95 protein-coding genes, 2 tRNA genes and 1 pseudogene are annotated in these 93,591 nt (G+C 59.8%); 48 read left to right on the forward strand and 50 right to left on the reverse strand.

Translation table 11 applies throughout. From position 1 onward, the window contains the following. Window positions 1-57 precede the first annotated feature (57 nt). Entirely contained in the window at window positions 58-1,989 is a 1,932-nt protein-coding gene (locus BN1800_RS19495) for a M23 family metallopeptidase (protein ID WP_087000305.1), read from the forward strand. Window positions 1,990-2,044: 55 nt separating this feature from the next. Here BN1800_RS19495 and clpB read toward each other — a convergent pair whose 3' ends face one another. Further along, the gene (gene clpB, locus BN1800_RS19500) at window positions 2,045-4,648 is read right to left on the reverse strand and encodes an ATP-dependent chaperone ClpB (protein WP_087000307.1); all 2,604 of its coding nucleotides are present in this window, start codon (window positions 4,646-4,648) and stop codon (window positions 2,045-2,047) included. A 285-nt stretch (window positions 4,649-4,933) separates the two neighbouring features. Between clpB and BN1800_RS19505 the strand changes: the two genes are divergently transcribed. Next, window positions 4,934-5,530, forward strand: coding sequence for a LysE family translocator (locus tag BN1800_RS19505; RefSeq protein WP_027512290.1), 597 nt, complete (start codon window positions 4,934-4,936; stop codon window positions 5,528-5,530). Between the two features lie 16 nt (window positions 5,531-5,546). Here the strand turns inward: BN1800_RS19505 and BN1800_RS19510 are convergent, their stop codons facing one another. The 5 genes from BN1800_RS19510 to BN1800_RS19530 all read right to left on the reverse strand — a co-directional run bounded on the left by BN1800_RS19510 (window position 5,547) and on the right by BN1800_RS19530 (window position 12,190). Continuing rightward, window positions 5,547-6,242 (reverse strand): DUF4167 domain-containing protein, encoded by a 696-nt coding sequence (locus BN1800_RS19510; protein WP_087000309.1) that lies wholly within the window; start codon window positions 6,240-6,242, stop codon window positions 5,547-5,549. A gap of 340 nt (window positions 6,243-6,582) precedes the next feature. Then, the gene (gene prmC, locus BN1800_RS19515; protein WP_087000311.1) at window positions 6,583-7,455 is read right to left on the reverse strand and encodes a peptide chain release factor N(5)-glutamine methyltransferase; all 873 of its coding nucleotides are present in this window, start codon (window positions 7,453-7,455) and stop codon (window positions 6,583-6,585) included. Then, the gene (gene prfA / locus BN1800_RS19520; RefSeq protein ID WP_027512293.1) at window positions 7,452-8,531 is read right to left on the reverse strand and encodes a peptide chain release factor 1; all 1,080 of its coding nucleotides are present in this window, start codon (window positions 8,529-8,531) and stop codon (window positions 7,452-7,454) included. Before prfA ends, prmC begins: the two co-directional genes overlap by 4 nt. Window positions 8,532-8,559: 28 nt before the next feature. Beyond that, window positions 8,560-10,827, reverse strand: a complete 2,268-nt coding sequence (gene ptsP, locus BN1800_RS19525) for a phosphoenolpyruvate--protein phosphotransferase (protein ID WP_087000313.1) — start codon at window positions 10,825-10,827, stop codon at window positions 8,560-8,562. 88 nt (window positions 10,828-10,915) lie between these two features. Further along, window positions 10,916-12,190 carry an aspartate kinase gene (locus tag BN1800_RS19530; RefSeq protein WP_087000315.1) on the reverse strand — a complete coding sequence of 425 codons (1,275 nt, stop codon included), beginning with the start codon at window positions 12,188-12,190 and terminating at the stop codon, window positions 10,916-10,918. 272 nt (window positions 12,191-12,462) lie between these two features. Between BN1800_RS19530 and BN1800_RS19535 the strand changes: the two genes are divergently transcribed. After that, window positions 12,463-13,872 carry an adenylate/guanylate cyclase domain-containing protein gene (locus BN1800_RS19535; protein WP_087000406.1) on the forward strand — a complete coding sequence of 470 codons (1,410 nt, stop codon included), beginning with the start codon at window positions 12,463-12,465 and terminating at the stop codon, window positions 13,870-13,872. A gap of 26 nt (window positions 13,873-13,898) precedes the next feature. On the opposite strand, the gene BN1800_RS19540 is transcribed toward BN1800_RS19535, so the two are convergent. Further along, the gene (locus BN1800_RS19540) at window positions 13,899-14,342 is read right to left on the reverse strand and encodes a DUF421 domain-containing protein (protein ID WP_027512297.1); all 444 of its coding nucleotides are present in this window, start codon (window positions 14,340-14,342) and stop codon (window positions 13,899-13,901) included. Window positions 14,343-14,354: 12 nt separating this feature from the next. Continuing rightward, entirely contained in the window at window positions 14,355-14,858 is a 504-nt protein-coding gene (locus BN1800_RS19545; RefSeq protein ID WP_051336736.1) for a hypothetical protein, read from the reverse strand. Window positions 14,859-15,073: 215 nt separating this feature from the next. On the opposite strand from BN1800_RS19545, the gene BN1800_RS19550 reads away from it, so the two are divergent. Together BN1800_RS19550 and ubiG are read left to right on the forward strand one after the other, a co-directional pair. Further along, window positions 15,074-16,501 (forward strand): amidase, encoded by a 1,428-nt coding sequence (locus tag BN1800_RS19550; RefSeq protein ID WP_087000317.1) that lies wholly within the window; start codon window positions 15,074-15,076, stop codon window positions 16,499-16,501. A 53-nt stretch (window positions 16,502-16,554) separates the two neighbouring features. After that, complete coding sequence (gene ubiG / locus BN1800_RS19555) at window positions 16,555-17,301, forward strand: bifunctional 2-polyprenyl-6-hydroxyphenol methylase/3-demethylubiquinol 3-O-methyltransferase UbiG (RefSeq protein WP_087000319.1); 747 nt, start codon at window positions 16,555-16,557, stop codon at window positions 17,299-17,301. A gap of 3 nt (window positions 17,302-17,304) precedes the next feature. Here the strand turns inward: ubiG and BN1800_RS19560 are convergent, their stop codons facing one another. The 4 genes and pseudogenes from BN1800_RS19560 to BN1800_RS42530 all read right to left on the reverse strand — a co-directional run. Continuing rightward, window positions 17,305-17,733 carry a DUF1178 family protein gene (locus BN1800_RS19560; protein ID WP_027512300.1) on the reverse strand — a complete coding sequence of 143 codons (429 nt, stop codon included), beginning with the start codon at window positions 17,731-17,733 and terminating at the stop codon, window positions 17,305-17,307. Then, window positions 17,730-18,587 carry a carbon-nitrogen hydrolase family protein gene (locus BN1800_RS19565; protein WP_087000321.1) on the reverse strand — a complete coding sequence of 286 codons (858 nt, stop codon included), beginning with the start codon at window positions 18,585-18,587 and terminating at the stop codon, window positions 17,730-17,732. The genes BN1800_RS19560 and BN1800_RS19565 overlap by 4 nt, the downstream gene beginning before the upstream one ends. Further along, on the reverse strand, window positions 18,584-18,856 hold the full coding sequence (gene grxC / locus BN1800_RS19570; RefSeq protein WP_087000323.1) for a glutaredoxin 3: 273 nt from the start codon (window positions 18,854-18,856) through the stop codon (window positions 18,584-18,586). Before grxC ends, BN1800_RS19565 begins: the two co-directional genes overlap by 4 nt. A 34-nt stretch (window positions 18,857-18,890) precedes the next feature. Beyond that, window positions 18,891-19,115 (reverse strand): annotated as a pseudogene (locus BN1800_RS42530) (ComF family protein); the annotation flags it as partial. 134 nt (window positions 19,116-19,249) lie between these two features. On the opposite strand from BN1800_RS42530, the gene BN1800_RS19580 reads away from it, so the two are divergent. Continuing rightward, window positions 19,250-20,134, forward strand: coding sequence for a methyltransferase domain-containing protein (locus BN1800_RS19580; protein ID WP_087000408.1), 885 nt, complete (start codon window positions 19,250-19,252; stop codon window positions 20,132-20,134). A gap of 27 nt (window positions 20,135-20,161) precedes the next feature. Here BN1800_RS19580 and BN1800_RS19585 read toward each other — a convergent pair whose 3' ends face one another. The 6 genes from BN1800_RS19585 to BN1800_RS19610 all read right to left on the reverse strand — a co-directional run bounded on the left by BN1800_RS19585 (window position 20,162) and on the right by BN1800_RS19610 (window position 24,241). Next, window positions 20,162-20,329 carry a Flp family type IVb pilin gene (locus tag BN1800_RS19585; RefSeq protein WP_084606586.1) on the reverse strand — a complete coding sequence of 56 codons (168 nt, stop codon included), beginning with the start codon at window positions 20,327-20,329 and terminating at the stop codon, window positions 20,162-20,164. Between the two features lie 37 nt (window positions 20,330-20,366). Next, window positions 20,367-20,684: a hypothetical protein gene (locus BN1800_RS19590; protein WP_087000325.1), complete on the reverse strand. Its 318-nt coding sequence runs from the start codon at window positions 20,682-20,684 to the stop codon at window positions 20,367-20,369. Window positions 20,685-20,808: 124 nt separating this feature from the next. After that, on the reverse strand, window positions 20,809-21,222 hold the full coding sequence (gene mutT, locus BN1800_RS19595) for an 8-oxo-dGTP diphosphatase MutT (protein ID WP_027512306.1): 414 nt from the start codon (window positions 21,220-21,222) through the stop codon (window positions 20,809-20,811). Then, the gene (locus BN1800_RS19600; protein ID WP_087000327.1) at window positions 21,219-22,040 is read right to left on the reverse strand and encodes a GNAT family N-acetyltransferase; all 822 of its coding nucleotides are present in this window, start codon (window positions 22,038-22,040) and stop codon (window positions 21,219-21,221) included. Before BN1800_RS19600 ends, mutT begins: the two co-directional genes overlap by 4 nt. Then, window positions 22,009-23,250 carry a bifunctional glutamate N-acetyltransferase/amino-acid acetyltransferase ArgJ gene (gene argJ, locus BN1800_RS19605; protein WP_027512308.1) on the reverse strand — a complete coding sequence of 414 codons (1,242 nt, stop codon included), beginning with the start codon at window positions 23,248-23,250 and terminating at the stop codon, window positions 22,009-22,011. Before argJ ends, BN1800_RS19600 begins: the two co-directional genes overlap by 32 nt. A gap of 115 nt (window positions 23,251-23,365) precedes the next feature. Next, window positions 23,366-24,241, reverse strand: coding sequence for a peptidylprolyl isomerase (locus tag BN1800_RS19610; protein WP_087000329.1), 876 nt, complete (start codon window positions 24,239-24,241; stop codon window positions 23,366-23,368). 248 nt (window positions 24,242-24,489) lie between these two features. On the opposite strand from BN1800_RS19610, the gene secA reads away from it, so the two are divergent. The 3 genes from secA to BN1800_RS19625 all read left to right on the forward strand — a co-directional run bounded on the left by secA (window position 24,490) and on the right by BN1800_RS19625 (window position 30,057). Further along, window positions 24,490-27,204 carry a preprotein translocase subunit SecA gene (gene secA / locus BN1800_RS19615; protein ID WP_087000331.1) on the forward strand — a complete coding sequence of 905 codons (2,715 nt, stop codon included), beginning with the start codon at window positions 24,490-24,492 and terminating at the stop codon, window positions 27,202-27,204. Window positions 27,205-27,367: 163 nt separating this feature from the next. Next, complete coding sequence (locus BN1800_RS19620) at window positions 27,368-28,780, forward strand: lipopolysaccharide biosynthesis protein (RefSeq protein WP_087000333.1); 1,413 nt, start codon at window positions 27,368-27,370, stop codon at window positions 28,778-28,780. Further along, complete coding sequence (locus tag BN1800_RS19625) at window positions 28,780-30,057, forward strand: GNAT family N-acetyltransferase (protein ID WP_087000336.1); 1,278 nt, start codon at window positions 28,780-28,782, stop codon at window positions 30,055-30,057. Before BN1800_RS19620 ends, BN1800_RS19625 begins: the two co-directional genes overlap by 1 nt. Here the strand turns inward: BN1800_RS19625 and BN1800_RS19630 are convergent. Continuing rightward, window positions 30,041-31,681 carry an AMP-binding protein gene (locus BN1800_RS19630; protein WP_087000338.1) on the reverse strand — a complete coding sequence of 547 codons (1,641 nt, stop codon included), beginning with the start codon at window positions 31,679-31,681 and terminating at the stop codon, window positions 30,041-30,043. The genes BN1800_RS19625 and BN1800_RS19630 overlap by 17 nt on opposite strands. 207 nt (window positions 31,682-31,888) lie before the next feature. On the opposite strand from BN1800_RS19630, the gene BN1800_RS19635 reads away from it, so the two are divergent. Next, window positions 31,889-32,869 carry an aldo/keto reductase gene (locus BN1800_RS19635; protein ID WP_087000340.1) on the forward strand — a complete coding sequence of 327 codons (981 nt, stop codon included), beginning with the start codon at window positions 31,889-31,891 and terminating at the stop codon, window positions 32,867-32,869. Between the two features lie 24 nt (window positions 32,870-32,893). On the opposite strand, the gene BN1800_RS19640 is transcribed toward BN1800_RS19635, so the two are convergent. Further along, entirely contained in the window at window positions 32,894-33,478 is a 585-nt protein-coding gene (locus tag BN1800_RS19640; protein ID WP_027512315.1) for a TetR/AcrR family transcriptional regulator, read from the reverse strand. Window positions 33,479-33,593: 115 nt separating this feature from the next. Here BN1800_RS19640 and BN1800_RS19645 point away from each other — a divergent pair, with 115 nt between their 5' ends. Together BN1800_RS19645 and BN1800_RS19650 are read left to right on the forward strand one after the other, a co-directional pair. Continuing rightward, window positions 33,594-34,889, forward strand: coding sequence for an MFS transporter (locus tag BN1800_RS19645; RefSeq protein WP_027512316.1), 1,296 nt, complete (start codon window positions 33,594-33,596; stop codon window positions 34,887-34,889). 117 nt (window positions 34,890-35,006) lie between these two features. Further along, window positions 35,007-35,091: transfer RNA gene (locus BN1800_RS19650), tRNA-Leu, on the forward strand. Between the two features lie 204 nt (window positions 35,092-35,295). Here BN1800_RS19650 and BN1800_RS19655 read toward each other — a convergent pair. Beyond that, window positions 35,296-35,502, reverse strand: coding sequence for a hypothetical protein (locus BN1800_RS19655; protein ID WP_027512317.1), 207 nt, complete (start codon window positions 35,500-35,502; stop codon window positions 35,296-35,298). Window positions 35,503-35,709: 207 nt separating this feature from the next. Here BN1800_RS19655 and BN1800_RS19660 point away from each other — a divergent pair, with 207 nt between their 5' ends. The 3 genes from BN1800_RS19660 (at window position 35,710) to BN1800_RS19670 (ending at window position 38,869) form a co-directional block, all read left to right on the forward strand. Then, a complete protein-coding gene (locus tag BN1800_RS19660; RefSeq protein WP_087000410.1) occupies window positions 35,710-37,476 on the forward strand; it encodes a cation:proton antiporter domain-containing protein in 1,767 nt (588 codons plus the stop codon). A gap of 264 nt (window positions 37,477-37,740) precedes the next feature. Further along, window positions 37,741-38,331, forward strand: a complete 591-nt coding sequence (locus BN1800_RS19665; RefSeq protein ID WP_027512319.1) for a YqaA family protein — start codon at window positions 37,741-37,743, stop codon at window positions 38,329-38,331. Between the two features lie 22 nt (window positions 38,332-38,353). Continuing rightward, window positions 38,354-38,869, forward strand: coding sequence for a disulfide bond formation protein B (locus BN1800_RS19670; protein WP_027512320.1), 516 nt, complete (start codon window positions 38,354-38,356; stop codon window positions 38,867-38,869). Between the two features lie 18 nt (window positions 38,870-38,887). On the opposite strand, the gene BN1800_RS19675 is transcribed toward BN1800_RS19670, so the two are convergent. Then, window positions 38,888-39,445 (reverse strand): HNH endonuclease, encoded by a 558-nt coding sequence (locus BN1800_RS19675; protein ID WP_027512321.1) that lies wholly within the window; start codon window positions 39,443-39,445, stop codon window positions 38,888-38,890. 111 nt (window positions 39,446-39,556) lie between these two features. Then, on the reverse strand, window positions 39,557-40,243 hold the full coding sequence (locus BN1800_RS19680; RefSeq protein ID WP_087000342.1) for a DNA-3-methyladenine glycosylase family protein: 687 nt from the start codon (window positions 40,241-40,243) through the stop codon (window positions 39,557-39,559). On the opposite strand from BN1800_RS19680, the gene gluQRS reads away from it, so the two are divergent. Beyond that, entirely contained in the window at window positions 40,242-41,123 is an 882-nt protein-coding gene (gluQRS, locus tag BN1800_RS19685) for a tRNA glutamyl-Q(34) synthetase GluQRS (RefSeq protein WP_087000344.1), read from the forward strand. The two genes, BN1800_RS19680 and gluQRS, sit on opposite strands and share 2 nt — an antisense overlap. Here the strand turns inward: gluQRS and BN1800_RS19690 are convergent. Further along, window positions 41,085-42,002, reverse strand: a complete 918-nt coding sequence (locus BN1800_RS19690; protein WP_087000346.1) for a YihY/virulence factor BrkB family protein — start codon at window positions 42,000-42,002, stop codon at window positions 41,085-41,087. The two genes, gluQRS and BN1800_RS19690, sit on opposite strands and share 39 nt — an antisense overlap. Window positions 42,003-42,079: 77 nt before the next feature. Here BN1800_RS19690 and BN1800_RS19695 point away from each other — a divergent pair, with 77 nt between their 5' ends. The 7 genes from BN1800_RS19695 (at window position 42,080) to BN1800_RS19725 (ending at window position 47,456) form a co-directional block, all read left to right on the forward strand. Next, complete coding sequence (locus tag BN1800_RS19695) at window positions 42,080-42,913, forward strand: SDR family oxidoreductase (RefSeq protein WP_087000348.1); 834 nt, start codon at window positions 42,080-42,082, stop codon at window positions 42,911-42,913. Window positions 42,914-42,931: 18 nt separating this feature from the next. Beyond that, window positions 42,932-43,135 (forward strand): twin transmembrane helix small protein, encoded by a 204-nt coding sequence (locus tag BN1800_RS19700; protein WP_027512325.1) that lies wholly within the window; start codon window positions 42,932-42,934, stop codon window positions 43,133-43,135. Between the two features lie 22 nt (window positions 43,136-43,157). Beyond that, entirely contained in the window at window positions 43,158-43,736 is a 579-nt protein-coding gene (locus tag BN1800_RS19705) for a cob(I)yrinic acid a,c-diamide adenosyltransferase (protein WP_027512326.1), read from the forward strand. Between the two features lie 33 nt (window positions 43,737-43,769). After that, a complete protein-coding gene (locus BN1800_RS19710) occupies window positions 43,770-44,537 on the forward strand; it encodes a rhomboid family intramembrane serine protease (protein ID WP_087000350.1) in 768 nt (255 codons plus the stop codon). A gap of 188 nt (window positions 44,538-44,725) precedes the next feature. Then, window positions 44,726-45,475 carry an electron transfer flavoprotein subunit beta/FixA family protein gene (locus BN1800_RS19715; protein ID WP_027512328.1) on the forward strand — a complete coding sequence of 250 codons (750 nt, stop codon included), beginning with the start codon at window positions 44,726-44,728 and terminating at the stop codon, window positions 45,473-45,475. Between the two features lie 23 nt (window positions 45,476-45,498). Beyond that, window positions 45,499-46,428, forward strand: a complete 930-nt coding sequence (locus BN1800_RS19720) for an electron transfer flavoprotein subunit alpha/FixB family protein (RefSeq protein WP_087000352.1) — start codon at window positions 45,499-45,501, stop codon at window positions 46,426-46,428. A gap of 146 nt (window positions 46,429-46,574) precedes the next feature. Then, window positions 46,575-47,456, forward strand: coding sequence for a 3-hydroxybutyryl-CoA dehydrogenase (locus tag BN1800_RS19725; RefSeq protein ID WP_087000354.1), 882 nt, complete (start codon window positions 46,575-46,577; stop codon window positions 47,454-47,456). Window positions 47,457-47,458: 2 nt separating this feature from the next. Here BN1800_RS19725 and tlpA read toward each other — a convergent pair whose 3' ends face one another. Continuing rightward, the gene (gene tlpA, locus BN1800_RS19730) at window positions 47,459-48,121 is read right to left on the reverse strand and encodes a thiol:disulfide interchange protein TlpA (protein ID WP_087000356.1); all 663 of its coding nucleotides are present in this window, start codon (window positions 48,119-48,121) and stop codon (window positions 47,459-47,461) included. Between the two features lie 41 nt (window positions 48,122-48,162). On the opposite strand from tlpA, the gene argH reads away from it, so the two are divergent. The 4 genes from argH to BN1800_RS19750 all read left to right on the forward strand — a co-directional run bounded on the left by argH (window position 48,163) and on the right by BN1800_RS19750 (window position 53,926). Next, entirely contained in the window at window positions 48,163-49,566 is a 1,404-nt protein-coding gene (gene argH / locus BN1800_RS19735; protein ID WP_027512332.1) for an argininosuccinate lyase, read from the forward strand. Between the two features lie 77 nt (window positions 49,567-49,643). After that, window positions 49,644-49,838 (forward strand): LPS translocon maturation chaperone LptM, encoded by a 195-nt coding sequence (gene lptM, locus BN1800_RS19740; RefSeq protein ID WP_027512333.1) that lies wholly within the window; start codon window positions 49,644-49,646, stop codon window positions 49,836-49,838. Between the two features lie 12 nt (window positions 49,839-49,850). After that, a complete protein-coding gene (gene lysA, locus BN1800_RS19745) occupies window positions 49,851-51,119 on the forward strand; it encodes a diaminopimelate decarboxylase (protein WP_087000358.1) in 1,269 nt (422 codons plus the stop codon). A 149-nt stretch (window positions 51,120-51,268) separates the two neighbouring features. Further along, complete coding sequence (locus tag BN1800_RS19750) at window positions 51,269-53,926, forward strand: TIGR02302 family protein (RefSeq protein ID WP_087000359.1); 2,658 nt, start codon at window positions 51,269-51,271, stop codon at window positions 53,924-53,926. A 141-nt stretch (window positions 53,927-54,067) separates the two neighbouring features. Here the strand turns inward: BN1800_RS19750 and BN1800_RS19755 are convergent, their stop codons facing one another. The 3 genes from BN1800_RS19755 to BN1800_RS19765 form a co-directional block, all read right to left on the reverse strand. Beyond that, entirely contained in the window at window positions 54,068-54,427 is a 360-nt protein-coding gene (locus tag BN1800_RS19755; RefSeq protein WP_027512336.1) for a response regulator, read from the reverse strand. Window positions 54,428-54,547: 120 nt separating this feature from the next. Further along, on the reverse strand, window positions 54,548-55,090 hold the full coding sequence (gene hpt / locus BN1800_RS19760; protein ID WP_087000361.1) for a hypoxanthine phosphoribosyltransferase: 543 nt from the start codon (window positions 55,088-55,090) through the stop codon (window positions 54,548-54,550). Between the two features lie 60 nt (window positions 55,091-55,150). After that, the gene (locus BN1800_RS19765) at window positions 55,151-55,810 is read right to left on the reverse strand and encodes a hypothetical protein (RefSeq protein WP_087000363.1); all 660 of its coding nucleotides are present in this window, start codon (window positions 55,808-55,810) and stop codon (window positions 55,151-55,153) included. 206 nt (window positions 55,811-56,016) lie between these two features. Here BN1800_RS19765 and ftsE point away from each other — a divergent pair, with 206 nt between their 5' ends. The 4 genes from ftsE to BN1800_RS19785 all read left to right on the forward strand — a co-directional run bounded on the left by ftsE (window position 56,017) and on the right by BN1800_RS19785 (window position 59,348). Further along, window positions 56,017-56,676 carry a cell division ATP-binding protein FtsE gene (ftsE, locus tag BN1800_RS19770; protein WP_022718083.1) on the forward strand — a complete coding sequence of 220 codons (660 nt, stop codon included), beginning with the start codon at window positions 56,017-56,019 and terminating at the stop codon, window positions 56,674-56,676. Between the two features lie 58 nt (window positions 56,677-56,734). Then, window positions 56,735-57,682 (forward strand): cell division protein FtsX, encoded by a 948-nt coding sequence (locus BN1800_RS19775; protein WP_244564565.1) that lies wholly within the window; start codon window positions 56,735-56,737, stop codon window positions 57,680-57,682. Window positions 57,683-57,748: 66 nt separating this feature from the next. Continuing rightward, the gene (locus BN1800_RS19780; protein WP_027512340.1) at window positions 57,749-58,465 is read left to right on the forward strand and encodes a YdcF family protein; all 717 of its coding nucleotides are present in this window, start codon (window positions 57,749-57,751) and stop codon (window positions 58,463-58,465) included. 85 nt (window positions 58,466-58,550) lie between these two features. Next, window positions 58,551-59,348, forward strand: coding sequence for a lysophospholipid acyltransferase family protein (locus tag BN1800_RS19785; RefSeq protein WP_087000367.1), 798 nt, complete (start codon window positions 58,551-58,553; stop codon window positions 59,346-59,348). Here BN1800_RS19785 and BN1800_RS19790 read toward each other — a convergent pair. Continuing rightward, window positions 59,345-59,875: a gamma-glutamylcyclotransferase gene (locus BN1800_RS19790; protein ID WP_027512342.1), complete on the reverse strand. Its 531-nt coding sequence runs from the start codon at window positions 59,873-59,875 to the stop codon at window positions 59,345-59,347. The genes BN1800_RS19785 and BN1800_RS19790 overlap by 4 nt on opposite strands. A gap of 52 nt (window positions 59,876-59,927) precedes the next feature. On the opposite strand from BN1800_RS19790, the gene BN1800_RS19795 reads away from it, so the two are divergent. Next, window positions 59,928-60,929, forward strand: coding sequence for a DUF2125 domain-containing protein (locus BN1800_RS19795; protein ID WP_087000369.1), 1,002 nt, complete (start codon window positions 59,928-59,930; stop codon window positions 60,927-60,929). Between the two features lie 3 nt (window positions 60,930-60,932). Here BN1800_RS19795 and BN1800_RS19800 read toward each other — a convergent pair whose 3' ends face one another. The 3 genes from BN1800_RS19800 to BN1800_RS19810 all read right to left on the reverse strand — a co-directional run bounded on the left by BN1800_RS19800 (window position 60,933) and on the right by BN1800_RS19810 (window position 63,835). Next, window positions 60,933-61,865: a prephenate/arogenate dehydrogenase family protein gene (locus BN1800_RS19800; protein WP_027512344.1), complete on the reverse strand. Its 933-nt coding sequence runs from the start codon at window positions 61,863-61,865 to the stop codon at window positions 60,933-60,935. Then, window positions 61,862-62,971, reverse strand: coding sequence for a histidinol-phosphate transaminase (hisC, locus tag BN1800_RS19805; RefSeq protein WP_087000371.1), 1,110 nt, complete (start codon window positions 62,969-62,971; stop codon window positions 61,862-61,864). Before hisC ends, BN1800_RS19800 begins: the two co-directional genes overlap by 4 nt. A gap of 87 nt (window positions 62,972-63,058) precedes the next feature. After that, the gene (locus BN1800_RS19810) at window positions 63,059-63,835 is read right to left on the reverse strand and encodes a class I SAM-dependent methyltransferase (RefSeq protein ID WP_027512346.1); all 777 of its coding nucleotides are present in this window, start codon (window positions 63,833-63,835) and stop codon (window positions 63,059-63,061) included. Between the two features lie 53 nt (window positions 63,836-63,888). On the opposite strand from BN1800_RS19810, the gene gloB reads away from it, so the two are divergent. Together gloB and BN1800_RS19820 are read left to right on the forward strand one after the other, a co-directional pair. Further along, a complete protein-coding gene (gene gloB, locus BN1800_RS19815) occupies window positions 63,889-64,659 on the forward strand; it encodes a hydroxyacylglutathione hydrolase (RefSeq protein WP_027512347.1) in 771 nt (256 codons plus the stop codon). After that, window positions 64,659-65,081 carry a cupin domain-containing protein gene (locus BN1800_RS19820; protein WP_087000373.1) on the forward strand — a complete coding sequence of 141 codons (423 nt, stop codon included), beginning with the start codon at window positions 64,659-64,661 and terminating at the stop codon, window positions 65,079-65,081. Before gloB ends, BN1800_RS19820 begins: the two co-directional genes overlap by 1 nt. A gap of 3 nt (window positions 65,082-65,084) precedes the next feature. On the opposite strand, the gene yddG is transcribed toward BN1800_RS19820, so the two are convergent. Together yddG and BN1800_RS19830 are read right to left on the reverse strand one after the other, a co-directional pair. After that, window positions 65,085-65,978, reverse strand: a complete 894-nt coding sequence (gene yddG / locus BN1800_RS19825) for an aromatic amino acid exporter YddG (protein ID WP_027512349.1) — start codon at window positions 65,976-65,978, stop codon at window positions 65,085-65,087. A gap of 28 nt (window positions 65,979-66,006) precedes the next feature. Beyond that, on the reverse strand, window positions 66,007-66,783 hold the full coding sequence (locus BN1800_RS19830; RefSeq protein WP_027512350.1) for a DUF3108 domain-containing protein: 777 nt from the start codon (window positions 66,781-66,783) through the stop codon (window positions 66,007-66,009). A gap of 239 nt (window positions 66,784-67,022) precedes the next feature. Between BN1800_RS19830 and rpmB the strand changes: the two genes are divergently transcribed. Both rpmB and BN1800_RS19840 read left to right on the forward strand, forming a co-directional pair. Beyond that, window positions 67,023-67,313, forward strand: a complete 291-nt coding sequence (gene rpmB, locus BN1800_RS19835) for a 50S ribosomal protein L28 (protein ID WP_027512351.1) — start codon at window positions 67,023-67,025, stop codon at window positions 67,311-67,313. 112 nt (window positions 67,314-67,425) lie between these two features. Then, window positions 67,426-68,061, forward strand: a complete 636-nt coding sequence (locus BN1800_RS19840; protein ID WP_027512352.1) for a queuosine precursor transporter — start codon at window positions 67,426-67,428, stop codon at window positions 68,059-68,061. Between the two features lie 31 nt (window positions 68,062-68,092). On the opposite strand, the gene BN1800_RS19845 is transcribed toward BN1800_RS19840, so the two are convergent. From BN1800_RS19845 to BN1800_RS19860, 4 genes are all read right to left on the reverse strand, one after another. Next, window positions 68,093-69,085 (reverse strand): esterase-like activity of phytase family protein, encoded by a 993-nt coding sequence (locus BN1800_RS19845; protein WP_087000375.1) that lies wholly within the window; start codon window positions 69,083-69,085, stop codon window positions 68,093-68,095. Between the two features lie 22 nt (window positions 69,086-69,107). Continuing rightward, on the reverse strand, window positions 69,108-71,009 hold the full coding sequence (cobT, locus tag BN1800_RS19850) for a cobaltochelatase subunit CobT (protein WP_087000377.1): 1,902 nt from the start codon (window positions 71,007-71,009) through the stop codon (window positions 69,108-69,110). Window positions 71,010-71,021: 12 nt separating this feature from the next. Continuing rightward, window positions 71,022-72,014 (reverse strand): cobaltochelatase subunit CobS, encoded by a 993-nt coding sequence (gene cobS / locus BN1800_RS19855; RefSeq protein ID WP_027512355.1) that lies wholly within the window; start codon window positions 72,012-72,014, stop codon window positions 71,022-71,024. 311 nt (window positions 72,015-72,325) lie between these two features. Next, window positions 72,326-72,940: a J domain-containing protein gene (locus BN1800_RS19860; protein WP_087000379.1), complete on the reverse strand. Its 615-nt coding sequence runs from the start codon at window positions 72,938-72,940 to the stop codon at window positions 72,326-72,328. 104 nt (window positions 72,941-73,044) lie between these two features. On the opposite strand from BN1800_RS19860, the gene BN1800_RS19865 reads away from it, so the two are divergent. Both BN1800_RS19865 and BN1800_RS19870 read left to right on the forward strand, forming a co-directional pair. Then, the gene (locus tag BN1800_RS19865; RefSeq protein ID WP_027512357.1) at window positions 73,045-73,329 is read left to right on the forward strand and encodes a BolA family protein; all 285 of its coding nucleotides are present in this window, start codon (window positions 73,045-73,047) and stop codon (window positions 73,327-73,329) included. A gap of 56 nt (window positions 73,330-73,385) precedes the next feature. Beyond that, complete coding sequence (locus BN1800_RS19870) at window positions 73,386-73,709, forward strand: hypothetical protein (RefSeq protein ID WP_087000381.1); 324 nt, start codon at window positions 73,386-73,388, stop codon at window positions 73,707-73,709. 3 nt (window positions 73,710-73,712) lie between these two features. On the opposite strand, the gene BN1800_RS19875 is transcribed toward BN1800_RS19870, so the two are convergent. From BN1800_RS19875 to BN1800_RS19885, 3 genes are read right to left on the reverse strand one after another with little or no spacing between them, the layout of a single operon-like run. Then, a complete protein-coding gene (locus BN1800_RS19875; protein ID WP_087000383.1) occupies window positions 73,713-75,023 on the reverse strand; it encodes an HlyC/CorC family transporter in 1,311 nt (436 codons plus the stop codon). Continuing rightward, window positions 75,020-76,150 carry a 3-dehydroquinate synthase gene (aroB, locus tag BN1800_RS19880; RefSeq protein ID WP_087000385.1) on the reverse strand — a complete coding sequence of 377 codons (1,131 nt, stop codon included), beginning with the start codon at window positions 76,148-76,150 and terminating at the stop codon, window positions 75,020-75,022. The genes BN1800_RS19875 and aroB overlap by 4 nt, the downstream gene beginning before the upstream one ends. After that, window positions 76,147-76,737, reverse strand: a complete 591-nt coding sequence (locus tag BN1800_RS19885) for a shikimate kinase (RefSeq protein WP_027512361.1) — start codon at window positions 76,735-76,737, stop codon at window positions 76,147-76,149. Before BN1800_RS19885 ends, aroB begins: the two co-directional genes overlap by 4 nt. Before the next feature lie 146 nt (window positions 76,738-76,883). Here BN1800_RS19885 and BN1800_RS41455 point away from each other — a divergent pair, with 146 nt between their 5' ends. The 5 genes from BN1800_RS41455 to BN1800_RS19910 all read left to right on the forward strand — a co-directional run bounded on the left by BN1800_RS41455 (window position 76,884) and on the right by BN1800_RS19910 (window position 80,706). Further along, a complete protein-coding gene (locus tag BN1800_RS41455) occupies window positions 76,884-77,060 on the forward strand; it encodes a hypothetical protein (RefSeq protein ID WP_027512362.1) in 177 nt (58 codons plus the stop codon). A 4-nt stretch (window positions 77,061-77,064) separates the two neighbouring features. Next, window positions 77,065-78,018 (forward strand): site-specific tyrosine recombinase XerD, encoded by a 954-nt coding sequence (gene xerD / locus BN1800_RS19895; RefSeq protein ID WP_027512363.1) that lies wholly within the window; start codon window positions 77,065-77,067, stop codon window positions 78,016-78,018. 63 nt (window positions 78,019-78,081) lie between these two features. Next, on the forward strand, window positions 78,082-79,038 hold the full coding sequence (locus BN1800_RS19900; protein WP_087000387.1) for an acetyl-CoA carboxylase carboxyltransferase subunit alpha: 957 nt from the start codon (window positions 78,082-78,084) through the stop codon (window positions 79,036-79,038). A 199-nt stretch (window positions 79,039-79,237) separates the two neighbouring features. After that, window positions 79,238-80,476: a L,D-transpeptidase family protein gene (locus BN1800_RS19905; RefSeq protein WP_087000389.1), complete on the forward strand. Its 1,239-nt coding sequence runs from the start codon at window positions 79,238-79,240 to the stop codon at window positions 80,474-80,476. Window positions 80,477-80,481: 5 nt separating this feature from the next. Continuing rightward, window positions 80,482-80,706: a sulfurtransferase TusA family protein gene (locus BN1800_RS19910; protein ID WP_087000391.1), complete on the forward strand. Its 225-nt coding sequence runs from the start codon at window positions 80,482-80,484 to the stop codon at window positions 80,704-80,706. 2 nt (window positions 80,707-80,708) lie between these two features. Here the strand turns inward: BN1800_RS19910 and BN1800_RS19915 are convergent, their stop codons facing one another. Together BN1800_RS19915 and BN1800_RS19920 are read right to left on the reverse strand one after the other, a co-directional pair. Continuing rightward, window positions 80,709-81,845 (reverse strand): CobW family GTP-binding protein, encoded by a 1,137-nt coding sequence (locus BN1800_RS19915; protein WP_087000393.1) that lies wholly within the window; start codon window positions 81,843-81,845, stop codon window positions 80,709-80,711. A gap of 11 nt (window positions 81,846-81,856) precedes the next feature. Further along, the gene (locus BN1800_RS19920) at window positions 81,857-82,963 is read right to left on the reverse strand and encodes a D-alanyl-D-alanine carboxypeptidase family protein (protein ID WP_087000395.1); all 1,107 of its coding nucleotides are present in this window, start codon (window positions 82,961-82,963) and stop codon (window positions 81,857-81,859) included. On the opposite strand from BN1800_RS19920, the gene BN1800_RS41460 reads away from it, so the two are divergent. From BN1800_RS41460 to BN1800_RS19930, 3 genes are all read left to right on the forward strand, one after another. After that, window positions 82,933-83,139 (forward strand): hypothetical protein, encoded by a 207-nt coding sequence (locus BN1800_RS41460; RefSeq protein WP_167333929.1) that lies wholly within the window; start codon window positions 82,933-82,935, stop codon window positions 83,137-83,139. The two genes, BN1800_RS19920 and BN1800_RS41460, sit on opposite strands and share 31 nt — an antisense overlap. Then, the gene (locus BN1800_RS19925) at window positions 83,114-84,277 is read left to right on the forward strand and encodes a M20 aminoacylase family protein (protein ID WP_087000397.1); all 1,164 of its coding nucleotides are present in this window, start codon (window positions 83,114-83,116) and stop codon (window positions 84,275-84,277) included. The genes BN1800_RS41460 and BN1800_RS19925 overlap by 26 nt, the downstream gene beginning before the upstream one ends. A 71-nt stretch (window positions 84,278-84,348) precedes the next feature. After that, window positions 84,349-84,425, forward strand: a tRNA-Arg gene (locus BN1800_RS19930). 42 nt (window positions 84,426-84,467) lie between these two features. On the opposite strand, the gene BN1800_RS19935 is transcribed toward BN1800_RS19930, so the two are convergent. The 4 genes from BN1800_RS19935 to BN1800_RS19950 all read right to left on the reverse strand — a co-directional run bounded on the left by BN1800_RS19935 (window position 84,468) and on the right by BN1800_RS19950 (window position 90,248). Continuing rightward, window positions 84,468-86,018: a SpoVR family protein gene (locus BN1800_RS19935; RefSeq protein WP_087000400.1), complete on the reverse strand. Its 1,551-nt coding sequence runs from the start codon at window positions 86,016-86,018 to the stop codon at window positions 84,468-84,470. Then, a complete protein-coding gene (locus BN1800_RS19940; protein WP_027512371.1) occupies window positions 86,015-87,292 on the reverse strand; it encodes a YeaH/YhbH family protein in 1,278 nt (425 codons plus the stop codon). Before BN1800_RS19940 ends, BN1800_RS19935 begins: the two co-directional genes overlap by 4 nt. Before the next feature lie 19 nt (window positions 87,293-87,311). Then, window positions 87,312-89,255, reverse strand: a complete 1,944-nt coding sequence (locus BN1800_RS19945) for a PrkA family serine protein kinase (RefSeq protein ID WP_087000402.1) — start codon at window positions 89,253-89,255, stop codon at window positions 87,312-87,314. Window positions 89,256-89,732: 477 nt separating this feature from the next. Further along, window positions 89,733-90,248 (reverse strand): DUF992 domain-containing protein, encoded by a 516-nt coding sequence (locus BN1800_RS19950; protein ID WP_027512373.1) that lies wholly within the window; start codon window positions 90,246-90,248, stop codon window positions 89,733-89,735. 332 nt (window positions 90,249-90,580) lie between these two features. Here BN1800_RS19950 and BN1800_RS41465 point away from each other — a divergent pair, with 332 nt between their 5' ends. Then, on the forward strand, window positions 90,581-90,745 hold the full coding sequence (locus tag BN1800_RS41465) for a hypothetical protein (RefSeq protein WP_167333930.1): 165 nt from the start codon (window positions 90,581-90,583) through the stop codon (window positions 90,743-90,745). A gap of 83 nt (window positions 90,746-90,828) precedes the next feature. Here the strand turns inward: BN1800_RS41465 and BN1800_RS19955 are convergent, their stop codons facing one another. Together BN1800_RS19955 and BN1800_RS19960 are read right to left on the reverse strand one after the other, a co-directional pair. Then, window positions 90,829-91,095, reverse strand: coding sequence for a BON domain-containing protein (locus BN1800_RS19955; RefSeq protein WP_027512374.1), 267 nt, complete (start codon window positions 91,093-91,095; stop codon window positions 90,829-90,831). A gap of 70 nt (window positions 91,096-91,165) precedes the next feature. After that, window positions 91,166-91,816: a hypothetical protein gene (locus BN1800_RS19960; protein WP_425299048.1), complete on the reverse strand. Its 651-nt coding sequence runs from the start codon at window positions 91,814-91,816 to the stop codon at window positions 91,166-91,168. A gap of 322 nt (window positions 91,817-92,138) precedes the next feature. On the opposite strand from BN1800_RS19960, the gene dxr reads away from it, so the two are divergent. Continuing rightward, a complete protein-coding gene (dxr, locus tag BN1800_RS19965; RefSeq protein WP_087000404.1) occupies window positions 92,139-93,332 on the forward strand; it encodes a 1-deoxy-D-xylulose-5-phosphate reductoisomerase in 1,194 nt (397 codons plus the stop codon). A 35-nt stretch (window positions 93,333-93,367) separates the two neighbouring features. On the opposite strand, the gene BN1800_RS19970 is transcribed toward dxr, so the two are convergent. Further along, window positions 93,368-93,591, reverse strand: a 224-nt coding sequence (locus BN1800_RS19970; RefSeq protein ID WP_143534022.1) for an aminotransferase class I/II-fold pyridoxal phosphate-dependent enzyme, incomplete at its 5' end; no start/stop codon positions are given.

Here is a 93,591-nt window from a genome sequence, read left to right on the forward strand (position 1 = left end):
TTTCGGCCCAGCCGACCGGCGCCGAAGTAGCCATGAAAGGACGCGGATACCACTGCCATGATGACGGAGAAGATGATGATCCGCTCGTTGGGCAACGAGCCTCCGCTTCTCGCCGATGGCAGGCGCGCACCCGACAAGCGTGAGGTTTCTCTACGCTGGCTTTCGGGCACGTTCCTCACCGGCATCACATCAAGCGTCCTGATGGGTGTCGCGCTCTTTGCCGCCCTTGATGGCCGGCAGCAGTTGGCAATTCCCGCCGAAGCCTTTGCCAGCGTCAATACCCATGAAGATACGGCCGTTACCCGTGGCGGACGGCTGATCGCTCCCGCGATCGCGGCCAAGCCTTCGGACCGGGCAATCATGGAAGTTTCGACTGTCGTTCATGACGGCGACAAGGAAGTCGTCCGCCGCCAGCCCTTCTCGCACGTGAAGATGCGGCTCGCCGCCAATCACGTGGCGACCGAGGATTATCCGGATTTCGACGCTCTCGCGATCTTTGCAGCCGACGAAGTGCAGCCCGCGCCAGCGGCGCGCACCGGCGCGATCTACGGCTCGGATGTTGAATCCGAGGTCAGCCTCAAGACGATTCCCTTCCCGACCGGAAAGAGCGATTTTCAGGCAGCACCTGGCATGACTCTGGATGAAGTCGAGGAGAATGTCCGCTCGAACGGTTCGGCGCTGACCGACGGGGCCACTCAAGTCGCGGCGCTCTATTATGTCGATCCGCAGCGCTTTTCGAACGAAGACAACGACGTCGATCTGACATCGGGCCTCTCGGCGCGCGTTCTCGAGCAGAACATGACCGTGTCCGCGCTGGAATCGATCACACCGCAGACCGAGGAATTTGCCGACGACATTGTGCCGGCCCGCCAGGACATCACCATCGTCAAGGCGCTGATGGATTCCGGCTATCCCGAGCCGCAGGCGAAGATGCTCTCCACCAATCTCGCGCCGCCGCTCGGCAGCGACGAGCTTGCCAAGGGCGACGTCCTGCGCGTCGGCATCATCCAGAAGGGTGAACAGGCCAAGCTCATCCGCGCCAGCGTCTATCGCGGAACGCGTCATCTCGTCACGATCGCTCTCGATGATGAGAGCCGCTTCGTTGAGGCAAGCGAGCCGCCCATGCTTGACGCGATCACGACTGCCTTCGACGACAATTCGCTGTCGGTTCCCGCCGGCCAGAACCTGCCGCGCATCTATGATGGCATCTATCGCGCCGCTCTTTCCTACGGCATGACTACGGATATGACGGCGCTAATCATCAAGCTGCTTGCGGCGAATGTTGACTTCCAGGCGCAATTGAGGCCGACCGATTTCCTCGAGGCCTTTTTCTCAGTCGCCGATTCGAGCGGCCGCGCGACGCCGGATTCCGAACTGCTTTACGTGAATGCCCGTTTTGGCGATACGGTGACACGCTTCTACCGCTTCCAGGATGCAGACGGAAACGTCGACTACTTCGATCAGGATGGCAAGAGCATCCGCCAGTTCCTGCTGCGCAACCCAGTGCCGAACGGCATCTTCAAGTCCGGTTTCGGCATGCGCCGCCACCCGATCCTTGGCTTTGCCCGTATGCATACCGGTGTGGATTGGGCTGCCCCCCGGGGCACACCGATCATCGCGACCGGCAACGGCACGGTGGAAAAGGCGGGGTGGGATTCCGGCGGCTACGGCAATCAGACGATCGTCCGCCACGCCAACGGATACGAGTCCTCTTACAACCACCAGAGCGCCATTGCCAAAGGCATTGTGCCCGGAGCCAAGGTTCGTCAGGGCCAGGTGATCGGCTGGGTCGGCACCACCGGCGAATCCACCGGACCGCATCTGCACTACGAGATGATCGTCAACGGCACCAAAGTCGATCCGCTCCGCATCCGCCTGCCGGGCGGCAAGTCGCTCAACGGCGAAGCACTGGCGAAATTCCAGGACGAGCGCAAGCGCATCGATACACTTCTGAACAACCAGCCGGTCGACCAAGTCGCCAGCAAGTAGGCCAGACAAAAATGGCGGCCGGAGCCGCCATTCCCCTTCTTCCGGGTGCCGGGCTTTACGCTGCTTCGCTAACGGCGGAACTACGCAGGCGGAACAGCAAGCGGTCGGAACCGCTGGTGACCTTCACAGTCGATCCGTCTGGCACCTGGCCGGAGAGAATCTGCTCTGCGAGCGGATCCTGGACATATTTCTGGATCACCCGCTTCAACGGCCGCGCGCCATAGGCCGGATCGTAACCTTTGTTGGCAAGCCAATTACGGGCATCGTCGTCGAGCTTGATCGCGATCTTGCGCTCGGCCAGCAGTGCCACAAGCCGTTTCAGCTGGATATCGACGATTGCGCCCATCTCATCGCGCTTCAGGCGATGGAAGAGGATGATTTCATCGATGCGGTTCAGGAATTCCGGCCTGAAATTGACGCGCACGACGTCCATCACCTGTTCGCGAACCGTGTGGCTGTCCTGGTCCTCGCCCAGTTGGGTGAGGTACTCGGCACCGAGGTTCGAGGTCATGATGATCATCGTATTACGGAAGTCGACCGTGCGGCCCTGGCCGTCCGTCAGACGTCCGTCATCCAGCACCTGCAGCAGGATGTTGAAGACGTCGTGATGCGCCTTCTCGATCTCGTCGAAGAGCACCACCTGATAGGGCCGGCGGCGGACAGCTTCCGTCAATGCGCCGCCTTCCTCGTAGCCGACATAGCCGGGAGGGGCGCCGATCAGCCGGGCCACGGAGTGCTTTTCCATGTATTCCGACATGTCCATGCGCACCATCGCCGTCTCGTCATCGAAGAGGAAGCGGGCGAGCGCCTTGGTAAGCTCCGTCTTGCCGACGCCGGTGGGACCCAAGAAGATGAACGAGCCGATCGGCCGGCTCGGGTCCTGGAGCCCGGCGCGCGCGCGGCGAACGGCACGCGACACGGCTTGCACCGCATCGCCCTGGCCTATGACTGAAGTCGCCAGTTCGTCTTCCATCCTGAGCAGCTTCTCGCGTTCACCTTCCAGCATCTTGTCGACCGGAATGCCGGTCCAGCGGGAAACGACCTGGGCGATATTGTCCGCGGTCACGACCTCCTGCACCATCGCGCTGCGGTCGCCATCCTGGCTTTCCGCATCGGCCAGTTGCTTCTCAAGCTCCGGAATAACGCCATAGGTCAATTCGCCGGCGCGCTGGAATTCACCCTTGCGCTGGGCGATTGCCAGTTCGTTGCGGGCGTCGTCGAGCTTCTTCTTGAGATCGGCGGCAAGGCCGAGCTTCTGCTTTTCAGATTGCCAGCGGGCCGTCAGCGCGTTGGCTTTCTCCTCTAGGTCCGTCAGTTCGGCATCGAGCCGCGTCAGACGGTCGGCGGAAGCCGCATCCGTTTCCTTCTTCAGCGCCTCACGCTCGATTTTCAGCTGCATGATGCGGCGGTCGAACTCGTCGAGCTCTTCGGGCTTCGAATCCACCTGCATGCGCAACCGCGCGGCCGCCTCGTCCATCAGGTCGATCGCCTTGTCGGGCAGGAACCGGTCGGTGATGTAGCGGTTCGACAGCGTCGCCGCCGCCACCAGCGACGAGTCCGAAATGCGAACCTTGTGGTGCTGCTCGTATTTTTCCTTGAGGCCGCGCAGGATCGAAATCGTGTCCTCGACCGTCGGCTCCTCGACCATGACGGGCTGGAAGCGTCGAGCAAGCGCCGCGTCCTTCTCGACGTGTTTGCGATATTCGTCGAGCGTGGTTGCGCCGACGCAATGCAGCTCGCCGCGGGCAAGCGCAGGTTTCAGCAGGTTGGAGGCATCCATCGCCCCGTCCGCCTTGCCGGCACCGACCAGGGTGTGCATTTCGTCGATGAAGAGAATGATCTCGCCGTTCTCCGATTGCACCTCGTTGAGCACGGCTTTCAGCCGCTCTTCGAATTCGCCGCGATACTTTGCACCCGCAATCAGCGCGCCCATGTCGAGCGCCATCAGCTTCTTGTCCTTGAGCGACTCCGGCACGTCGCCGTTGACGATACGCAGCGCCAGGCCCTCAACGATTGCCGTCTTGCCGACACCGGGCTCACCGATGAGCACCGGGTTGTTCTTGGTGCGGCGGGAGAGGACCTGGATGGCGCGCCGGATCTCGTCGTCGCGGCCGATCACCGGATCGAGCTTCCCCTCGCGGGCCTCGCCAGTCAGATCGCGGGCGTATTTCTTCAGGGAATCGAAGCCTTGTTCCGCATTGGCGGAGTCCGCCGTGCGCCCTTTTCGAATGTCGTTGATCACCTGATTGAGGCTCTGCGCCGTCACGCCAGCGTTCTTCAGCGTCGCTGAGGTTGAAGCGGAAGTCTCGATCGCCAAGGCCTGCAGCAACCGCTCGACGGTGACAAAGCTGTCGCCGGCTTTCTTGGCGGCCTCTTCAGCCGTAGAAAAAACTCTGGCGAGCGGCTGGGCGAGATAGATGTTGCCGTTGCCGCCGGAAATCCTCGGCAGCTTTGCAAGCGCTGCATCGTTTGCAAGCCGCGCGGCCTTGGCATCGCCGCCGGCGTGTTCGATCAGCGAAGCGGCCATACCTTGATCGTCGTCAAGCAGGACCTTGAGCACATGTTCCGGCGTGAATTGCTGATGACCCTGTGCCAAGGCATAGGTCTGGGCGGACTGAACAAAACCCCGTACCCGCTCGGAATACTTTTCGATATTCATATTCTACCTCCATGGATCGCCCTGCCCGTATAAGGCACAGACCGATGATTGAGATTGAGCTCCCTCAAAAGGCGAGCCGTCGCTTCATCCTTTTTGGAAAATGAACGAAGCATTCGAGGAAGAATATGGGATGGATTTTCGCGACTTTAAAGAGCCTGGAACCATGAAACCCGCGCCGAAGAATTCTCTGCGAACGCGCGGCGCGGCCTGACGGCACAAACGTTCAAGACCCGATTGTGGTGCTGCTGGTATGCCTATAGCAGCTTCCAAAACAGCGGGCCTGCGATGACCGCCGAGCAAATTATTGCATTTCTGACCTTCTCGATTGTTGGCGCCATCACACCCGGCCCCAGCAACGTCATGATCATGGCCACCGGCTCGCTCGTGGGTTTGACACGCGGCCTGCCCTGCGTGCTCGGCGCTACCTTGGGAATGTCGTCGCTATTCTTCTGTGCAGGCCTCGGCCTTGCGCAACTGTTTCTGCTTTATCCACTTACGCTGACGATCATGAATCTGATCGGCGCTGCCTTTTTGTTTTGGCTAGCCTGGAAGATCGCGATGGCGGACGTGGCGCAGGTGAAAGGTGACGCGAAAGCCGTGGGGTTTCTGCAAGCTGCGGCCTTTCAATGGATGAATCCGAAGGGCTGGCTGATCGCCGTCAGTGGGGTTGCCGCCTACTCCAGCGCATCTCCAGGGAGCGCTTTCGGCTTGGCCGCAACCTTCGCAGTTCTATTTTTTGTAGCAGCCTTCCCGAGTGGTCTCGCCTGGTTGATGGCGGGCGCATTGCTGCAGAAACTGCTTCAAGACGCGCGCATTGCGCGCGCCTTGAATATTGTGATGGCAATCGTGCTCGCCGGCTCTGTCGTAACAATTTTCGTGTGAGCTGGAGACGGCGGCCTTATTCGGTAGCCGCTTCGGCCAAAGCCGGTGTTTCGGCGGAAGCTTCGCCCTCGCCTTCAGCGCGGCGGGGGCGGCGCGGACGGTTGCTGGCGTTGCGGCGGCGCGGTTGACGCTCCTGCTGCTGGCCGCCTTCTTCCTCCATGGAGACTTCGGCGGGAATGCCTTCGATGTCCGGCTGGGGGCCGGTTCCGTCGTTGGTTTCCTGAGCCGGGGCCGGTAGGGAAGTCGGAGCTTCTGCGCGGTGTTCGCGACGATCTCCTGCACGCTGTTCGCGACGATCTTGCTCGCGCGGCGGCTGAACGACGACGGCATCATCACTGTCTGCAGAATCCAGTTCATCGCCATCGCGCTCGCCACCTTCGCGGTCGGTATATTCGTTCCGATCGTCGCGCTGGAAACGTTCCTGCATCTGCGTCTGGGCAGCCGCAATGATGCGGTAATAGTGCTCTGCGTGCTGTAGGTAGTTCTCGGCTATGACGCGGTCACCGGAGCTCTGGGCATCGCGGGCAAGCTGCGAGTACTTTTCCGCAATATGCTGGGCCGTACCGCGGATCTTCACGTCTGGGCCGGAGCTGTCGTAGGTCCGCGTCAGCGGATTGCCACCCTTGCGGTTGAAATTGTTGTTGTTATTTCCGCCGCTGTTATTGTTACTGCCACGCCCTCGACCGCGCTTGTTCTGCTGTCCTGGCCTCATAGATCGTTCACCTGAATTCTGTGTTTGTGTGGAGTGATGGCACCAACCACCGTGGCCGGTAAACCGGCTCAGGGCCTTCGTGCCGCAAGCATAATGCGCCTTCGCGCCGACCTGCCGCTTGTTCTCAAGTCATATTGACTGATTCACGCATTGGGTCGTGTTCAACCTTTGAAACTCTCGTTTAAAAGAATGGACCCCCGAGGCCGACCAAGTACCGAACGAATCGACGTTCCTTCCTGACTGCCCAACGCGTGAGGGCAACCTATATCGCTTCCCCGGGAAATCCAAGCCTTTTCTTCGCAATCGCAGTAATGTCCTGTTCAATGCTTCAATTTGTCGCTCAGGCGCTGAGTGCGAACACCAGCACCCGGTCGTTCTGGCCATAATCCTTTACGGATTCGACACATCTGAAGCCCGCCGCCTCGAAGACCGCCGTCACATCATTCCGCTGGTCGTAGCCGATTTCCAGTCCTATGACGCCGTTTGGCTGCACGAACCTCGCAGCATCCTTGGCTATTGCTTTGTATGCGTCAAGCCCATCCGGGCCACCATCCAGAGCTGCCGCCGGATCAAATTTCGTCACTTCAGGAGCGAGATCGTCAATGACATTGGAAGCAATATAGGGCGGATTTGAGACGATTGCGTGAAACGTGCCGTGAATGTTCTGAAACCAGCTGGATTGCACAGTCTCAAACCGTTCTTTCAATCCGTTTCTTGCAGCGTTCGATTCAGCCGTCCTAAGGGCATCTACCGATACGTCGCTTCCGATACCCGACGCTTCCGGACATTCGCGCAACAGCGCAAGGCATATCGCCCCGGTTCCGGTTCCTAGGTCAAGGATATGGAGATGCGCCTCAGTCTTTGCAAGGGTTCTTAAATAAGGAAGTACCGCATCGACGAGAATTTCCGTGTCCGGCCGCGGCTCCAGCGTCTCGGCGGAAAGCGAAAGCGGCAAACCGTAAAATTCCCGTTCGCCAAGAATGCGGTGGACCGGCTCATGCGCTAGCCGCCGTTCCACAGCCGCCTGTATCAGCGCCTCCTTCTCCGCAGCAAGAGGCTCATTACTACGTGATAGCATTTCGGTCGGTGAGAGCTTCAGCAATCCGGCAACGAGCAATCTTGCATCTGTTGCGGCATCGGCGATACCGGCTTCCGTGAAGCGGCGGCGGACTTCCGCGAGAACTTTGGAAACCGTCGGCCGCGCTCCGGTCATTGCTGCTCGCCAAGTTGCGCCAGTTGGCTTGCCTGATAATCGGAAAGCAGGGCATTCACCACTTCATCGATCTCGCCTTCCATCATCCGGTCCAGCTTGTAGAGCGTCAGGTTGATTCGATGATCGGTAATGCGTCCCTGCGGAAAATTGTAGGTTCGTATCCGCTCCGAGCGATCGCCGGATCCGACCTGGCTCCTGCGATCGGCAGAACGTTCACTATCGGCCCTTTGCCGTTCGGCATCATAGAGCCGAGAACGCAGGACCTGCATTGCCTTGGCCCGGTTCTGGTGCTGCGATTTTTCCGAACTGGTGACGACGATGCCCGTCGGCAGATGCGTGATACGCACCGCCGAATCCGTGGTGTTGACGTGCTGGCCGCCCGCGCCGGATGATCGCATCGTATCGATACGGATGTCCTCCGGCCGGATTTCGATGTCGATTTCTTCGGCCTCCGGCAGCACGGCAACCGTTGCTGCCGACGTATGGATGCGGCCGCCCGCTTCCGTTTCCGGCACGCGCTGCACGCGATGCACGCCGGACTCGAACTTCAGCTTGGCGAAGACACCCTTGCCCGTGATCGTGGCGATGATTTCCTTGTAACCGCCGGCTTCGCCCTCGCTTGCGGAAAGCATCTCGACCTTCCAGCCGTTCGCCGCAGCGAAACGTTCATACATGCGGAAAAGGTCGCCTGCAAACAGTGCGGCTTCCGAGCCTCCCGTACCTGCGCGGATTTCAAGGATCGCGCTCTTTTCGTCTGCGGCATCCTTCGGTAGCAGCAGGATTTGGATTTCCTGCTCCAGCGCCTCGATGCGCTCCTTCACCTCCGGCAATTCCTGCTCCGCGAGATCGCGCATCTCGCGGTCGACGGACTTATCCTCGAGCAACGCTTCGAGATCGGAACGTTCGGCTTCAGCCTTTTCATAGGCGCGGATCTTCGTGACGACAGGCTGAAGCTCGGAGTATTCGGAGGCAAGCTTCACGTAGACGTCTGCCGATGGACCAGCCGACATGCGCGCTTCGATTTCGCCGAAGCGGCGTTCCAGCTCGCGCATCTTTTCAACGGGAAGCTTTGCCACCCTTGACTCCGATTCTTCTTATAGTTCGCTAAAGGGGAATATTGTGGCTCTCGGCGAAGTGGGCAAGCACCTCGCGTATCGGGGTCGTCGCGTGGATATCGTCCAGCGCGTCGTTCATGACCTTTGCCAGAGCCGCTGCGTCGAGGCCGAGGAGCATAGCCTTCACAGGCCCGATCGAGGCCGGAGACATCGATACAGAGCGGAATCCGATGCCGATCAGCGCCATCGCCGAGATCGACTTTCCGGCAAGCTCACCGCACAATGTCACCGGCGTGTTGTTGCGCTCGCCGGCTCGCACGATGTCGCGCAAGAGCCTGAGAAACGGCTTGCCCAGTGTATCGAAACGGTCGGAAACGCGCGCATTGCCGCGATCGACCGCCATAGCAAACTGGAAGAGATCGTTTGAACCGACCGAGACGAAATCGACCGCCGCCATCAGTTCGTCGAGTTGCCAGAGAAGCGCCGGCACCTCCAGCATCGCACCGAACTGCAGCTTGCGCGGCAGGCCGTGGCCGAAGCGGGAAAGGTGCTGCACTTCCTTCTGAAGGAGTTCGCGAACGGCGGCGATCTCGGAAACCTCGGTCACCATGGGCACCATGAGCTTCAGCTCGGCACCAGCCGCCGCCTTCAGCATGGCGCGAAGCTGCGTGCGCAAGAGCCCCGGCCGGTCGAGCGACAGGCGAATGGCGCGCCAACCGAGCGCCGGATTCTCCTCCTCGTGGCCGCGGAAATAGGGCACAACCTTGTCGCCGCCGATATCGAGCGTGCGGAAGGTAACGACGCGGCCGGCCGCCTGCTTCAGCACATTGCGATAGAAGGTTTCTTGCTCGTCGGCCTTCGGCATCGTGGAAGCGATCATGAACTGCAACTCGGTGCGGAAAAGGCCAATGCCTTCGGCACCCGATTCCGCAAGCTGCGGCAGATCGACCAGAAGCCCGGCATTCATCAGCAGCGAAATCCGCTGCCCGTCCTTCGTCAGCGGCTCGACGGAGCGCAGCGCCCGGAACTGCTCCTGTCGGCGCGCGCGGAACCTGACTTTTTCCTCGTAAGACCTCTGATGCTCCGGCATTGGCCTCAGATGCACATGGCCGCCGTCGCCATCGATGATCACGGCATCGCCGTTTTCGGCAAGCGCCACAACGCCCGCCGCCTGGCCGATCACCGGAATGCCCATGGCACGGGCGACGATGACGACGTGGCTGGTGACGGCACCTTCCTCGAGCACCAAGCCGCGCACATTTGCGCGCGGGTAGTCGAGCAGTTCGGCAGCGCCCATGGCGCGCGCGAGGATGATCGCATCGTTTGGGAAACCATCACCCGATGTGTGGCCGCTATAGCCGGTCAGTTGCCGCAAAAGGCGGTTCGCTAAGTCTTCGAAGTCATGCATGCGCTCGCGGAGATAAGGATCCGTCAGGCGTATCATGCGCGCCTTGGTGTCGCTCTGGACTTTTTCGACCGCAGCTTCCGCCGTCAGGCCGTTGCGGATCGCCTCTTCGAGTTTGCGTACCCAGCCCTGGTCATGCGCGAACATGCGGTAGGTTTCCAGAACCTCACGATGTTCGCCCTCCATCGACACGTCGCGGCTCGACAGCAAGTCGTCGATCGAAATCCGAAGCGACCCCATTGCCTCCGCCAGCCTGCGGATTTCCTTCTCCGAATCTTCATTGAGAAGATTGGTGACGACGATGCGCGGCTCGTGCAGCACGACGTAGCCGAGCCCGATGCCTTCGTTATAGGTATCGCCATTGATCGTGACCGAACGCGTCAGGTCGAGTTCGAGGCCAGGCTTGGTGATCTGCTTAAGCTCGCCGGTGGCGATCATCTCGGCGAGCACCATCGCCGTCGTTTCCAGCGCTTCCAGCTCTTCCTCGCGGTAGGTGCGACTCGCCTTGTTCTGCACGACGAGAACGCCGAGCGAACGGCCGGTGCGAAGGATCGGCACACCGAGGAAGGAATGGTAGATTTCTTCGCCAGTTTCCGGAAGATAACGGAAAGCAGGGTGAGACTGTGCGTCGGAAAGGTTGAGCGGCTGCGCCGAAGCAGCGATCGTACCAACGAGACCTTGCCCCATCTTCAGCTGCGAGAGGTGGACAGCCTCTTTCTTCAGACCTTCGGTCGCATAGAGCTCGAGAACGCCATCCGAGCGCAGCACGTAGACGGAGCAGACCTCCGCCACCATGTTGCTGGCGATCTGCCGAACGATCCTGTCGAGACGCTCCTGCGGCTCCAGCGGCTCCGCCATCAATTCGCGCAGCCGCTTGAGCAGTACGCGCGGACCGCCGGATAGGTCTCTCATGGCGTCTCAAGCTCCAATAACAAAAGTACAGTAACCCGGCAGGCGCCGCGTGACTTCTCAACTTACACGCGCGGCAGGCTGCTGGGAATCAGTTCTTATCCAGACCGTAGCAGGAATGCAAAGTCCTGACAGCGAGTTCCGCATAAGGGCCGTCGATCAGGATGGAAATCTTGATTTCCGACGTCGTGATCGCCTTGATGTTGATCCCCTTGTCGGCAAGAGCCTTGAATGCGGTGGCCGCAACGCCGGCATGCGAACGCATGCCGATGCCGATGACCGACACTTTCACGAGACCCGATTCGTTCTGCACGACATCGTAGCCGATCTTTTCCTTGTTCTCGCCGAGCACCTTGATCGCCTTCTCGACGTCGCCCGAAGGCACGGTGAAGGTCATGTCGGTCTTCGAGCCGTCCTCAGAGATGTTCTGAACGATCATGTCGACGTTGATATGGCTCTCGGCCAGCGGCCCGAAGATCGCGGCGGAAACGCCCGGCCGGTCGGCTAGACGGCGAAGCGATATCTGAGCTTCATCCTTGGCATAGGCGATGCCGGTGACTACTTCCTGTTCCACGATTTCATCCTCGTCACAAATCAGCGTTCCGGGCGGATTCAACAGATCACCCATGCCCGGAGCATCGGGATCTTCGAAAGAGGAGCGCACAAAGGTACGGACCTTGTGTACCATGGCAAGCTCGACCGAGCGGACCTGCAGCACCTTGGCGCCGAGCGAGGCCATTTCGAGCATTTCCTCGAAGGCGATCTTCTTCAAGCGGCGCGCCTGCGGCACGATGCGCGGATCGGTCGTATAGACGCCGTCGACATCGGTATAAATATCGCAGCGATCGGCTTTGACAGCAGCCGCGATCGCCACCGCCGAAGTATCTGAGCCGCCGCGGCCAAGCGTCGCGATCCGGTTGTCCGGCCCAAGACCCTGGAAACCGGCGATGACGGCGACCTGGCCCTCGCCCATGCGCTTGATGATGTCGGCGCCGTCGATTTCGAGGATGCGGGCAGCGCCATGCGCATTGTCCGTGCGGATCGGGATCTGCCAGCCCTGCCAGGAGCGCGCATTGATGTCCATGGCCTGCAGAGCGATCGAGAGCAGCCCGGAGGTCACCTGTTCGCCGGAGGCGACGACCGCGTCATACTCGCGCGCATCGTAGAAAGGCGAGTTGGCACCGACCACTTTCGGCGCCCCCTGCACCCAGCCGACTAGTTCGTTGGTCTTGCCGGACATCGCCGATACGACCACAGCCACTTCGTGGCCGGCATCGACTTCACGTTTCACATGGCGGGCAACGTTCTTGATGCGGTCCAGATCAGCGACGGATGTCCCGCCGAATTTCATTACGATGCGTGCCATAAGCCTCTACCACAGCAAACGCCGGGAGAGACGAAAGCCAGACCCGGCATGACGAAGCCCTGAAAACAGCATGGCCGAAGGGCCCGGATCGGGAGTCTCTGGAACCCTTCTAAAGCCTTGCACCCAAGGGCCCAAGTTGCGGCGTCTCTTAGCGAGTTTGAAGGTGGGTGACAAGGTGGCCTTCAATTGAAACGGAAAGACCCGCGGGACAATCTCAGCCACTTCGAGAAAATCCGCTGATCGCGCATCGGATTCGGTGTAAGGTGTTTGTCATGGGTGAAGCTCAGTCTTTATTCGCACAGTTGCGCCAGTCTGCGCAGCCCGAAATCGTCGACGCTATCGAGCGGCTCGTCCGTGACGCCCCCGACCGCAAGCTTTGCCGTGTCAATGCGCTTGCTTTCGCAGCCAGCGAAACCCTCGGCGAGGAGCAGGTGGTCAACGCCTTCCTGCACGCCTCCCGCCTCGGCATATTCGACCTATCATGGAACGTGCTGTGTCCCGGCTGTGGCGGGGTGCTCGACGCCAATACCTCGCTGAGGACCGTCCAGAGCGACGAATACAGCTGTGCACTCTGTGCGGCGGGCTACGAGCCGACACTGGACGAGATGGTCGAAGTCACCTTCACCGTCAGCCCGCGCGTGCGCCGCATTGCCGCCCACAATCCGCACGAACTGCCGCCATTGGAATATTTCCGTCAGATATACTGGAGTTCAGGGGTCGACCTGCCGGAAGAGGATTTTGGGGCAGAGGTCGATGAATTCATCCTTGAGTGCCTTGAGCTGCCGCCCGGCGAGAAAGCCGTCATTTCCCTGCAGCTCCCCGCGGATTTCGTCATCGTCTTCGAACCGGTCACCCACGCGGCGCAGTTCCTGGATATCAAAGGCGAACCAACCAAAGAGCGGCAGAGTCTCTCGCTGGTGTTCGATCGCGCGCACCGGCATAGCGAGCCCCTCGAGCTGAGGCCCGGTCCGGTGCGTATTTCGGTGGAGAACCATACCGAGGTTCGCACCTTGCCGTCTGTTTGCATAGCGAACGAGGCCCTGCATGGTTTGCTCGGCCGCCGCCGCCCGTTCCTGACTGCCAAGCGCCTGCTCTCCAACCAGACCTTCCGCGACATCTATCGCACCGACACGATAGAAGTGGATCAGCGGTTGAAGATCACCAGCCTGACGTTCCTCTTCACCGATCTGCGGGGCTCGACCGAACTTTACGAAAGGGTAGGCGACCTAGCAGCATTCGACCTCGTGAAAACGCATTTCAGCATTCTCAACGACATCGTCGGCGCGGAAGCGGGCGCTGTTGTGAAAACGATTGGCGACGCGGTGATGGCCACCTTCCCGACCCCCGACCGCGCCGTCGTCGCAGCCATGCGGATGCGCGAGGCGATGCGCAAGCTCAACCAGGAACGCGGCAGTGACGATCTGCTTCTGAAGATCGGCATCCACGAAGGACCATGCATCGCCGTGAGTCTGAACGAACGGCAGGATTACTTCGGGCAGACGGTGAACATCGCCTCGCGCGTCCAGCATCTGGCCACATCGCGCGAAATCTTCGCAACCGGCTCGGTGCTTGGCGACCCGCGCGCCTTCAGCCTTCTGACGGATCGCGGCCTCAATCCGATGTCGCAAAAAGTCACGCTTCGCGGCATCGCCCACGAAATCAGCATCTTTGCGATTCCGTAAGCTGGCCTTCGAACGCGGCTCGGCACTCATTGATTTTTGATGATGCTGATGGCGCCGCTCACCTCGAGGATAGCGAAGCGGATGTCCTTGACGCTTTCGACACCCTGTTGATTACGCGCGGCCTCGAGCACATCTTCGATCTGCAGCCTGCAGCCGCGCAAGGCCTCCTGGTCTGCAACCCCATTCGTAATCAGAATGGTCGGAACGCCGTCGATGACCTTACCCGCAAGCGGCGACCAGCTCTTGAGGTAGGAGAGCAGGATATCCGCGAGAAACAGGGTCAGGATCAGCACTATCGCATTGGTTATCGAAAAATCGTCGCCGAGCATCGCCTGCTGTGTCGTCTCGGAGATCACCAACAGAATCACGAGATCGAACGGTGTCATCTGCGCGAGCGTCCGACGGCCCGAGAGGCGTATGATGACAAGGAGGACAAAATAGATGGCGAGGCCACGAATAACGCTTTCCATATCGAGTTCTCCTCACGGAAGGATCAAGACAAGCAGTGCCGAAACGTGATCGCCGATACCGAGATGAATGCGATGAAAGCCCGGCGACTGGGTGTGGAGGCGGAACCTGACATCGACTGGTAGGCCCGGGTTCCCGGGAAACTGATAATGGATCAAGCCGGCTTTTGGCGTCACCGCCTTTGGAGGCGGATCGATGCCCTCGACGAAGAAGCCCTTCAGGAACGCCGCATCGGCTATGAAGACGCGATCAGCATCGCCGGGTCCGAACCGAATATGAATCTCGTCCGGCGCATTCCATCGCGAAATGGCTGGGTAGTCGACTGTTCCTTGTGGCGTCTCCATCAGGGCGCGGGAAAGATATCCGCCCTTTCCCAGAGCGCCGAAGAGGCAGCTTATGAGAACGATGCCGAAGACAAACCAGGCGGCGCGCTGAACAATCCAGACACGCCGCTGAAAGGCCCGATGGTCCCTGATGCCGTCGGGCAAATGATCGCTGCCAGTCCCTTTGTTCGTCATCGGCGCAGCCTCATCCACAGGGACACCGCCCGTCCCAGCGAGATAACGTCACTCGACGCAGCGAGTTTCCGAAATTCAAGAATCCAATACGCAATGCCGAATTAAAGGACCGAGAACGGCAATCCGGGCATCTCGAAACGGAATTCATTAGTAGTCCTGGTGATCGAAAAGCCGCATAAGACAGCAAGCACTCCTTCACGCTGGCAGAAGACACGATGAGCAAGCCACTGGAAACCGACATGCCGCACCCGTTGGACCTTCCCGCGGCCGCGATCGCAACCGGCATCCGCCAGGGCCGGTTCACCTCCGAAAGCGTCGTGGCGGAATCGATCCGCCGCGCCAAGGCGGTGTGCGAGACGCTGAACCCATTCACCATTATCCGCGAGGAGCAGGCGCTCGAAACGGCCCGAGAGGCGGATCGCTCGATCGTCGGCGGCGAAGCGACCGGCCCGCTGCACGGTGTACCGTTTGCAGCCAAAGATCTAACGCCGACGGTAGGCGATCTGACAACGTTGGGCTCCTGGACAAAGGGCGATTGGGTGCCCGCCGAAACAGCACTCTGCATCCGCCGCTTGCAAGCCGCAGGTGCCATTCTGATGGGAAAGACGACGACGCCGGAGTTTGCCTTTGCGAGCTTCACCGCGAGCCCGCGTTGGGGTGTGACCCGCAACCCATGGAATCCGGAGCATACCTCCGGTGGCTCCTCTGGCGGCTCAGCCGTGGCGGTCGCGACCGGCGTCGTGCCCTTCGCAGAAGGTACGGACATGGGCGGCTCCGTACGCATTCCATCCGCGTTCTGCGGCACGGTCGGTCTCAAGCCAAGCCTCGGACGAATTCCGATGACGATCCTGCCAAGCGTCTTCGACAATATCTCGCATTTCGGGCCGCTGGCCCGCACGGTGGACGATGCCATCGCCTTCATGGAAGCCGCCTGCGGTCCGAGCGATGAGGACATCACCTCGCTGCCGATCGGTTTCGTGTCACATGCGGCACGAGACGGCCGGTTGGAAGACAAGCGTTTCGCACTCTCAATGGACCTCGGTTATTACCGCATCCAACCCGAAGTCGAACAGGCGATACGGGCCGCGGTCGAAGAACTGCGCCGAGCCGGCGCCATCGTCGATGAAGTCCCGATGCATTGGACGCGCGCGGTCAACGACGAATGGTTCGATCTCTGGTGCGTTTTCATGTCTGGCTTCTTCGGCGAGACGATCGCCGAATACCGGGAGAAAATGGACCCCGCCGTTGTAGCGATGATCGAGCGCGGCTTGTCGATGAATGCCACCGCCTACAAGCGCGTCGAACTGCTACGCACAGCAATGTGGCGCGATATGGCAAAGCTGTTCGAGAGCTACGACGCGCTGCTCTGCCCCACCTGCGCGATCACCGCGCCGCTCGCCAGCGAATGCGACGATGACTATGTCGGCACCGGCGCAGACGGCCGTTTCGCCGGGCTCGACATGACCTGCCCTTTCAACATGTTGCCGCAACTGCCCGCGCTTTCACTGCCGGTCGGTCCCGCTGCAAATGGCATGCCGGTCGGGCTGCAGATCGTCGGACGTCGCTTTGCCGATGAGCATGTGTTGGCGATAGGCGCTGCACTCGAAGCGCGTCTTGCCGTTCCACGTTTGCCGGCCTCTTGACTTATGCTGCCGATCGTCCGACTTCACTCACGACGAACGCAAGGAGCAGGGTCATGAGCGACGCGGCAAAAAGCACGATCGACCAGAGCGAGGTAGACCGCTTTTCCGCGATGGCGGCGGAGTGGTGGAGCCCAACCGGCAAGTTCAGGCCGCTGCACAAGTTCAACCCGGTGCGGCTCACTTATATCCGCGACAAGGCTGCCGAAAACTTCAGCCGCGACACGAAACGCCCGCGGCCGCTGGAGGGCCTGCGCGTGCTCGACATCGGCTGCGGCGGCGGCCTGCTCTCGGAACCCGTCGCCCGCATGGGCGCAACGGTTGTCGGTGCCGATCCCTCGGAGAAGAACATCGGCATTGCCTCGACACACGCGCAAGCGTCTGGCGTCACAGTCGATTACCGCGCGGTCACCGCCGAACAGCTTGCGGAAGCAGGAGAGACCTTCGATATCGTCCTGAATATGGAAGTCGTCGAACATGTCGCCAACGTCGATTTCTTCATGACGACCTGCGCGAGGATGGTGCGGCCCGGCGGGCTGATGTTCGTCGCCACCATCAACCGCACGATGAAGGCCGCCGCACTCGCGATCTTCGCCGCCGAGAACATCCTGCGCTGGCTGCCGCGCGGCACGCATCAGTATGAAAAGCTGGTCCGCCCTGACGAGCTGGAAAAGCCGCTCACCGCCAATGGCATGACGATCATCGATCGCACCGGCGTCTTCTTCAATCCGCTGGCGAACCAGTGGAGCCTATCCAAGGATATGGACGTGAACTACATGCTGCTGGCGAAGCGGCCCGAATAGCGATCAGTTCACATCTTCCGGCAGGACCGGAAGCGCGGCAATTTCGATGCCTTCCTCAAGCAGTGCCTGGGCCTCGTCGATCGTGGCTTGTCCCATGATGCCGCGAGCATCCGCCTCGCCGTAGTGAATCTTGCGGGCTTCTTCGGGAAACTGCGCGCCGACATCTTCGGCGTTCGCCTTGATGTGAGCGACGGCCGCCTTCAGCTTTTCGAAGGCCTCGCGCCGCGCCGTATCCATAGCCAGCGTCTTCATCTCGTCCTTCTTGCGGGCGGTCGAGACGGACGGCGCCATCAGTGTTTTCGAGATGGACGTGGAATTGCAGACCGGACAAGTGAGGTAACCGGACGCAACCTGCCGGTCGAAATCGGCACTTCCGGAAAACCAGGCTTCGAATTCGTGGGCATTCTCGCAACTGAGGGAATAACGGATCAAGCGGCGACGCCTCCTGCGACAGCCCCCGAGATTTTTTCGATCGAGAATTCGCGCCCGTTTTTCAGATTCGGAATCTTGTCATGCGCGGCCTTGACCGCCGTTCGATCGATATCCGCCACAATCACCACCTCGCCCGTACCGCCGGCCGACGCCAGCACCTTACCCCAGGGATCGATGATCATCGAATGGCCGTATGTCTCGCGGCCGTCCTCATGGACTCCAGCCTGGGCCGCGGCAATGACGAAGACCCCGTTTTCGATGGCGCGGGCGCGAAGCAGGATTTCCCAATGCGCCTCACCCGTCTGCCTCGTGAACGCGGCAGGCACAGTCATGACTTCCGCCCCTGCAATCGCCTGGGCGCGGAAAAGCGCAGGAAACCGGACATCGTAGCATATCGTAAAGCCCATTTCCGCGAAGGGCAGCGACAGGACGCGCGCCTCCGAACCCGGACGATAGGCAGCACTTTCCCGCCAGCTTTCACCGTGATCGAGATCGACATCGAACATGTGGATCTTGTCGTAGCGATTCAGAATTTTGCCATCTGGGCCGAAGAGAAAGCCGCGATTGGCGATCTTGCCGTCATCGAGGGCGATCGCCGTCGAGCCGACATGCAAGTAGATGCCAAGTTCAGCAGCAAGCGCGGATGCCGTCCTGACGATAATATCGTCGGTCTCGTCGCGCAGCACCGCTTTCGCGGCAATCTTGTCGCGCTGCAGCATGCCGGTCATTTCCGGCGTCTGCACATAGATCGCGCCTTGGGCTGCTGCTTCACGCACCAAGTGCATCATAGAGGCGGCATTCCTTGCCGGATCGACACCGGAACACATCTGAACGGCAGCGGCCTTGAACGTCATCGGTCCCCCCTTTGGGCTACCAGCATGGGATCGAGCCTGCCGGCCCCTTCCAGTGCATAAAGATCATCGCATCCGCCGACATGCTGCGCGCCAACGAAGATCTGCGGGAAGGTCGTCCTGCCGTTTGACTTGCCAACCATCTCTTGGCGGAGGTCTGGCGAAAAGGTCGCGTCGTGTTCGACATAATCGATCCCCTTCTCTTCGAGGAGGGACTTGGCGCGGGTGCAATAGCCGCAGAACTGCCGCGTATAGATGGTGACGGGTGCCATATATGGTCTCCAAATGGATGCCAGTTTTCCTTTGTCATATAGGTTCTGCGAAAGCGCTTGCAAAGGTTAAAACCGTGATGCCCACGGCGCCCGCCCGCCCGCCGAAGCGTGCGGGTTGCCGCACGGAGGTTAGCACCGCTCGTATCGACGTCGTCTATAAGACGATGCCCTTGCCGAAAACACCGTTTTTCCGGCCCTTGGCGATCGCGAACGCACCGCGCACATTGTCCTCGCACGCCTTTGCGCCGAGCCCAACCTGTGCGTGGGGCGATTGACCCCAGCAGGCCCCCGGCCGCTTGAAATTGATGAGCCCCATTGGCGAAGACTAGCGCTTTCCGCAAGAAAGGAAAATCCGCCTTGCCGCCCTTCGCTCGCAGGATTATGGACATCCGTATGGATATAATCTTCGACCGGACCGCGATCGCCGCAAACCGCCGTCGCGCGCTGAAAAACGCGGATCCGAAAGCTGCCTTCCTTCTGGATATTGCTGCCGCGGAACTTGCCGACCGGCTGGCCGTCGTCGAACGCCATTTCGACACCGCCGTGGAGCTGCATGGGATGACAGGAGCAGCGGCGCGGGCAGCAATTGCAACGGGTAAGATCGGTGCGATGACCCGGGTCGAGGCAGAGCAGGTATTTGCCGCGCCTAACGACGTGCTGGTCACGGCGCCGCTTGAGGAAGTGCCGATCGAACCGCAATCAGCCAATCTCATTCTTGCGCCGCTCTGTTTGCATCTCACCAACGACACGCCCGGCGTCTTCATCCAGATACGCCGCGCCCTCAGGCCCGACGGCCTGTTTCTTGCGGCAATCCCAGGAGCCGGTACTCTTCAGGAGCTTCGGGACGTTCTGCTTGCAACGGAAGCGGAGATGACCGGCGGCGCCAGCCCACGCGTGATCCCGTTCGCCGACGTCCGCGACGTCGGCGGCCTCCTCCAGCGCGCCGGCTTCGCGCTGCCGGTAATCGACGCCGAGGTCTATACGGTCCGCTACGACTCCATCTTCCCGTTGATGAAAGACCTGCGCGCTATGGGCATGGCCAATCCCCTCGCGGCCCGCAGCCGCAAGCCGCCCACCCGCGCATTCTTCCTCCGCGCGGCGGAAATCTATGCCGAGCGCTATTCCGATCCAGACGGGCGTATCAGAGCGATGTTCTCGATCATTTATGTTTCAGGATGGGCGCCGCATGAAAGCCAGCAGAAGCCGTTGCAGCCAGGCTCGGCGAAAGCGCGGCTTGCCGATGCTTTGCGCGTGGAAGAGCACAAGCTGAAACAGTGAATGGAAGTAGAGCTTCCAGTTCGGCGCTTAGTCACTATCGAGATTGTTGCTCACGGTATTGAAAGTGTCTTGCAGGCTGTTGCCGAAGGTCGTCAGCCCACCGATAAGGGCCACTGAAATCAGGGCGGCCAGGAGACCGTATTCGACGGCGGTCGCGCCACGGGCATCTGCAAGGAAAGCTTTCAGAATGCGCATGACAAACCTTTCGCGATGCGGCGGAGACCTAATTTCTTCAGCAACCGGCTCCTGAACCGTACCCTTGCACGACGCAAACCGAGCCGGGCGTCTCCTGCAGGACGCTACGTCGGATCGTGTAGCGCTTGCCGTTTTCCGTGCCCGGGATCGATCCGGTCGTGATCGTATCGAACTCAGCCGGAACACTGGCGAAAACGCTCGACTTGGACTTGTCGGCGAGCATCGGCGTGAGGATGAGCGTCAGGGCAACGACGGCAGTGCCGAAAAGCAAAGCGAGATTGAGCGCGCCCGTCCTGCGCGAAGCATTCGAGCTCTGTTCTTTCTCCCGGACAGCTTTCCAGAAATCGTCGTCCATGCGTCAAGCCTTTTACAAATACGCCAGTTGCTTGATTGAGGCCGATCTTAGGCAGAAGGTGATAAACGATCGATTAATAACCCTGGCCGAAAACGGCACTTTGCCGCAAGAAAGCGATAATTCGCTAAAGCAGATCCTGAAGCATCGGGATCAGCGGCTCGTCGGCGGGCGGCATCGGGTAATCCCTGAGAGCCATAGGTTTTACCCATTTCAAAGCCTGGCCTTCCTTGCCATGCGGAATACCCTCATAGCGGCGGCAGACATAAAGTGGCATCAGGAGGTGAAATGTGTCGTAGCTGTGGCTGGCAAATGTCAATGGTGCGAGACAAGCGATCTTGGTCCGGATATCGAGTTCTTCCTCAAGTTCGCGCACCAGAGTTTCCTCCGGCGTTTCCCCCAGTTCGACCTTGCCGCCAGGAAATTCCCACAGGCCGGCAAGCGACTTTCCCTCCGGACGCTGTGCCAGAAGAATACGGCCGTCGGAATCGATCAGCGCGCATGCGGCAACCAACAGAATCTTCTTGCCGGTTTCGTTCATTGCGCCTGTTCCTGGCGCCAGTAGCAATAGCGATAAGCTTCACGGAAACCGAGACGATCATAGAGCGCCAGAGCCGGTTCGTTCGCGGCCTTGACCTGCAACCAGGCCGAGCGGGCGCTGCGCATGCGCGCCCAGCGAAGGGCAGACGTCAGAATTTCAAGGCCGAGACCCTCGCGCCGCCGCTCCTTAGCCACTGAGAGCGACATAATGCCGGCAAGATCGTTGTCTTGAACGCAAAGCACACTTGCAAGCGGACCGGTTTCCGGATCCTCGATCATGAAGAGACCGCACGGCGGTCCTATCGCGTTGATGATTTCCGCAAGCGCGGGCTTCAGCTTCGGGGAGACCTGATCCGTCGAGAGATTGGCATCGACGAAGCGACCGATGTCATGTGTCGGCAGGTGATCGAGTGTGTCCGGTAGTTCGGCATGCGTCAGGTCGCAGGTCATGACGATTGTCTCATCGAAATGCGTCCACTGCCGCTCCTTGACGAGATCGATCAGAACCGGCGACGCAAGCGGCGTTTGGCGAAGAACGGCCGGACGGCCGTAAGCCTCGAACCTGCGGCTCGCCTTCTCCAGCCGGACTTCGACGTCGCGATGGTCGGAAGGGTCGAGCGGCACGATGGAATTCAACCGGTTCGACGGATGGCCGGCCGTCAGCCTCACCTGCCAGCTGCCGTCATATTGCACGGAGGAAGCCGGCCACGCCCGGAAGCCGACGGCTTCGAGCCTTCGTACCAGTGGCAGATTTGCCTTTTGGGACAACGTTTCTGTCAATGAACGATCAGCTCCGGTAGTCGCCGTTGATCGCCACATACTCCTTTGTGAGGTCGCAGGTCCAGACCGTAGCGGTACCCGCGCCGAGCCCGATATCGACTTTGACAGGAATATCCTGCTTCTTCATCACATTCGAGGCGGCTTCCTCCGAGTAATCGGGGTCGCGCTCACCGTTAACGGCAACACGGACATCGCCGAACCAGATGGCAAGCCGATCGCGATCGGCCATCTCGCCGGCCTTGCCGACGGCCATGACGATACGGCCCCAATTGGCGTCTTCGCCGGCGGCAGCCGTCTTCACCAGGGGCGAATTGGCGATCGAAAGGGCAATGCGCTTGGCCGCCGCGTCGCTCTCGGCACCGGTCACAGTGATTTCCAGCATCTTGGTGGCGCCTTCGCCATCGCGGCAGACTTGCAGCGACAAATCCTTCAGCACTTCATTGAGCGCTGCGCGGAAGGCGGCAAGGCGCGGATCGTCGGCACGCTCGATGCGGACCTGGCCGTCCTCGGCCGCGGCAGCCGTCGCAAACAGCATCAGCGTATCGGAAGTGGACGTATCACTATCCACCGTCATCGAATTGAAGGTCGGGCCGACGCCATTCGAAAGCAGGGACTGCAAAGCGGCAGGCGCGATGTCGGCATCGGTAACGACGAAAGAAAGCATGGTCGCCATGTCGGGTGCGATCATCCCGGCGCCCTTGGCAATGCCGTTAATCGTCACCTTTACACCGGCGATTTCGGCACTGCGGGTCGAAACCTTCGGATAGGTGTCCGTGGTCATGATCGCTTTGGCGGCTTCGAACCAGATATCGCTGGCCGCCTCCGCATGCATTCGATCGAGAACGCCTGCGAATTTCGTTGCATCCAGTGGCTCCCCGATCACGCCGGTCGAGGCCAGATAGACTTCGTTCTCGGCGCAGCCGACGGCTGTGGCAGCCGACTTCGCCGTCAATGCGGTTGCCTGGCGTCCCTTCAGACCGGTGAAGGCATTGGCGTTGCCGGAATTGACAACGACGGCTCGCGCCACGCCATGCGGCAGATTGGCACGGCAGAAATCGACCGGCGCCGACGGGCACTTCGATCGCGTGAAGACCCCGGCAACGGCCGCCGGCTTGTCGAAGACCATCATCAGCACGTCCGTCCGGTTCTTATACTTGATGCCTGCAGAAGCGGTCGCCATGCGCAAACCGCGCAGCGCGGGCATCGTGGCAAAGGTTTTCGGAGCGAGCGGAGAAACAGAACCGGACATAATGATCGACCTGGCTTTGGGCATTTCCAGGCGAAGTGGAAACCGGTTCGCCGTCCGGAAATGCAAAAACAGAGGATAGTGAAGGGCCCCGGCAGAACCGGGCCCTTGATGGAATTTACTGCTGCGGCTGCGTTGTTGGCGCCTGCTGCTTGTTCGCGTCGTCGTAGCCCTTGCGGAGCGTTTCGTCCATGATATCGACCTTGGACGTTTCCTTCGCTTTGGCGAGGAGCGCAAGATACTTGTCACGCATGACGAGCTGACGAACCTGGTCCTTGACCTGATCGAACGGCGGCGGCGGAGCGTCGCGCTTGTCTTCAACCTTGATGACGTGGAAGCCGAAATCGGTCTTCACCGGCGTCTTGGAATAGGTGCCCTTTTCGAGAGAGAAGGCTGCATCCTCGAATTCCTTGACCATGCGGCCCTTGGTAAAATAGCCGAGATCGCCGCCGTCAGCCTTATTCGGGTCGGTGGACTTTTCCTTCGCAAGGCTTGCGAAGTCCTTGCCGCCATCGAGCTGCTTGATGACGTCCTTGGCCTCGTCCTCCGTCTTCACGAGGATGTGGCGGGCGTGAACTTCTTCCTGCTTCGGAAGGGCTGCGACTTCCTTGTCATAGCGCGCCTTCACTTCATCGTCGGTAACGGTATCGACGACATGTTTCTTGAAATAGGCATTATGCAGTTCCCGATCCGAGAGATACTGTACGCGCTTCTTGAATTCGCTGGTCTGATCGAGCTTCTCGGCGGAGGCATCGGCGGCGAGCAGCTTGACGTCAATCGCAGCCGAAAGCGCAGCAACCTTCTTCTGATCGTCCGGAAGCTGTGCGAGCTGGGGATCGAGGTTGGCGACGGCTAGATCGAGTTCCGACTGATGGATCTCAAGATCGCCGACCTTAGCAACGACGGCATCCGGCTTGTCTTCCGCATAGACCGGCGCCTGGAGCGCAACAAAAGTTGCAAGCGCCATCACGGCGAGTTTGTTGTAGCTCAACATCAAATAACCTTTCAGAGTTACACCACCGGCTTCAGCATTCGTGAATCCAGCCCAAAACAGCCATCAACACTGGAATGTGGCCTTTCTATATCAGCCAAATCCGTTGACATCATTCGACCCCCCTCTTATCTGTCACGCAACCTCGCGTCCAGAAAAGTTTCCTGGCGTTTTCGACACGTGTGCCTGATTTTCGGCTGGGTGTGCGTGTAAGAAAAGCCAGAGATGAATATTGAGAAAGGACCAGTCATATGGTCAGCTTCGGCGGTCTCGCCCGCAAAATATTTGGCTCTGCCAACGACCGCCGCGTGCGGTCGTTCCAGCCGAACGTCGCCGCCATCAACTCGATTGAAGAGAAGACGAAGGCCTTGAGCGACGAGCAGCTCGCCGCCCAGACGGTCGAGTTCCGCAAGATGCTGGCGGACGGCAAGACGCTTGACGACATCCTCGTTCCGGCATTCGCCGTCGTGCGCGAAGCTTCGCGCCGCGTCCTCGGCCTGCGGCCTTTTGACGTGCAGCTTGTCGGCGGCATGATCCTGCATTCCAACGCCATCGCCGAAATGAAGACCGGCGAAGGTAAGACGCTGGTTGCGACGCTGCCGGTTTACCTGAATGCGCTTTCCGGCAAGGGTGTCCACGTCGTCACCGTCAACGACTACCTCGCGCGCCGCGACGCGGCCAACATGGGTCGCATCTATAACTTCCTCGGGCTTACCACGGGCGTCATCGTTCATGGTCTGTCGGACGAGGAGCGCGCTGCCGCCTACAAATGCGACATCACCTACGCGACCAACAACGAACTCGGCTTCGATTATCTTCGCGACAACATGAAGTACGAGAAGGGCCAGATGGTTCAGCGCGGCCATAACTTCGCCATCGTCGACGAAGTGGACTCGATCCTGGTCGACGAAGCGCGCACGCCGCTTATCATCTCCGGTCCGCTCGACGACCGCTCCGATCTCTACAATACGATCGACGCCTTTATTCCGCTCTTGTCGGAAGAAGATTACGAAATCGACGAGAAGCAACGTTCGGCGAACTTTTCCGAAGTTGGTACTGAAAAGCTCGAAGGTCTGCTGAAGGCGGCGGACCTCCTGAAAGGCAGCGCGCTCTACGACATAGAAAACGTTGCGATCGTTCACCACGTCAACAATGCGCTGAAGGCTCACAAGCTCTTCCAGCGTGACAAGGACTACATCGTCCGCAACGATGAAATCGTCATCATCGACGAATTCACCGGCCGCATGATGCCGGGCCGCCGCTATTCGGAAGGGCAGCATCAGGCGCTGGAAGCCAAGGAAAAGGTACAGATCCAGCCGGAAAACCAAACGCTGGCGCAGATCACCTTCCAGAACTATTTCCGCATGTACGACAAGCTCGCCGGCATGACTGGTACGGCGCAGACGGAAGCGGAAGAATTCGCCAACATCTACGGCCTCGACGTCGTCGAAGTGCCGACGAACCTGCCGATCCAGCGTCTCGACGAAGACGACGAGGTCTACCGGACCTTTGAGGAAAAATACAAAGCGATCATCGCCGAGATAGCGGACGCCCAGAAGCGCGGCCAGCCGGTGCTTGTCGGCACAACCTCCATCGAAAAATCCGAACTTCTGGCTGAACTGATGCGCAAGCAGGGTTTCAAGGACTTCCAGGTCCTGAACGCCCGCTATCACGAGCAGGAAGCCTATATCGTTGCGCAGGCCGGCGTACCGGGCGCGGTCACGATCGCAACCAACATGGCGGGCCGCGGCACCGACATCCAGCTCGGCGGCAACCTCGACATGCGCATCGAGCGCGAGCTTGGCGAAGTCGAGCCCGGTCCGGAGCGCGACGCCAAGATTTCGGCGATCACCGCGGAGATCCAGAAGCTCAAGGAGCAGGCGATCACTGCCGGCGGTCTCTACGTCATCGCGACGGAGCGCCATGAAAGCCGCCGCATCGACAATCAGCTCCGTGGCCGTTCCGGCCGTCAGGGTGACCCGGGCCGCTCCAAGTTCTACCTGTCGCTTCAGGACGACCTGATGCGCATCTTCGGCTCCGACCGCATGGACGGCATGCTGCAGAAGCTCGGTCTCAAGGAAGGCGAGGCAATCGTTCATCCGTGGATCAACAAGGCTCTGGAGCGCGCCCAGAAGAAGGTCGAGGCCCGCAACTTCGATATCCGCAAGAACCTGCTGAAGTATGACGACGTTCTGAACGATCAGCGCAAGGTGATCTTCGAGCAGCGCCTTGAACTGATGGAGGCTTCGAACATCTCCGAGACCGTTTCCGACATGCGCCGCGAGGTCATCGAAGACCTCGTTGAGAAGCACATTCCCGAGCGTGCCTATGCCGAGCAGTGGGATGCTGCCGGACTGAGGGAGCAGGTCGCCGCGCTTCTCAACCTCGATCTGCCAATCGAGGATTGGGTGAAGGAAGAAGGCATTGCCGAGGACGACATTCGCGAGCGCCTGACCGAAGCTGCCAACGCCGCCTTCACCGAAAAGGCAGAGCGCTTCGGCCCGGATATCATGCATTATGTCGAGCGTTCGATCGTGATGCAGACGCTGGACCATCTCTGGCGCGAGCATATCGTCAACCTTGATCACCTGCGTTCCGTCATCGGCTTCCGCGGCTATGCCCAGCGCGATCCGCTGCAGGAATACAAGTCCGAAGCCTTCGAGCTCTTCCAGACGCTGCTGAACAGCCTGCGCCAGGCAGTGACCGCGCAGATGATGCGCGTCGAACTGGTCCAGCAGGCGCCCGCCGAGCCGGAACTGCCGGTCATGCACGCCCAGCACCTGGACCCCGACACGGGCGAGAACGATTTCGGGCCGGTCTATCAGGCATCCGAAGTGACCGTCTCTCCGGAAAATCGGGATCCGAACAACCCCTCCACCTGGGGCAAGGTCGGCCGCAACGAGTCCTGCCCCTGCGGTTCGGGCAAGAAATTCAAGCATTGCCACGGTGCATTTGCCGAAGCCTGAGCAACAGCAGGAAGCTCAAGAAATGCCGCCTTCGGGCGGCATTTCTTTTGTGTGAATTGCGCTGGCGGTTAAGGATAATGTGCTCGCCACAACCGTTTCTTAACCCTGATCTGGCAAGACTTCCGATACGAATTGCCTGAGTTCAGAGTGTTGCGTGTTCGTAATGGCGGTCATTGAAACAGCGGAAAGACTGCTGCCTGCGGGCCTGCGTCCGGCGGGGGGCCGACTGCTTCGCATGCTTGCCGCAGTTCTGACCGGACACGGCGACAAGGCAACCGCACAGCGCATGGCGCTCACCGCCTTTTCGATTCGCATCCTGAGCGCCGCCCTCGCCTTCATTTCCCAGATCATTCTCGCGCGCCTCATGGGCGAATATGAATACGGGATCTTCGTGTTTGTCTGGGTTCTGATCGTCCTGTTCGGCGATCTCTCGTGTCTCGGCTTTCACACGGCGATCGTTCGTTTCCTGCCGCAATACAAGGCTGTGGGTGCCTTTGAGGAAATTCGTGGCCTGACGGGAACGGCCCGCGTCTTCGCCATGCTTTCCGGAACGCTGGTGATGGCTGCCGGTATGGCAGGACTGCATTTCCTGGGTGATAGGATCGAGCCCTACTATCTCGTTCCCGTCTTCCTCGGCCTTCTCGCCATGCCGATGATCGCGCTCGGCGACATTCTGGAAGGCACCTCGCGCGCCAATCACTGGCCCGTCATGGCGCTAAGCCCGGTCTACATCATCCGGCCTGTGCTCATCATTCTCTTCATGCTGATGGCGATTGGCGCCGGTGCGGAGCATTCCGCCGTCACCGCCATGAAGGCCGCGCTGGCCGCAGCCTATGTCACCACCCTCGGCCAATATATCGCGACTCTTTTCCGCCTGCGCCGCCACTATAGCGAAGGACCGCGCAAGGTCGATTTCCTCAATTGGCTGAACATCGCCTTCCCGATTTTCCTGGTCGAAGGCGTGAGCTTCCTCTTGACCAACTCGGACGTCCTTGTCGTCGGCATCTTCCTCGAGCCGCACGACGTGGCGATCTATTTTGCCGCGGCAAAAACGATAGCGCTGGTGCATTTCATCATGTTCTCGGTAAAGGCTGCCTCCGGTCCGCGCTTTTCCAGCATTATCGCAGCCGGCACCCGCGAGCAGCTTGCCGCAGCGGCGATAGACGCTGCGCGGTGGACCTTCTGGCCGGCACTCGCCATCGGGCTTGCAGTCGTGGCATTCGGCCACCTTCTGCTGTCGCTTTTCGGCGGCGCCTTTACCGCAGGTTATGTCCTGATGGCGATCCTGCTTGCGGGCATCCTGGCCAAAGCCCTCGTCGGCCCGGCCGAAACGCTGCTGATGATGGCCGGAAAGCAAAACCTCTGTGTTGCCCTCTATGTCGCCGCGCTCACGGCAAACGTCTCCTTGAACATCGCCCTGATCCCGCACCTTGGCACCATCGGCACCGCTATTGCGACGGCATCGGCAATGGGTGTGGAAGCGATCCTGCTGCACATCGCCGTGCGCCGGGCGCTCGGCATTGTCCTTTTTGCGTTCAGCCACCCGCCGGCAACAATAGAAACGAGAGTCCGATAATGGTGCGTGTCCCCCCCGTCACCGAAAGCACAGATACCAATGCCAACCGCATGGTTCACGAGCTTGCCTCGATACGCTTCGACCTGCCGCAGGCCGAAGCGCGCATTGAGATCGGGCGCCCGGGCCGCGAGCTCTGCCTCTATCCCGGCAAACTCGGCTATGAATTGCAGGACGAATTGGATTTCCTTTCGAACCGCGCGATGGAGCCGAATGTTTTCTTCACCGGCCGCTTCCTCGCGCCCGCCATGCCGCGGCTTGAAGACCGGCAGGTGAATTTCGCGCTGATCCGCGACGAGAACGGCCAACGCAGCCGCTTGCGCTTCCTGATGCCGTTCTCCGTCGAAAGACCCGGCTTTGCCGTCGGCCCCTCGATCATCCGCGCATGGTCGAACAGCTTCGCACCGCTCGGCACTCCCCTGGTCGACGCAGAAGATGCAGCCGAGACGCTGGACAACCTTTTTGAGGGCTTGACGGCGCACGATCTGAACCTTCCTGCAACGCTGGTGCTGCCGGATATTCGCCTGAACGGCATCTTTGCCCGCGTGGCAAAGGCCGTCGCGCTGAGCCGCAACCTGCCGGTCACGGTCACCAATCCGTTCCAGCGGCCGATGCTGAAAAGCGAGGAAGACGCCATGGGCTATCTTGGTCATACCATCTCTTCCTCGCATATGAGAGAAATGCGCCGTCAGTGGCGGCAGCTGGAAGAGCTAGGCACTGCCGTTTATGTCGTTGCGCGGCAGCCCCGCGATGTTCATGCGCGGTTCGAGGAATTCCTGACAATGGAAGCCGGCGGCTGGAAAGGCAAGAAGCGTAGTGCGCTGGCGACCGACCGCTACCACACTGCCTTCGCCCGAGAAGCCGTCTCGAACCTCGCGGCGATCGACGCTGTGCGTATTCACACAATCGACCTGAACGGCAAGGCAATCGCGGCAACAGTCGTGCTGATGATGGGCGGCGAGGCCTACACCTGGAAGACAGCCTACGACGAGGCCTATGCCCGCTATTCACCGGGCAAGCTGCTGATGGCCGAACTGACGGAATGGCATCTCGACGATGCGAATATCGTGCGTTCCGATTCCTGCGCGGTGCCGGATCATCCGATCATGAGCCGTTTCTGGCAGGAGCGCGAGGAAATGGGAACGCTGGTGATCGGCCTGACGCAGAACGGCGACCGCGATGTCCGGCAGGCTGCCGCTCAGTTGCACATGTATCGCAGCACCCGCAATATGGCAAAGATGCTGCGCGAGAAGATCATATCGCTCACACGGCGCGGTTAGGCCCCTCGCCGGCCGCCTTTTCGCGCAGAAGTCTGCGGATGACCTTGCCTGTCGTCGTCAGCGGAAGTGCATCCACGAATTCCACCTCTCGCGGATATTCATGCATCGAAAGCCGCATCTTCACCCAGTCGCGGATTTCAGCGCCAAGCGCATCGCTGGGCGTGTGGTCAGGCGAAAGCACGATATAAGCTTTGACGATCTCAGTACGCACCGGGTCCGGCTTGCCAACGACGGCGGCAAGCTGCACGGCCGGGTGGCCGGATAGACAGTCCTCGATTTCTGCGGGACCGATGCGATAGCCTGACGAGGTGATGACGTCATCGTCCCGGCCCTCGAATGTGACGTAACCCTCTTCATTCTGGTGAGCGAGATCCCCGGTCAGCATCCAGCCTTTGATGAACTTCTTCCTGGTTGCCTCCTCGTCGTTCCAATAACCGAGGAACATCACCGGATCGGGCGCCTTGATAGCAATCTGGCCTGACTCGCCGGCGGGCAACTCATCACCATTCTCGCCGATGATCGCGACCTGATGACCGGGAACCGCACGGCCGATCGCGCCGGCTTTCGTGACACCGTAGCCTGCACTCGAGGAGAGCACGAAATTGCACTCCGTCTGGCCATAGAATTCGTTGACGGAGATGCCGAGCGTCTGACGCGCCCATTCATAGGTTTCTCGGCCGAGCGATTCACCAGCGGAGCCGATTGTCCGCAGATTGAGATCGAATTTCGCACGGGGATCACTGATCGATTTCAGCAGACGCAGCGCTGTCGGCGGAATGAAGGCATTCCGCACCTTCATCTCGGCCATGATGCGATAGGCCATATCGGCGTCGAATTTCTGCGCCGGAGAGGAAACGACAGGAACGCCAAGCAGGAGGCTTGGCAGCAGCGCATTCAGCAGCCCGCCCGCCCAGGCCCAGTCGGACGGCGTCCAGACCTTGTCGCCGGGCTGCGGAAAACCTTCATGCGCAAATTGCATTCCGGGGATGTGGCCCGCCAGAACGCGATGGCCATGCAACGCGCCCTTCGGCGGCCCCGTCGTGCCTGATGTGAAGATCATCAACGCCGGATCGTCCGGGCTGGTCTTAGCAACGTCGAAAATCGGCGGATGCGCCTCGGCGAGTGCTCCGAAAGCAAGCGCTTCGCCGCCATCGATGCTGATGACCGTCCTAAGTTCCGGCAGGTTTTCGCGAATCTGGTTCACACGCTCGAGGCCGAAGGAGTTGGTGACGATCACGGCGGCGCCTGACGTTCTCAGTCGGTATTCCAGCGCTTCGACGCCGAAGAGCAGCGCGAGCGGCAGCACAATCGCGCCCATCTTGTAGATCGCCACATGGGCGATCACCGTCTCGAAACATTGCGGCAGAAGCAGCGCCACGCGATCGCCACGGCGAATGCTAAGCGACGTTAATGCACTGGCAAAAGACGACGAGCGCTCCGCCAGCGCACCGTAGGTCATCGACAGATGGCGGCCATCCGGGCTGAAATGTTCAAGACAGATGCGTTCCGGCGCCTGCGCCGCCCATTCGTCGCTTACGGCACGCCCGATATTGAAATCTTCCGAAATCTCCCACGCAAAATCGCGATAAAGATCGTCATAGCGATCGCAGGCAGGCAGTCTCATGCTCGAAATCCAATGAGTGCTGCACCAGCTAACACTTTGCAGCGATCAAGCGCAAGATCGCCGAATCGCGTGCTTCAAAGCTCCAGGTCATGACCGCGCCGATCTCCCTAAAATATACCTGTCCGGGATCGCTGACATTCTCACCGATTGCGCCCTACATCATCCCGAGGCGTCTCGGGGCTTGAGATTCATTCACGGAGTCATTTCATGGACTATGTCAAATTCGGAGGCACTGGCTTCGAAGTTTCGAAGATTTGTCTCGGTTGCATGACCTTCGGCGATCCGGGCCGCGGCAACCACGTCTGGACGCTCGGCGAGGAGGAAAGCCGCACGATCATCAAGCAAGCGCTCGATCTCGGGATCAATTTCCTGGATACGGCGAATACCTATTCCGACGGCTCGTCGGAGGAAATCGTCGGGCGGGCAATCAAGGATTTCGCGAAGCGGGAGGATATCGTGCTCGCGACCAAGGTCTTCAACCGCATGCGCCCCGGCCCGAACGGCGCCGGCCTTTCTCGTAAGGCAATCTTCGACGAGATCGACAACAGCCTGCGCCGGCTCGGCACGGATTATGTCGACCTCTTCCAGATCCACCGCTTCGATTACACGACACCAATCGAGGAAACGCTGGAGGCGTTGCACGATGTCGTGAAGGCCGGCAAGGCACGCTATATCGGCGCCTCCTCCATGTATTCCTGGCAGTTCGCGAAGATGGTCTATACATCGCGGCTGAACGGCTGGACGCAATTCGTCAGCATGCAGGATCACCTAAATCTTCTCTATCGCGAGGAAGAACGCGAGATGCTGCCTTTCTGCGAGGATCAGAAGATTGCCGTCATCCCTTGGAGTCCGCTTGCCCGCGGCCGTCTGGCGCGCGACTGGGACGAGAAGACCGCCCGCACGGAAACGGATGAATTCGGCAAGACGCTCTATCGGCAGGCCGAAGATGCCGACCGCAAAATCATCGAGACAGTCGGACGGCTCGCGAAAGCGCATGGAGTCTCTCGTGCCCAGATCACCACCGCTTGGATCTTGCAGAAGAGCGCAGTGACCGCACCGATCATCGGCGCATCAAAGCCGCATCATCTCTCGGACGCTGTTCGCGCATTGACTGTCAAGCTCAGCGCCGAGGACGTCGCCGCTCTCGAAGAACCGTATGTGCCGCATCACGTGGAAGGCTTCAAATAACGCAGATAAGCTTAACCGCGTCGCTTAGGCATCGACGGATTTTGCCGGTGCCAACTTCTCCCGCATCGTCGACAGGAACTGGCCCGCCAGTTCGCGATTTTCAACCGCGCGCGCCAGGCTGACGGCCCCCATCATGGACGAGAGCGTCGTAAAGCCGTTCTCGCGGCGCTCTTCCGGTGTGTCGCCCTGAACGATCTCGGCCAGGATATCGACAAGTGTGGAAAGTCCATCATTGAATGTCTCCCGCACGGCACCGCTGCTGCGGCTCACCTCTTCCATCAGCGCCACGAAGACGCAACTCGAGCCTGGATTGTCGACGGATAACCAGGAAACATAGTGGTCGAGGAGGGCTTCCAGGGGGCGATCAGGCGCACCTGCAATCAGAGCCTTCCACCGCGCTTCCACCTTGGCGATCAGGGCGCGACTGACCTCCAGCTGCAGATCTTCCTTTGATTGGAAGTGACCATAAAAGCCGCCATGCGTCAGTCCGCAGGCTTTCATGATATCGGCAACGCCGACGCCATCAAACCCATTTTCGCGGAACATCACGCCCGCGACCTCCAGGATCTTCTGGCGATTTTCTGCAAATTTTTCGCGGCTGACGCGCATGAGCCGGCTCCGGAAAATAGTCTCTTGACAAATTATATGATGCCCATCATCAATATGCAAGAAATATGATGGCCATCATCTAAATCTGATGTATCCAACGAATGGAAGTTGCCCCATGGTTTCTACTGCGCTTGCCTCCACCCTTGCACGCCGCAACATCCACTACGGATGGATCGTCGTCGGGGCGACCTTCCTGACCATGCTGGTCACAGCCGGCGCCATGGGCGCGCCCGGCGTACTTATCAAGCCGCTTCAGGACGAGTTCGGCTGGGAAACCTCGCAGATTTCCTCTGCGCTTGCGATTCGTCTGCTCCTCTTTGGGCTGATGGGTCCCTTCGCAGCAGCCTTCATGAACTATTTCGGCGTGCGCAAGGTCATCGTCTTCGCACTTGCCCTGATCGGCGCGGGCTTCGTCGGCTCACTCTTCATGACATCGCTCTGGCAGCTTCTGCTGCTCTGGGGCATCGTCGTCGGTTTCGGCACCGGCCTGACGGCCATGGTGCTGGCGGCAACCATATCTGCCCGCTGGTTCACGAAACATCGCGGTCTTGTCGTCGGGATGCTTTCGGCAAGCTCGGCCACCGGCCAACTCGTCTTCCTCCCGCTGATGGCGGAGCTGACGGAACGCTATGGCTGGCGCTCCACGGTCTTCTTCGTCTGCGCCATGATCATGGTTGCCGCACTTGCCGTGCTTGCCTTCATGCGCGACCGGCCCTCGGACGTGAACCTGCCCTCGCTCGGCGAGACGCATGTCACGTCACCGCCGGCACGCGGCACGCTGATCGGCGCCCTGAAAATGCCGGTCACGGTCTTGAAAGACATCTCCGGCACTTCGACCTTCTGGATCCTGTTCGCCACCTTTTTCATCTGCGGCCTCAGCACCAACGGCCTGATCCAGACCCATTTCGTCACGCTTTGCGGCGACTTCGGCATCTTGCCGGTCGCGGCGGCTAGTGTGCTGGCCGTCATGGGCATCTTCGATTTCTTCGGCACGATCGGTTCAGGCTGGCTGTCGGACCGCTTTGACAACCGCTGGCTGCTCTTCTGGTATTACGGTCTGCGCGGCCTCTCGCTGCTCTTCCTGCCCTTCAGTGATTTCAGCTTCTACGGTCTTTCGATCTTCGCGGTCTTCTACGGCCTCGACTGGATCGCCACTGTTCCGCCGACCGTCAAAATAGCGGCCGACCGATTCGGCCGGGAAAAGGCCGGCATGGTCTTCGGCTGGGTCTTTGCTGGTCATCAACTGGGCGCTGCAACCGCTGCTTACGGTGCCGGCCTTTCGCGTACCGAGCTCTCGAGCTACCTGCCGGCCTTCTTCGTTGCCGGCGCCTTCTGCCTGCTCGCCTCGATCCTCGCCATCACGTTGAAGAAGTCCGGCCTGACCGAACGGGCACCGGCCGCCGCTGAATGATCGCAGAAGGCTTGAATGTCGCGTCGGAAGCCGTATCAATTCAGCCAGATAAGCCCGCCCGCCGTCTTGCGCGGTCGGGCGATCGCATGTTAGACACCCGGCTCGTCGGTATCCGTTGCCCCATTGGCGGAATTGGTAGACGCGCTCGACTCAAAATCGAGTTTCGAAAGAAGTGCTGGTTCGACTCCGGCATGGGGCACCACCGACAAAGAGCGGCTTTGCTTCTACTTGATAAATCTGCCATTTGTCCCAGCCAGTGACAGAGCGGCAAGCGTCACGGCGCTCTAGCAGGATTGCTTTCGTCGTCAGTTACGACTACATCCAGTGCTTATCGCGCTGAATGCGTAGTTAACGCGGCGGTGCTTGCAAAAAGAGCTGCAAGAAGTGCGGGACCACGCAACGACTCCTACTGGATCAGCTGAATCCTGATCTCCTCCTTTGCAGCAAAGGATCGGCATTCGTCCAGGTCGTCGCCGACGAAGATCACGTCGCCTTCGGAATCGAACAGACCCCAGCAGGCTTCGTCCTCAAGAAATACCTCACGGACGTATCCGAATTCGACAGCGCCGAAAGACCCTTTGAACGCGACATCAACAGCTTCTATTTCTCGCATGGAAATCTCCAATGAGACAGCGTCTTCTGTTTTAGTGTCCGCTTATATTGATCTCCGAAGCTGACGCCAAACTGGTGTCGCCGCGAGAACACCTCAGTATCGCTGGAGCTCGGTATTTGCCGGTGACACGAGAGCTCAAATCAAGCATTTAATTTCCCTCACACTTCGGTCAAAGTGGCAGCCGCCAACGAACATCAAGGGACGGATGTGCATCAGGAAGTAACGCTTATTGCCACAGTCGCCGTCAGCTTCGTCTTTGCGGCGGTGCTGGGATATGTGGCCGACAGGCTGCGACTGCCGCCGCTGGTCGGCTATCTCGTCGCAGGCATACTCATGGGACCGTTCACGCCCGGCTTCGTGGCCGACACGGGGCTTGCCGGCCAGTTGGCGGAGATGGGCGTCATCCTGCTGATGTTCGGCGTCGGGCTCCATTTTTCCGCCGCTGACCTGCTTGCAGTGCGCGGTATCGCCGTGCCGGGTGCGATCATCCGGATCGTCATTGCTACGCTGCTCGGTATCGGACTCGCCCAATGGTGGGGCTGGGGACTCGGCGCCGGGATCGTCTTCGGCCTCAGCCTGTCGGTGGCGAGCACCGTTGTGCTGCTGAAGGTTCTGGAGGAGCGAAACCTCCTGAATTCCGCCAGCGGCCGCGTCGCAGTCGGCTGGCTGATCGTCGAAGATCTGGCGATGGTCCTGGCGCTGGTGCTGCTGCCTGCCCTTGCCGAATTGCTCGGCGGCCACGCCGCCAGCGACGCTGCACACGGCGCTGGGCTGCCGCTTTCGTTGGCGATCGCGCTGACTTTGTTGAAGGTCGGCGCTTTTGCGGTCATGGCGATCTTTGTCGGCCCGAAGATCGTTCCCTGGCTCCTGACGCTCGTCGCCCGAACCGGCTCGCGCGAACTCTTCACCCTGACGGTCCTCGCCATCGCGCTTGGCATCGCCTTCGGCTCTGCCGAAATCTTCGGCGTCTCGTTCGCCCTCGGCGCTTTCTTCGCGGGCGTCGTGATGAGCGAGTCCAATCTCAGTCACCGGGCGGCGGCCGATTCTCTGCCGCTTCAGAACGCCTTTTCGGTCTTGTTCTTCGTGTCGGTCGGCATGCTGTTCGATCCATCGATTCTGATACGCCAGCCGATGGTCGTCATCAGCGCGCTGGCGTTGATCATCGTCGGCAAGGCAATCATCTCCTTTGCGATTGTCACGCTGCTTCGCTATCCGATCGGAATGGCGCTGACCGTCTCAGGCGGATTGGCGCAGATCGGCGAATTCTCCTTCATTCTTGCCGGTCTCGGCGTTTCCCTCGGATTGTTGCCGAACGACGGACAGGATGTCATCCTCGCCTCCGCGATCATTTCGATCACGCTCAATCCGCTCGTCTGCGCCGGCGCCGAAGCACTGCACACCTATGTGCACGGCAGATGGCCGGTGCTCAGCAATCGTTACGGGCGGCGCCGGCATGAGCTACTCAGCCGCGAGCTTGAAAAGATCAGGGCGCTCAACGAAGCGCGGGAGCGCCAGCATCAGCTGGAGATTCAGCAACTGATTGAGACTTTTCCGCTTTTCGCCAAGGTTGATGAGCACTCGCAGGAAGAACTGCTCCTCCTCTTCCGCCCCAAATCGGCGCTGCCCGGTGAACGCGTCATGCGCAAGGGCGACCGCGGCGACGGCATGTATTTTCTCTCGTCCGGGGCCGTGGAGGTCCGTCTTCCCGGCGGCGCCGTCCGTCTCGAACCTGGTGCATTTTTCGGTGAAATGGCGCTCCTGAGCGGCGGGAGGCGGACGGCCGATGTTATTGCCATCGATTTTTGCCAGTTCCTGGTACTGGAACGCCGGGACTTCAACATGTTCACGGCCCGCCACCCTGCTTTGAGATCTGCCGTCAGCGACATGGCACGGGAGCGCACGGAGATGAACGCGCTGAACGCGAAGCGCGAGGCGCAGGCCGAACAACGTGAGCCTTCGACCGAAGGCCAATAAGCTTCCGCGTTAAAAATCGTCGGGGATCGGATCGGCCGGAAGCGGCAAAGTCGCGCTGCATCTTCAGGTGCCTGAAAGCGTGGTAGAGCAGCACCATGGCTTGCAGCGGTTTTTCCGATTCGCAATCTCCCGAAGACTTGGGAGCACAGCCGCTATACGGATCACGAAAATTTTCGTGGCACGCTGGCATCATTGCCACACTAGGCATTTACAGCGCCGGACTGCCCCCCTAAAGCTTTTGCACCGCAGCACGAAAGGAATGGAATGCTCCGCAGACTATACGACTGGACCATGTCTCTTGCGGCCCGCAGATCGGCCGAAGTCTGGCTCGCCGTTATCGCCTTCGTCGAAAGCTCCGTCTTTCTCGTCCCGGCCGACGTCCTTTTTCTGCCCATGGCGCTCGCCAAGCCGGAGCGCTCATATCGATATGCGATCGTTGCTACAGTCGCCTCGGTTCTCGGTGGGATCGCCGGCTGGGCGCTTGGCTTCTATGCCTACGAGACCGTGGCGCGGCCGGTGCTGGAATTTTACGGGAAGCTTGATGCCTTCGAGCAGATGAAATCCTATGTCACCTACGAAACGATCCTGCTTTTGTTGGTGACGTCGGGACTGGCGCACCTGCCGCCGATTAAGATCGTGACGATCCTGTCCGGCGTGATCCACGTCAATATATGGCTGTTCATAGTCTCGGCCATCGTCGCCCGCGGTGCGCGCTTCCTATTCCTGGCCTGGCTGCTTCGCCGCTACGGCGAGCCGATCCGCCATTTCATCGAAAAGCGCCTGGGACATATCGTCAGCATCGGTGCAGTGGTCGCCATCGTGCTTTATATTGTCTATCGCTACCTTGCCCACTGAGCCAACCTCGCGGAGTTCCGCCATGACTGCCATCGCCTCGCCCCTTTCCCGCCCGGTCGTTTTCTATTCGCTGCTCCTGGCGCTCGGCATGTCAGCGGTCGTCGGCACCGCGCTAGGCTTCCAATATATCGGCGGCTACATCCCCTGTGCGCTTTGCCTGCTGCAGCGCCAACCCTATTACTACGGCATTCCGATCGCGATACTCGGTGCGCTCGCGTCGCTCTTCGGTCTGCCGAACTGGGTCGCCCGCGCGCTGCTTTTGGCGGCGGGTATCCTAATGGTGGTCGGTGCCGGCATGGGGGTCTATCACGCCGGCGTCGAATGGCATTTCTGGGCGGGGCCTGCGACCTGCTCGACCAGTGCAAGCGGCATGACACAGAATGCCGGCGACCTGCTAACGGAACTCAACACAGTTACCGGCCCGTCCTGCACGGATGCAGCGCTGCGCGTGCTCGGTCTTTCCTTTGCCGGCTGGAATGTGATCACCAGCCTGATCCTTGCGGCCTTCGCGTTCATCGGCGTCCGCAAATCGGCATAAGCAAGGGAATAGCAGCGATCAGGGCTGCAGTTCGGTATCCCAGTACAGATAGTCGAGCCAGCTGTCGTGCAGATAGTTCGGCGGGAAAAGCCGGCCATTGTTGTGAAGATCCTGCACGGTCGGCTGATACGGCTTCTGCGAGGGGAACATGCCTGCCTGCTTCGGCAGCTTGCTGCCCTTCCTGAGATTGCAGGGAGAGCAGGCCGCCACGACATTTTGCCAGGTCGTCTCGCCACCATGGGCACGCGGGATGACGTGATCGAAGGTCAGATCGTCATGTTCGCCGCAATACTGACATTCGAACTTATCGCGGAGAAAGACATTGAACCGGGTGAAGGCCGGGTTCCGCGAAGGCTGAACGTAAGTCTTGAGGCAGACAACGCTTGGAAGCCGCATCGAGAAGCTCGGCGAGGAAACTGAGTGTTCGTATTCCGCGATGATATTCACGCGGTCAAGGAAAACCGCCTTGATCGCGTCCTGCCAGGACCAGAGCGACAAGGGATAATAACTCAAAGGCCGGTAGTCAGCGTTCAGGACGAGCGCCGGCAGGGCCTGGGGGGAGACTGCAATCGTCAAGGGACTCTCCTGAGCGATTCGGCATCTGCATCCTTATATTAGGCTGGTTGTGACAGCCTTGTGAAGTCCAATAAATTCAGTCAATAACGGCAATTCGATGAGCACAGCCCATCAGCCGACCGGCAGGAGCCCGCGACCGAGTTTCTGAGCGTAGTAAGCCCAGAAAAGCCTTGCTGCAACGGATCTCCAGGGAGACCAGGTCGTGGCAAGTGAGGCGAGCGCTTTCGCCTGCGGGCGCTGTGCGAGACCAAAGGCTGCAGCGACGGCGTTCTGCAATGCGACGTCTCCCGACGGGAAGACATCTGCATGCCCGCCGCAAAACATCAGATAGACTTCTGCCGTCCAGGGACCGACGCCCTTCAGCGCCGTCAACTCGGCAAGCGCCTCTGCCGGCGGCTTCGAGGAAAGAAGTGCGAGATCAAGGCGGCCGGATACGACTGCTTCGGCGATGCTCGAGAGCGTTGTCGCCTTGGCACGCGACAGACCGAATTCCCGCCAGGCATCCGGTCGCAGCGCGACATAGCTTTTTGCCGTCAGCAACCCTTCGGCAGGCGACATCCGTCGCCAGATGGCATCGGCGCTTGCACGCGAAACCATCTGCGAAACAATGATATGCGCAAGGCCTGCAAAACCCGGCTCATGAAGGCGCAGCGGAATCGGCCCCGCCTCCTCGGCAATACCGGCGAGCCGCGGGTCGAGGCGAAGCAGATGCTTTAGTCCCTCACGGATATCCTCGTCGCTTCGGATGATCTGCACGTTGCCTCGCGATAGTTTCGAATTCGTGGCAGAAGAAAGCATGGTCACGACTCAGCGTCAAAAGCCCGTTTTCCGTTTTGCGCCCAGCCCCAACGGCCCGCTGCATCTCGGCCACGCGCTTTCGGCCTTCCTCAATCAGGACATGGCCGTGGCCGCGGGCGGACGCCTGTTGCTGCGCATCGAAGACATCGATCTGACGCGTTGTACACCCGAATTCGAAGCGGGCATCTATGCCGACCTCGAATGGCTCGGGATCAGCTGGGAGAAACCCGTCCGGCGGCAATCCGACCATTTCGCGGAATATCATGCGGCGTTGCATGGTCTGATCAAACGTGGACTGGTCTATCCTTCGTTTTTGACACGCGGCCAGGTGAGAGCCAGAGTGTCCGCTTCCGAAGCCGGCGGCAGCCCCTGGCCGCGCGACCCGGACGGTTCGCCGCACTACCCAGCCGATGATCGCGACCGAAGTGAGGGCGAGCGGGGCAGGATGTTTGCCTCCGGACTGAAACACGCCTGGCGTCTGGATATGACGCGCGCACTGCAGGTTGCCGGCCATGTTTTATATTGGAGCGAGACCGGCGACGGCGAGACCGGGGAAATTGCGGCCGATCCATCGGTGTGGGGGGATGTTGTTCTTTCGCGCTCGGATGCGCCGTCGAGCTATCACCTCTCGGTTGTGATTGACGATGCGCTGCAGTGCGTCACGCATGTCGTGCGCGGGCTCGACCTCTTTCATGCAACATCGGTCCACCGGCTGCTGCAGGTATTGCTCGACCTGCCTCAGCCGATCTATCACCACCATCGGCTGGTGACGGATGCGAGCGGACGCAAACTCTCGAAAAGCAATGGCGATACCGGGCTTGCGGCGTTGCGGGGCAAAGGGCTATCGGCGGCCGACATCCGGCACCTTGTCGGTCTTTGAAGGCTTGCTGCCCTGCCCGCTCAGGAAATTGCGTGCGAAGATCGCACGCACCCGGAATTTCATCAGCGCCGCATTGATCTCTGCGCCGACGATGAAGATCACCCCCACCATGTAGAGGAAGATCAGCACGACCATCACAGATGCCAGACCCGCATAGGTCGCCGTATAGTTCGCGAAGGTGGCGAGGTAATAGGCGAAGATCAGCGCGCCAGCGAACCAGAGAAGCAGTGTCAGCAAGACCCCGGGAATGACGTCGTAAACCCGCCTGCGGCCGGCAGGCAGCCAGAGGTGAACGACAAGCAGGCCAACCGTCAGCACAAAGAGTGTTCCGTAGATTCGCCAGCTGAAAACAATCTCTAGCGTATCGGCAAAGAGCGGAAACCACTGCCGGGCATAATCGAGCGCGAACGGCACGGCGACGAGCAGGATGCTGATGGCGGCAAAAATGATCACGGCGATCAGCACGTAACCGAGGCTGGCAAGGCGCGTGATATACCAGGCTCGCGTCTCCTGCACGCGGTAGGCGCGGTTGAGCGATATGCGCAACGCCTCGACGCCGTTGGAGGCGAAGTAGGCCGCCGCCAGTACTGAGACCGTCAGCAACCCGCCGCGCGGGATGGTCAGAACCTGCAACACCTGATCGGCTATGGGCTTGGCAATCGCTTCAGGCCAAGTATCGAAAATAAGATGGACGGCCGTGGAGGAGAACTGGTCGGCGCCGAGGAAGTTTGCGAGCGTCGTGCCGAAGATCAAAAAGGGGAAAACCGCCAGCAAGATCGATAATGCGACGTGGCTCGCCATTGCGAAACCGTCATCCTCGATGAGGTGGCAGATCGCGTCATATGCCACATCATAGAGCGTCCGCACTATCTTCGGCATTCGATCCCCAGGCATTCTTCATTGTATCGTCGGTTCGAATATGGGAAACGAGTCCCAATTTGTACAGGAATCATTCCATGGCCGAGCAGCGCACCATCATCGTGACCGGATGCTCATCCGGCATCGGTGCCTATTGCGCGCGAGCCCTGAAGACAGACGACTGGCGCGTCTTTGCGACAGTGCGAAAGCACGGTGACCTAGGACCGCTCCAGGAAGAAGGAATCGAAGCCTTCCTGATGGATTATACGCGGCCTGACACGATCACTGATTTCGTTCGCAATGTAGCCGAGGTAAGTGGCGGGCGCATCGACGCACTTTTCAACAACGGCGCCTACGGCCAGCCCGGCGCAGTCGAGGACTTGACGACCGAAGTGCTGCGTGCTCAGTTCGAAACGAATTTCTTCGGCTGGCACGAGTTGACGCGGCAAGTGCTGCCGCTGATGAGAAAGCAAGGCTCGGGCCGCATCGTGCAATGCTCGTCCATTCTCGGCGTCGTGCCCTATCGCTTCCGCGGCGCCTACACCGCTTCGAAGTTCGCGCTCGAAGGCTTGAGCATCACCTTGCGCATGGAGCTTCAAGGCAGCGGCATCCATGTGAGCCTGATCGAGCCGGGTCCGATTGCCTCGCGCTTTACCGCCAACGCGCTCGCCAAGTTCAAGGAGCATATCGACGTCCGCAATTCCGTGCATGCGGCAGATTACCGCCGGCAACTTGCACGGCTTGACGGGACGGGTCCGAAGAACCGACATAAACTTCAACCCGACGCCGTTTATGCCGTGTTGCAACACGCATTGAACTCGAACAATCCGAAGCCACATTATCCTGTAACGACTCCGGCAAAACAGGGCATGCTGCTGAAGAGGCTGTTTCCGGCGGATCTCTTCTATCGCCTGATGCGCTGGACCGACTGACCAAGAAAGCCGACCGCCATGTCCACGGCCACCTATCTTTTCGCGATCATCATGATGGGCGTCGTCGCGCTCGTGCTGGTCCGCGGCCTTTTCAACATGATGAAGGGCGGCGACGCGAACACTTCCAACAAGCTGATGCAACTCCGCGTGCTGCTGCAAGCGATCGCTGTGATCCTGATCATGCTGACGCTCTGGCTGACAGGCGGCGGCCGCCCTAGTTAACGCCGGGAAGAAGGGGGAGGCAATGGTAACGCTCAACAAGATCTACACGAAGACTGGCGACGACGGCACGACGGCGCTTGTTTCCGGACCGCGCCGTCTCAAATACGACCTGCGCGTGGAAGCCTACGGCACGATCGACGAAGTCAACTCCGCAATCGGCGTCGCAAGACTGCATATGCAGGGCATGCCGGTTCTCGAGAGAATGCTGATACTGATCCAGAACGATCTCTTCGACCTCGGCGCAGACCTTGCGACGCCCGACGACGGCAAGCCACCGGCGCACGAGCCGTTGCGCATCATCGATACGCAGGTGGCGCGGATCGAGAGCGAGATCGATGAATTGAATGCCGATCTGCAACCCTTGAAATCCTTCGTTCTGCCCGGCGGTCATTCGGCAGCTGCCTATCTTCATCTGGCGCGCACCATCGCGCGCCGCGCGGAAAGACTGATGGTGGAACTCGCCCGCACGGAAGGCGAAATCGTCAGCGAAGCTGCCCTGAAATATGTCAACCGGCTTTCGGATTTCCTTTTCGTTGCGGCACGCCATGCGAATAGCCACGGCAACGCGGATGTACTTTGGGTTCCCGGAAAAAACAGGTAGGCTCCGGCCATCACGAGAGCCGGGGCAGGCTTTATGTTCATACCGCTGCACGATGCCAATACGCTGAAGCACATCAAGGTCCAGTGGGTGACGCTGGGCTTGATCGGAATGAATATCGCCGTCTGGCTTTTCACCGGCTTCTTCGCTCCGGAACAGACGGCTCAGGCCACGGCGGTCGGCCTCGGCTACATACCAGCGGTCGCCTTTGACTACGCGACACTGGCTCCCGGCCTTGCGATTGTTCCGGAGCCGCTGACCTACATCACCCATGCCTTTGTGCATGCCGGCTTCTGGCACCTCGCTTCCAACATGATCTTCCTCTGGGTCTTCGGCGATAATGTCGAGGATGCCATGGGGCATTTCCGCTTCCTGATCTTCTATCTCGTTTGCGCCGCCTTCGGCGCGCTTTGCCACGGTCTGCTCGTGTCTGAATCGCAGGCGCCGCTGGTCGGCGCCTCCGGCGCGATCTCCGGCGTGGTTGCAGCCTATGTCGTCCTTCACCCTCGCGTGAAAGTCTGGGTGCTTGTCTTCTTGCGCGTTCCTTTGCCGCTTCCCGCCTTCGTGCCGCTGCTCCTTTGGATCGGCCAGCAGTTTTTCATGCTGTTCATCGATCTGGACGGCAATGTTTCCTGGGGTGCCCATGCCGGCGGTATCACAGCCGGCGCCGCACTCGTCTTCTTCATGCGCCGAAAGGGCGTACCGCTGTTCGATCGTGAGATCGTCACGCCACGCGCCGTTCGCAGTACGCCGGCGGTAAGGCGAGCAGTTGCCGCCGCTGAGGATGGGGCGTCCGGACGCTAAGTTAGAAATCAGGCAGCGCTGAATATTGACGTGAACGTAAGCGTCATATATTTGCAGATGCAATTTGTCTGTCTGCGACTGGCAAGCGTTGTATTTGGAGGAAAAACGCGTATCCATGTCGCCATTCGACAATCGGAGCGGCGCCGAAGCGCGCATTTTCTTGGCGAAAGAGTTGAAGGAAGGACCCCATGAAGATTCTGGTCCCCGTGAAGCGGGTGGTTGATTACAATGTGAAGATCCGCGTCAAGCAGGACGGCACGGGCGTCGAGCTTTCCAACGTCAAGATGTCGATGAACCCGTTCGACGAGATTTCGGTGGAAGAGGCGCTGCGTCTGAAGGAAGCCGGCAAGGCCGAGGAAGTGATCGTTGTTTCGATCGGCCCCGCCAAAGCCGAGGAAACGCTGCGCACAGCACTCGCCATGGGCGCCGACCGGGCGATCCTCGTCGAGACTGACGATGCCGTCGAGCCGCTTGCCGTTGCGAAGATCCTCAAGGGCGTCGCCGACGCCGAACAGCCGGGTCTGATCATCGTCGGCAAGCAGGCAATCGACGACGATTCGAACCAGACCGGCCAGATGCTGGCAGCTCTTCTCGGCACCGCCCAGGCGACCTTCGCCTCGAAGATCGAGATCGGCGACGGCAAGGCGACCGTGACCCGCGAAGTGGATGGCGGCCTGCAGACGATCGACATCAAGCTTCCGGCCGTCGTCACCACCGACCTTCGCCTCAACGAACCGCGCTATGCCTCGCTGCCGAACATCATGAAGGCGAAGAAGAAGCCGCTCGACAAGAAGAGCCCGGCCGACTTCGGCGTCGATACTACGCCGCGCCTGAAAGTGCTGAAGACCGAGGAGCCGTCGGGCCGCAAGGCGGGCGTCAAGGTCAAGTCGGTCGCCGAGCTCGTCGAGAAGCTCAAGACCGAAGCCGGCGTCCTCTAAGGTTCGAGAAAGGAAATACGACCATGGCCATTCTGCTTCTGGCTGACCACGACAATTCGAGCCTTTCCGACCAGACCGCCAAGGCGCTGACCGCTGCAAGCCAGATCGGCGGCGATGTCACTGTGCTGGTTGCCGGCAAGGGCGCCAAGGCGGCTGCCGATGCCGCCGCCAAGCTTTCCGGCGTCTCCAAGGTGCTGCTCGCCGAAAGCGGCGAGCTCGCAAACAATCTGGCTGAACCGCTGGCCGATCTCATCGTTTCGCTCGCTGGCAGCTACGACACGATCATTGCGGCGGCGACCTCGACCGGCAAGAACGTGCTGCCGCGCGTTGCCGCGTTGCTCGACGTGGCGCAGGTCTCGGAAATCATCGAGGTCATCTCGCCGGACACCTTCAAGCGCCCGATCTACGCCGGCAACGCCATCCAGACGGTGCAGGCAACCGACGCCAAGAAGGTCATCACCGTACGCACGGCATCCTTCGCCGCTGCGGAGACAAGCGGTTCGGCGTCCGTCGAGGCAATTCCGGCTGCTTCCGATCCTGGGCTTTCGACTTTCGTCAAGGACGCGCTGTCGGCCTCCGACCGTCCGGAACTGACGTCGGCCAGGATCATCATCTCCGGCGGTAGGGCTCTCGGTTCCGCCGAGAAATTCAAGGAGGTCATCCTGCCGCTCGCCGACAAGCTTGGTGCGGCCGTCGGCGCTTCGCGCGCGGCCGTCGATGCCGGCTATGCGCCGAACGACTGGCAGGTCGGCCAGACCGGTAAGGTGGTTGCCCCGGAGCTCTACATCGCCTGCGGTATTTCCGGCGCCATCCAGCACCTCGCCGGCATGAAGGACTCGAAGGTCATCGTCGCCATCAACAAGGATGAGGAAGCCCCGATCTTCCAGGTCGCCGACTACGGCCTCGTCGCCGATCTCTTCGAGGCACTGCCGGAACTTGAGAAAGCTCTTTAATCAGGCAGATTGCCAGCTTTTCGCACTTGCGAATGACTGGAAAATTATCTCTTATGGCGCTACTACTGCTGCCGGGCGATCCTTTTGCCCGGCAGTTTCATTAGAACAATACGGCGGGGCGGGGAAGCTGCCGCGGGGGTTTGGAGATGAGTGCGGTGTTGAAAACGATTGGTATCGTCGGTGCGGGCCAGATGGGTTGCGGCATCGCGCATGTTTCAGCAGCTGCGGGCTACAAGGTCCAGCTTTACGACGTGACACAGGAGCGCATTGAATCCGGTCTTGCGACCATCAACGGCAACCTCGCCCGTCAGGTAACGAGCGGCAAGATGACGGATGAGGAGCGCAAAGCGACCCTTTCTCGCATCTCCGGCTCCGCCAATCTGAATGACCTTGCTCCCTCCGACCTCGTTATCGAGGCGGCGACAGAGGAGGAAGCCGTAAAACGCAAGATCTACGCGCAGGTCTGTCCAGTGCTGAAGCCGGGCGCGCTGCTTGCGACGAACACCTCCTCGCTGTCCATCACCCGTCTGGCTTCGGCAACCGACCGGCCCGAGCACTTCATGGGCATCCATTTCATGAACCCAGTCCCGGTGATGAAGCTGGTGGAATTGGTGCGCGGCATAGCAACGGACGAAACCACGTTTTCGACCGCAAAGGAATTCGTCGCATCGCTGGACAAGACCATCACGGTTGCGGAAGACTTTCCCGCCTTCATCGTCAACCGTATCCTGCTGCCGATGATCAATGAGGCGATCTACACGCTCTACGAAGGTGTCGGCACTGTCGATGCCATCGACACGGCGATGAAGCTCGGCGCCAACCACCCGATGGGCCCGCTTCAGCTTGCCGATTTCATCGGCCTCGACACCTGCCTCTCGATCATGCAGGTGCTGCATGACGGCCTGGCCGATTCCAAGTACCGCCCCTGCCCACTGCTGGTGAAGTATGTCGAGGCCGGCTGGCTCGGCCGCAAGTCCGGCCGCGGCTTCTACGACTACCGCGGCGAAACACCCATCCCGACGCGGTAACTTTAAGATCCTGTAGCACCCTTGATCAGCGCCTTCGCATCGCCGCTATCCCATGCGGCAGGGCCGTTCATTGCCGAAACCAAACACCCTTTGTCATCGATGAGCAAAGTCACCGGCAGGCCAAAAGCCAGCCCCTCCTTCTTCAGGCTGTTGAAGACACCAATCGTATTGTCGCGATAAAACTGTAGGGAATCGACCCCGGTCTCGCTTAGGAATGCCTTCGGTTTCTCGTCATTTCCGGTATCGATATTGACTGCCACGACTTGGAATTTGTCGCTGCCCATCTCCTTCTCCAGCGCATTCAGCGCCGGCATTTCTTCGCGGCAGGGCACGCACCATGTCGCCCAGAGATTGAGAAGCACGGTCTTGCCCGCGAAGTTCTCGAGCGTCATCGGCTTGCCGTCTGGACCGTTAAAGGCGACGGACGGGAGCTTTCGCGGCGCGTTGGCAGCAACCATCGCCGCCACCTCGCCTTTGGCGAGCGGCGTAATCTTCTGAGCGAGATCTTTGGCGGCGGTGCACTCGGCAGAGACCGTTTCGCCGCCGGCATTGCCATACCCGGTCTCCTTAATGTAAACCGCTGCCGCACCGGCAATTATGCCTGCGACGGTGGCTATCGCGATCAATTTCAAGGATGGCAGCCTGAACAGCTTTCTTGTCGTCATTTCATTCTCCAGGGCACGCACCCTTAAGGCAGGCATCTTTCATGGCCGACGGCACAAAGGACACCAAATCCTCCAACCAGATGTGGGGCGGACGTTTCGCATCCGGCCCCGACGCGATCATGGAGGAGATAAATGCCTCGATCGGTTTCGACAAGAAGCTCTTTGCCCAGGATATTCGCGGATCGATCGCCCACGCGACGATGCTTGCCCACCAGGGCATCATTTCCGGGGACGATAAGGACAAGATCGTTCACGGGCTAAACACGATCCTGTCAGAAATTGAAAGCGGCAATTTCGAATTCTCCCGCCAACTCGAAGACATTCACATGAATGTCGAAGCCCGCCTTGCCGCGCTGATCGGCCCGGCGGCCGGACGCCTTCACACAGCCCGTTCGCGCAACGACCAAGTGGCGCTCGACTTCCGCCTCTGGGTGAAAGAAGAGCTGCAGAAGACGGAAGCAATGCTGACGAACCTCATCGCAGCCTTCCTTGACCGCGCCGAAGAACATGCCGAAAGCGTCATGCCGGGCTTCACGCATCTGCAGACTGCCCAGCCCGTCACCTTCGGCCACCATTGCATGGCCTATGTCGAAATGTTCGGCCGCGACCGTTCGCGCGTCCGCCACGCCATCGAGCATCTGGATGAGAGTCCCATCGGCGCGGCAGCGCTGGCCGGTACCGGCTACCCGATCGACCGCCACATGACGGCAAAGGCGCTTGGCTTCCGCGAGCCGACCCGCAACTCGATCGATACGGTCTCCGACCGCGATTTCGCCATCGAGTTCCTGTCGATCGCTGCGATCTGCGGCATGCATCTGTCGCGTCTGGCCGAAGAGATTGTGATCTGGTCGACGCCGCAATTCGGTTTCGTGCGTCTCTCGGATGCCTTCTCGACCGGCTCTTCCATCATGCCGCAGAAGAAGAACCCGGATGCTGCCGAGCTGGTGCGTGCCAAGACCGGCCGCATCAACGGCTCGCTGGTTGCGCTGCTGACGATCATGAAGGGCCTGCCGCTCGCCTATTCGAAGGACATGCAGGAAGACAAGGAACAGGTCTTCGATGCCGCCGAGAGCCTGGAGCTGGCGATCGCCGCCATGACCGGAATGGTCCGCGACATGACGGTCAATACCGCCCGCATGAAAGCCGCGGCCGGCTCCGGCTATTCAACGGCCACCGATCTTGCCGACTGGCTGGTGCGCGAAGTGGGACTTCCGTTCCGCGACGCCCATCATGTGACTGGCCGTGCTGTGGCGCTTGCTGAAAGCAAGGGCTGCGACCTCGCCGAACTGCTGCTTACCGATCTCCAGGCGATCAATGCGGCGATAACCGACAAGGTCTACGACGTCCTGACGGTCGAGGCTTCGGTTGCAAGCCGCAAGAGCTTCGGTGGCACTGCTCCCTCCGAAGTGCGCAAGCAGATCGCCTATTGGCGGGCTCGCAACTGAGCAAAACAATCAGGGTGCACAAGGCGGATAAACTTCGCTATGAAGATGTCCATCAGCGCCGCTCCAAGAGGAACCCCATGCAGACCAGCTTGCCGCACCTCATCCGCCTGACGGTTGTCTTTGCCGTCGTCGGACTTGCCGTTGCCGGATGCGGACGCAAAGGCGATCTCGATCCGCCGAGCGCGATGGCAACGAAGGAAGGTGACGTGTCGAAGCCGACGAAACAGCCGGGTGCCGTCGACAGACCTTTCCTTCTCGATCCTTTGCTTTGATAGGCGCGTTCCGTGAACCACTTCGAATATCGCGACGGCATCCTTTACGCCGAAAACGTCCCCGTTCCGGAGATCGCCAAGGCTATCGGCACGCCTTTCTATTGCTATTCGACCGCAACGCTTGAGCGGCACTACAGGGTCTTTTCCGAAGCTTTCAGCGATATCGACTCCATGGTCTGCTATGCCATGAAAGCGAATTCGAACCAGGCGGTATTGAAGACCCTCGGCAAGCTCGGCGCCGGCATCGACGTCGTGTCCGAAGGCGAATTACGCCGCGCGCTCGCCGCAGGCATCCCGGCAAGCCGCATCATGTTCTCGGGTGTCGGCAAGACGCCCCGTGAGATGGACGTCGCGCTCGAGGCTGGCATCTACTGCTTCAACGTCGAATCCGAACCGGAACTCGAAATCCTCAATCAGCGCGCCGTCAGGGCAGGCAAGAAGGCGCCTGTCTCCTTCCGCATCAATCCGGACGTGGATGCGAAGACGCATTCGAAGATCTCGACCGGCAAGAAGGAAAACAAGTTTGGCATTTCCTGGGAGCGCGCCCGCACCGTCTATGCACACGCCGCCAAGCTGCCGGGCATCGAGGTCACCGGCATCGATATGCACATCGGCAGCCAAATCACCGAGCTGCAGCCCTTCGACGATGCCTTCAAGCTGCTGCGCGAACTGGTCGACACGCTGCGTGCTGACGGCCACGACATCCACCATGTCGATATTGGCGGCGGCCTCGGTATTCCTTACAAGGAAGACAATAATCCGCCGCCGCTGCCGGATGCCTACGCGGCGATCGTCAAGAACCAGCTCCGCGGGCTGAACTGCAAGATCGTGACTGAACCGGGCCGCCTGATCGTCGGCAACGCCGGCATTCTCGTCACGGAAGTCATCTACGTGAAGGACGGCGGTGAAAAGACCTTCGTTATCGTCGATGCGGCCATGAACGACCTAATTCGCCCGACGCTTTACGACGCCTGGCATGAAATCCTGCCTGTCGTGATCTCCGCCGCCAATGCGCCGCGCATCAAGGCTGATATCGTAGGTCCGGTTTGCGAGACCGGCGACTATCTGGCACTTGATCGCGAAATGGCGATGCCGAAGCCGGGCGATCTCTTTGCCGTCAGTTCCGGCGGCGCTTATGGCGCGGTGCAGGCTGGCACCTACAACAGCCGCCTACTGGTGCCGGAAGTGCTGGTGAAAGGCGCCGATTTCCATGTGATTCGGCCTCGCCGAACCTATGAAGAACTGATCGGCCTCGACTCCGTGCCTGCCTGGCTCGACTGACAGCCTCATCACTTTTTGGCGAATAGGGGTGAAAAACCGGCTTTGCCGGCCGCCTGCCCTCGCCTTCGCCACAAAGAGTGTTATCCTTTCTTCATGCGAGCGTATTGCCCAGCAAGCGCCGGAAGCGCCCTCTGTTACTCTAGCATCAAATGGCGGAGACCGGATTGACGAAAAGCCCCCGCAGGCAAAGACATGGTGCATTTGCCGTTCGGCCCTCTCTCGCGAGGCTCGTAGCGGTAAAGCGGTTCTTTGCGCGCCTCGTACTCGTTTCCGAGCAGATACTGCCGCCGCTCGTCCCGGTTCTTTCCGTCGTTGCCTTCTATTTCGCAGCGTCCTGGTTCGGGCTCTTCCGCTCCATTCCCGATTTCGCGCGTATCACGCTGCTGATCGCCTTTGGCGTCGCCTTTCTCGCCGCATTCATCCCGTTTCGCAGTCTCCGCTGGCCGAATGTCGCCGAGGCCGACCGGCTGCTTGAGGAACGCAACGGCCTGCCGCATCAGCCGGTGACGGTGCAGGAAGACGAACCGGCCTTCGACACGCCCTTCGCAAGGGCGCTTTGGCGCGAGCACCAGACGCGCATGGCGAAGAAGATCGCAGTCCTCGATACCGGCTTCCCCCGCCCGGACATCGCAACCCACGACCGTTTCGCGTTGCGTGCCATCCCGGCCCTCCTTCTCGTCACGGCCTTCGGTTACTCGCTTTCGACCAACGGCGGCTCGATCACCGACGCCCTGCAGCCGCCCGCCGCGCCGGCAGCGACCAATCCGGCCGTGCGCATCGACGCATGGGTCACCCCGCCCTCCTATACGGGCCGCGCTCCGGTCTATCTGACGGCAACCGGCACTGAGCGGGCGATCAACATTCCGCAGTTCTCGAACCTGACCGTTCGCGTCAGCGGCGGGCAGACGAACGAAAAGGTCGTTTTCAGGAAAGAGAGCGGCGAGGCGGAGGAAATCGCTGCGGAGGCAAAGCAGCAGCCTGCTGCATCACAAGCCCAGCCACAGACTCCTGCGGCGCCAGCCCTTGCCGCACAGACACATCTGATGAAGCTTGAGGAAAACGGTGCGTTGCTCGTCAATGGCCGTACTTGGAGCTTCAATGTCATTCCCGACAAGACGCCCGAAATTGCTTTCGATGGATTGCCCAAACGCAGCGTGAACGGCGCGCTGGAAATCGGCTTCACCGTCAAGGACGACTACGGCGTGCAGGAAGCGCGTGCGGAGATCGTGCCGATCGAAACCGATCCGCGGGCAAAGCCGCTTTATCCGCTACCCGATTTCCGGCTCGACATTCCGCGCCGCAATGCGCGTGATGCCAAGGCCGTGACCAGCAAGAACCTCACCGAACATCCGCTTGCCGGAAAACGCGTACGCGTCACGCTGGTCGCCAAGGACGCAGCAGGCCAGACCGGCCGAAGCCCGCCGCACGAAACGACGCTGCCGTCACGCCCATTCAATGAACCGCTCGCCGCAGCCGTTGCGGAAGAGCGTCAGGTTTTCGCGCTCGATACCCGCAAGATGCCGGAGGCGATCGCACTCAACGAGGCGCTGACGATCCGCCCCGACGAGACGATTCCGAGTCTCACCAACTATCTGCTGCTGCAATCGGCGCAGACGCGCATGAGGCTCGCCAAGGGCGACGAGCAGTTGAAGGACACGGCCGACTATCTCTGGGATATCGCGATCGGCATGGAAGATGGCGACCTTTCGCTTGCGGAACGCAACCTGCGCAACGCCCAGCAGAACCTCGCCGACGCGCTTCAGCGCAATGCGCCGGACCCGGAGATCAAGAAGCTCATGGACGAGCTTCGCAAGGCGATGAACGAATATATGAAGGAACTGGCGCAGCGCATGCAGAATGCGCCGATGCAGCCGAACCAAAACGCGCAGAACGTCATCCGTCAGCAGGATCTGGAGCGTATGATGGACCAGATCGAGAATCTGGCCCGCTCAGGCAACCGCGATGCCGCTCAGCAGATGCTTTCCGAACTGCAGCGCATGATGAACAACTTGCAGGCCGGCAGGCCGCAACAAGGCCAGCAACAGCAGGGCGACAACAGCCAGATGCGCCAGCAGATGGACAATCTCGGCCAGATCCTCCGCGATCAGCAAAAGCTGATGGAGCAGACCTTCAAACTGGACCAGCAGTTGAAGGATCGTATGCAGCGTGGCGACCCGAATATGGGTATGAACGATCCGCTGCTCGATGAAATGATGCGGGACCAGGATGGCCAGCCGCAGGATCAGCAGCAGGGGCAGAACGGCGAACAGGGGCAGTCACCTTCGGACCAGCAGATGACTGAGGAGCAATTGCGCGAGGCGCTGAAACAGCTCCGCGCCCAGCAGGATGCGCTTGGCAAGCAGCTCGGCGAGCTACAGAAGGGCCTTGGCGAAATGGGCATGAAGCCCGGCCCAGGCTTTGGTCAGGCACAGCGCGAAATGGAAGGTGCCGGGCGCGAACTCGGCGAAGGCCGCGGCGAACCGGCCCTCCAGGGCCAGGGCCGCGCGCTAGAGGCGCTGCGCCAAGGCGCCCGGGACATGATGAACCAGATGATGCAGGCGCAGCAGGGCCAACAGGGTCAAGGACCGCAAGGCCAGGTTGGCCAGGGCAACCAGAACGGCCGCGATCCGCTCGGCCGCCCGCGCCGCGCAGAGGGCCCGGATTTCGGCGATCAGGTGAAGGTACCCGACGAAATCGACGTGCAGCGCGCCCGCGAAATCCTTGATGCGATCCGCGAAAAACTCGGCAACAATCCGACGCAGGAAATGGAGCGCCGCTATCTGGAGCGGCTGCTGGATATTCAGTAGCTGAAATTGGATCACAATGCGCCGCCCAAATCCTGAGCGCGGAAGACTCTCTTTCAAATGACGATTCATTCACGACGCCGACGCGCGGCCGGCTTCCCGTAACAGGCTCAGGAATGAGGCCGTGTGGAAGGTGCCGCCGTCTCACGCAGCCAGCGCCCGGGCAACCGCCTTTCGGATGTCCGGGAGGGCAAACGGCTTCGACACGACGTCGACGATCTTTTCCGCAAGGTCGTCAGCCCGTTCTCGCTGCTCGGCATAGCCCGTCATCAGCAGGATTTTGAGCGCCGGAAATGCGGATTTCGCCTGATGCGCAAGCTCGATGCCATCCATGACCGGCATGCGAATATCCGAAAGCAGCAGGTCATAGACCCCATCTTTCAGCTTTTCCAGCCCCTCGGCGCCATCGGCGGCTTCGTCGGTCTCATGACCGTCAAGGCGCAAGGCCCGGGCGACGAAAGAGCGAAGCGAATCTTCGTCTTCCGTAATCAGAATTTTTGCCATGATGTGCATCGCTCCGTCTTCATGCCCCGGAACGGAAATTGCACGGCGTTCCTTTTCGATCGGTAAACGGGCGAAAGGGATGGACGGCATGGTTAACAACCCGTCTTGGCACCGATGGGGTCAGGCGTCGCCGGTAACTACGCCGACGAAAGGCAGTTCGCGGAAGGCATAGGCGGCATCCATGCCGTAGCCGACAACGAAATAATCCGGGCATTCGAAGCCGACATAGTCTGCCTCGAGCTTTTCCTTGCGCTTGACGCTCTTGTCGAGCAGCACAGCAATGCTGACGTTGCGCGCGCCGCGCTCGTAGAGCAGTTCCTTGGCGAAGAGCAGCGTGCGGCCGGATTCGAGGATATCGTCGATCAACAACACGTCGCGATCTTTCACGTCGCTGTCGATATCTTTGACGATTCGGACGCCCTGCGAAACCGTTCCAGTGCCGTAGCTGGAAAGCGTAATGAATTCGACTTCTGGCGCGAGCCCGCTGTCATGCAATGCGCGGATGAGGTCGGCGGCGAATATGAACGAGCCCTTCAGCACGGCGATGACGAGCAGGTCCTTTGTAGGTCCCTCGGCAATCTGCTTTGCCATCACATGATTGCGTTCGGCAATCTGCTCGGCAGTGAAAAGCGGCTCGATAGTTTTTCCGCGCACGACAGGCATACGGCTTGCTCCATGAAAACGAAGGGTAAGCCGTTAGCACATTAGAGAGGCAGAAACACCCTAAGGCATGAAGGAAAGCCGGACTTCTGGTATTTTTCCACCAGAGTGCTGCACGCGCGCCGAGAAGCCACGGCTCTCGCCGCTATAGATGACGTCCGCCGGCGGGTTGATCACCATGCTGGCCACCAGTCGTTCGTCGTTCACCAGATCGGCGCGGATCGGCCGGACGGTCTGTGTCGTACCGCTGCCGTTTTCGATGATGCCGTTGATAGCCAGGATGCTCATACCATTGGCCTCGCGCGGCGTGACCGTGACATGCGTGAAGTGAAGCGGCGAGCTCAACGCAGCGGTACTGCTCGCCGACAGGCCCGCGAAACCGCCCGTCAGGCCGAAAACAAGAACAAAAAGCATGAAGACCAAAGCTGCAAAGCTCTTGAGCGATGCCTGCTGCAGCCATTTTTCTGCAATCGCGAGGAACGCAGTCGCCTTCGAGAAAGCCGTGGGTGGCCTAGATAGTTTGGCCGCGGCAGCAGCGCGCTTGCGATCGTCATTGAAGCTTCTAACGTTGAAGCCTTGGCTCCGGTGGCCGATAACGACGAACTCGGCATCGGCGACGTCATCCGGACGGCCCGGATAGCGGGGCTGGCGCGCGGCAGGTTCCGGCGGCAAGAAATCGTAGGCGTAGCCCGGCGCCCGGCGCCTGAAGGAGGATGCTTCCATGTTGACGGTTTCTCCCATCTTCACATGGTTTCAGTGCACGGCTGAAATCCGGCATTGAAACGAATCCTGCTCAGTCGTAAATTTTAATGGTTAATGCTTCGCTAAGCTTGCCTTCAGACAGGCATCTTTCCGACGAAATTTACTGGTTGTTAACGGTGTTGGTTAACAAGTCGATGGCGTGAAACCACGAAAGACTGGGCTGCCCGTTGATCCATTTCGAGAATGTCGGTTTACGCTATGGCATGGGGCCGGAGATCCTCCGGGACCTCACTTTCGATATTCCGAAAAAGTCTTTCCAGTTCCTGACGGGTCCCTCCGGCGCCGGCAAGACGACGCTTCTTCGCCTGCTTTTCATGTCGCTGCAGCCGACGCGCGGGCTGATCCGTATGTTCGGGCGCGACATCTCCGACATCCCGCGGCCGGAACTGCCGCTGCTTCGCCGCCGCGTCGGTATCGTCTTCCAGGATTTCCGCCTGCTCGACCATCTGACGACCTATGAGAATGTCGCGCTGCCGCTTCGCGTGCGCGGTAAGGACGAGAGCTCCTACAAGACCGACGTGCTGGAACTGCTGAAATGGGTCGGGCTCGGCGAGCGCATCAATGTGCTTCCGCCCGTGCTTTCCGGCGGCGAGAAACAGCGCGCGGCGATCGCCCGCGCGCTGATCGACCGGCCCGAGGTTCTGCTTGCCGACGAGCCGACCGGCAACGTCGACCCACCGATGGCACGCCGCCTGCTGAACCTCTTTCTCGAACTCAACCGCCTCGGTACGGCTGTCGTGATCGCAACCCACGATCTGACGCTGATGGACCAGGTGGAAGCCCGCCGTATGATTCTTTCGGAGGGGCATCTTGACGTCTATGACTGAGTCTGCACCGAAAAACCGCGCGCAAGGCGCACCCCTTACCGAGCAGAAGCGGGCGGAGATGCGCGTGCGGCCAACCGCGTCGATCCTGCCGCCCTCGAACATTCAGGGCAACGCACTGACGGTGGTCATCGCCATCATGGCCTTCCTCGCCTGCCTGACGCTTGGCGGTGTCAGCATGGTGCGTTCGACGGCGGCGAGCTGGGAGAGCCAGATCTCCCGTGAGATCACCATCCAGATCAGGCCGGAGGACGGCCTCGACATGGAAAAGGCGCTGACGCAGGCGCGCGATATCGCCATGACCTTCGTCGGCACCAAGAGCGGCCAGATCGTTGATGAGGCTGCAACGGCGCGCCTTTTGGAGCCGTGGCTCGGCAGCGGCCTTGATATCAAGGAACTCCCTGTCCCCCGCCTCGTGATTATTACCATCGACGAGGCGAACCCGCCCGATTTTGACGCAATGCGCTCGCTGTTAAAGGAGAGCATTCCCCAAGCCTCGCTCGACGATCACCGCACATGGGTCGATCGTCTCGTTTCAATGGCGCATACGACGGTCATGCTCGGGACCGGCGTGCTGCTGCTCGTCTTCACAGCCATGGTGCTGACCGTCGTCTTTGCGACACGCGGCGCGCTTTCCGGCAACCGCCATATCGTCGAGGTCCTGCATTTCGTGGGCGCCGAAAGCTCCTTTGTCGCAACCGAATTCCAGAAGCATTTCCTCAAGATCAGCCTCAAGGGATCGGCAATCGGCAGCGCGCTGGCGGCTCTCTTCTTCCTTGCGGCAGGCTTCCTGCAAAGCCGTACGATCGCGACCCCGCAGACCGACCAGGCGACGGCTCTCTTCGGCACCTTCTCGGTCGGAGCCCTCGGTTACCTCGGCATCTTCGCGACAATGATCGTCATCGCGTTGCTGACGACGCTTACAGCACGGCTGACCGTCATGCGCACAATCTATGAAATCGATACGCTGCGTTCCGATCCGACGCGAACCGATGGTATCGCGAATTGAACGGCCCAGTCCTTTTTGCCACGAAAGTGTCTGTTCCCTGCCTTAATCTGCATATATTTACGACTCATGACCATGGGCCACACTAGACGCAATCCGATTCGTCCCGAGCCGGCGCTTGCAAGCTACGGTGTCGGCGCCCCGCGTCGCGGCCCTCTACGCCGGATGTTGCGGTGGGGCGGATTTGCCTTCGTGCTGACGACTGCGCTGCTTTTCGTTGGTTTCCTACGGTTCGCCGATTCCATCACGACCTTGAAACCTCCAGCCGAGCCGAAGGCCGATGCCATCGTCGTTTTGACAGGTGGCTATCAGCGCATCGATCAGGCCGTCGAACTGCTGGAAAAGGGCGCAGGCAAGCGGCTGCTCATATCGGGCGTCCATCCGTCGACAACCCGAGCACAGATTCGAAAGACCACATCGGCCCCGGCCGATTTGTTCAATTGCTGCGTCGACATCGGCTATGACGCAATCGACACGATCGGCAACGCGCAGGAGGCCGCGAACTGGATCCATGCCAAAGGCTACAAGAGCGTTCTGGTCGTTACAAACAATTACCACATGCCACGCAGTCTCGCGGAACTTGCCTACGTTGATGCCGATACGCAGTTCATCCCCTACCCAGTCGTCAACTCGGATCTGAAGACACGGGCCTGGTTCACTGATCCGAATGCACTTCGCGTCATGCTGGCCGAATATGGCAAAGTGCTTTTGGCAGGCGCACGCAATATCACCGGCTTCGGGCGCCATCCGGGCCTTCGCTCAGCAAGCATCACGGGCCAGAGCTGATTTTCATCAGGCGCTTTTTATGGCAGCCATTATCGTGTAGGCAGGGCGAACCGCGGTCACGCGGATAATGGCTTTGGAAAACTTCATGATCGCCCTGCGTTCCGTCCTCTTCAACACGATCTTCTACGCCAACCTCATCATCCGGATGATCGTGCTGTCGCCCTATTACTTCATCGTGCCCCGCAAGACCGCCTATGCGATCCCCAAGAACTGGGCGCTTTCGAACCATTGGCTGATGGAAAAGATCGTCGGGACGACCTTCGAAATCGAAGGCATCGAGAACCTGCCGGAAGGAAGCTACATCCTCGCCCCAAAGCACCAGTCCTTCTGGGACACCTATGCACTGTTGCCCTGGCTGAACGACCCGGTTTACATCCTCAAGCGCGAATTGATGTGGATCCCGCTTTTCGGCTGGTACGCGAAAAAGCAACGCATGATCCCGGTCGACCGCGGTGCGCGCGGCAAGGTGATGGTCGAGGTGTTGAAGCGCACCAAGAAAGAGCTTGCTACAGGCCGTCAGCTGATCATCTATCCGGAAGGGACGCGCCGGCCTCCGGGCGCAGAACCGCTCTACAAGTACGGAATTGCCCGCATGTATCGGGATCTTGGCATTCCGGTTGTGCCGGTCGCCATGCATCCCGGTCTTTTCTGGCCGCGCCGCAGCGCCGTGCGCCGTCCCGGCCATTTCAAGGTTCGCATCCTGCCCGCCATCCCGCCGGGCCTCGATCCGGATGCGTTCTTTCAGCACCTGATCGATGTGACCGAGGAGGCGAGCGACGAGCTTTTGATCGATACCGCCGTGCGCAATCCGCACCTGCCGCTGCCGCCGACCGCCACCGCGAGACTGGCGCAATTACGCAAGGCAAAGGCCGCCTCCGCCTAAGCGGCCCGCAGCCGCTCGACCTCGTTGGCGACCCGTTCCAGCCAATGATCGCGAATCCCCATCTCTTGCAGATGCGAGAGCGTATTGAAAACGTAGGCGTCGTTCGAGCCTGACTGACCCTTTGCCTCGTGTACAATGTGGGCAGCTGCAGAGGCATCGAGTGCGCCGGCATATTGGGCGTGATCGCGATCAACGATGTAGGCAACTGCCTTGACGCTGCTCCGACCGGAAAGCGATAGCGGCACATGGCGCTCCCGATAGACGTTGGTGACGAGCTCGCGGGCACGCAGATAGTCCATTACCTCGTCCCGCTTCTCCAAGGCCACGCGAAACGCCATGCCGCGGCAAGAGCCGCCGCGATCGAGACCGAGCACGAGACCCGGATTTTGCTGCGTGCCGCGGTGAACCCAGGAATGGACGCATAAGGAGCGCCGGTAACCGTAAACAAGGGCCTGGGACCGCTCAAGAAACTCGAAGCCCGGATTCCACATCAGCGATCCGTAGCCAAAGACCCAAAATTCGTCCATATCGCACGCCAGACCGAAATTCCCATTCGCGATTCACCATTGGAGAACCATCATGGCAGCGTCAAGCCAATCCGGCAGCGGCAGAAAATTCTGGTTGCTCGGCTTGGGCATCGTTCTGGTCATCGCGATCTATACCGGCGGTTGGTTCTACGCGGCCTCGCAGCTCAAGGAGACTGTGCTGAAGGCGATTACGCCGCGCAGCACGGCGGGCGTCAGCGGCGAATGCGCCGGTATCGACTTTCGCGGCTACCCGTTCCGCATCGGCCTCTATTGCTCGAAAGTAAGTGTGGACGACAACACGAACGGCGTTTCGGCTTCCTTTGGCGAACTTCGCTCCGCAGCGCAGGTTTACGCGCCGGGCCATATCGTTTGGGAGCTCGATGCGCCGGCCGAAATCCGTACGGCAAACGGCCTTTCGATCTCGGCTGAATGGGCCAATCTGCAATCCAGTCTGGTGACGAGGCTGAGGGGCATCGACCGGACTTCAATGGTCATCGAAGGCCTGAAGGCGACCGCTGTCTCCTCCTATACTGGGCAGACGGTCAATATCGATGCGGGACGCACGGAAGTCCACCTGCGCCAGAATGCAGGCGATCTCGATGGTGCCGTCTCCCTCCAGGATGCAAATGCCATCATCAAGGACTGGCCACAGGTCTTCCCAAAATTCGCAGCGAGCGCCGATATAACCCTTGCAGGCAAGGGTGGAATGATCGACGGCAGCGACCCGCAGGGGCTTTATGGGGCCAGCGGAGAGCTGCGCAAGGCCGTGGCGGATATCGGTGACGGCAAGGTGATGACGCTTACCGGGCCCTTCTCCTTCGATGCGCAAGGCTTCCTGTCCGGCAAATTCAAGCTCGAAATCGAGCAGCTCGGCCCTTGGCGCGACAGCCTGAAACAGGCCTTCCCGGAAATCTCCGAAACCGTCGACACCGCCGCCAAGCTTCTGAAGGCGCTCGCGGTCGGCGGGGACAAGGTTTCGGTCGATCTCCTCGTTCAGCACGGCAATGCCACCGTAAGCGGCTTCATCCCACTCGGCACGATCCCGCCGATCTGAGGCTCAGTTTGCCTTCGTATCCTGCACGTGGGGGCGGCCAAAGTCCGGCGCGTCCACGTCCTGTCCCGCCTGAACGATCGAGCGACGGATTGCGCGGGTGCGGCTGAAAAGTTCGAAAAGCTTGTCGCCCTCGCCCCAGCGGATGGCGCGCTGCAGATAGGCGAGGTCTTCCGAAAAGCGCGCCAACATTTCAAGGATCGCATCCTTGTTGTGCAGGCAGACGTCACGCCACATCGTCGGATCGGACGCAGCAAGGCGCGTAAAGTCACGAAAGCCGGAGGCGGAATATTTGATGACTTCCGATTCCGTCACGGCTTCCAGATCGTCCGCCGTGCCGACAATATTGTAAGCGATGATGTGCGGTAGGTGCGAGACGATGGCGAGCACCTTGTCGTGGTGCTCGGCGTCCATCTCATCGACCTTTGAGCCAAGGCTTTCCCAGAACTTGCGGAGCTTTTTTAGTGCGCTGTCATCCGTGCCCGTAATTGGCGTAAAGATGCACCAACGGCCTTCAAATAGGCCGGGGAAACCCGCATCGGGTCCGGATTTCTCCGTACCGGCCAGCGGATGACCGGGGATGAAGTGCACATGCGGCGGCATATGCGGCTGCATCTGCGCGATGACCGACGCCTTGGTGGATCCGACGTCGGTGACGATCGCGCCAGGCTTTAGGGTCCCTGCGATTTCCCTCGCAATGCTTTCCGAGGCGCCAACCGGCACGGACACGATAACGAGATCGGCATCCCTGGCAGCCTCGGCCGACGAACTCGTATAATGGCTGCCGAGCTGAAGTTCCTCGGCGCGCTTGAGCGTTTGAGCACTGCGCGTGGCAACGACGACTTCATTGGCAAGCCCGAGCCGCTTGATGTCATGGGCGATCGAGGAGCCGATCAGCCCGATGCCGATCAGCGCGATGCGATCAAACTGCGCTGTCATGTCGGGCGTCCCATGAATTCACCGAGCGCTTCGATAACGCCATGATTGGCTTCTTCCGGACCGATGCTCATGCGAAGTGAATTGGGGAAGCCGTAGCTGCGAACCGCCCGCAGGATGTAGCCGCGGCTTGTCAGGAACTCGTCGGCATCGGTAGCACGCTTGCCATCGGCATCCGGAAAATGAATGAGAACGAAATTCGCCACCGACGGCGTGACCTTGAGACCGATCGTTTCGAGCGCTCCGGTGACCTTCTCGATCCACATCTGATTGAAGGAAGCGGCCTGCTGCATGAAGGCCTGATCGCGGATCGCTGCGGCACCGGCCGCGATCGCCGGCGCATTCATATTGAAAGGGCCACGCACGCGGTTCAGCGCATCGATGATCTCGGCAGGCGCATACATCCAGCCGACGCGGAGCGCGGCAAGCCCATAGACCTTCGAGAAGGTCCGGGTCATGACGACGTTCGCGTTCGAGGAGACGACCTCGATACCGGATTCATAGTCGTTGCGCCGGACATACTCGGCGTAGGCCGCATCGAGCACCAGGACGACATGCTTCGGCAGGCCGGCCTGCAGGCGACGAACTTCGCTGACTGGGATATAGGTGCCGGTCGGATTGCCGGGATTGGCGATGAAGACGATCTTCGTCTTGTCGCTTACCGCCGCCAGGATCGCATCGACATCGACGGTATGGTCCTTCTCCTTCACCACGACAGGCGTCGCGCCCGCGCCCATGATCTGAATCTTGTAAACGAGGAAGCCGTGCTCGGTGATGATGCCTTCGTCACCGGGGCTGAGATAAACGTGGCAGAGCAAGCCGAGCAGTTCGTCCGAGCCGTTGCCGCACATGATGTTAGCCGGATTCAAGCCGTGAATCGCAGCGATCGCCTCGCGCAGTTCGATCGCCTGGCCGTCCGGATAGCGCTCGAGATGGCCCGCGGCCTCACGGAAGGCCTCGATCGCCTTCGGGCTCGCACCAAGCGGCGTTTCGTTGGAGGAGAGCTTGTAGACGCGGGCAACGCCTGGTGCATGTTCCTTGCCCGGTACATAGGCTGCAATGTCCAGAATACCGGGACGCGGAACAGGCTTGCTCATCTCAACACTCATGGGATCGACCTTGAAAAAACGCCGGAAATTCCGGCCGGAAATTGCCCTGTGGCAATAAAGCGGAACGCGGCCTTTGTCGAGTGAGACTTAGTAGCTGCGCGTCGTCGGGACGCCATGCGGCGCAAGAACCGGGACGAAGACGCGGCGCGACGCCCGTGCGGCAACCGGCAGTCCCTGATAGAGCCGCTTCTGCGCCTCGACGATGATGACGCCGGAAAAGGCCGGCCAGAGCGTGCGGCCGATGCGTTCGAAGCCGCGGCGAAGGCTGAGAACCGTGCGAAGCTTCGATGGCGGGAAGAAGAGCGCCTCGGCCGTAGCGCCGGGCGTGAAATTCGTCTCGCGTAGCAGATGCGTGAGCTGACCCCGCGAATAGGGGCGCCCGGAGCCGAAAGGCGTATGCTCCATGCGCGCCCAGACACCGCGCCGGTTCGGCACGACGATGACGAGCCGTCCGCCGGGCGCAAGCACGCGCCAGAGCTCTTTCAAGGTTTCCCGCGGGCTTTCGGCGAATTCCAGCGAATGAACCATCAGCACACGATCGATGGACGAATCGGGAAGCGGCAATTCTTCATCGAAGATCAGAGCGGTCGATGACAAGGATCCCACCGGCCAGTTCACGGCGCCCTGCCCGGCGGGCATGAAGGCGAAGGTGCGCTCAGTATCGGCACCGAACCGGTCGAGGAATGGAACGGCATAGCCGATGCCGACGAGCCGCTCCTGCGGCAGCCGCACCCAAAGCGACGACAGCGCCATAGCGATAGAGTGCTCGGCAAGGCGCCCGAGCTCGGAATGATAGAACTGGCGCAGATCGACAATATCCGTGTGCATCGCAATAAATGTTATCAGCGGGCGATTGGACTTCAAGGCCGGAGCCTCTACATTCCGGACAAGTTTGTGGGAAAGAGGCCGTTTGGACAATGAAAGCCTTGGAATTAGAAGTTTTTCTCTGCCGATCCGATAATTTTGGCGTTCTCGTGCATGATCCGGAGTCCGGGCTGACCGCGTCGATCGACGCACCGGAAGAGGCAGCCGTAGCATCGGCTGCAAAGCGGCGCGGATGGAAGATTTCGCACATCTTCACCACGCATCACCACACTGATCATGTCGAAGGCAATCTGGCGCTGAAAGAGCAGTTCGGCTGTGAAATCATCGGTCCGGTCAACGAAGCTATTGCAATTCCCGGCCTCGACAAATCGATGGCCGATGGCGACAGCTTCCTCTTCGGTGACCACACGGTCAACGTCATCGAAACGCCGGGTCATACCGCGGGCCATATCTGTTACCACTTCGCCGACGACAAACTGCTCTTTGCCGCCGATACGCTCTTTGCGCTCGGCTGTGGCCGTCTCTTCGAGCGTCCGGCCGCGGATATGTGGCATTCACTTCAGAAGCTGGCCGTTCTGCCGGACGAAACGGCAATCTATTTCGGCCATGAATATACGCTTTCGAACGCCCGTTTCGCCTTGACGATCGATCCGGCCAACGAGCGGCTGAAGACGCGTGCAGCAGAGATCGAAGCTTTGCGCGCTGAAGGCAGGTTCACCATCCCGACGACGCTGGCCTTGGAAAAGGAAACTAATCCTTTCCTTCGTGCCGCGGATCCCGCGATCCGCCGCAATCTCCTGATGGAAAGCAAGACGAATGAGGAAGTCTTTGCGGAGATCCGCAGGCGCAAGGACAATTTCTGATGGTTCCCGACGAGATTATCGCGGCGTTGTCGATGCAGCCGCATCCGGAAGGCGGCTGGTACGTACAAACGTTTCGCGACGACAACGGTGGAGATCGCGGACATTCGACGGCGATTTATTACCTGCTGAGGGCAGGGCAGCGTTCGCATTGGCATCGCGTTCACGATGCGGCGGAGGTCTGGCATTACTACGCCGGTGCGCCGCTGGCGCTCCACCGGTCCGAAAACGGCGCGAAAAGCGAAACCTTGCGGCTGGGCACAGACTTGGCAAACGGCGAGCGCCCGCAGGCGGTCATTCCGGCAAACTGGTGGCAATCAGCAGAAACGCTCGGCGAATACACGCTTGCTGGCTGCACAGTGGCGCCCGGGTTCGAATTCTCGAAATTTGAAATGGCACCGCCAAATTGGAGACCGGGCGGCTGAGACCTATTCAGCCGCTGCAGTCTGTTCCCCGACGCTTTTGCGGCGAAACATTTCCTGAGCCGCAAGCACCGCACCGCCGGTGACCAGCAGGCAGGCAAGCGCGATACGCCAGCTTGGCTCGGCAAAACCGAATATCGTCAGGATAAGCGTCGAAAGCAGCGGCGCCGCATAGCTTGCCGCGCCGAGGATCTGGATGTCGCCGTTCTTGACGCCGTAATCCCAGGCATAGAAGGCTGCACCGACCGGGAAGAGCCCAAGACCGGCGACGGCGATCCATTCGAGGGCCGTTTCCGGCCAGACGGTCATTTCCAGGCCGAGATGGCAGAGAAACGACAAAATGGAGGTCGCGAGGCAGAAGCCGGTGACGACATCGGTCGAAACCGCGTCGAAGCGCCGCGTCAGCAGCGAGTAACCGGACCAAGTGAAGGCGCAAAGAAACGCCGCGCCATAACCGGCGGCATATGCACCGTCGAAATCGATGCCGTTGCGGCTCACGATCAGGAATGTGCCGCAGAGCCCTGCAAGCGCCCCTGCCACATGATACCAGCGCAGCCGTTCGCCCGGCAGCAGCGCCGAGCCGACAACGATGAGCAACGGCCAGAGATAGGCAATCAGCCCCGCCTCGACCGCGGGCGCATTCCGGAGCGCCGTGAAATAGAGGAAGTGATAGCCGAAAAGACCCGCGATGCCGATGATCCAGACCTTGGCTGGCTGCTTCAGGAGCGCCACGCGCGACGGATTGAGGATCAGCACGATGAAGCCCGGGATGCTGCCGATCGCAAAACAGATCGCCGAAAGTTGGAACGGCGGCATCTTACCGGACGCTGCGGTGAAGAGCGCCAGAAACGACCACATCAAAATGGCCGTGAACCCGATCAATGTCGCCCGAAGCTTCACCTGTCCCCCTTCACGGAGACCAACTCCGTCAGCTTGCGCGATATTTCACCGCGGTAATCGTCACCGTTCCGTATTGCGTCGGAATGCGGACATAGACCGGAGCATATACATTCGCGGCATCCGCCTTTGCAAACCAGATTTCCATATTGCCGCTTCTGCTCAGGTAGTCGATATCCTTGCGGCCCTTCCTGTAGCCAGACCTCGGCACGAAACGCACACCGCAGACCGTCGCCTTGCCTGAGAATCCATCCGTCTTGAAGTCCTCGGAACCCTTTGGCGAAAGCACGAGGTCCATGCGCATCTCGCCATCATAGATCGGTAAGCGCTGCGAGCAGAGCTTCGTATCCGCCGGGAAGATCAATCCGGAGATAGGATCAAGGACAGAGCGCATATCGCCCGGCTTGACATCGACCCAGTTACGTGGCTGGCGCCGTTCCGGTTTCACCGTCGTTGAGACGATATTGCCGTTTCTATAGCGGACTTCATAGGTGCGTACGCGTTTGCCGCTCTTGTAGTAGAGGTAGTAGCGCTGCGCCTGGAGCCGGTCGTTGCGCAGGACACCGGTGACGCTGGTCTTCGCAGCAATGTTCGTCACAAGATCGGCAAGGCCCGCCGAGCTGATATTGCCTGAAACCTGGTAGCGCTGATCATTCCCGATTTGGGTCACGAAGGCGGCGCGTGCAATCGGCAGAATCCCGAGGGCAACCTTGTACTCCGTGCGATGACGGATTTCGGCCGCGCTGGCTGGAATGGACACCAGCGCTGCAATTAACGATAGGAAAATCCGCTTGCCCAAATGAGCCATGAAGAGAGCCTTTTTCACGGGCAGACAATGCCCTGCACAAACGGTCTATACTCCTGCCGCTATCCAAGCAAACACGAGCTTTTTGACGGAATTGCGGGAAAGGCCAAGGTTTGGCTTGACGCGGGCGGCCGGCCTGACTATAGAACCGCAACTTTCCAATTATGGCCTGTTGGATTGCAGACCCGCGTTTGTCGGGGCATCGCAATTCGATGGTCTAGAAAAACAAGAATAGGTGTTCAATGTCCCGCGTGTGCGAATTGACCGGCAAGGCCGTCCTGACTGGTAACAATGTCAGCCATGCCAACAACAAGACCAAGCGTCGGTTCCTGCCGAATCTGTGCCAGGTTACGCTGATCTCCGACGCTCTCGGCCAGCGCTACCGTCTGCGTGTTTCGGCTGCTGCCCTGCGCTCCGTCGAGCATCGCGGTGGCCTCGATGCCTTCCTGGTCAAGGCAAGCGAAAACGAACTGTCGATGCGCGCTCGTCTGCTGCGCCGTCAGATCGTCAAGAAGACCGCCGAAGCCGCATAAGCTTCGACATCTTCTTCGATACGGCTTCAAAGGCTTGCACGGCGAATACCGGACAAGCCTTTTGCTTTGCCGGCCCAATAATTCAACTGGTGGCATCACCCAGGATAAAAAAATGCTGAAGACCCGCTATACCCTCCTCTATATCGCCCTGATGACGCTCGTCGTCGTGGCTTCCAACTTCCTCGTCCAGTTCCCGTTGACTGCCGAAATCGCAGGCATCAACCTTGCCGACATCCTGACCTGGGGCGCATTCACTTATCCGGTCGCCTTCCTGATCACCGACCTCACGAATCGCCAGTTCGGCCCTCAGGCAGCGCGAAAGGTCGTGTTCGCCGGCTTCGTCGTCGGCATCGGGCTTTCCTTCTTCACGTCAGTGCCGCGCATCGCGATCGCCTCTGGTTCCGCTTACCTCGCCGGCCAGCTGCTCGATATCGCCGTCTTCAATCGTCTTCGCCGCCAGACCTGGTGGCGTGCGCCGCTCGTCGGTTCGCTCATCGGCTCGGCGCTCGATACGGCGATCTTCTTCTCCTTCGCCTTTGCCGCCTTCTTCGTCTTCCTCGGCCCGAACGATCCGTTTGCGCTGGAACCGGCCCCGGTCCTTGGTGCGTTTGCCGCTCAGGCGCCGCGGTGGATTTCCTGGGCGATCAGCGATTTCTCGGTGAAGATGCTCATGGGTCTCGTCATGCTGCTTCCCTACGGCGCACTCATGAACGTGCTGCGGCCGATGCAGCCGGTCCGGGCAAGCTGATGGCCAGAAGGCCCGCCTTCGAGCGGGCCTTCTATTCAGTGAGACGAAATTCCAGCATGAGGTTTCGCTCCAGAATGGAGTGGTTGTCATCGGAAACAATGATCACATGCGTGCTGCCGTCCGGCGCCTGAAAGGCATCCAAGCCTTCCATATTGTCGATCTGGTAACCGAAATCGGCCGTCAATAAAATTTTGCCATCGACGACGGCGTCCGGCCTGATCTCTGCCGCGGCGATACGGCGGATGCGCATGCCGATGCCATTGGCGATGTTGAAACGCCGCTCCAGAAGCAGAAGATCGCCGTCCGGCAGAAAGGCACCGTCCGTCGGGTCGAAATCGCCGTTGTGCGTCACCGCGAAGCGTCCCTTGAGCGGACCGTCGAGGATCGCGCCGTGGACATTTCCCCCCCGATCCCGGCTCTCTTCCGAGATAATGACGGTCGCTCCCTTCAGAGCGCTTTCGGGCGGAGCCGCCGCCAGCGTCTCAAAGCCGCGGCCGCCTCGGAGTGATCTCATCGGCACGAGAAGCGGAATGGAGGCAACCGATGACGAGGTCTCGAACCCAGGATCGGGGTAGACCTCGACCCGATGGTCTTGTTCGAAGGAGACTAGGACCTGGTCACCCTTAAGGGCAAGACCCTCGGCGTCCATGTGCCCTTTGCCCTCGAAAGTCCGCCCGCTTCCGTTTCGCATGGGCGCGATTCCAACGCCGGACACACCGGAAAGCTTGTCCTGCTGGTCACGTTCAATGCTGCCGGTCAGCCAGTGGCCGGTATCCAGCACACCGACGAAATGCTTCCCATCCGGTCTGAAACGGATCGACGACCACGAGCCGAAGAGCGGGTTGCCAGACACCATCTCCAGCCCACCAAGGAATTCCAGCGGCCCGAACTTGGTCTCGCTGGAGCCGATCTTGAAGGTCGAAATGACGCGGCTGCTGACATCCACGCTCTCGCCCGCAACCGCGATCGAAGCATCCCCCACGAGACAAAGAGCAAGCAAAGCGGCGCGGGACAAACGGATCATCAAGCGCCGTTTCCTTTCGGCATCAGCTTGCACGTCGCAGGCGGCCGCCGCGCGGCTGCGCTGCCTGATCTTCGAAGAGTGAGGCAAGCTGCTCGGTCATAGCACCTGCAAGCTCATCCGCGTCCACGATGGTCACGGCACGGCGATAATAGCGCGTCACGTCGTGGCCGATGCCGATCGCAAGCAGTTCGACCGGCGAACGGGTCTCGATCTGTTCGATCACAGCGCGCAGGTGACGCTCGAGGTAGTTGCCGGGATTGACCGACAGAGTCGAATCATCGACCGGCGCGCCATCCGAAATCATCATCAGGATGCGGCGCTGCTCGCGGCGCGCGAGAAGCCGGTTATGCGCCCAAATCAGCGCTTCGCCGTCGATGTTTTCCTTGAGCAGCCCTTCGCGCATCATCAGGCCGAGATTGGTGCGCGCGCGGCGCCACGGCGCGTCGGCAGACTTGTATATGATGTGACGCAGGTCGTTGAGGCGGCCGGGCGTCTGCGGCTTGCCGCCGGCAAGCCAGCTCTCGCGCGCCTGCCCGCCCTTCCAGGCCTTGGTCGTGAAGCCAAGGATCTCGACCTTGACGCCGCAACGCTCCAGCGTGCGGGCCAGAATATCGGCGCAGGTGGCTGCAACGGTGATCGGGCGTCCGCGCATCGAGCCCGAATTGTCGATCAGCAGCGTCACGACCGTATCGCGGAACTGTGTATCCCGCTCCATCTTGAAGGACAGCGGCTGCATCGGATCAATGATGATGCGCTGCAGGCGGGCCGTATCGAGATAGCCCTCTTCCAAGTCGAAGTCCCAGGAGCGGCTCTGCTGCGCCATCAGCCGGCGCTGCAGTCGATTGGCGAGCCGGCCGACAGCGCCCTGCAGGTGCGCGAGTTGCTTGTCGAGGAAGGCGCGCAGGCGCTCCAGTTCGGCAGCGTCGCAAAGCTCCTCGGCAGTGATGATCTCGTCGAACTCTTCGGTAAAGACGTGATAATCGACCTTCTCGTTGAAATCGGCAAAAGGCGTGTTCGGACGACGGGTTTCGCCCGGCGTTTCCGAATCGTCCTCGCCCTCTTCCATCATGTCGTCGTCGGAGATCTCGGCGCCCTCGGTCTCGCCGTCTTCCATCTGCTCGTCGGCGACCTCGCTGTCCTCAACAGGAGCAGCGTCCGTGCCGGCGTCGTCATCCACTTCGTCTTGATCGGACTCGTCGCCATTCGGCTGGTCTTGCTGATCCTGCTCGTCGTCCTGGTCGGGTTCGCTGTCGTCACCGCCGTATTCTTCCGCCATTTCCATGGCGGAGAGCATGTGGCGGATCGCCTTCGAGAAAGCCTGCTGGTCATTGATGACGCTTGCGAGGTCATCGAGTTCGGAGCCCGCCTTCTCCTCTATAAAGGGCCGCCAGAGATCGAGAACCTTTCCCGCAGAGGCCGGCGGCTTCTGGCCGGTCAGTTTCTCGCGCACCATCATGGCGACAGCTTCGCTGACCGGCGCATCCTCCTGCCGCTCGATGCCGGTGAAATTCGCTTTCGCGTATTTCTCCTCGGCCATGGAACGCAGGTTCGCGGCCACACCCTCCATGCGCAGCGTGCCGATCGATTCGACGCGCGCCTGTTCGACGGCATCGAAAATCGCCCGCGCATCCGGACCCTGCGGCGCCATCGCCGCATGGACCTTCTCATCGTGGCAGGCAAGCCGAAGAGCCATGGAATCGCCGAGCCCGCGGGTCACCGCCAGCTCATGTGCCGTCGGCCGCTTGGAAAGTTCCGGCAGGCGAATACGCTCAGCCGTCATGCCAGGGCGTTCGTTGGCGAACGTCACCTCGACCTCGCCGTCGCCCGCAATCGCCCGGACGCAACCGGTTATCGCACGCCGCAACGGCTCGACGTCGACCGGGCCGTTCGGCTTTGCTTTCGAATTGTCACCACGAGACACCATGATCGACCGGCCTTAGGCCTCCAGCACGATGTTGGCTGCGCTTTCCTTGAGCTCGATACCGAAGGCGCGCTGATAGTGCTCGGCGACCAGCGGACGCTCCAGTTCGTCGCACTTGTTGAGGAAGGTGACGCGGAAGGCGAAGGCGAGATCGCCGAAGATATCAGCGTTTTCGGCCCAGGTGATGACCGTGCGCGGACTCATGACGGTCGAGAGATCGCCATTCATGAACGAAGCGCGCGTCAGATCGGCAACTCGGACCATCTTGGAGACGATGTCTCGGCCGTTCTTGTCTTTCCCGAAGCTCTTCACCTTGGCGGCGACGATATTCACTTCATGTTCGTGCGGCAGGTAATTCAGCGTCGTCACGATCGACCAGCGGTCCATCTGCGCCTGGTTGATCTGCTGCGTGCCGTGATAGAGGCCGGTCGTATCGCCAAGGCCGATGGTGTTGGCCGTCGCGAACAGCCGGAAGGCCGGATGCGGACGGATGACGCGGCTCTGGTCGAGCAGCGTCAGGCGACCGGAGGATTCCAGCACGCGCTGAATGACGAACATGACGTCCGGACGGCCGGCGTCATATTCATCGAAGACGAGCGCGACATTGTGCTGATAGGCCCAGGGCAGGATGCCGTCCTTGAATTCCGTGACCTGAAGGCCGTCCCTGACGACAATCGCATCCTTGCCGACGAGATCGATACGGCTGACATGGCTGTCGAGGTTGATGCGCACGCACGGCCAGTTGAGACGGGCAGCGACCTGCTCGATATGCGAGGATTTGCCAGTGCCGTGATAGCCGGAGATCATGACGCGCCGATTATGCGCAAAGCCCGCAAGAATGGCGAGCGTCGTCTCGCGATCGAAGAGATAGTCGTTATCGAGATCCGGAACGTAGGCATCGCCCTTGCTGTAAGCCGGTACGCGGATATCGGAATCAATCCCGAAGACCTCCCTGACCGAAACGGTAGTGTCTGGAAGCTCGGAAATATCAAGGTCAATCTTGCTCATCATGTCTCCAAGGCGGGTGCTTCCACCCGACCATACTATCTCAGGCCATTTCGCAACCATGACGCCGCAGCTTTATTCCGCGCCGGTTCAAGGTGGGAGCGTCGGCGATACTTCTCCGGGACTGAAGCGAAACCTCGGCGGGATAATGACCGCGTGCGAGCATTCTGGAACAAAGTCCCGGACAAGAAACGCCGCGTCCGGAAGGTTGGCAAAGGCGGCGATGGCAAAACGCACAAATCCATGCCGCGTTTGCCTGCGGCCTCAGCCGATTTGGACCATACCCGATTGAAAGCGGAGAGCAAGGACAGGAATTAACAAAAACCGTTCTGCTTCAACAATTGATAGGCCTGGATGACGGCGCGGAAGCGCTCTTCGGAACCGCGGTCGCCGCCGTTGGCATCGGGATGATGCTTCTTGACCAGTTCCTTGTAGCGGGTCTTGATCTCGGCAGAGGTGGCACTTGCCGGCAGCCCCATCGTATCGAAGGCCTTAGCCTCCAGACTCTTCAGCTTGCGTTGTTCCGGAAAGCGCGGACCGCTGCCCTTGGCGCCGCTGACGAAACCGAAGGGATCGCGCACGCGGCTATAGGCGCCGGAACGGATATCGGAATGCAGCGGGCTGTCCTTCGCCGCCTTGTTGACGCCGACGGTCCAGGTCGGGCGGTGGCCGGTAACCGCTTCCTTCTGATAGCGCGCGATTTCGCCGTCCGAAAGGCCGGAAAAATAATTGTAGCCCTTGTTGTATTCTTTGACGTGCTCGAAGCAGAAAAGAAAGAACTGACCTTCGGCATTGCGTCCGACGGGAGCGCGATGCACGCCTTTTTTGTCGCAGCCGTCCCACTGGCAGACTGGAGGAGCCTGCTCGGTTTCCTGCTCGCGCTTGCGGCGGGTACGGATGCGGTCGAAATATTTGGAATCGAGTCTCATGACGGCGCTAATTATGGGCCTGCGAAGAGGCGACAACAAGAATTGACAAACACGATTGTTGCTGGCTTGGTGGGAACCCCCTTTTTGCGAAGCAACCGGACGAAATCGTGACCCTTCTGACCCGCATCGAAGAAAAACTGACCGAAGCTTTTGCGCCTGAGCGCCTGAGCGTCATCAACGAAAGCCACCTGCATGCCGGCCATCAACCAGGTTTCACTGGTACCGGTGAAACGCACATTCGCGTGCGCATCGTCTCGGCCAAGTTTGCAGGAATGACGAGGCTCGCCCGCCACCGCGCCGTCACCGAACTGCTGAAGCCGGAACTCGATGCCGGGCTGCATGCGCTCGCGGTAGAGCTCGCCGCACCCGGCGAAGCAACTAGCTGGTAGCGGAACACGTCCCTCATATAGGCGTTTGTCTTCCTTTCACCAAGGAGGAAGCAGGGATGACGAAGCCGACGATCGCCCGCATCTGGCGCGGATGCACGCCAAGAGCCAAGGCTGATGAATACGAAGCCTATAACTACGAAACGGGCGTCAAGCCGCTGATTGAGAAAGCACTCGGCGTCCAGACATTTCGCGAAGACCGGGAAACGGAAAGCGAGTTTGTGACGATCTCCTATTGGGAGAATATCGAGGCGATGAGCACCTTTGCCGGCGCCGATCCCACGAAGATCCATCACCTTGAGCGCGACAGCGAATTTCTGATCGAGCTGCCGAAAGAAGTGCAAATCCTGCGCCTGCTTACCAGCCGGGGAGCGACCGGATAGCATTTAGAGCGGCTTGATCTCGTTCTCCGCGGCGGGCCGGATGCGCAGTCTGGTGATGCGGTTCTTCTCGCGTTTCATGACGATGAAACGCTTGCCGTAAAAAGTGAAGGCCTGCCGCTCTTCCGGGATCGTCATCGATTCATGGATGACGAGGCCGGCGATCGTCGTCGCCTCATCGTCGGGCAACTGCCAATCGAGCGCGCGGTTCAGGTCCCGGATCGGCACGCTCCCGTCGACAATGATCGAGCCGTCCGATTCCTGGCGAACGCCCTGCATGTCGATATCGTGCTCATCGGAAATATCGCCGACGATTTCCTCGAGGATGTCCTCGAGCGTCACGATGCCCTGCACTTCGCCGTACTCGTCGACAACCACGGCGAAATGCTGCTTGCGGCGCAGGAAGGCATTGAGCTGGTCTTCGAGATTGGTGCTGTCCGGCACGAACCATGGCTTCTGCGAGATCTTGACGATGTCGAGATTTTCCGCCTCCACATTCGGCTCGGCGAGGGCGCGCAGCAGGTCTTTTGCATGGACAACGCCGATGATGTTGTCGATCGAACCGCGCCAGAGCGGCATGCGCGTATAAGGACTCTCTAGGATCGTGCGAACCACTGCTTCCGGCGCATCGTCGGCATTGATCGCCCGCATCGCCGTACGGTGGACCATGATGTCGGAGAGTTCGAGCTGGCTGAGATCAAGTATCCCGCCAAAGCGGTCCCGGTCAGCCTTCACCACTGCACCCTCGCGATGCAGGAAATCGACGGCGCCGCGCAGTTCCTCATGGGCTGTTAGCATCGACGTTTCGCGTGAAAAGTTAATGCCGAAGAACGCCAGAATCCAGCGGACAAGCGCATTGACGAAAGACGAGACCGGGCCCACGACCGAAACGAAGAGCTTTACCGGCAGGGCGACGCCCAGCGAAAAACGGTCCGGCGACGAAATCGCCCAGCTCTTCGGCAGTACTTCCGCGAAGATGACGAGGATTACCGTCATCGCAAGGGTTGCGAGCCCTACACCCGGACGCCCAAAGAGACCGAGGAATATGCTGGTCGCCAGAGACGAAGACAGAATGTTTGCGAGATTGTTGCCGATCAGCAGCGCGCCGATCAACCGGTCGCGTCGCTCGATCAGCTGGCGCACGAGGCCGGCCCGTTTGTCGCCATTGACCTCCAGCGTATGCATGCGGCTGCGCGAAGCCGCCGTCAGTGCCGTTTCCGAGCCGGAGAAGAAAGCGGACAGGAGCACGAGGGCCACGATGGAAACAATTTCCGGCCAGTAAACCGAAAGAAATGCCAGCGTGCCTTCAAGCGTCATTTCGGCTGCTTTTCCTTGAGAAAACTCAACACTTCGGAAGCCGGGACGTCATCGGCGATGAAGGACTGGCCAATGCCGTGCGTCAGGATGAAGGTGAACTTGCCGTTCTTCACCTTCTTGTCCTGCGCCATCGCGTCGAGCAGCTTTTCAGCCGGCGGAAGGGAGCCCGGAATATCGGACATGCGCGTTGGCAGGCCGACCTCTTTCAGATGCTTTTCGACACGCCTCGCATCATCTGGGCTCGCAAGGTTCATGCGCGCCGAAAACTCATGCGCGAGAACCATGCCGATCGAAACGCCCTCGCCGTGCACCAGGCGGGTGCTGTCATAGGCCGTGGCCGCCTCCAGAGCGTGCCCAAAAGTATGGCCGAGATTGAGAAGCGCGCGCGGACCGTTCTCGCGCTCGTCGGCGACCACGACATCTGATTTCGCCTGACAGCTTGTGGCAATCGCGTCGATACGCGCAGAGCCGCCGGCAAAGACGGCGTTCCAGTTTGTTTCAAGCCAAGCGAAAAAATCCGGTTTGTCGATGAGACCGTATTTCGCGACTTCGGCGTAGCCGGCGCGGAATTCGCGCTCGCTGAGCGAGTTTAAGACATCCGTATCGGCAAGAACCAGATCCGGCTGGTGGAAGACGCCGACAAGGTTCTTGCCGTGTCGGCTGTTGATGCCCGTCTTGCCGCCGACGGAGGAATCTACCTGCGAAAGCAGGGATGTCGGCACCTGCACGAAGCGCACACCGCGACGCACGATGCCAGCGGCAAAGCCAGCGAGATCGCCGATGACGCCGCCGCCAAGCGCAATCACATAGTCGTTCCGCTCGACGCGCGCCTCCAGCACCTTATCGCAGACGGTCATCAGATGCTCGAAGCTTTTCGTCTTCTCGCCGGCGGGCAGCACAAGCTGCGCGGATACGATGCCCGAGCATTCGAGACTTCTAACCAGAGCTTCGAGATAGAGCGGCGCGACGTGCTCATCCGTGACGATCGCAGCTTTGCGGCCTTTCAGCCTCGATGCGATTTCCGCTCCGGCGCGTTCGATCAGCCGCGGCCCGATCAGTATGTCGTAGGCACGCTCGCCGAGCGGTACATGAACCTTTCGTTCGGAGGAAGAGGTGATCGCATTCATGAAACGGCACTTTCGGTTTGGGCTTCGATCATGGCTTTCAGGACTTCGTCGGCCATGATTTCCTTGCGCACATCGCGCGACAGCACGGTGATGTCGGCTTCGGCATAAATCGGGTACCGCGCGTTCATCAGGTTTTTGAGCGTTTGCTTCGGATTTTCGGTCTTCAGGAGGGGGCGCGTATCGCGCTTGTTGACCCGCTCCCACAGCACATCGAGATCGGCCTTCAGCCATACGGAGAGGCCGCTCTTCTTGATGTGCTTGCGCGTCTGCTCATTGACAAAAGCGCCGCCGCCAGTGGAAATCACGCGCGGACCACTCTTCAGCAGCCGCTTCATCACGCGCGTTTCCAGCGCCCGGAACTCCTCTTCGCCGTAAGCTGCGAAAAGCTCCGAGATCGTCATCCGCGAGACGCGCTCGATCTCCACGTCGCTGTCGATGAAGGGAACGCCTAGCTGATGGGCGACGATACGGCCGACGGAGGATTTGCCAGCCCCCATGAGGCCAACCAGGATCAGATTGCGGGACCCGAGCGCGGCACGAGCTCTGTCTTTCAGGCTGTCTCCCACTTTCAGAACTGGGTCACTCATCGGTCCATTCACACTTTGTTTGCAAACGGTATCGACAAATGCGGGTGTAGCGTCAAGTCGCGGACCAGGGAAACATCGTCCAAAAGCCGCTTCTTGCACGCAAACCCGCTTCTTCATAAAAGAGGCAGAGCTCATGGAGTTAAGAAATGCCGACCCTCTTCCGTCTACTGGCTGTCCTGGCGATCATCGCCGGGGCGATCTATGGCGGCATGGTGGCGCTTGTGACATTCGTGGAGCCGCAGCCTCGCGACGTGACGATCCGAGTCCCGTCGGAACGCATCAACCCGCCGGCAACCGGCACGATCAAACCGGCGAAGAAATGATCCGATGAGGGATTTGAGCCGCGCCCACGTGGAAGCCTTTCTCGAGATGATGAGTGCGGAGCGAGGTGCAGCCGTAAACACGCTGCAATCCTATGAACGTGATCTCGATGATCTCCATGCATTCCTGAACGGCAAAAGCGTGCGGCTGACCGAAGCAGCCTCCGGCGATCTCGCTGCCTACCTCTCCTCGCTCTCGAAACGCGGCTTCAAGTCTTCGTCCCAAGCCCGCCGGCTGGCAGCCATGCGGCAATTCTACAAGTTCCTGTATGCCGAGGGCCTGCGGGTCGACGACCCGACAGGTGTTCTCGATGCTCCCAAGAAGGGGCGAGCTCTGCCAAAAACAATGGGTGTCGACGAGGTGACGCAGCTGTTGACCCGTGCAGAAACCGAGGCCGACGACCCCGCGGATGGCCAATTACAGCGCCGGCGGATGCTGGCGCTGCTGGAACTGCTTTATGCGACAGGAATGCGCGTCAGCGAACTCGTTTCGCTGCCGGCACGCGTCCTCGATCAGGAGGGCCGTTTTCTGATCATTCGCGGCAAGGGCAACAAGGAGCGGCTCGTACCGCTGTCTCAATCGGCCATCGCGGCACTCAAGGCCTATGGCCGGTTGCTTGCGGAAGTGACCGCAAAGGCGAAGGATCCGGTTGATAGTCCATGGCTTTTTCCGGCAGCCTCCAAGGAAGGTTATCTGCCCCGTCAGGTCTTCGCGCGTGACTTGAAAAACCTTGCAATCCGTGCCGGATTGACGCCGTCTCTGATCTCGCCGCACGTCATGCGCCACGCCTTTGCCAGCCATCTGCTTGCCAACGGCGCCGACCTTCGTGTGGTTCAGGAACTCCTCGGACATTCCGACATTTCCACGACACAGATCTACACGCATGTCCTTGAAGAAAGGCTGCAGCAACTGGTTCAGACGCATCACCCCCTTGCCAAACAGGCGAAAAAGCACGAATAGGACCGGCGACATGGGGCAAAGCCAGCAAGAATGCCCCGGGCACAAGGAACGGAAACGCACCTCATGCACAACTATCTCGACTTCGAAAAGCCGATCTCCGACCTCGAAGGCAAGATCATCGAACTGAAGAAGCTCGCTTCCGAAGACGAGAGCATCGATACGTCCGATGAGGTCGGCAGGCTGGAAATTCGCGTGCGCGAAGCGATGGTCGATATCTATTCCAAGCTCAATGCCTGGCAGAAAACGCAGGTTGCGCGCCATCCGCAGCGCCCGCACTTCGTCGATTATGCAAAGACGCTCTTCCAGGAATTCACGCCGCTCGCCGGCGACCGCAAGTTCTCCGAGGACGCGGCGATCCAGGCAGGCCTTGCACGCTTTCGCGGCCAGCCGATTGCCGTCATCGGCCAGGAGAAAGGCAGCGACACCAAGAGCCGCCTGAAGCACAATTTCGGCAGTGCCCGCCCGGAAGGTTACCGCAAGGCGATCCGCATTCTCGAAATGGCAGATCGTTTCAGCCTTCCCGTGATCACGCTTGTCGATACCGCAGGCGCCTATCCGGGCGTGGGCGCCGAAGAGCGCGGCCAGGCGGAAGCAATCGCCCGCTCAACTGAAATGTGCCTTGGCGTGAAAGTGCCGATTATCTCCGTCATCATTGGCGAAGGCGGCTCCGGCGGAGCAATCGCGATCGCCACCGGCAACAAGGTCTATATGCTCGAGCATTCGATCTACAGCGTGATTTCGCCGGAAGGTGCAGCGTCTATTCTCTGGCGCGATTCCACCCGCGCCAGGGAAGCAGCAACCAACATGAAGATAACGGCTGAAGACCTGAAGTCGCTTGGCATCATCGACGGCATCATTCCCGAACCGCTTGGTGGCGCTCATCGCGATCCGGATAGCGTCATCGCCGCCACCGGCGATGTCATCGCCAGCGCCCTTGCCGAACTTTCGCCGCGTTCCGGCGAGCAATTGCGCAGCGATCGCAGGCAGAAATTCCTCGCCATGGGCCGGAACCTCGCATAACTCCCACAACATACGTGACCGGATTGCGGCCAAACCTTGGCCACAATAATGTTATCTGTAACAGTCGCGCTTGCGGGATATCCTTGGGCAAGTCATAGGCTGGTAAGGAATTGTGAAGTATAAGCCGCCTATGATTCTGGGAACACCCGAACTCCATGGACGCGGATCGGGTCATATCGATTTAATGGGCTTGTTGGGAATGCGCATTCGTCATTTTGCCTATGTTTCGCTGATGGCGCTGGCTCTTGCCGGCTGCAACGACGCTTTGGACGTCACCCATACTGATCTGTCGAAGGTCAAGAACAAGGTCGAGCAGCCTTTGCCGGCGCGCATCCTCGCGGATATGAGGGCGAAAGGCATGGACCGCAATTCCCCGATCATGATCCGTATCTTCAAGGAAGAGGGTGCTCTCGAAGTTTGGAAGGCAAAGACGGACAACCGCTTCGACAAGATCGCGGATTACAAGATCTGCGCGTGGTCCGGCCGGCTCGGCCCGAAGGTCAAGACTGGCGACCGGCAGGCGCCTGAAGGTTTCTACAACCTGACACGGGCCAACCTGAACCCGAACTCCAAATATTATCTGGCGATCAACACCGGCTTTCCGAACCGCTACGACGCCGTCAACGGCCGAACAGGCTCCGACCTGATGATCCACGGCGCATGCTCGTCTTCCGGCTGCTATTCGATGACCGACGAGCAGGTTCTGGAGATCTATGCTTTCGCGCGCGATGCCTTCAAGGGCGGGCAGACAACGGTTCAGTTGCAGGCTTTTCCCTTCCGCATGACGGCAGAAAATATGTTCAAGCATCGCCTGAACCAGAACTATGACTTCTGGAAGATGCTGAAGGTCGGCTACGACAATTTCGAGATCACCAAGCGTCCGCCGGACGTGAATGTCTGCGAGAAGAAATATGTCTTCAACCAGCAGCTAGCTGACGGCAGCGGCGCTTTCAATCCGGCGGGCCAGTGCCCCGCGATGTCCACGCCTCCGGCACTGGCGTCGGCCCTTGCCTCCTATAACAAGATATACGCGGGCGACTTCGCCAGGGCTGAAAAGAAGTTCGAGGGTATGGCTTGGTACGACCCGACCGAAGCCGAGCGGAAGGCCGTCGTCGCCAAGCAGCGCAAGGGCCGCGAACTCGCTTATGCCCCGACCGGCACCTCGCTGGAAGCGGGACGCATGGTCAAGGTGGCCGAACTCGAAGAAATGACGTCGAAGCCGGCTGCGCCCGTGGCAAATGCCACGGCTACCGCCTCCGCAACGCCGGCACCGACAGCTGCACCCGCTGAGAACAACGCGACGGCAGTTGCAGCGGCCGTGCCCGCCAATGTTCCCGTTCCCACGCAGAATCCTCTGGCCTTCGCACCGGAACCTCCTCCGCAGGAAACGGCCGAAGCCGCCAAGAAGCCGTTCTGGAAATTCTGGGCCAGGAACTGAGCGGCTTGGACGCCGTTTCCTATGACTTGCGCGGCCTGAAATGCCCCCTGCCCGTGCTGAAAACCCGCCGTAAGCTTTCGTCCATGGCAAGCGGCGCGTTGATCCGTGTCGAAACGACCGACCCGTTGGCGGGAATCGACATTCCCCATTTCTGTAAGAAAGAAGGCCACGAACTGCTGGAAACGGTGAAGACCGAAACCGGCCACCGTTTCCTGATCCGCAAGGGATAATCTCAAATCTTCATGCCGGGAATGGCGAGCGGATTATCGTTGAGTGCTGTGCGATCCGGGGTGTCGATGCGCGGTTTTCCGAGGAAAGCATCGAAGAGAGTCTTCACGAAATCCTCCGGCAGATCCTTGGTAATCAGCACCATGCGTGTGCGTCGGTCGGCCGGATCCGGCCAGGCCGGAAGACGCATCGGCGGGTGAAAGATATTCTGCACGCCATGCAGGACCAAGGGTCTCTCCGGCCGGTCTGAGACCGCAATGATCGCCTTCATGCGCAACAGCTTTTCGCCATGCGCGGAGCGCAACAGGTCGATGAACATTTCCAGCGCCATCGGCTCGATCGGCTTGTCTTCGACGATCGAGAACGATCGGATCGAGGTGTCGTGACGGTTCACATCATGCGGATCCTGGTGGTCATGATCATGGTGGGCGTGTTGGTGGTGGTCATGATGGTGAGGCGCGTCATCCTCATCCTCATCGCGAAGCCATCGGCTGACATCGGCAATCTTCGCCGCCGGATCGTACAGGCCGTTTACGAGAATCTCCACGCTGCCGGCTTGCGCGCTATCTGCATCCAAGAGCGCCGCCCGTGGATTAAGCTGGCGCAGCCGCGTTTTCAGAGCGGACAACAGCTCAGCGATCGCCATCGACCTTTTCGATACGATCAAACGATCAGCGACTGCGGCTTGCTTGCGTGCCTCCTCGTGATTGTCGAGCGTCTGCAGCCCATTGACCGCATCGATGACTGTCACGACACCGTCGAGTTCGAAATTGGTGGCGATGACCGGGTTGCCCATGATCGCCTGCATGACCGGCGCCGGATCAGCGAGGCCGGTGGTTTCGATCACGACACGCTTCACGGGCTTGACCCGGCCAGTCTGCACCGCATCCATTAGATTTGCCAGCGTATCGACGAGTTCACCGCGCACCGTGCAGCAAAGGCAGCCGTCCGAAAGCTCGATGATCGCATCGCCCGAGCTTTCGACGAGCAGATGGTCGATGCCGACATCGCCGAATTCGTTGATGATGACGGCAGCATCCTTCATCGCCGGATCCTTCAGGACCCGGTTCAAGAGGGTCGACTTACCGGCGCCAAGAAAGCCGGTCAGGATAGTGACCGGGATTTTGTCATGAATCCTCATCTGGCTTTACCTTAGAAGGAGGTCGGACGCGGCAGCGGCACCGGCACATTAGCAAGGTCGCCGATTGCGTCGGCCTTCGCCATCTTGTCCGGCTGAACGTCCTGGCCGGGGATGAGGCCGGCAAAGACGTAGCGTGGCTCATGGTCCATTTCCAGGATATAGGGCGACTGCACTTTCATGCGGCCGACCTCGTCGCGCGTTTCGCTGCGCACCTTGGCACCTTTTGCGCTGCAGATATCGGCGCTTATGTCGGTGACCTGATCCTGCCCCGGCCCATATGGCTTCAACGAACCCAAGGTATCGGTTGCCGGAAACTGCGTCACAAAGCCCTTCTGCAACAGGTTCGCCGTCGCGTCCGCGCGAGCTGCAAGACTGTCCTCACCGAGAACGACGGAAATCAGGGTGCGGCCGTTACGGGTCGCCGAGCCGATCTGATTGAATCCCGAGGCACAGATAAAGCCGGTCTTCATGCCATCCGCACCGGCAAAACGGCCGATCAGCAGGTTGATGTTCGGCGTGTTCGTCTTGCCATTGGAGAAGCCTTCAAGCGCGAAATAACCCGCATATTGCGGGAAATCGCGCCGCAGCGCGACGGTCAGGACTGCGAGATCGCGCGCCGTGGTGTATTGGCCTTTACCCGGCAGGCCGTTCGGATTGACGAAATGCGAATCCGACATGCCGAGCTTTGCTGCTTCGGAATTCATGCGTAGGACAAAGGCATCCTGGGTACCGGCGACGGCCTCTGCCACGGCAACCGCGACGTCATTCGCCGACTTGATCATCAGGATCTTCAGCGCGCTGTCTAGCGTCAGCTTCTGCCCCGGCTTGTAGTACATTTTCGCGGCTGGCTGCGCTGCCGCCTGCTTGCTGATGACGATCGGCGTATCGAGGCTGATCTCGCCGGCACGGATTGCGTCGAAAACCGTATAGACCGTCATCAGCTTTGTCAGCGACGCCGGATACCATTTGCGGAATGCTTCTTCATGCTCCAGCACCCGGCCGCTCTGAACATCGACGAGGATTTGCGGATTGGCCTGCGCCAGCGGGACCGAAAGGAGAAGAAAAGCGGCGGCTGCGGAGGCTGCGAATGAAATCAAACGATTCTGGCGCGTTGACACGGTTCGTCCCTAAGATGTCCGGAAATCTCGAAAGCTTCACCTATTTAGCTTATATGGCCATGACATGGCAAAGGTCATTGAATAAGTTATTTTCGCGGCGCAACATCCCGCAAGCCGCCGGACAATCCAATTTCGTACAGGAAGTTATGTATGCCGATTTTGAACAGAGCCGCTGAATTGCAAGCCGAAGCGACCGAATGGCGCCACCACATCCATGCACGGCCGGAGCTTCTTTTCGCGGTCGAAAACACGGCGGCTTTCGTTGCCGGCAAGCTCAAGGAATTCGGCGTTGACGAAATTGTGACCGGCATCGGCCGCACCGGCGTCGTCGGCCTGATCAAGGGCAAGGGAAAAGGCCGTCGTGCAATCGGCCTGCGCGCCGACATGGACGCCCTGCCGCTGACGGAGATCACCGGCAAGCCCTGGGCCTCGACGACGCCGGGCAAGATGCACGCCTGTGGGCATGATGGGCACACGGCGATGCTACTCGGAGCCGCCAAATATCTTGCAGAAACGCGCAACTTCAACGGCAACGTCGCGGTGATTTTCCAACCGGCCGAAGAGGGCGGCGGCGGCGGTAACCTGATGGTCCAGGACGGCATGATGGAGCGCTTTAATATCGAGGAGGTCTATGGGATGCATAATCTGCCCGGCCTTTCCGTCGGTCAGTTCGCCATCCGCAAAGGCCCGATCATGGCGGCGACGGACGAATTCACGGTGACCATCAAGGGCCGTGGCGGCCATGCGGCCCAGCCGCACCGGACGATCGACCCGATCGCGATCGGCGCGCAGATCGTCACCAACCTGCAGATGATCGCCTCGCGGAGCGCCGATCCCCTGCGTTCGGTTGTCGTCTCCGTCACCAAGTTCAACGCGGGTTTTGCCCACAACGTCATTCCGAACGATGCACAGATCGCCGGCACGGTCCGCACGCTCGACGCCGAAGTCCGCGATCTGGCGGAAACCCGCCTCAAGCAGATTATAAACGGTCTCGCCGCCGCCCATGGCGCAGAGGCCGATATCGGCTTCCACCGCAACTATCCCGTCACCGTCAATCACGACACGGAGACCACCCATGCGATCGCCATCGCGACCGACATAGCGGGCGCGGCGAACGTCAATTCTGAAATCGATCCAATGATGGGAGGCGAGGATTTCTCTTACATGCTGAACGCCCGTCCCGGCGCTTTCATCTTCATCGGCAACGGCGACAGCGCGGGCCTTCACAACCCGGCCTATGATTTCAACGACGAAATCATAGGCCACGGCATCTCCTACTGGGTCCGCCTTGCCGAACAGCGTTTGGGCGCGTGAAATCTATACTCGATAAGAACTTCAAAAAGGCTTGGCTTCGCGTCAAGCCTTTTGTATGCATGACACGGAGTGGTCCCGTAGCTCAGCAGGATAGAGCACCAGATTCCTAATCTGGGGGTCGCGCGTTCGAATCGCGCCGGGATCACCAAAACACTTTCGTCCAGAGAGAACCCTCAATGAGAATGGTTTATCACTGAATGGGCTTGCGGGGGCTTGCCGTGTGTTCCTTCACCACTTCATTCGAACTATCGATTTCCTGAAGCAAAACATCATAGCCCCAAAGGTTGGCGAGATGCTGCAGGACGAGCTTCGTATCGGCTTCCTGAAGAAACCAATCGTTCGTGACATTGTGGCGCAAGAGAAGGCGGCGGTCACCGGCAAGGTCGACATCGACGATGTCTATTCCGGGGTCGATCCAGCCGATGTCGTATTCGCGGGAAAGCTGACGGCGGATGCGCCGATAGCCGCGTTCGTCATGGATCGCTGAAACCAGGATTCCTTCTTCCTGCTCCGGATCATCGTAAAGATGGAAGAGACGCCATTGCCGGATCAGGTTGGGGCTCAGGAACTGATTGATGAAACTCTCGTCCCGATAATCGGCCCAGATGTCACGCAATACGGACATTGCATCGCCGCGTCCGGCAATGTCCGGGAACCACGCCCTGTCCTCCTCTGTCGGCGCAGTCACGATCCGCTCGATGTCCTGCATCATTGCAAAACCCAGCGCATAGGGATTGAAGCCCGAGAAACGGCGATCGTCGTAGTTGGGCTGGAACACGACATTGGCATGCGACTTCAGGAATTCGAGGAAGTTTCCATCACTGATCTGCCCGCGCTCGTGAAGCCTGTTCATGATCCGATAGTGGACGTAGGTGGCTGTTCCCTCGTTCATCACCTTGGTCTGGCGTTGCGGGTGAAAATACTGCGCGACATGGCGGACGATGCGCAGAATCTCACGCTGCCACGGCTGCAGTCTCGGCGCTGATTTTTCGAGGAAGTAGAGGATGTTATCCTGAGGAAGGCCAAGGGCGAGGCGTCTCTTCTCCAAGCCGACATCGGCTGCCGTGCGCTTCTTGCCGGTGGGAACAGTGCGCCAAAGATCGTTGAATACCCGCTCCTCATGGACACGGCGCTCCTGTTCCCGCCGTTCCTCGTCACGAAGGTCGACCTTCGTTTTGCCGGCGTGCCGGTGCACCCCATGCGACATCAGCGCGTGCGCGGCATCGAGCGTACGCTCGACCTCAACTTCGCCGTAGCGCTCCTCGCAGCGGGCGATGTAAGCCTTGGCGAAATTGAGGTAATCGAGAATGCCATCAGCATCCGTCCAGAGTTGGAAAAGATAATTGTTCTTGAAGAAATGGTTGTGCCCGAAAGCGGCGTGCGCGATGACCAATGTCTGCATCGTCGCCGAATTTTCCTCCATGAGGTAGGAGATGCAGGGCGAACTATTGATGACGATTTCATAGGCAAGGTCGCGCATGCCACGGCGGTAGAAAGCCTCGTGATGAGCGAAATGCTTGCCGAATGACCAATGACGATAAAAGAGCGGCATGCCGGTCGATGAGTAGGCATCCAGCATCTGTTCCGATGTGATGACCTCGATCTGGTTTGGGTAGACATCCAGGCCGAGTTCGCCGAGCGCTATCTCCTCGCAGGCATCATGAATGCGCTGCAGCGTTGGAAAATCCCAGTCGGAACCGTTAAACAGCAGTCGCTTCTTTGACATCGCCGTAGTCGTCATGGCGCCACCTTCGACTGTGCATCACGCTTCTGGAAAAGCTCGTGGAAGACCGGGAATATTTCATTTCGTTGGCACACCTTGCGCATGGAAAGGGGTACCTGTTCAGAACGGATACCTTCGTAAAGCGTCCAGAGCGGCGAGCGGGAGACAGAGGAGTCACTATCTTCCTCGCCGACCTCGATATAGGCGAAATACTGGCACAGCGGCAGAATCTCGTGCCGCAGGAGTTGCCCCGTCATGGTACCGTCCGAATAGGAGTTGTCACCATCGGAAGCCTGGGCGGCATAGATGTTCCACTCGGCTGGGTCGAAACGCGCCGCAACGATCGCGCGCATCGCCGCAAGCGCGCTTGATACCAGCGTACCACCCGTCGCCGGACCATAGAAGAAGGTTTCCTCATCCACCTCCTCGGCCTTGTCCGTATGGCGGATGAAGACGATCTCGACCTTCTTGTAGCGCTGCGACAGGAAAAGGTAGAGCAGCAGATAGAACCGCTTCGCAAGATCCTTCATATGCTCCGACATCGAACCGGAGACGTCCATCAGGCAGAACATAACGGCTTTCGCCACGGGCTTCGGTTCGGTTTCGAAGCGGCGATAGCGCACATCGAGCGGATCGATATAGGGAATGCGGCGGCTTTTTTCCGTCAACGCTTTGAGCTTAGCCTCAAGAGCTCCGCGTTTCTCGTCGTCTTCGCATTCCTCGATCTCGCGCCGAAGCGCCTCGATCTCCTGGATGCGCGGGCGGCGAAGCGCGATCCGCCGCATCATCGCCATCCGCGTCGTGCGGCCGACGGCGAGGTTGGACGGCGAACCGGACACCGAATAGCCGGCCCGCACGGGACTTTCCTCTTCGGTTTCGGTCAACCGCCGCTTGGCAAGATCAGGCAGTTCCAGATCGTCGAGAAAGACGTCGAGGAATTCTTCGCGCGTCAGCACGAAACGGAAACCATCCTCGCCATCGCCTTCGCCTGCCTCTTTCGGTCTCCCGCCGCTTCTGCCCGGCGGCCGGGGAATGATATCCCCTTCAACAAAAGCTCTGTTTCCCGGCAGAATTTGATCGCTGATGCCGCCCTCACCCCGACGGAAACCCGGCTCTGTCAGACCGTCAATCGGCAAGGTAATTTCGCCACCGTCGAGCACATCCCGAATATTACGGCTTTGCAGAGAACGTTTCACCGCCTGCTGCACGGCGCTTTTCGCGCGCCGAAGAAACCGTTGACGATTTTCTAAGCTTTTACCGCGCGGATTAAGCCGGCGGTCGACAATGTGCATGATGGCTCCCGCGTGAGCGTTAACTTGCCTGCTTCACGCGCATGTACCAATCCACGAGGCGCCGAACCTGTCTTTCGGTGTAGCCGCGCGTGGTCATGCGCGAAACGAATTCACTGTGTTTCTTCTCGGCTTCGCCGTCCTTCTTCGTGCCGAAGGAGATGACCGGAAGCAGATCCTCGACCTGAGAGAACATGCGTTTCTCGATCACTTCCCTGATCTTTTCATAGCTCGTCCAGGACGGGTTTTTCCCGCCGTTGTTCGCCCGCGACCGCAAGCAGAACTTGACGATTTCGTTACGGAAATCCTTCGGGTTGGCGATACCCGCCGGCTTTTCGATCTTCGTTAGTTCCTGGTTAAGCAGCTCCCGGTCGAGGAGCTGGCCGGTATCCGGATCCTTGAAGTCTACATCCTCGATCCAAGCATCGGCGTAGTCCACGTAGCGATCGAAGAGATTCTGTCCGTAATCCGCATAGGATTCCAGATAGGCTTTCTGAATCTCGTTGCCGATGAACTCCGCATAGCGCGGCGCAAGTTCGGCTTTGATGAACTCCATGTAGCGTTTCTCGGCTTCGTCGGGAAACTGCTCGCGGCGGATCGCCTGTTCCAGAACGTACATCAGATGAACCGGATCGGCCCCCACCTCGCTCGTGTGATGATTAAAGGTCGAAGCGAGCACTTTGAAGGCGAAACGTGTCGATATTCCGTCCATTCCCTCGTCAACGCCGGCCGCATCCCGATATTCCTGGACGCTGCGTGCGCGCGGGTCGGTTTCCTTCAGGCTTTCGCCGTCATAGGCCCGCATCTTGGAAAAATATGTCGAGTTCTCATGCTTGCGCAAGCGCGAAAGCACCGAAAAGCGCGCCAGCATCTCGAGCGTCCCCGGCGCACAGGGAGCCTCCGCGAGTTCCGATCCTTCGATCAGTTTCTCGTAGATCTTCTTCTCCTCGGTCACGCGGAGGCAATAGGGCACCTTGATGACGCAGATACGGTCGATGAAGGCCTCATTGTTCTTATTTGCTTTGAAGGTCTGCCATTCGGCCTCGTTAGAGTGCGCTAGAACAATGCCCGAAAAGGGAATGGCGCCGATATTCTCGGTACCGATGTAATTTCCTTCCTGCGTCGCTGTCAGCAGGGGATGCAGCATCTTAATCGGCGCCTTGAACATCTCGACGAATTCGAGCAGGCCCTGGTTGGCACGGTTGAGTGCACCGGAATAGCTGTAGGCATCCGGATCGTTCTGCGAATAAGTTTCAAGCTTGCGGATATCGACCTTGCCGGCCAGCGAAGAAATATCCTGGTTGTTCTCGTCGCCGGGCTCGGTTTTGGCGATCGCGATCTGGCGCAACCGTGAAGGCTGCATTCTGACGACGCGGAAACGGGAAATATCGCCACCGAACTCGTCAAGCCGCTTTAGGCACCATGGGCTCATAAGTCCGGTCAGCCGCCGCATTGGGATGCCGAATTCTTCAAAGAGAAGGGAGCCCATCGTGGCTGGATCAAAGAGGCTGAGCGGACTTTCAAAAACAGGGCTGACGTCGTCGCCTGCCTTCAGCACATAGATTGGATGAACCTCCATCAACTGCTTCAACCGCTCGGCGAGCGAAGACTTGCCGCCGCCGACCGGACCGAGCAGATAAAGGATCTGCTTACGCTCCTCGAGCCCTTGCGCGGCATGCGTGAAGAAGGAAACGATACGCTCGATCGTCTCCTCCATGCCGTAAAAGCCGACGAAGGCTGGGTAGGTCCGGATTGTCCTGTTCATGAAGACCCGGCCGAGGCGCAGATCCTTGGCGGTGTCCAATACCTCCGGTTCGCCTATCGCCGCAAGCAGACGCTCCGTCGCATTGGCATAGGCAAGCGGCTCCTGTTTGCAGAGCGACAAGTATTCTGCGATGGACATCTCTGTTTCGCGCCGCGTTTCATAGTTACGCGAAAACGCATCGAACACGGATTCATTCAGCATGGGCCCTCCATTCAAGGTTTATGCCACAGGCTCCCGAAATAGCCGAACCACTGCAATGGCAACGACATTTCGTTGAGAATCAATATGTTTCGTGGATTGATTGGACACCTGTCGGCCGTCTATGGCAATGCACAAAAATGTGCATCCACCGGTCGTTTGGCTCCAATCAAACTAACTATAGTATATCCTAATTCGTAAGGCGCCAGTGCGATATCAGCACATTTCAGGACGTGACATGAGGCCGCAAAGAGCTTCTAATGCCGCTTCTGTTGATTCCCGCACGTCGAAAGATACCACGTGTGGTCAGTTGCGCTTACGATTTTGACTTCACCACAAGCCGACATGAACAGCCCAGACCGCAAGCCGTGCATGGTCCAGCGGTCGCTTTTGCTACATTTGCCGACTAAAAACATCAAACTCCTCATCTGGGTTAGCCTAGCCCCCTCCGTTGTGACGGAAGGGGCAGAACGGAACTTGTCAGGCGGGCGTGAGCGTCATCGACGCGCTGGCCGCTGCAATGTTGAGACCAAGTTGGCCTGTTACGCTGAGGGGCTGGAGATGAATCGATCCAGCAGTACCACCGACCAGGACATTCGCACCGACGCCTGCGCCAAGCGTCGCTTCCGCCGCGGCGCCGACATAAAGGCCACCGAGCGAGCCGCGATGATAGCCGGCAGTCGGCGCGAAGACAGCCCAGGCAAGACGGCTGCGGGTCGTAAACCCGAGATCTATGCCAAGTTTTCTGATGTCGCCTGTATAGTGGTCAGAAATCTCCTGACCAGCACTCGATGTGAAGACGCAATCTGCCTCCTTCGCTGAACCGAGTACATAGCCGAAGCCGCCGCCGATATCGCATGTCAGGAAGCCAATCTTGACCCCGCCGCGCACGTCCGGCTCTTGGTAGGTCCGGATCACGTCGGCCGCAGTTGCAGCCGTCACGCATGCTTGGGCCAGCGATGCCGCAGCAACTATCATCGCAATGGTCTTTTTCATCATGGTCTCCTTCTAAAATCATGGCTGGGAATAGCATTGGGCTCAGCCGGCGAAGAACAAACTCTGAAACACATAACGTGTCTCATCGAAGAATGATCCAAACTGTCTTCACTTATCTGCACATCGTAACGCCGTGCCTGGTTGCAAGCGCGGGCAGCCACACTGCTCACATCGCAAACGGGCATTTCGAGGGCACAGCCTAAATCGGCCTGACCCGATATCCATTTCCCCCGGCAAGTGACGGAAAAGCAACATCGGCCATCACGCTCACGACGTCGTTGCGGAACTTTGAAACATGGCCGGCGTTGGGAGCGAAATGGGAGTGTTTCGTCATGCGTACAAAGATGACCATCCTAGCAATTGCCTATATCGCGATCAGCGGCCTGTTGCTCGCAATCGCTCATCAGTCGTCCGGTCCGATCACCACCGAAAAGACCGACCGCGCCAGCGGGGCCGGCACCGGCTCGGTATTCCTTGCCGAGCGCTTTGCCGGCTGATTCGGCGGGGCGCAAACTGCTGTTGCAAAGGAGCCCCTACTTTCCAGTAGTCTGTTTATGGCTGACGGCACTTCGTGGCGTATTCAGCCAAGCAAGATCCGGTTTCGAACAGCATGTACGCCCGGAACGCCTCGTGCGACAGCCGTTGCGCGTTCGATTTCATCGACGGTGCCAACCGTGCCGGTGAGCACGATGTCGTCGCCTTCGGCCGTCACTTCGACGTCCGAAGCGTCGATGCCGCCAGCCGTCGCAAGCGCGCCGGCCACGGCCCTTTCAAGCGATGCATGATCGACCGATTCCGCCGCTATTCCAGGCTGCTTCCCGTGGAATGTAGCCTCCTTGAAGATCATGGTCGTTCCTCCTGTTGGATTGCGGAGAAACGCGAAAACAGCCAGCTTGGTTTCAGCCGCCGAAAGGCACCTACCAGCTTACCCGGTAATTGACGTTGACGCTGGCCGAGCTGCCGGATGAAAGCGGATTGGTGACCGCCGCATTGAGATTGAGGTTCGGAAGAATAGTCTGGCTGACACCGACTGAACTCGAAAAATCCCTGCCGAAATCCGTCACGCTGCTTCCTGCAGAAATCGACGTTCCAGTCCCCGGATAGATCAGTTTCAGAGCCTGAGTTGCCGTCACCGACGTCTGACGTGTTTCGACAGCATCGTAATCGACGTTGACAAACCGGCTTGTCTGCAGGTCGAGCGAGTCCGATAGGATGAAGCTGCGCGAGCGGCTGAGCATCAGCGACCCGCTGCCGCGCAGCGTATCGATCCGGAGGCTTGCGTCCTGCTGCGCCTTTCCTGTCGGTGTGACGCGGGCCTTGATGATCTTCCCCCAAAGCGTCGCCTGTTCGGAGCCGGGCTGGATGGCCTCGCCATCGGTCGATGCGAGCGCCAGGTCGGCGCCGGCACTCGTTTCCCATTCGGATGGAAGACGAAAGCCCATCGTTGTCTTGTAAGACTGCTCGGAAACCCGCACTGGAGTCCAGATCAGAAGATTGTCCGCCTTGGCCGGAAGAGCCCCCAAAAGGCACAGGCCTGACAATAATAATGTTCTCTTCAACATAGTCATCAAAATCCAATCGCGCCAAGCGCGCGCAATGCGCAAAAACCCGCGCGCGATGCGCGCTTTCGCGCGTCCTCTCACTCCTCCCGTTTTTATGAACTGGCCCAGCACAAGGTGCCGTTGCCATGCAGCGCGGCAGCAGTCGCAGGCGACTGCTGAACAACTGCGGCATCCTGTGGAAATCCTGCAGGAATTGTTATCAGGATCACATCAGAGGCTCGTTCTGTAAACCACTCAACGGTAGAAAAGTGCTGCACTGCACACTTGCCGCCCATTTCAAAGCCTTGTAGAGCCAGAGGCTAATGGGAAATTTTCGGCAAAAATCGGCATGACGACCGGCAGAAATGCGCCGCGGCGCCTCAGCATCTTTGGTTCGACCGGCTCGATCGGACAAAATACGCTCGATGTCATCCAGCAGCTCGGCGGCCGGGAGAACTACGAAATTTCCGTAGTGACCGGCAATGAAAACGTTGAGCTGCTTGCACAGCAGGCAAAAGCGACCGGCGCCCGGCTCGCGGTTACTGCGAACGACGGCAAATACAAATCGCTGAAAGCCGAGCTCTCCGGCAGCGGCATCGCAGTTGCGGCGGGCACTGCGGGACTGGCGGAGGCCGCCGACATCGAAGCGGACTGGGTCATGGCCGCCATCGTCGGCACGGCGGGGCTGGTGCCGACACTGGCGGCAGCACGCAAGGGTGCAACGATCGCCCTCGCCAACAAGGAATGCCTTGTTTCGGCGGGCGATCTCTTCGTCAAGGCAGTGCAGAACGGCGGCGGGCGGCTGATCCCGGTCGATAGCGAACACAGCGCCATCTTCCAGTCACTTGACGAAAATCAGCGGCACGCCGTCGAACGGATTATCCTGACGGCATCGGGCGGCCCTTTCCGCACATGGTCGCGTGCCGACATGGCAAATGTGACTGCGGCGACTGCACGCGCCCACCCGAATTGGTCGATGGGCTTGAAAATTTCAATCGGCAGCGCCTCGATGTTCAACAAGGCACTCGAAATGATCGAGGCTAAGCACCTCTTCAGTGTCCGCCCGGACCAGATCGAGGTGGTGGTGCATCCGCAATCCGTCGTCCATTCCATGGTCGGTTATACGGATGGGTCCATCATCGCCCAGCTCGGCAGCCCGGATATGCGGACGGCGATCGGCTATGCGTTGGAGTATCCGCGTCGGCCGAAGCTGAATGTCGAGCGCCTGGATTTTGCAAAACTCTCTCGTCTGGACTTCGAAGCGCCGGACGAAAAGCGTTTCCCCGCTCTCAGGCTTGCGCGCACGGCATTGGAGCGAGGCGGCCTGCAAGGGGCCATTATGAACGCCGCTGAGGAAGTGGCCTTTCATGCCTTCGTCGAAGAACGGATCGGCTTCCTGCAGATGGCCGATATTGCCGAAGCAGTCATGGACAGGATGACCGCCACGGACGGCGCACACACGATGGATGACGTCTTTGCGGCCGACGCCGAGGCCCGCAGGCTCGCAGCGAAACTGGTTGCGCTCAACGATAAGGCCGCCTAACGGCGGCCCTGATTCAACGGAAAAGCTGATCGACTTTACGCGACTTGCCTTGCCAGGGCGCAGCGCGACCAGAGCGAATGGAGTGCCGCGACCAGTTGTTCGATGTCGGCATCGGAATGCAGCGGCGTCGGGGTGATGCGCAGCCGCTCGGTCTTCTTCGGCACCGTCGGATAGTTGATCGGCTGGACATAGACGCCGAAATTGTCGAGCAGGATATCGGAGATCCATTTGCACTTCGCCGCATCGCCGACCACCACCG

The organism is Rhizobium sullae, from assembly GCF_900169785.1.
GTDB lineage: Bacteria > Pseudomonadota > Alphaproteobacteria > Rhizobiales > Rhizobiaceae > Rhizobium > Rhizobium sullae.

Bases quoted from the DNA above. Each gene is read 5' to 3' on its own strand.
- BN1800_RS19495 (WP_087000305.1), top strand. From the start codon at position 58: ATGATGACGGAGAAGATGATGATCCGCTCGTTGGGCAACGAGCCTCCG.
- clpB (WP_087000307.1), bottom strand. From the start codon at position 4,648: ATGAATATCGAAAAGTATTCCGAGCGGGTACGGGGTTTTGTTCAGTCC.
- BN1800_RS19505 (WP_027512290.1), top strand. From the start codon at position 4,934: ATGACCGCCGAGCAAATTATTGCATTTCTGACCTTCTCGATTGTTGGC.
- BN1800_RS19510 (WP_087000309.1), bottom strand. From the start codon at position 6,242: ATGAGGCCAGGACAGCAGAACAAGCGCGGTCGAGGGCGTGGCAGTAAC.
- prmC (WP_087000311.1), bottom strand. From the start codon at position 7,455: ATGACCGGAGCGCGGCCGACGGTTTCCAAAGTTCTCGCGGAAGTCCGC.
- ptsP (WP_087000313.1), bottom strand. From the start codon at position 10,827: ATGAGAGACCTATCCGGCGGTCCGCGCGTACTGCTCAAGCGGCTGCGC.
- BN1800_RS19530 (WP_087000315.1), bottom strand. From the start codon at position 12,190: ATGGCACGCATCGTAATGAAATTCGGCGGGACATCCGTCGCTGATCTG.
- BN1800_RS19535 (WP_087000406.1), top strand. From the start codon at position 12,463: ATGGGTGAAGCTCAGTCTTTATTCGCACAGTTGCGCCAGTCTGCGCAG.
- BN1800_RS19540 (WP_027512297.1), bottom strand. From the start codon at position 14,342: ATGGAAAGCGTTATTCGTGGCCTCGCCATCTATTTTGTCCTCCTTGTC.
- BN1800_RS19545 (WP_051336736.1), bottom strand. From the start codon at position 14,858: ATGACGAACAAAGGGACTGGCAGCGATCATTTGCCCGACGGCATCAGG.
- BN1800_RS19550 (WP_087000317.1), top strand. From the start codon at position 15,074: ATGAGCAAGCCACTGGAAACCGACATGCCGCACCCGTTGGACCTTCCC.
- ubiG (WP_087000319.1), top strand. From the start codon at position 16,555: ATGAGCGACGCGGCAAAAAGCACGATCGACCAGAGCGAGGTAGACCGC.
- BN1800_RS19565 (WP_087000321.1), bottom strand. From the start codon at position 18,587: ATGACGTTCAAGGCCGCTGCCGTTCAGATGTGTTCCGGTGTCGATCCG.
- grxC (WP_087000323.1), bottom strand. From the start codon at position 18,856: ATGGCACCCGTCACCATCTATACGCGGCAGTTCTGCGGCTATTGCACC.
- BN1800_RS19580 (WP_087000408.1), top strand. From the start codon at position 19,250: ATGGATATAATCTTCGACCGGACCGCGATCGCCGCAAACCGCCGTCGC.
- BN1800_RS19585 (WP_084606586.1), bottom strand. From the start codon at position 20,329: ATGCGCATTCTGAAAGCTTTCCTTGCAGATGCCCGTGGCGCGACCGCC.
- BN1800_RS19590 (WP_087000325.1), bottom strand. From the start codon at position 20,684: ATGGACGACGATTTCTGGAAAGCTGTCCGGGAGAAAGAACAGAGCTCG.
- mutT (WP_027512306.1), bottom strand. From the start codon at position 21,222: ATGAACGAAACCGGCAAGAAGATTCTGTTGGTTGCCGCATGCGCGCTG.
- BN1800_RS19600 (WP_087000327.1), bottom strand. From the start codon at position 22,040: ATGTGGCGATCAACGGCGACTACCGGAGCTGATCGTTCATTGACAGAA.
- argJ (WP_027512308.1), bottom strand. From the start codon at position 23,250: ATGTCCGGTTCTGTTTCTCCGCTCGCTCCGAAAACCTTTGCCACGATG.
- BN1800_RS19610 (WP_087000329.1), bottom strand. From the start codon at position 24,241: ATGTTGAGCTACAACAAACTCGCCGTGATGGCGCTTGCAACTTTTGTT.
- secA (WP_087000331.1), top strand. From the start codon at position 24,490: ATGGTCAGCTTCGGCGGTCTCGCCCGCAAAATATTTGGCTCTGCCAAC.
- BN1800_RS19620 (WP_087000333.1), top strand. From the start codon at position 27,368: ATGGCGGTCATTGAAACAGCGGAAAGACTGCTGCCTGCGGGCCTGCGT.
- BN1800_RS19625 (WP_087000336.1), top strand. From the start codon at position 28,780: ATGGTGCGTGTCCCCCCCGTCACCGAAAGCACAGATACCAATGCCAAC.
- BN1800_RS19630 (WP_087000338.1), bottom strand. From the start codon at position 31,681: ATGAGACTGCCTGCCTGCGATCGCTATGACGATCTTTATCGCGATTTT.
- BN1800_RS19635 (WP_087000340.1), top strand. From the start codon at position 31,889: ATGGACTATGTCAAATTCGGAGGCACTGGCTTCGAAGTTTCGAAGATT.
- BN1800_RS19640 (WP_027512315.1), bottom strand. From the start codon at position 33,478: ATGCGCGTCAGCCGCGAAAAATTTGCAGAAAATCGCCAGAAGATCCTG.
- BN1800_RS19645 (WP_027512316.1), top strand. From the start codon at position 33,594: ATGGTTTCTACTGCGCTTGCCTCCACCCTTGCACGCCGCAACATCCAC.
- BN1800_RS19655 (WP_027512317.1), bottom strand. From the start codon at position 35,502: ATGCGAGAAATAGAAGCTGTTGATGTCGCGTTCAAAGGGTCTTTCGGC.
- BN1800_RS19665 (WP_027512319.1), top strand. From the start codon at position 37,741: ATGCTCCGCAGACTATACGACTGGACCATGTCTCTTGCGGCCCGCAGA.
- BN1800_RS19670 (WP_027512320.1), top strand. From the start codon at position 38,354: ATGACTGCCATCGCCTCGCCCCTTTCCCGCCCGGTCGTTTTCTATTCG.
- gluQRS (WP_087000344.1), top strand. From the start codon at position 40,242: ATGGTCACGACTCAGCGTCAAAAGCCCGTTTTCCGTTTTGCGCCCAGC.
- BN1800_RS19680 (WP_087000342.1), bottom strand. From the start codon at position 40,243: ATGCTTTCTTCTGCCACGAATTCGAAACTATCGCGAGGCAACGTGCAG.
- BN1800_RS19690 (WP_087000346.1), bottom strand. From the start codon at position 42,002: ATGCCGAAGATAGTGCGGACGCTCTATGATGTGGCATATGACGCGATC.
- BN1800_RS19695 (WP_087000348.1), top strand. From the start codon at position 42,080: ATGGCCGAGCAGCGCACCATCATCGTGACCGGATGCTCATCCGGCATC.
- BN1800_RS19700 (WP_027512325.1), top strand. From the start codon at position 42,932: ATGTCCACGGCCACCTATCTTTTCGCGATCATCATGATGGGCGTCGTC.
- BN1800_RS19705 (WP_027512326.1), top strand. From the start codon at position 43,158: ATGGTAACGCTCAACAAGATCTACACGAAGACTGGCGACGACGGCACG.
- BN1800_RS19710 (WP_087000350.1), top strand. From the start codon at position 43,770: ATGTTCATACCGCTGCACGATGCCAATACGCTGAAGCACATCAAGGTC.
- BN1800_RS19715 (WP_027512328.1), top strand. From the start codon at position 44,726: ATGAAGATTCTGGTCCCCGTGAAGCGGGTGGTTGATTACAATGTGAAG.
- BN1800_RS19720 (WP_087000352.1), top strand. From the start codon at position 45,499: ATGGCCATTCTGCTTCTGGCTGACCACGACAATTCGAGCCTTTCCGAC.
- BN1800_RS19725 (WP_087000354.1), top strand. From the start codon at position 46,575: ATGAGTGCGGTGTTGAAAACGATTGGTATCGTCGGTGCGGGCCAGATG.
- tlpA (WP_087000356.1), bottom strand. From the start codon at position 48,121: ATGACGACAAGAAAGCTGTTCAGGCTGCCATCCTTGAAATTGATCGCG.
- argH (WP_027512332.1), top strand. From the start codon at position 48,163: ATGGCCGACGGCACAAAGGACACCAAATCCTCCAACCAGATGTGGGGC.
- lptM (WP_027512333.1), top strand. From the start codon at position 49,644: ATGCAGACCAGCTTGCCGCACCTCATCCGCCTGACGGTTGTCTTTGCC.
- BN1800_RS19750 (WP_087000359.1), top strand. From the start codon at position 51,269: ATGGCGGAGACCGGATTGACGAAAAGCCCCCGCAGGCAAAGACATGGT.
- BN1800_RS19755 (WP_027512336.1), bottom strand. From the start codon at position 54,427: ATGGCAAAAATTCTGATTACGGAAGACGAAGATTCGCTTCGCTCTTTC.
- hpt (WP_087000361.1), bottom strand. From the start codon at position 55,090: ATGCCTGTCGTGCGCGGAAAAACTATCGAGCCGCTTTTCACTGCCGAG.
- BN1800_RS19765 (WP_087000363.1), bottom strand. From the start codon at position 55,810: ATGGAAGCATCCTCCTTCAGGCGCCGGGCGCCGGGCTACGCCTACGAT.
- BN1800_RS19775 (WP_244564565.1), top strand. From the start codon at position 56,735: ATGCGCGTGCGGCCAACCGCGTCGATCCTGCCGCCCTCGAACATTCAG.
- BN1800_RS19780 (WP_027512340.1), top strand. From the start codon at position 57,749: ATGACCATGGGCCACACTAGACGCAATCCGATTCGTCCCGAGCCGGCG.
- BN1800_RS19785 (WP_087000367.1), top strand. From the start codon at position 58,551: ATGATCGCCCTGCGTTCCGTCCTCTTCAACACGATCTTCTACGCCAAC.
- BN1800_RS19790 (WP_027512342.1), bottom strand. From the start codon at position 59,875: ATGGACGAATTTTGGGTCTTTGGCTACGGATCGCTGATGTGGAATCCG.
- BN1800_RS19795 (WP_087000369.1), top strand. From the start codon at position 59,928: ATGGCAGCGTCAAGCCAATCCGGCAGCGGCAGAAAATTCTGGTTGCTC.
- BN1800_RS19800 (WP_027512344.1), bottom strand. From the start codon at position 61,865: ATGACAGCGCAGTTTGATCGCATCGCGCTGATCGGCATCGGGCTGATC.
- hisC (WP_087000371.1), bottom strand. From the start codon at position 62,971: ATGAGTGTTGAGATGAGCAAGCCTGTTCCGCGTCCCGGTATTCTGGAC.
- gloB (WP_027512347.1), top strand. From the start codon at position 63,889: ATGAAAGCCTTGGAATTAGAAGTTTTTCTCTGCCGATCCGATAATTTT.
- BN1800_RS19820 (WP_087000373.1), top strand. From the start codon at position 64,659: ATGGTTCCCGACGAGATTATCGCGGCGTTGTCGATGCAGCCGCATCCG.
- BN1800_RS19830 (WP_027512350.1), bottom strand. From the start codon at position 66,783: ATGGCTCATTTGGGCAAGCGGATTTTCCTATCGTTAATTGCAGCGCTG.
- rpmB (WP_027512351.1), top strand. From the start codon at position 67,023: ATGTCCCGCGTGTGCGAATTGACCGGCAAGGCCGTCCTGACTGGTAAC.
- BN1800_RS19840 (WP_027512352.1), top strand. From the start codon at position 67,426: ATGCTGAAGACCCGCTATACCCTCCTCTATATCGCCCTGATGACGCTC.
- BN1800_RS19845 (WP_087000375.1), bottom strand. From the start codon at position 69,085: ATGATCCGTTTGTCCCGCGCCGCTTTGCTTGCTCTTTGTCTCGTGGGG.
- cobT (WP_087000377.1), bottom strand. From the start codon at position 71,009: ATGGTGTCTCGTGGTGACAATTCGAAAGCAAAGCCGAACGGCCCGGTC.
- cobS (WP_027512355.1), bottom strand. From the start codon at position 72,014: ATGAGCAAGATTGACCTTGATATTTCCGAGCTTCCAGACACTACCGTT.
- BN1800_RS19860 (WP_087000379.1), bottom strand. From the start codon at position 72,940: ATGAGACTCGATTCCAAATATTTCGACCGCATCCGTACCCGCCGCAAG.
- BN1800_RS19870 (WP_087000381.1), top strand. From the start codon at position 73,386: ATGACGAAGCCGACGATCGCCCGCATCTGGCGCGGATGCACGCCAAGA.
- BN1800_RS19875 (WP_087000383.1), bottom strand. From the start codon at position 75,023: ATGACGCTTGAAGGCACGCTGGCATTTCTTTCGGTTTACTGGCCGGAA.
- aroB (WP_087000385.1), bottom strand. From the start codon at position 76,150: ATGAATGCGATCACCTCTTCCTCCGAACGAAAGGTTCATGTACCGCTC.
- BN1800_RS19885 (WP_027512361.1), bottom strand. From the start codon at position 76,737: ATGAGTGACCCAGTTCTGAAAGTGGGAGACAGCCTGAAAGACAGAGCT.
- BN1800_RS41455 (WP_027512362.1), top strand. From the start codon at position 76,884: ATGCCGACCCTCTTCCGTCTACTGGCTGTCCTGGCGATCATCGCCGGG.
- xerD (WP_027512363.1), top strand. From the start codon at position 77,065: ATGAGGGATTTGAGCCGCGCCCACGTGGAAGCCTTTCTCGAGATGATG.
- BN1800_RS19900 (WP_087000387.1), top strand. From the start codon at position 78,082: ATGCACAACTATCTCGACTTCGAAAAGCCGATCTCCGACCTCGAAGGC.
- BN1800_RS19905 (WP_087000389.1), top strand. From the start codon at position 79,238: ATGCGCATTCGTCATTTTGCCTATGTTTCGCTGATGGCGCTGGCTCTT.
- BN1800_RS19915 (WP_087000393.1), bottom strand. From the start codon at position 81,845: ATGAGGATTCATGACAAAATCCCGGTCACTATCCTGACCGGCTTTCTT.
- BN1800_RS41460 (WP_167333929.1), top strand. From the start codon at position 82,933: ATGAAATCAAACGATTCTGGCGCGTTGACACGGTTCGTCCCTAAGATG.
- BN1800_RS19925 (WP_087000397.1), top strand. From the start codon at position 83,114: ATGCCGATTTTGAACAGAGCCGCTGAATTGCAAGCCGAAGCGACCGAA.
- BN1800_RS19935 (WP_087000400.1), bottom strand. From the start codon at position 86,018: ATGACGACTACGGCGATGTCAAAGAAGCGACTGCTGTTTAACGGTTCC.
- BN1800_RS19940 (WP_027512371.1), bottom strand. From the start codon at position 87,292: ATGCACATTGTCGACCGCCGGCTTAATCCGCGCGGTAAAAGCTTAGAA.
- BN1800_RS19945 (WP_087000402.1), bottom strand. From the start codon at position 89,255: ATGCTGAATGAATCCGTGTTCGATGCGTTTTCGCGTAACTATGAAACG.
- BN1800_RS19950 (WP_027512373.1), bottom strand. From the start codon at position 90,248: ATGAAAAAGACCATTGCGATGATAGTTGCTGCGGCATCGCTGGCCCAA.
- BN1800_RS41465 (WP_167333930.1), top strand. From the start codon at position 90,581: ATGCGTACAAAGATGACCATCCTAGCAATTGCCTATATCGCGATCAGC.
- BN1800_RS19955 (WP_027512374.1), bottom strand. From the start codon at position 91,095: ATGATCTTCAAGGAGGCTACATTCCACGGGAAGCAGCCTGGAATAGCG.
- BN1800_RS19960 (WP_425299048.1), bottom strand. From the start codon at position 91,816: ATGACTATGTTGAAGAGAACATTATTATTGTCAGGCCTGTGCCTTTTG.
- dxr (WP_087000404.1), top strand. From the start codon at position 92,139: ATGACGACCGGCAGAAATGCGCCGCGGCGCCTCAGCATCTTTGGTTCG.